A 115,343-nucleotide genomic window follows, 5' to 3' on the forward strand; every position below is an offset into this window, starting at 1 on the left:
CGCGCGGTCTGTTGCGTCTTACATTGCGTGCGTTCCCGCAGGAGTCTACGTGGATTTTTCCTTAGTAAGTCATAAAAATTGTTTGGGTGCCTGGCACTCAGCATAATATCGGCTCCTAAATCGGTAAAATCCACTTCGCTTTCCGCAGGCACCGTGTAAGCCGCAACCCTCGCTGTCGCGCGGTCTGTTGCGTCTTACATTGCGTGCGTTCCCGCAGGAGTCTACGTGGATTTTTCCTTAGTAAGTCATAAAAATTGTTTGGGTGCCTGGCACTACTTTATTTACCTCAAAAACAGTAGGCGTTACTTATTTGTTTGGAGTGGGCGATACGACACTCCTGCAGAAACAGCACGAGCACAAAGCGTTCGCACGTAGCGGAAATCAACTGCAGTAGTTTAATTCTATAACTTTGTCTACACACTAAAGCGAGGCAGCCAACGATTGAACTATTGGCTGCCTCGCAATAAAATATGAAATTATTGTGACCTCGTTTTAAGCTCTTTTTAAGCTTCAGGCCCGATAATTGAAATTGCCGGCTCTGCTTTTAATATTTTAGCAATGAGTCTATCAACTGATTCCATTGTTACAGCATCAATTGACGCTAATACTTCATCTACCGAACGATGTCTTCGATGAACTAATTCACTTGTACCATTACGATTCATACGTGCACCCGTACCTTCAAGACCTAGCACAAAGCTTCCTTTTAGCTGTTCCTTAGCATTATCTAGCTCTTCCTCAGTTACGCCTCCCGCTACAATATCAAGCAATGTAGCGTCAATCGTATGTTGCAATTGCGAAAGCTGCTGGCGACTAGCACTGCCGTAAATCGTAAATGCCCCAACATCTGCATAGCATGATTGATAGGAGAAAATTGAATACGCTAAGCCGCGCTCTTCTCGTACCTCTTGGAATAGACGAGAGCTCATGTTTCCACCAATAATATTATTTAACGCAATAAAGCTATACATATCTGGATCTTTGACACCGATTGCCGGATAAGAAAGTGCTAAATGCGCCTGTTCCGTATCACGCGTTTTTGTAATTTCTCCTGGATGGAACTGTGGGTTTGTCAGGACAGGTACAACAGCAAGCGGTGAAGCCTCATAATGTCCGAACAAGTTTTCAATCGTTGTTAATAGTGAGGAAGAAATATTTCCTGCCACAGAAATTACAATTGATTGTGGTCCATAATGTTTAGCCATATATTGTCGAATCACATCTGCAGTAAATGTTTTTAATGTAGCTGCAGTCCCTAAAATTGGACGTCCTAGTGCATCATTTGGATACATTACTTCCCAAAGCTTTTCATGAACATCGTCATCAGGAGCATCTTCACTCATTAGTATTTCCTCTAGTACTACTTGACGTTCCTTCTCTAATTCTTCTTCCGAAAATGTCGAATTAAAGAACATATCTGCAAGGATTGTTAGGGCAAGCTCCGCATGATGATCCAAAACTTTCGCATAATAGCATGTGTTTTCCTTTGAAGTAAAGGCATTTAGTTCTCCACCTATACGGTCGAACTCCTCTGCTATTTGGCGAGCAGTTCGCGTTTTTGTCCCTTTAAAAAGCATATGTTCGATAAAGTGCGTAATCCCATTCTCCTCTGGAAGTTCATAGCGAGAACCAGCATTGACAAATATGCCAAGAGCAACGGATCTTACATGATCAATTTGCTCAGACACAATACGCAAACCGTTTTGACATGTATGTACTTGTACCAAAATAATTTCCTCCTTTTACAACCGTTTTATTTAAAAAAGGCTGCGCATCATACGCAGCCTTTTTTTATAAAATTATTTACCTTGTTCTGCGCGTTCTTTTTCTTCTTGAATAACTACTTTACGAGATAAGTTTACACGACCTTGTTTGTCGATTTCAATAACTTTCACAAGTAATTGATCGCCTAGTTTTAACACATCTTCTACTTGCTTTGTACGCTCTTCTTGAATTTCAGAAATGTGTAATAAGCCATCTTTGCCTGGGAAAATCTCACAGAAAGCACCGAATTTCTCGATACGTTTTACTGTTGATAAGTAGTATTCACCAACTTTTGCTTCACGTACGATATCTTCAATAATTTGTTTTGCACGTGCGTTCATTTCTTCATCTGCTGAAGAGATGTAAATTGTACCATCTTGCTCTGTATCAATTTTTACGCCTGTTTCTTCAATAATTTTGTTAATTTGTTTACCACCTGGTCCAATTACATCGCGGATTTTATCTGGATTGATACGCACGATAACAATTTTCGGTGCATAAGTAGATAATTTCTCACGTGGCTGTGCAAGTGTTGCAAGCATTGATTCTAAAATATGCATACGACCAATTTTAGCTTGTGTTAATGCTTCTTCTAAAATATTGCGTGATAAACCATCAATTTTAATATCCATTTGAAGCGCTGTTACACCTTTAGCTGTACCAGCTACTTTAAAGTCCATATCACCAAGATGATCTTCCATACCTTGGATATCCGTTAAAATGGAGTAATGCTCACCTTTTTTAATAAGTCCCATCGCAATACCAGCAACAGGTGCTTTTAACGGAACACCAGCATCCATCATAGCTAAAGTAGAAGCACAGATTGAAGCTTGTGATGTTGAGCCGTTTGATTCAAGTACTTCTGATACACAACGGATTGTGTATGGGAATACAGATTCATCAGGAATTACTGCTTCGAGTGCACGCTCACCTAAAGCACCGTGACCGATTTCACGACGACCTGGACCACGAATTGGACCAGTTTCCCCTACAGAGAATTGAGGGAAATTGTAGTGATGCATAAAGCGTTTAGATTCTTCTACACCTAAGCCGTCGATAATTTGTACATCGCCAAGTGCACCTAAAGTACAAATTGAAAGTGCTTGAGTTTGTCCACGTGTAAATAATGCCGAACCGTGCGTACGTTGTAATAGCCCTGTTTCAGAAGAAAGTGCACGAATTTCGTCTAGTTTACGACCATCTGGACGGATTTTATCTTCTGTAATTTGGCGGCGCACTTCGTCTTTCACCATTTTATCTAAAATTGTAAATACTTGTTTCATTGTTGTTTCATCAGCTTCTTGCTCTTCATAAGAAGCAATAATACGATCTTTTACTGCTTTAATTGCTTCATCACGTGCATGCTTTTCAGCAGTTTGAATGGCATCATGCATTTCAGTCTCACAAGCTGTTTTAATATCTGCTTGAATAGCTTCATCAATTTCAAACAATGTGACAGGTATTTTTTCTTTCCCTACTTCAGCAATAATTTGCTCTTGGAAAGCAATAATTTTTTTAATTTCTTCATGACCGAACATAATAGCTTCTAACATTACTTCTTCTGGTACTTCTAAAGCACCTGCTTCAACCATGTTAATAGCATCTTTGTTACCAGCTACAGATAAATGAACTGTTGAAATTTTAGACTGCTCCACTGTTGGGTTCACGACGAATTTACCGTCAATATATCCAACTTGTACTCCAGCAATTGGGCCACCGAATGGAATATCAGAAATTGCTAATGCTAATGATGAACCTACCATTGCTGCCATTTCAGACGTGCAATCAGGATCATTAGACATAACCATTGAAATTACTTGTACTTCATTACGGAAACCATCTGGGAACATTGGACGAATTGGACGGTCAATTAAGCGGCTTGCTAAAATCGCTTTTTCAGATGGACGACCTTCACGTTTAATAAAGCCGCCAGGAATTTTACCCGCTGCATATAAACGTTCTTCGTAGTTTACTGTTAATGGGAAGAAATCTAGTGGTTTTGGTGATTTTGACATTGTTGCTGTTGCAAGTACAGAAGTATCACCATAGCGTACTAATGCTGCTCCATTTGCTTGTTTTGCTAACTGTCCTACTTCAATTACAAGTGGACGGCCAGCCCATTCGTAGGAATAGACTTTCTTTTCGTTCATTCAATGAACCCCTCTCTATTATAAAAACACTTACTCGTCTGTATGTACTAATAGTAAGTGTACCAAAAATGCTTGTTCTATGCTAAATATTTCATGAAATAATCATACATTTAAATTCAGTTATTGCCAATTTATTTAGGATTTATTTCTTAATTTGGTTTTAATGGCGTTTTTGCTTGCTTTTGTGCTTATATTTGGCTATTTTTTGCTATTCATGTTTATAGTAGCCTACGTATAAAGATTATTTCGTTTTATTGCACTTAGTTATTCGCTTTCCATTTGCAAGTATCCATCTTGGTAAATACTTAAGAATAGCTAGAAAGTTTTATAAACATAAAGAAAAAGCGGGAATAATCCCGCTTTTCGATTGTCAATTAGCGACGTAAGCCTAAACGATTGATTAGTTCACGGTAACGTTGAACGTCAGTTTCACGAAGATATTTAAGTAAGTGACGACGACGACCTACCATTTTTAGAAGACCACGCTCAGAGTGGAAATCTTTTTTGTGTGTACGTAAGTGAGTGTTTAAAGCGTTAATTTCAGCTGTTAAAACTGCAACTTGTACTTCTGGAGAACCAGTGTCACTTTCGTGAGTACGGTACTCAGCAATAATTTCGTTTTTACGTTCTTTTGTAATAGCCATTTGTATTGACCTCCTAAATAATTTTTAATCCCCATTAGCACAGTAAACGTTGGAGTCATCGGTATACCGAGCTAAGGTTAAGCACTTTATGCACTTATGAATGTTACCATAAAATAAAGGGTCAAGCAAGTAATAACGTTGTTCTGGCAAACGTCCAAGCGTTTCAGACCTTAAGCAAATAGTGATGAGTAAGCTAAACGGTACTGTAAGAGAGAGTGATTCTATCCTATTTAATACCATTTTACTCTGCATCCATTTTGTCTATTCGATTACGTTAAAAAAGTGAATAGCCTCTTGTTTATCTTTTTCTATTTGTGTTTTTAACGCTTCGATTCCGTCGAATTTACGCTCGCTTCGAATACGTTTATACCAAGCAACATGTACTTCCTCGCCATAGATGTTTTTCTCGAAGTTTAAAATATGAACCTCGATAGACAGTTGCTTGTCATTGGGATCTTTAAATGTTGGTTTATAGCCTACATTACATACACCATCATACCAATTATTTTGCACAAGTAGACGAACAGCATATACACCACTCGCTGGAATGTATGTGCCCTCTAATGCTTGCACATTAGCGGTAGGGAAGCCTATTGTACGTCCGCGCTTATCGCCATGTACAACAATCCCTTTTATGTCAAAAGGTCGACCTAGAAGCATTCTTGCTGCCTCCATATCCCCCTCCTGCAATAACTTACGAATACGCGTTGAGCTAATTTTCTCAGTCGCGTCGGTTTTCTTATCGACAACTGTTACACCATATTCTCCATTACTTAATGCATGCATATCTTCCATTGTGCCTTTACCAAATGCACCAAACGAAAAATCAAAGCCTGCTGTAACGTGTTGTATGTTTAATCCTCGAATAAATGTATCAATAAAAGCAGCAGGTGACAGCTTTGCAAAGTCAGATGTGAAATGTACAACAAATACAGTATCTACACCTTGTTCTTCAAACAGCTGCAATTTCTGCTGTAATAATGTAATATAGAATACTTTTTCATTTCGTCCGCCTAGCACTAAAGATGGGTGCGGATCAAATGTCATGACGGCAGTTGAAATTTGTCGCTTTTCCGCCTCTTGCTTGGCAGCATCAATAACCGCCTGATGTCCAATATGTACACCATCAAAAAAGCCAATTGCCAATGAGTAAGGCTGTATGCTTTCTCGTTGCTGTAATTGGTGTGGGTATTTTAAATGAATGACCTCCATACAAAAAATCCTCCTACTCTATCGTCGGAAACATTTTATGTGGTTTCATGTACCCTTCCTTAGTCGGATGGGCTTGATAAACCGCAAATGCTTTTCCTTTGATTCCAAACACAATTTTATCATGCACCTTTAATAATGCATCTGCTGGAAGCACTTGTCCATTGAAAATTTCTTTTTCATTAGCGGAAGTTATTTCAATATATGGATAGTCTGATAATGCATATTCTACAGGAAGTATACATGTATTGATTTGTTCATTTTCCATTAATTCTGCAACTTGTGCCAGTGTAAAGCAATTGTCTTGCGTAAATGTACCTGATGCTGTTCGCACAAGCTCATGCATATGTGCAGGATAGCCAAGTGCTTCGCCAATTTGTACAGCAAGTGTACGAATATACGTACCTTTGCTACATGAGATCCTTACAGGAAATGTAATTTCATGCCCTTCGTAAGTTTCCTTCTCATCAAGTAACTCTAATGCATAAATTGTAACCTGTCTTGTTGGTCTTTCAACAGTCTCACCTTTACGAGCATATTCATATAAACGTTTGCCATTTACTTTTACAGCTGAAAACATCGGTGGCGTTTGATTAATGATACCCGTTAAGGATGCTAATACATCGAGTAGCTCCGCACGTGTAAACGACTTATTTGTGTTATCTTCTGCAACTGTTTCTCCTTCGGCATCTTCAGTTGTCGTTGTTCGCCCAATTGAAATCACTGCCTCATAAGTCTTACCTGCATCTGTTAAATATTCTGCGATGCGGGTTGCCTGTCCGATACAAATTGGAAGAACACCTTCCACTCCTGGATCTAATGTGCCCGTATGACCTACTTTTTTTGTCCTCAAAATTTTTCGTAATTTAAAGACGCAATCATGACTTGTCATGCCACGTTCTTTCCACAGTGGTAAAATACCATTCATAAAAAATCCCCCTTAAACAAAATTGCAAAAAAAAGTCTGCCTGCATGAAGATGCATGTGGCAGACTTTTACTGTTGTGCTTATTCTTTGTGTAAACCACGTAGTAATGAATCAATTCGGTTCCCATATTCAATCGATGAATCGAATTCAAAGATTAACTCTGGAGTTCGACGTAAACGAATACGAGAACCGATTTCTGAACGGATAAAGCCAGCTGCTTTTACTAAAGCTTTTAGCGTTTCTTCACGTTCACGTTCATTGCCTAAAGATGTAATATAAATTGTTGCTTGTTGTAAATCACCTGTTACATCTACACCAGTAACAGTAACGAAGCCAACACGCGGATCTTTAATTTTACGGCCAATAATATCACCAAGCTCTTTTTTCATTTGCTCAGCAACACGGTTTGAGCGTAGAGACATAATTAGTCACCTCAATTTCGATGTTCAAACATTTGCGCTACAGGCGAATGATGATGGCGCATGTTCATACGCCACATCAGGCTTCCTGCAACTATCGCAAATATCCTTACTACTTATAAATAGTCTCGCCACACATTAAGCTGTTCCCACGACGGATTTGACTCTAAATAATGAAGTGCATGATCGATTTCACGCTCCGCTGCTTCTTTTGAGGAAGAGACAGCAACAAGCGCTAATTTCGTTCGTTGCCATACATTTTGATGGTCAATTTCTGCAATGGATACATTAAACTTCTGTTTTGTGCGAGTAATCATACGCTGTAAAACAGCGCGCTTTTCCTTTAACGAATGGGCAGTTTGAACGATAAATTCTACCTCAACGTATACAATCATTATGCACGTTTAATTTCTTCCATAATGTAAGCTTCAATGATGTCGCCTTCTTTAATGTCATTGAAGTTTGTGATCGTAATACCACATTCGTATCCTCTTGCAACTTCTTTTACTTCGTCTTTGAAACGTTTTAATGTATCTAATTCGCCTTCGAAAATCACGACGTTGTCACGGATGACACGTACGCCTGAGTCACGTGTTACTTTACCTTCTGTAACGTAAGAACCAGCAATCGTACCTACTTTTGATACTTTAATTGTTTGACGAACTTCCGCTTGACCAATAATTTTTTCTTCAAATTCTGGGTCTAGCATACCTTTCATCGCTTGCTCGATTTCTTCGATTACTTTATAAATAACACGGTGTAGACGAATATCTACGCCTTCTTCTTCTGCTGCACGTTTTGCATTAATATCAGGTCGTACGTTGAAACCGATAACGATTGCATTCGATGCTGCTGCAAGAGAAATATCTGATTCTGTAATTGCGCCAGCGCCTGTGTGGATAATTTTCACATTTACGCCTTCGACATCAATCTTCATTAGTGAAGCAGCCATAGCTTCTACTGTACCTTGAACGTCAGCTTTAACGATTAAGTTTAACTCTTTCATTTCGCCTTGGCTCATTTGTTCGAATAAGTTATCAAGCGTTACACGTTGTTTTTCAGAACGTTGTGCTTGAATAGCTGTCATTGCACGAGTTTCCCCCACTTGACGAGCTGTTTTTTCGTCTTCGAATACAACGAAGCGGTCACCAGCTTGTGGCACATCGTTTAAGCCTGTAATTTCTACTGGCGTTGATGGGCCAGCTTCTTTCACACGACGGCCTTTATCGTTGACCATAGCACGTACGCGGCCATAAGCATGACCAACTACGATAGGATCGCCGACTTTTAATGTACCGTCTTGTACTAATAGTGTTGCAACAGAACCACGACCTTTATCAAGTTGTGCTTCAATTACAGTACCAAGTGCTAAACGATCTGGATTTGCTTTTAACTCTCCAACTTCGGCAACAAGTAAGACCATTTCTAACAATGTGTCAATACCTTCACCTTTTAATGCTGAAATAGGGACGAAAATCGTTTCGCCACCCCAAGCTTCAGGTACAAGACCATGCTCAGTTAATTCTTGCATCACACGATCAGGGTTTGCTGATGGTTTATCCATTTTGTTAACAGCAACAATAATTGGCACTTCTGCAGCTTTGGCATGGTTAATCGCTTCAACTGTTTGAGGCATTACACCATCGTCTGCCGCTACTACTAAAATTGTTAAGTCTGTTACTTTCGCACCGCGCGCACGCATTGTTGTGAATGCCGCGTGTCCAGGTGTATCTAGGAACGTAATCTTTTTGTCGCCTTCAGTTACTTGGTATGCACCGATATGTTGTGTAATACCACCAGCTTCTCCAGCAGTTACTTTTGTATGACGGATTGAGTCTAGTAACGTTGTTTTACCATGGTCAACGTGACCCATAATTGTTACTACAGGAGGACGTTCTGATAATTCAGCTTCATTAACTTCCTCTGTTTGTTCGAAGTGCGTTTCTAAATCCGTAATATCAACACGGATTTCTTCTTCAACTTCTACACCGTAGTCTGCACAAATTAACTCGATTGCATCCTTATCTAATTCTTGGTTAATTGTAGCCATAACACCAAGCATAAATAATTTTTTAATGATTTCAGATGGCTCACGGTATAATTTTTTTGCTAATTCAGCTACAGAAAGTGATTCAACAAATGTAATTTTTTCTGGTAATTCTTTTTGTTTCATTGGTATTGATGGTTGATGCGTTTTTGGATGACGGCGTTTCCCACCGTGAATTCCTGGTTTTGGACGTTGGTTGTATCCACCGCCGCCTCTACGATTATTATTATTATTATTGTTATTATTATTATTTTGTGTCATATTTCTATTTTGATTACCTTTAGTATTCTTAGATTTTTCGTTAGACGAATTTGAGTTTTGTTGCGTTTGTTGATTGTAATTATTCGTTTTCGGCTTAGAAGTAGCAGACTGCTGCTTTTGTCCATCTTGCTTTTTCACCGATTGCTGTGGTTTTTGTTGTCCATTCGCTTGAGATCGTTGTGTTACATTTTGAGTAGGCTGTTTTGCGTCTCTTTTATCTGTTGGTGCTTTAAATGATTGGTTTAACTTTACCACTGTATCGTTCTCTAACATTGACATATGGTTTGTTACACTCACATTTAATTTACTTAGCGCTTCAATAACCTCTTTACTCGATTTATTCACTTGTTTGGCATATTCATGAACTCTGATTTTGGTCATCTGCTCACCCCCGATTATTTTTCGTTGAGTAGACTAGACAATTTACTTGCAAAACCTTTATCGGTAATAGCTAAAGCCACTCGGGCCACCTTACCTGTAGCATGTCCTAGATCATAACGATCGCCAATTACATGATACTCAACGTTGTAATAAGTGCACTTATCTTGAATTTTTTTATTAGAGTTTTTAGAAGCATCGTTTGCTAGTAATACAAGCTTAGCATTACCATTGCGGACTTCCTTTACTACTAACTCTTCACCTGAAATAACTTTTCGGGCTCTAGCCGCTATACCAAGCAAATTAAACACTGCTTGATTGGTCATAAAATAGCCTCCCGACGAATGAGCAATAGTAGCTCTTCATAAATCTCTTCAGGAATTTTCGCTTCAAGTTGGTGCCCTAATACATTTTTCTTACGCGCAATGTCAACCGCCTGTTCAGACTTTGAAACATAGGCGCCCCGTCCAGGTTTTTTCCCTGAAACATCAACGCTTACCTCGCCCTCTTTTGAGCGAACAACACGAATCATTGCTTTTTTTGGTAGCATTTCTCCAGTAGCTACACATTTTCGAAGTGGTACTTTTTTATTAATCGTCATAAGAATCACCTTTCCTCTCTGAAGCTTCGTAAGAGGTGGACTAGCCATAACCAATACGGCAAGTTGGAATTTTGTGATTTGAACATTGTGGAGTACAATCACGCCTCTCAAAATTCAAGACCTTTGCCACAGTTTCTGGCTTTATTCAGTCGGCCTGGGAACGCCCACTGAATAAAGCCAGGTGACCAGTCACACGGGCTTTCTTACTTATTCTTCGTCGTCTTGATATAAGTCAACTGCAGCTGCTTCGAATTCGCTATCTTCAGCAGGTACGAAAGTGCTTGTTGCAGATGGATAAATACCTAACTCACGTGCATCTGTTTCACTTTTAATATCAATTTTCCAGCCAGTTAATTTCGCAGCTAAACGAGCATTTTGACCACGTTTACCTATAGCTAAAGATAATTGGTAATCTGGAACTACAACTGTTGTTGATTTTTCTTCTTCATTTACTTGCACATCTAATACTTTTGATGGGCTTAGTGCATTTGCTACGAAAACAACAGGGTCTTCTGACCATTCAACGATATCAATTTTCTCACCGTTTAATTCATTAACAATTGTTTGTACACGAGCACCTTTAGCACCTACACATGAGCCAACAGGATCAACTTCTTCGTTATGTGCATGAACAGAAATTTTAGAACGGTCCCCTGCTTCACGAGCAATTGATTTGATTTCTACAATGCCCTCATAAATTTCAGGCACTTCCATTTCAAACAAACGACGTAATAAGCCTGGGTGTGTGCGTGATACGATTACTTGTGGACCACGTGTCGTACGTTCAACTTTTGTAATATAGACTTTAATACGATCATGTGGATTGTATGTTTCGCCTTGGATTTGTTCGTTTTGTGGTAATGCTGCTTCTACTTTCCCAAGACCTACGTAAATGTTACGTGCATCTAAACGCTCAACAACACCAGTTACAATATCATCTTCTCGATCTACGTATTGCTCATAAATTAAACCGCGTTCTGCTTCACGTACACGTTGTGTAACGACTTGCTTCGCTGTTTGTGCAGCAATACGTCCAAAATTACGAGGTGTGACTTCTTGCTCAACAATATCTTCTAGTTGATAAGCAGGATTGATAGCCTTTGCATCTTCTATTGCAATTTGTAAACGATCATCGTCAACTTCTTCAACAACATCTTTACGTGAAAACACACGAATTGAGCCTTTGTCTAAATTTAAGTCTACACGGACATTCTGAGCTTGGTTAAAGTTGCGCTTGTAAGCTGTTACTAATGCAGCCTCAATCGCTTCGATTAACACATCTCTTGAAATTCCTTTTTGTTCTTCCAGCGCCGTTAGCGCATCTAACAAATCACTACTCATTTTATTTTCACTCCTAAATATGCATTATGCTGAAAAATCGATGGCAAGACGTGCCAAGGCGATTTTTTCTTGTTCAATTGTTACTGTAATTTTTCGGGTTTTAACGGGTACTTCCATCACTAATGTATGTTCATCATAAGATGTTAAGTAGCCTTGGAATTCCTTCATGTCCTTGATAGGCTCATAAGTCTTCACATAGATAAACTTGCCAACGGCTTTTTTAAAATCAGTATCTTTTTTTAATGGACGTTCTGCACCTGGTGAAGATACCTCTAAATAATAATTTTGTGTAATAGGATCTTTTTCATCCAACAGTAAACATAGTCGTTCACTAACTTGAGCACATTGGCCAATGTCAATCCCACCCTCAGGTGTATCTACATAAACACGTAAAAACCAGTTACGTCCTTCTTTCACAAACTCAACATCCACCAACTCAAGATTTAACTCTTCGACAATTGGTGTAGCAAGTTCTTCAATTAAAGATGGTACTTTGCTCATTGTTTCCTCCTGCGTTTTTCAATTTCAGGCGTAATAAAACAGAAATTCCACCAGTAATGTTGGTGAAATTTGACGGTCTTACCTGCTGTTAGTCTAAAAAATTTGCTTTGCCTCGGTATAACAACAGAAAAGAGCGGGAATGCCCCACTCTTTTGCTGGAAAACTATCAACAAATTATTACCATAAGAATAGCACAATTTCCGCTACAATGCAAACGACCTTATTTTAGGTCTAGCGCTTACTAGAAAAGCGACAACTGATTCGCATCAGGCATGCCTTCCAAACAACCTAATTGATCCATGTACTCAATTAATGTTTTCGATACACGACCCCGTTGCTGTAAATCTTCTTTCGATAAAAATTCGCCATTCTCACGTGCCGCTACGATTGTTTTGGCAACGTTCGTTCCGAGTCCTGGAATCGCATCAAAAGGTGGGATTAAGGAATTGCCATCAATAATGAACTCACTAGCATGTGAACGATATAAATCAACCTTTTGGAAGTTCATACCACGCTCACACATTTCAAGTGCAAGTTCCATTACAGTCAGTAAGTTTTTCTCTTTTGTAGAAGCATCTAGTCCCTTGATATTGATTTCATCTATTTTTGCACGAATCATTTGAGAACCTTGCGTCATCGAAATTAAATCAAAATCATCTGCTCTTACTGTGAAGTAAGCAGCGTAATATAAAATTGGAAAATGCACTTTAAACCAAGCAATACGTACTGCCATTAAAACGTAGGCAGCAGCATGGGCTTTAGGGAACATATATTTTATCTTTTTACATGATTCGATATACCATCCAGGTACTTTATTTGCTAGCATTTCTGCTTCAAACTCTTCTGATAAGCCTTTCCCTTTACGAACAGACTCCATAATTTTAAAAGCTAAAGACGGTTCAAGTCCTTGGTATATTAAATACACCATAATGTCATCACGACAGCCAATTACTTCTTTTAATACGCATGTACCATTTTGAATAAGTTCCTGCGCATTCCCTAGCCATACATCCGTTCCATGTGAAAGTCCTGAAATTTGGACAAGCTCTGAGAATGTAGATGGTTTTGTATCTTCTAGCATTTGACGGACAAATCGTGTACCAAATTCCGGAATACCTAATGTTCCCGTCTTACAACCAATTTGCTTTTCGGTCACTCCTAGAGATTCAGGAGAACTAAAAATTTTCATGACGAACGGATCATCTGTTGGAATTGTTTTCGGATCGATTCCAGATAAATCCTGTAACATCCGAATTACGGTCGGATCATCGTGCCCAAGAATATCAAGCTTCAAAATATTGTCATGAATAGAGTGGAAATCAAAGTGTGTTGTTTTCCATTCTGAATCCTGTGCATCCGCTGGGAACTGCACTGGTGAGAAATCATATATATCCATATAATCAGGTACAACAATAATCCCACCTGGATGTTGACCCGTTGTCCGTTTAACGCCTGTACAGCCCTGTACTAGACGGTCTACTTCAGCACCTCGAAAATGAAGATTGTTGTCGCTCGCATAACCTTTAACGTAGCCATATGCTGTTTTTTCCGCAACAGTACCTATTGTTCCAGCTCGGAATACATAATCTTCACCAAATAGTACTTTAGTATAGTTGTGGGCCTGCGGTTGATATTCACCTGAAAAGTTCAAATCGATATCAGGTACTTTATCCCCTTTAAAGCCAAGGAACGTTTCAAACGGAATATCTTGCCCATCTTTTTTATATGGTGTGCCACACTCAGCACAATCTTTGTTTGGCAAGTCGTAGCCTGAGCTAACTGAACCGTCATTGAAAAACTCGGAATGCTTACAATTTGGACAAATATAATGAGGCGGTAATGGGTTAACCTCCGTAATCTCCATAAAGGTTGCAACTAATGAAGAACCTACCGAACCACGAGAACCTACTAAGTAACCGTCAGCAAGTGATTTTTTTACGAGCTTCGCGGAAATTAAGTAAATAACACCAAATCCATGGCCTAAAATCGACTTTAATTCTTTTTCAATACGTGCTTTTACGATTTCAGGTAATTCTTCACCATATATACGATGTGCCATTTCATACGTTAAATTTGTTACTTCATCATCGGAGCCTTCAATTTTTGGCGTATATAAATCATCCTTAATTGGCTTCACATCGCCAATCATATCAGCGATTTTTTGCGTATTTGTGACAACTATTTCTTTCGCAAGATCAGGACCTAAAAAGTCAAAGTCCTTAAGCATCTCATCAGTCGTTCTAAAATGTACTTCTGGAAGCTTGGATTTATTTAAAATATTGGCGCCTCCTTGGGAACCAACCAATATTTGTCTAAACATTCCATCATTTGGATCTAAATAATGAACATTGCCAGTAGCGACTACAGGCTTATTCATCTTTTTCCCCAATTTTACAAGCTTGCGTATAATATCTTCAATTGTCCATTCATCACGAACGACATTACGTTCAATTAAAGGTGCATAAACAGCCTTTGGTTGCACTTCGATATAATCGTAAAATCTCGCAACCTTTTCCGCTTCTTCTGGGGATTTATTCATCATTGTCTCAAACACTTCACCGTTACTACAGCCTGAACCAATTAATAGCCCCTCTCTATACTGTTCCAGTGTAGAGCGTGTTACCCGAGGCACACGGTAGAACGTTTTTGTGTGAGAATGGGATACGATTTTAAATAAATTTTTCAAACCATCATTATTGACTGCTAAAATCGTACAATGCATCGGTCGCGCTTTTTTATATGCATCTCCACCACCAACATGCTTATTGAAATCATCGTGATTTTTAATGCCTAGTTCATCAGCTTCTTTTAACAGATGCAACAATAAATAGCCTGTTGCTTCTGTATCATAAATCGCACGGTGATGCTGCGTTAATTCAATACCGAATTTTTTACAAAGTGTATTTAAACGATGATTTTTCATTGTTGGATGGAGCAAACGGGCAAGTTCTAGTGTATCGATAACTGGATGAATCGTTTCTTCAAGTCCGTATTTTTTATAGCCAGTATATAAGAAGCCCATATCGAAAGATGCATTGTGTGCCACTACGATAGCGTCCCCTATAAAGGCATGGAACTCATGGATAACTTGTTCCACTTCAGGCGCATTGCGTACCATATCATCTGTAATGCCAGTCAGTTCGATAGTCGTTGCTGACAGTGCATGATGTGGATTTGCAAAACTTTCGTATTTATCGATGACATGTCCACCTTTAATTTTTACTGCTGCGAGCTCAATAATTGTATCGTAGGCAGTAGAAAGACCTGTTGTTTCAACGTCAAAGACAACATATGTTGCTTCGTCTAATGCACGATGCTCAGAAGCATAAGCGATAGGTACACCGTCATCCACTAAATTTGCTTCCAAACCGTAAATAATTTTAATGCCATGTTTTTTTCCTGCTCCGTATGCATCAGGGAAAGATTGCACAACAGCATGGTCTGTAATCGCAATGGCTGGATGGCCCCATTTAGCAGCCTGTGCCACTAATCTATCTACTGGCGTAACCGCATCCATTTGACTCATCGGTGTATGCAAATGCAACTCTACTCGTTTTTCACCCTCTGGTGCCTTGTCCTGACGTGTTTCTTTTTTAATTTCATTGATATCATTTGCCATCACAATTAAATCACGAATAAAGGTATCGGTTTGAACTGAGCCACGTACTTTTACCCACATACCCTTTTTCAAATGTTGCATCAATTCTGCATCGTCATTATCACGCGAGAACATTTTAACAACGATTGAATCTGTATAGTCGGTAATTTTAATTTGTAGAAGTGAGCGTCCACTTTTTAACTCTCTAATTTCTGTATCAAAAACAAAGCCTTCAATAATGACGCGTCGTTCTTCTTCCACTATGCGTTTAATTTCCATAATTTCATCGTCTTTAATTTGCATGCCAAGCTGGAATGGGCGATCGCCAAGCGCTGCCAATGCTGGATTGTCCTTTTTATCCTGCTCACGTTTTTGGAAGTCTTGCATCGCTTGCTGTGCCATCGCTGCTTCCTCTAAACGTCTTTGCTCGATAAAGGCTTGTTGCGCCTCACGCATCTCATCTGTTTCCTCTTGGAGCATAAAATCAAACGCTATTTGCGGAAAACCAAATTGACTGTAACTCATTGCAAGCTTTTCTGCATATTTTGTTTTCAGCATCATTAGTTCCATGTCTTGCATGCAGGACACCGTAATTTTTTGCCCATTCCACATCGGGATTTGCGATACAAGGCAGTTTTTTAACGGTGGCGCCATATCGTCGATTTGCTCAATAATCGTTAACCAATACGTTTGTATCAGTTCTTCCGTCACATCTTTTTCAACTGTTTCAAAGGTTGTTTCAATTTGCGCAATAGCAGCGAATTTTTCAGCTAGATGTGTACGAAATAGTTGATATAACGGAAATGGAAGTATGCCACGTAATTTAATATTAAAATGCCAGAGTCTATTCTTTTTATGCACCGTTAAACGTGATAACTCGCCTTCTTCAAAAAAAGACATGTATACATCATCTGTTAACTCTAGTTGTTGCAAGAGCATTCGAAATCTCTGTCTTGCTTCTTGTTGCTGTTCCAATCGGTCGACACCTACTTTCATTTAAAGAGAAAGAGGCAGTCTTAATAGCCTCTTGTTCTATTTTTATCTAGCGAATACTATTCAAATTTGAAGCAAAAAAATTCGCTCCCTTTCCACGGGCAAATCCGCAAACCTCACATTGTTTTGTACTGTGAGATTTGCTTGGCTTCCCGTAGGAGTGTCGCGAATTCGTTTGCTTAATCCTCATTCTTCATTAAAAGATGCTTATAGTAGTAGCATCTAACTCTATTGAGCTTAATCTTCCCAAAGGATATTAATTTTTACGGAAAAATTCATTTAAGCGATCAATGACCTCTTCTTTTTTCCACTCAAAAGTTTCGCCAGTTTGACGGAATTTCACTTCGACAACGCCTTCAGTTGCCTTTTTACCAACTGTTACACGAACAGGTAAGCCAATTAAATCTGCATCTGCAAACTTCACGCCTGCACGTTCAGCACGATCATCTAAAAGTACATCATAGCGATATGATTTTAATAAGCCATATAACTCATTTGCTAACGAAACTTGTGTTTCATCTTTCGTATTAACAGGCACTACATGAATATCATAAGGAGCTAGTTGTGTAGGCCAAGTGAAACCATTTTCATCTTGGAAATGTTCAGCTACAGCAGCTAAAATACGTGATACACCAATACCATAGCAACCCATAATAAATGGCTGAGCCTTGCCTTGCTCATCTAAAAATGTACCATTCATTTTTTCAGAATACGTTGTACCTAATTTGAAAATATGGCCAACCTCGATACCTTCTGCAAATTTAATGATACCTTGTCCATCAGGAGATGGATCTCCTTCTTGGATGAAGCGAATATCTAAGTATTCATTAATTGCGAAATCTCGCTCTGGGTTCACATTAACTAGATGGAAGCCGTCCTCATTTGCACCAGCTACACCGTTACGAATTGATTTAATGGCATGATCAGCAACAACTTTTACGTCTACTGGTAATTTTACAGGTCCGATTGAACCAACGCCACAGCCTAATAACTGACGAATCGCCGCTTCATCAGCAAGTTCTACAGAACCAGCATTTAGCGCATTTTTTAATTTAATATCATTGATTTCGTGATCACCACGAGCAAGTACAACAACTAATTCATCATCTATATTAAATACTAATGACTTGATGACATTAGACGGCGCTACTTGTAAAAATGCAGATACTTCTTCAATTGTTTTTTGATCTGGCGTTGCTACTTTTTCAAGATCTTTTAATTCGACGTTGGCTGGTTGATACTCTACAGTCACTTCTGCCATTTCAATATTTGCAGCATAATCTGAAGTATCAGAGTATGCGATTGTATCTTCCCCAATTTCAGAAAGCACCATAAATTCATGCGTCCCTTTACCACCGATTGAGCCCGCATCTGCAATAACTGCACGATAGTTTAAGCCTAAACGAGAAAAAATATTAGAGTAAGCACGATACATATCTTCATATGTTTCATCTAAGCTTTCACGTGAAGCGTGGAAAGAATAAGCATCCTTCATAATAAACTCTCTTCCTCGTAATAAGCCGAAACGAGGACGTTTTTCATCACGGAATTTTGTTTGAATTTGATAGAGTGTTAATGGCAACTTTTTATATGATTTAATTTCATCGCGTACTAAAGTAGTAATCACTTCTTCATGTGTTGGTCCTAAGGCAAAGTCACGATCATGACGATCTTTCAATCGCATAAGTTCTGGACCGTATTTTTCCCAACGGCCTGATTCTTGCCACAGCTCAGCAGATTGCAATGCAGGCATTAATAATTCGATTGAGTTGATAGCTTCCATCTCTTCACGAATAATATTTTCAATTTTCGTTAACACACGTTTTGCAAGCGGTAAATACGAATATACCCCACTTGTATTTTGACGAATAAACCCTGCACGTAATAATTGCTTATGTGATTTTACATCTGCATCAGCAGGTACTTCACGTAGCGTTGGGATAAATGTTTTACTTTGCTTCATTCAGTGTTCCACCTTTTTAATAAATAAATTTATACTCTAATTAGCATAAACAAATTTAGCTTTGAACGCAATGTTTCAAAATAATTGCGCTCAAAGCTATTTTACAATTTAATTTTACTTTGGCATAACCTTATCTAAAGTTTACTTTGGTATAAGCTTCAGACATTGGAAATACGAAAGCATATTGTCGTTAAACTTGCTAGAAGAAGAATCGTTGTATATCGTTCCATGTAACAACGACCATTAATATCATAAGCAACACGATGCCTACGAAGTGAACCATACCTTCTTTTTGACGATCAATCGGTTTACCTCTTACAGCTTCAAAGCCAAAGAACAATAATCGTCCGCCATCTAAAGCTGGAAGTGGCAATAGGTTCATAATACCAAGGTTAATACTTAGCATAGCCGCAAAATTCATTAATGCGAAAATTCCCCATGCTGCAACTTGCTCAGTTGTTTTATAAATACCTACAGGTCCTGATAAGGCATCAATTGTAAACTTCCCTGTAATAAGCATTCCTAATAATTCAAAGATACGAACCGTCATATTATATGTTTCCTGTGCTCCGTAAACTACAGCCTTTATAGGATTAAAAACACGAGGACTTTCATACTTAACACCTATTTGCCCTAAGGTTTCGCCATTACTTTCAACGGCCTTTACTGTCATGTTAAGGTTTTCTATTTGTCCACCACGCTCAACAGTTACATTAATATTTTGATCAGGGCGATTTTGTACGATGGCAGCTAAATCTTGCCACTTTTCAACAGCTTGTCCGTCGATAGATGTAACCTTATCCCCTGCAAGCATACCTGCCTGTGCTGCAGGATCGTTTGCCACCACATCTGTAATAATCGGCTCATATGTTGGTACACCATTTAATAAACCAATTACCATATAGATGAAGAAGGCTAAAATAAAGTTAAATAATGGTCCGGCAAAAATTGTCATTGCACGTTGACCAACCGTTTTTGCGTTAAATTGACGATCGTATGGTGCAATAACTGTTTCTTTGCCATTTTCTACAACAACACAATCTCTTGCAACACTATAACGAACTAATTTTTCTTCTTCATCATAGCCTTCAATAAATAACTCTCGTTCTAAGTCAGCACGTTCCACTTCTAAAAATAATAAATCTGGTAATTGCTTATTATTTTGATTAAAAATGATTTTTTTTACGATATTATCTTCATTGACAATTATCCCTACACGGTAACCTGGCTGTAATTCAACACCATCCATGTCCTCTCCTGCCATGCGGACATACCCACCGATTGGCAATAAACGGACTGTATAAATTGTTTCACCATGCATCTTACCATAGATTTTCGGGCCCATACCGATTGCGAATTCACGAACCATAATTCCTGCACGTTTCGCAAAAAGGAAGTGACCAAGTTCATGGAAGAACACGAGCAAGCCAAATATTAAAATAAATGCAACGGCTGTTTGCATAATACCCCACCTCTTTAAAAGCGAATAGTTAACGATAGCTTCCTGTCGTTATTTTACCATGTCTAACACTATTTTTCTTGTTTCGCTGTCCACATGTAAAATTGTTTGTAAATCTGGTACTAAAATATTATTGTGTCCCTGCATTACACGTTCAATTGTTTCATCAATTTCAAGGAAAGTTATTTTCTCTTGTAAAAATGCTGCGACTGCTGCTTCATTTGCCGCATTCATTGCAGTTAAAATTGTACCGCCTGTACGCCCTGCCTCAAATGCTAATCGCAATGCTGGATAGCGATCAAAATCCATTGCTTTAAAATGCAGCTGACCTATTTGCGCTAAATTAAGTCGTTGACCGTTATGAAGCGGTATACGGTCTGGATAGCTTAAAGCGTACTGGATAGGGACACGCATATCCGGAGTACCAAGCTGAGCAATAACACTAGTATCATGATACTCAACTAGAGAGTGAATAATACTTTCTCTGTGTAAAAGAACATCAATTTTATCATAAGGCATATCAAATAAGACATGTGCTTCTATGACTTCAAGCCCTTTATTCATCATCGTAGCAGAATCTATCGTAATTTTTGCGCCCATCGACCAGTTTGGATGATTGAGTGCATCTGCAACCGTAACATGTTTTAACTCTTCACGTGTTTTGTCGCGGAAACTACCACCAGAAGCTGTAATAATTAAACGCTCAATATTTTTTGGATTTTCACCATTCATTGATTGGAAGATAGCAGAATGTTCACTATCAACCGGTAATATTGGAGCATTGTATTTTTTCGCTTCCGCCATCACTAAGTGCCCAGCTGTTACAAGCGTTTCCTTATTGGCAATGGCAATTGTTTTGCCCATGCGAATTGCAGCTAGTGTGGATTCAAGACCAACGCTACCGAGCACTGCATTTACAAGTACCGTCGAATCAGGATGTGTAGCAACCTCTACAAGCCCCTTTGCACCAAATGTAAAGTGTACTTGTGGGTAGTCTTTTGCAAGCATACGTGCATCTTCCTCAAGCTGAACAGATACAAGTTCAGGCTGTAAGGTTTCAATCATTTCACGTGTTTTTTCTATGTTTTTTCCTGAAGAAAACGCTACAAGATGAAATGCATCACGTTGTTCTTTTAAAATATCATAGGTTTGCCAACCGATAGAACCAGTTGCACCTAATAAACTAATTTTTTTCACGACAAAACGTCCCCTTTTTCTATCTAAGCGAATCAATGGCATCATTCGCATATTCATCAATCACATTGACATTTTCATGAAATTAACTCAACCAAATAAACATTTCATATTCAACTACTTAAGTTAATTTTTTGCTTATTTAGCTACCGAAGAGATGTAAAAAATGGAGTAAAGGCACTACGAATAATAAACTATCAAAGCGGTCTAAAATCCCGCCATGACCTGGTAATATATTGCCCGAATCTTTCACGTCAAAATGTCGCTTTATCGCTGACTCCACTAAATCACCCATCTGTCCAATGATGGAAGCAAAAATCGTAATAAATATTAGTGAAACATAACCATTCGCAAATGGATAAATTGCTTGCATAGCGATAGCAAAAATAACTGCAATTACAATCCCACCAATAAAGCCTTCAATCGTTTTCTTTGGTGAAATTTCTGGCCATAGCTTATTTTTACCTAATTTTCTACCTACAAAATATGCACCAGAATCTGTTGTCCACACAACAAGTAAACAATATACAACAAACTCAAGACCGTAGCTTCTAGTTTCAATTAAATAATGGAAGCCTAATCCTACATAAAACGCACCAAGCAAAATAAAGCCGACTTCGTCAAATGTGATTTTATTTTTCACTAGGACAACATATATAAGCAAGAGCATTACGAGTCCATAAATAACCATTAATACAGATGAGTAGCCAATTGCATGTACTACCTCATTTGCCCAGTTTTTTGGTATTACGAGCATAATAAGCGTTAATGAACCAACCAACCCTGGTACTGAAAAAATTGAAATACTTTTCATCTTTAGTATTTCATAAAAACCTACAACAGCCATCGCAAGCACAAGTAGTGTAAATGGCACTTTTCCGTAAATGACAAACGGAATAAACAGAGCCGCTGCAATGATTGCTGTAATAATTCGCTGTTTCAAGATGTTTCTTCTCCCTTCAACCCACCGTAACGGCGATTACGTTTTTGATAGTTTTCCACCGCTTCCAGAAAGTTTTCCTCGTTAAAATCTGGCCACAATGTATCTGTAAACCAAAATTCCGTATAGGCGAGTTGCCATAACATAAAGTTACTTAATCGTACTTCACCACTTGTACGAATGAGTAAGTCAGGCTCTGGTAGATGAGCTGTCATTAAATGAGATGTCATACATTCCTCATTTAAGTCTTGTATTGTTAATTGACCGTCCTGAACTTTTTGAAGCATCGCTTTCATGGCACTAACCATTTCTGAACGACTGCCATAATTCAAAGCAAAATTTAAAATTAACCCTGTATTATGCTTCGTCTCCTCCATTGCATCATACAATGCTTTTTGTGTATGAGCTGGCAAGAGCGTTGGATCCCCAATCATTTCAACACGTACATTACGCTCCATCATTTCCGGTAAAAAAGAACCCAAAAATTCAACAGGTAAACGCATAAGAAAATCGACTTCTGGTTTTGGTCGTTTCCAATTTTCAGTAGAGAACGCATACACTGTTAATACTTTTATTCCAAGATCAGATGCAAATCTAGTTACCTTCCGTACCGTCTTCATACCTTCATGGTGCCCAGCAACACGTGGCATGGCACGTTTTTTAGCCCAACGTCCATTTCCGTCCATAATAATCGCTACATGGGCAGGAATCGGCTCGCTTTTCGAAAGGGCAACACGTTCCTCCAATGATAGTATATCCATATTTACTTGTTTACCTAATAGCTTCTTAAACATGCTAACTCCCCCACTACAACTAATCGGACGTATACTAACCTATCATAACAAAAAAAAGTGCCTTTTGTCTTTTTTTTCCCTCTAATTGACTATGTATGAACTACCTTATTTTAGAACAACATATATCTCAAAGAAATCCTGTCTTTCTACATTCAGCAGCTGCTAGTAAGTCTAAACAAAACCGTAACTAGTTTACTAGTATTACTTCAGTAAACATTACTGCTCATACATTACATGTGAGAATTGTAGCATCGATAAGAATGAATACTTTTCAATAAAAGAGAAAAGACGTCCTGTTATATATAGGACGCCTTCATCTCATCAAAAAGTTCCATCTTAGAAATGTAAAGCGCCTGCTTACACTTCTAGAATTTCTTTTTCTTTGTCTTTCGCTACTTGATCTACTTTCACGATGAACTCATCTGTTAATTTTTGGATATCATCACCATATCCACGTAAATCGTCTTCTGTGATTTCGCCAGCTTTTTCAAGTTTTTTAAGATCATCATTAGCATCGCGACGAACGTTACGTACTGCAATTTTTGCATCTTCAGCTTCTTTTTTCACTTGTTTTACAAGATCTTTACGACGTTCTTCAGTTAATGCAGGAATCATTAAACGAATAACAGAACCATCATTAGTTGGTGTAATACCAATATCTGATTTCATAATTGCTTTTTCGATTTCACCTAAAATTGTTTTATCGTAAGGTGTAATAACTAGCAAACGAGCTTCAGGTACAGCAACACCCGCAAGTTGGTTAATCGGTGTTGGTGCTCCGTAATACTCTACAGAAATACGATCTAGTAGAGATGCGTTTGCACGACCTGCTCGAATTGATGCTAATTCACGTGAAAAAGCAGCAATTGATTTATTCATTTTATCTTTAGCTTGTTCTAAGACTTGTTTAGTCATTATGCATTCCTCCTAACAACTGTTCCAATTTTCTCGCCTAGTACGGCACGTTTAATATTACCCTGCTCCGTAATTGAGAAGACAATTAACGGAATATCGTTATCCATACATAGTGTCGAAGCTGTTGAATCCATTACTTGTAACCCTTGCTGAATAACGTCTAAGTATGTGAGTGTATCATATTTGATGGCAGTAGTATCGACTTTAGGATCTGCAGAATAGACACCATCTACATTATTTTTCGCCATTAAAATAGCATCTGCGTCAATTTCAGCTGCTCTTAATGCAGCTGTTGTATCTGTAGAGAAGAACGGGTTACCTGTACCTGCAGCAAAAATAACTACACGTTTTTTCTCTAAATGACGAACTGCTTTACGACGAATATATGGCTCTGCTACTTGTGTCATCACAATAGAAGATTGCACGCGTGTTTCGATACCTAATTTTTCAAGAGCATCTTGTAATGCTAATGAGTTCATAACCGTTGCTAGCATTCCCATATAGTCAGCTGCCGCACGATCCATACCCATTTCACTACCAATTTTCCCACGCCATATATTACCGCCACCTACAACAACAGCAACTTCTACATCAAGATCTACTACTTCTTTCACTTGTTCTGCAACAGACTTGATAATTTTTGGTGATAATCCGAAGCCAGCCTCTCCTGCTAACGCTTCACCGCTTAGTTTAATAACTACTCGTTTATATTGTGGCACACTCATTGTAAACCTCCGTCAGACATTTATTTAAAACATTTCTATTCCTTTTCCATTATAGTATATCTAACAATAATTGCTAGTTGTGAAAAATGGTAATAGAAAATTCTATCGTTTTTTTCGCTCTTTTCGGAAAAATAGGGAACACGTTATGTTGTGTTCCCCATTTTTGTCTAGAAAATCTAGTTATTATTTGATTAGGATCAAATGTAAGCCAATCCATCAAGTGAACTAGTCTACGAATTAGTTACCTTTAACTTGGTTCATTACTTCTTCTGCGAAGTTATCTTCACGTTTCTCAATACCTTCACCAACAGCATAACGTACGAAGCCAGTTACAGTACCACCAGTTGTAGCAACGAAGTCACGAACTTTTTGGTCTGAGTTTTTAACGAATGATTGGTCAAGTAAGCAAACGTCTTCGAAGTATTTACCAAGACGACCTTCAACCATTTTTGCAACGATGTTTTCTGGTTTACCTTCGTTAAGCGCTTGTTCTGTTAACACTTTACGCTCGCGTTCAACTTCTTCTGCCGAAACTTCTTCACGAGAAACATAAGTTGGGTTAATAGCTGCGATATGCATAGCAATATCTTTTGCAGCTGAAGCATCTGTAGAACCTTCTAAAGATACTAATACACCAATACGTCCACCCATGTGTAGGTAAGAACCAAATGAATCTGCATCTGTTTTAGTTTTGATTTCATAACGACGAAGTGTAATTTTTTCACCGATAGTTGCAACAGCTGTTGAAATTTGGTCAGCGATTTTTACGCCTTCTGCATTTTCAAGCTCTAATGCTGCTTCTACTGATGCTGGTTTAGCAGCAAGTAATTGCTCAGCTAAAGAAGAAACTAACACTTGGAATTTATCGTTTTTCGCAACGAAGTCAGTTTCAGCGTTTACTTCAAGGATAATTGCTTCGTTACCATTTTCTAGAATATAAGTAGTACCTTCTGCAGCGATACGGTCAGCTTTTTTAGCAGCTGAAGAAAGACCTTTTTCACGTAGGAAATCGATTGCAGCTTCTAGGTCACCGTCAGTTTGTACTAACGCTTTTTTACAGTCCATCATACCAGCGCCAGTTTTTTCGCGTAATTCTTTTACTAATTGTGCAGTAATGTTTGCCATTTAGTGTTGCCTCCTCAAATTGGTTAAACTATTTTAGTGATAGGTTCTAAAAAAGGTGATAAGGGTTCTGAGCCACTTATCACCTTTTTGTAAACGTGAATTACTCAGCAGCAGCTTCTGTAGCTGGAGCTTCTTCTTCACCTTGTTTTGACTCGATTAAAGCGTCAGCCATTTTAGCAGTTAAAAGTTTAACAGCGCGAATAGCATCGTCATTAGCAGGGATAACATAGTCGATTTCATCTGGATCACAGTTTGTATCAACAATACCTACTAGAGGGATGTTTAATTTACGAGCTTCTGCAACAGCGATACGTTCTTTGCGTGGGTCAACCACGAACATAACGTCTGGAAGATCGTGCATATCACGGATACCGCCTAAGAATTTAACTAGACGTTCGTGTTCTTTTTTAAGTTGGATTACTTCTTTTTTAGGAAGAACTTCAAAAGTTCCTTCTTCTTCCATTTTTTCGATAGCTTTCATACGTGCAACACGTTTTTGGATTGTACCGAAGTTAGTAAGAGTACCACCTAACCAACGTTGGTTGATATAGTAGTTGCCTGAACGTTCAGCTTCGTCTTTGATCGCTTCTTGTGCTTGTTTTTTCGTACCAACGAAAAGAACTTTACCACCGTCTTGACCAACTTGACGCATGAAGTCATAAGCTTCCTCTAATTTTTTAACAGTTTTTTGTAAGTCGATGATGTAGATCCCGTTACGCTCAACGAAGATAAATTTCTTCATTTTTGGGTTCCAACGACGAGTTTGGTGACCGAAATGTACACCAGCTTCAAGTAATTGTTTCATAGAAATTACTGACATGTGAATTTCCTCCTAGAATGTTTGGTTTTTTTCCTCCGCATTTATCGTTTGCAACAAGCTACCCTAATCTTAGAGCACCACTTACTGCATCAAAATGCGTGTGTAATAATAACACCATTTGCTACTATATCACAGCTTCATAGTATTCGCAACTGTTTTAACTATGAAATTTCAATAGAAGCTCGATTTCTGTCTTCCCTTTTTGAAGTTGTTTCGCAATTTCTTCCGCTGTTTTCCCTTGCTTTGCCATTTGAACAATTTGTTGTTCCAATGTTATCGGTTTTTGTTCTTCCTTTTGTACCGCAACTGGCTTCGAAGTAGTAGCTTGCACTGGCGTCACTGCTACTTGTTGTTGACGTGAGTACGCGTTTGCTACAATATTTTTCGGCATTAAAATACGTGGCTCGCTATCTCGGCTCGCATCCTTTTGTTCACTGTCAGCCTGTGACAAAGGCTTTCCTTGATCTTTTTGCACGTTAAGTTGCTTTGATTGTTGTCCTATACCTGTTGTCTTTTCAGGCTTTGGTACGACTTGTAATGCTTGAATGAGACGATTATTTTCATCCTTCATTTCAGCTAAATACAGACTGATAGAGTCATCCATTTCCCGCATTAAACGTTCCTGTTTTTTTTCTAAATCTTTGAATTTCGCTAATTTCGTATTCAATATAATAATGAAATAAAATGATAGTAGCTGTAATACAAAGAGAACGGCTATTAGTATGGTTGTCATAGTAAACTCCTATCCACTAAAATCTACGAAATTACCTTTGAAAGGATGCTGAGCCTGTTTTTCTGGTTTTTCGTTATGCTGTTTTTTCTTTTTAAGCGTGCCTTTTATATATTCGCCACCCGCTTCTTCCTCTTCGCTAATCTCAGCCATACCTTCTGAAGTATTCACAGCTTTTTGCTTGCGCTCTATTTCCTTTTTTAGCGCTTCATTTGCGTGTGCTTGTTGAGCTAAAGTTTGTTGTTGTGCCTGATCTGCCATTTTACCTGCTTCAAACGTTTTTGGAAGAGCTATTTGTAATTCGACACCTTTTAAACTCATAATATTTCCTCCCTCAACAATACTTTCTAGAATACTTACGCATTAATAATTTCACTAGATAATAGCTTGCGTAACTTAAATAATGCCTTTGAGTGAATTTGTGAAATACGCGATGTTGACAATTCGAGCATTTCTCCAATTTCTGTTAAGGTCAATTCCTCTGTATAAAATAAACTCAGTACGAGCTGCTCTTTTTCGTTTAGCTTTTGTATATTTACTGCTAAATCATCAAGTAATTCTGATTTTATTACGACCTGCTCAGGGGTCTTTGTCGTATCGTCACGGATTACAAACGACTTTCCCTCAGCCTCCTCTTGATCTTGTTGCTCATTTATGGATAGTACATTAGAGAAGAAGTGCTCCTGTACAGTTTGGTAAATATCCTCTACAGGTAACTCCATCTGTTCTGCAAGCTCCTCAGGTGTCACATGACGCATAAACTGTTGTTCTAATTGTTCAATTTTGGCATCCAACTTTTTTGCCTTTTCTCGTGCAGAGCGTGGTAACCAATCTTCTTTACGTAAGCCATCAATTATTGCGCCTCTCACTCTAAAAGAAGCATATGTATCAAATTTTAAGTCTCGATTTATATCAAATTTATTTAACGCATCAAATAGACCTAGCATGCCTAAGCTTGTTAAATCGTCCCGAGATACACTCTTAGGTACACCAGCACCGATTCGCTGTACATGGTAAGTCACAAGAGATGTATATTTTTTTATTAGTAAATCACCCGCATCTGGATCACGTTCATTAACCCATCGATTCCACAGCTTTTGTTCATCGTTTAGAATTGGTTGTGTCATAAAATCCACCTCTCTTTTAAAAACTCTTTTGCACCTGTTAGCCCGGACTATTGTTGCCTCTTGAATGCTCCAAGGCGTATTTGTACCAGTCGCTGTAATTAACGCTTTTAAAAAAACTCCATGTATATAAAAGAATCATACTTATCACATTTTGAGTATCCTGCTTACAATGACTGACAAACTTAGATACAAACCTATACCATTCTTTCCTTTTATTATAACAAGATTCGACTATAATTTCATATGATTCTCTAACACTATTCTATTACTAACAGCTTTTACATTTTGGGCATAAGAAAACTGCCTCCCAATCATTAGTCGATAGCTAACATTAGAGGCAGTTTAAAGTGTTGTGGCTTTATGCATTTACTTGTTGCTCATCTTCACGATTCATCATCGTTCGGACTACTTGTGCAATATCTTCCGTGCTCTCATCTTGAAACTCAACCGTCGAGCTTGTAGAAGACGTTTCTTCACTTTCCTCGCCAATGTGAGTAGAACTGTTGTCTTCAAGACCGCTATCAGTAAGTGATTGATCAGCATTTGGCGTAAATAGCACATATGCAATTATAAACCTAACAATGTACATAACAAAAAATACGATAATTGCTACTACAAATGAACCAATGATGATACGTAATGGCGTTAATGGCTGTTGCAGCGTCATAAAGAAATAAATCGAAAAGGCAATTAACGCCCCCCACAGGTTATAAAAAATAGAACCAAACATTATATTTCACTCACTCCTTGGTTTACCGTTCGAATATGTAATATCGACGTAGCAGGATTAAATTCAATAGTTCGACCGCTATTACCGCCTGTATTTTCGGCAATTAAAGGAATTCCATGACGCTTTAATTCAAACTTTACAGCCTCTACATTCCGAGGGCCGATGCGCATTGAATCTTTATCTGATGTAAATTGAAACATCTGCGCACCCCCAGCAATTTTAGCCTTAAGTTTAAATTTTTGAACACCCTCTAGTTTTAATAAATCTATCATAGCTGAAATGCCTGTATCCGCAAATTTCGCTACATTTATTGACTCTGATCTACCAAGACTAGAGTCAGGTAGCATCACATGAATTAAACCAGCTATTTTCTTTGACTCATCGTATAAAATAACGCCGACACAAGAACCAAGCCCTGAGGTTCTAATCGTGTTTGGCAATTTCGCTACATCCATTTGAGCAATTCCAACTTTTATAACTTGACCATTCGTGTTAGTGTTTAGCATAGGCTACGAAACTCCTAATGCTTTAAAAATAGCATCAAAAGAATCAGGATCAGGTAGTAAGAAGAAATGTCCCCTTACTGTTTCATGATCCTCCACACCGTCTTCAAAAATGGATGTATTTATTACGATAACATTATCACTAACATGTGATAATTCAATTAAGCCAATACTGATAATAGCCCCAAACATATCTACACTTAGACCCGGTACAGTGGGATAAATTTTTAAATTTGTAAAGTCTGATAACGCTGATAAATAAGAACCAGATAAAATATTCCCCATTTCCTGCATAGCTGATAAACCTAATTCAGAAACAGGTGGTTTTTTAAAGTCGAATGATTCATCCTGTATTAGACGACGGATAAAGCGATTAGCTTGTTCGATAGGAAGAATGAAGAACATGCTCCCTTCAGCATCACCTTCGATGCGTAAAAAAATCCCAACAACGACGTTTTCAGAGCCACCAGCCAGTTCCATCATGTCATTAAATGACACCATTTCAACTTTCGGTACACGCATATCGATTTTTTTACCAAGCAAATTGGAAAGTGCTGTCGCAGCATGTGCGGCACCAATATTTCCAATTTCCTTTAATACGTCTAAATGTAGTGATGTAATCTTTTGATTAAATGTCATAATCGTATCCCTACTTTAGTGGATTTAATACTTTCTCTAAATGCAATAAAATTAATAATCGTTTATCGATTTTCGCGACGCCAGAAATAAACTCTTCTTCAAGAGACCCTACTACTTCTGGTTGTGGTTCAATTGCGCTCGCTGGAATATCCAACACATCATTAGCTGAATCTACAACAAAGCCCACTTCCATGTCTTCTAATGAAATAATAATAATACGAGTAGTTTCTTCATGTTCAGAAATTGGTAACTCAAAACGTTCCCGTAAATCAATAATTGGTGTTACGACTCCTCGTAAATTAATAACGCCTTTTACATATTTCTCTGTTTTAGGTACCCGTGTAATATGCATGAGTTTCTCGATACCTTGAACATGTGATACAGGAATGGCATATTCCTTATCTGCTAATTGGAAAACAATCACTTTTATATTTTCTTGTTCAACTGCATTTGTCATGGTTAACACCTCTCTTATTCATTCACCTTATTTAATAAGTGCATTGCAATCGATAATTAAGGCTACTTTACCGTTACCTAAAATTGTTGCACCTGAAATTGCAAAGATATTCGTTAAGTAGTTTCCTAATGATTTCAGTACAATTTCTTGTTGGCCAATGAATGAATCTACAACTAAACCAGCAAGTTTCTCGCCTTTACGAACAATTACTACTGAATGGAATTCATCATCTTGTAGCTCTTTACGAGGAACCTCAAAAATTTCCTCTAAGAATACAAGTGGTACCACTTTGCCACGGAAGTCGATTACCTTCTGGTTATGAGCATTCATAATATCTGATGAACGGATAATCGAAGTTTCAATAATTGATGAAAGTGGTATTGCATAAATTTCTTTTTCTATTTCCACAAGCATTACTGAAATAATCGATAATGTTAGTGGCAATTGAATAGAGAAAATAGAGCCTACATCTTGTGTCGATTCAATCGAAATGTTTCCACCTAAAGATTCAATCGTTGTTTTTACAACGTCCAATCCTACCCCACGACCAGATACATCAGAAATAACATCTGCTGTTGAGAAACCAGAGGCTAAAATTAGCTCATTGATTTGATTATCTGTCATGGCAAGTGATTGTTCATGCGTAACGATTCCTTTTGAAATCGCTTTTGACAGCACTTTATCACGATTAATGCCCGCACCGTCATCCTCAATTTCGATAAAGACATAGTTACCGCTATGATAAGCACGTAATACTACAGTGCCTTCTTCTGGTTTCCCTTTCGCACGGCGTGCAGTAGGGTTTTCAATACCGTGATCAACAGAGTTACGGATTAAGTGAACAAGTGGATCTCCGATTTCATCGATTACTGTGCGATCAAGCTCAGTTTCCGCACCAATAATTTCAAGGTTAATTTTCTTATTAAGGTCACGAGATAGCTGACGAATCATTTTAGGGAAGCGATTGAATACCGTTTCAACAGGTACCATGCGCATAGTTAAAATGATTGTTTGTAAGTCACCCATTACTCGACTCATTCGTTCTACTGTTTCGTTTAGCTCACCGTGATTTACTTCTGTCGAAATTGATTGTAGGCGTCCACGATCAATTACAAGCTCTTCAAATAAATTCATTAAAATATCCAGACGTTCGATATTTACACGGATTGTTTTGTTTCCTACAGGCGCATGACTTTTATCAGCTTTTGCAGGCGCTGTAGATTTTGCTGCTGCAGGTTTAGCCGTTGTTGTTTCTACTGCTTCAACTGTCGCAATTGCAGTAGCTGCAGCTTCCTGACTTGCCTCGTATTGTTGTTTTTCGCTGAATTTTTTTTGATTAATTGAAGCAACTTGTACTTCCTCAACCTCAGAAACCTTCATTAACTTCTTCTGCATATCTTCCGCTGATTCTTTCGTTACGAATGCTACATAAAATTGCTGATCGAATTGTTCATCTTCAAGCTTCTCAACAGATGGAGTTGATTTAATAACATCTCCATCTTTTTCAAGAATCTCAAACACCATGAATACACGAGCTGCTTTTAATAGACAATCTTCACGAAGACTTACTGAAATTTCAAATGCATTAAAGCCTTGTTCAGCAGATTGTGTAATTACCGTTTGCTCAAAGCTATCGTATTCTAACACACTAGATACTTGTGGTTTTTCTTCAGTTGCTACAGTTGCTACAACTTCGCGAGCTGCTTCCTCACCAGATTCAATACGTTTTAATTGCGCTACTGTGGAGGACACATCGCGTTTACCATCTCCACCATTCGCAATATCCATTACCATTTCTTCTAAATGGTCAACAGATTCAAATACGATATCTAAAATTTCTGGTGAAACATGAATTTTTTCATTTCGAATTGCATCTAGCACATTTTCCATCTTATGTGTTAAATCCGCTAAGTCTTCGAAGCCCATAGTCGCTGACATACCTTTTAATGTATGTGCTGAACGGAAAATTTCTCCAACGATTGCCAAATCATCAGGGTTTTTTTCTAGTTCTAATAAATGCTCACTACATGCTTGTAAATGCTCTTTACTTTCTTCGATAAACATCTCTAAATATTGATTGACTTCCATTAAGAGGACACCCCTTTTAAGGCAAATATTTCATTATTGTTTGTGCAATATCATCTACATCAGCGACTTCATCGACAAGCTGCGTTTCCACCGCAGCCTTCGGCATACCATACACTATGCAAGTTTCAGCTGACTCTGCAATAGCAATCACATTGCCGGTATTTTTTAAAGCTTTTAGCCCGTTTGAACCATCATAGCCCATACCCGTCATAATGACTGCTACCTTATCAAAATCTTTAAATTGACTTACATCTTCAAACATCACATCTACAGATGGGCGATGGCCAGAACGTGGTGGTTCTTGGTTATCTAGAACGATGCCATATGAGATTCCTACTTTTCTTAACCTTAAATGGTATCCTCCAGGTGCAATATATGCCACGCCATTTTGTAAAATATCGCCTTGCTCTGCTTCTTTCACTGTTATCTCGCTCAATTGATCGAGGCGAGAAGCTAATGATTTTGTAAACCCAGCCGGCATATGTTGGACAATTAGAATCGGCGCTTGAATTGATTTTGGAATTTTTGTAATAACTTCTTGTAGCGCACGTGGTCCACCCGTAGATGTACCAATTAACACTATTTTTTTGCTTACTTTACTCCATTCACTATGTGGCTTCGCAACATTGGCTACTGTCGAAGTCACATTGAATGATGGTGATACTTTTCGTTCATTCGTTAATTCTTTTCTTATAGTAGACGGTGATACATTTGGTTCTTGTTGTCTTTTGCTACTCGAATGTTTTTTTAGTTTTGAAATAGGTACCAACGAGGCTTGTTCCACTTTATGGACAAGTTCAGATTGGATTTTATGTAAATCAAGTGAAATTGTTCCGCTAGGTTTCGCAACAAAATCAACTGCTCCATACTCGATTGCAGTTAGTGCATTTTCAGCACCTCTTTGGGTTGTACTTGAAAGCATGACGACAGGCACGGGACAAATTGTCATAATTTCATTTAATGCATCTAGTCCATTCATTTCAGGCATTTCAATATCCATTGTCACGACTGTTGGTTTTAATGTTTGGATTTTCTTTATCGCATCTTTTCCGTTTCGTGCTGTTCCAACTACTTCAACCTTCGAGCTACCAACAAAAAAGTCACTAATTAGCTTTCTCATAAAAGCAGAATCATCGACAACTAAAAGCTTGCTTTTATGTAAAAAGTCCAATTAATCACGCCCTTTCGAAAAAATATTTCTAAGTTTAGATAAGAATTTACTTGCTGACTGTTCATGTGCATGCACTTCCTCCATACGTTGTTCCATAAACCGAGCCACTATCAGTTGAAGTGTCTTAGAAATAAGTGCTTCTGGATATGCGATTGAAAAAGGCACTTGCTCGCGCACAGCTTTACGCACAACCGGATCCTCAGGTAATGAACCCAATACTGTAACCTCTTTGTCTAGAAAACGTTTCATCGTAAGCCTTAAACGTTCAATCGTCTCGACCCCTTCTTCTTTAGAAAAAGCACGATTACAAAGTATATAGAATTGCTTATCCATATCTCGTACGTGAATATATTTCATCATCGAATAAGCGTCTGTAATAGAGGTTGGCTCCGCTGTGGTAATTACAATAATTTCATCGATGGATGTTAGTAATTCTAATGACCAATTAGTCGCACCCGCACCCATATCAAATAAAATATAGTCGAAGTTTTTTTGGAGTTGTTCAAAAGCATGAATTAATCTTTCAAACATCGCCTCCGACCACTCCAGCACGCTCGACATACCAGAGCCTCCTGAAATACATTGTAAACCATATGGACCTTCAAAAATTACCTCATCTAGTAATTTTTTTCCTTCTAAGTAATCTTTCAAACTATAAGAAACATTTTTTCCAATTAAAATATTAATATTTCCCATACCAATATCCATATCTACAATTGCTACTTTTTTGTCCTTACTCGCTAAATTAATTGCAAAGTTCATTGAAAAGTTACTTTTACCAACTCCACCCTTACCGCTCACTACAGCAATGGTTTTGCCTAATTCACCTTGCCGCTTAAGCATTTTCAAGCGTAATGTTTCTGCTTGATCCCTCATTTTTCGTCACCTTGGAAAAACAAATTAAGCACTGCTTCTAAATCAGCTTCTTCAATATCTTCTGGTACTTCTTGACCATTCGTATAGTAAGCAAGTCCTTTATTATATTTAATCATTAAATTAATCATTGTGCCAATAGAATTTGTTTCATCGATCTTCGTAAAAATGATTTTTTCAATTGGTACGCCTTTAAATTGGTCAATAATATTGGTCATATCCTTTTCTTTTGCCGTCATAGCAAGCACTAGGAAGGATTCAGCCTGATCATCAAACTTAATAAGACGCTGTAAATCATCTACATATTTTACTTCTTTATAATTTCGTCCAGCTGTATCAATAAAGACTAAATCTAAATGGGACAATCGTTGCACTGCTTGTTCAAAATCTGTCGAGTTATAGGCAATTTCGACAGGTGCTTGCAATAGTCCAGCATACGTTTTTAACTGCTCAATGGCAGCTATTCTGTAAGTATCTGTTGTAATAAAGCCTATTTTTTTCTTTTTCTCTAAAACCGCTCTTGCTGCCATTTTAGCAATTGTCGTTGTCTTGCCGACACCAGTTGGACCAAGAACATTAATAAATTTATGTTCATACGATAAGCCACCCATCGGCAATCCCTCTAGTTGTTTCCGCAACAAGTTTTTTGTAATTAACTTGCATTGTGAAAAATTAATATCTGAAGCTTCTTTAAAATGCGTAAAAAGCTCATCACCAATCGTTGTGATGAGCTCCTCATTTAGCTCTTGCTGTCTTAAGTATTCAATGAAGGGTAAGAGTTCATCCGGATATTGAGCTTGGCTAGCCTTCTTGTGCATAGATTGCATTATCGATTTTAAATCTGCAATTTCCTTTCGCAGTTCTTCAGACATACCTGTCCCATCTTGTGAAGATGGTTCATACTTAGGCTGAGCATGCTGAATTTTAGCTTGCACAGCATTTGTAATCTCTTGTAAACTAGCATTTTCTTTTATAGCGGGGATTGAAGGCACATTAACAGGTGCGGGAGCCGTATAATTCGGCTCCATTGAGTCAATCCCTGCAACAACCTCAAAATTTTTCTTTTTTACAAGCCCAAAAAGTTTCTTTGTTACTACTACTTTTGAATTCAAAATGACAGCGTCCTCGCCTAAATCAGCACGTACTAGCTTCATTGCCTCTGGTATGGAAGATGCATAATATTTTTTCATTTTCACTCAACATTCACCACCCCAACACTTTGAATTTCAATAGAAGCATCTAGTTCATTATAAGATAGTACCGGAATCTGCGGGAAATAACGTTCTGTCAGCTGACGTAAATACATACGAACTGCTGGCGAACATAGAATAATAGCAGATTGTTCCATAAAGGACACGCGCTCTACCTCAGATGCAATGGTCTCTAAAACCGTTTGAGAATCTTGTGGATCCATCGCTAAATAATTACCGTGATCCGTTTGCTGAATGCTATCAGCAATCATTTTCTCTACTTTACCCGATACAGTAATGACTTTCAATGACGAGCTGCCACCTACATATTGTGATGTAATTTGACGAGCTAATGATTGACGAACATACTCTGTTAATATATCGGTATCACTTGTTAATTTTGCATAGTCAGCCAATGTTTCAAAAATAATTGGTAAATTACGTACTGAAACATTTTCTCGAAGAAGCTTGCCCAATACTTTTTGGATTTCGCCTGTAGACAATGGAGCAGGAGTCAACTCTTCGACTAATATTGGATGTGTTTCTCGTAAATGATCGATTAATTGTTTCGTTTCTTGACGTCCTAAAAGCTCATGCGCATTCGCTCGAATCATTTCGGTTAAATGCGTTGATACAACACTCGGTGGATCAACAACCGTATAGCCAGACATTTCAGCGTCCTCTTTTACTTGCTCAGTAATCCATTTTGCAGGTAGACCGAATGATGGTTCAACGGTATCAATACCCTCTATTGAATCATCATCTCCAGGGCTCATTGCTAAATAATGATCGAGTAAAAGCTCTCCCCGAGCCATTTCATTACCTTTAATTTTAATTCGGTATTCATTTGGCTGTAATTGAATATTATCGCGAATACGAACAACCGGAATGACAATCCCTAGTTCCAATGCTAGCTGACGACGGATCATGATGACACGATCCAATAAGTCTCCACCTTGAGCAGCATCCACTAAAGGAATTAAGCCGTAGCCAAATTCAAATTCAATTGGGTCCACATTTAATAAATTCACAACATTTTCAGGGCTCTTCATGCCGTCTGTTGCCACTTCTTCCTCAATTTCAAGTAACTCTTCCTCATCCTCTGGCTTTTTACGATCCATCATGTATGCACCGACAATTAGTGAAACACCGATCGGTAACGTTACCCAGTTAGGAATTGGCGTGAATAAACCTAGTAAAACAATAGTACCCCCAGCAACATATAGAAGCTTTGCTTGCGCGAATAATTGTCCTGTAATATCTTCTCCTAGACTTCCTTTAGAAGATGCGCGCGTTACAACAATCCCTGTTGCTGTTGAAATAAGAAGTGCAGGGATTTGCGATACAATACCATCACCAACTGTTAGCTTTGAGAAATGGGTTGCTGCTTCGGCAAACGGTAAGCCCATTTGTACAACACCAATGATAATACCAAATAATAAGTTGATGATAACCATCACCATTGAGGCGATTGCATCCCCTTTTACGAATTTCGTAGCACCATCCATCGCTCCATAGAAATCCGCTTCACCCGCAACTTTATCACGTCGTTCACGTGCTTCTCGTTCAGAAATAACACCTGCATTTAAATCCGCATCAATACTCATTTGTTTACCCGGCATCGCATCCAGAGTGAATCGAGCAGCTACCTCTGCAACACGTTCCGCCCCTTTTGTAATAACGATAAACTGAATTAATACAAGAATTAAAAACACTACTAAACCTACGAGAATATTCCCGCCAACTACGAAATCCCCGAAAGTTTCAACAACTGAACCAGCGTCTCCATTTGCTAATATTGCACGCGTTGTGGAAACACTCAATCCAAGTCGAAACAGGGTCAACAGTAAAATAACGGAAGGGAATATAGAGAAATCTAATGCTTCCTTCATACTCATTGCTGTTAAAAGTACTATTAATCCTAACGTAATATTAATGACGATTAAGAAACTTAGCATCCACGGAGGAAGAGGGATGATGAGCATCGCAACGATTAAAATAACCGCACCTAAAACCCCTATATCGCGAACCTTCATTTGTGTCCCTCCTACAAAAAAGCTTTAAATTTTCCGCTTAATACGATATACATAAGCGAGTACTTCTGCTATTGCTTTGAAAAACTCTTCTGGTACTTGATCGCCTATTTCTACCTGATCATACATGGCGCGTGCTAATGGTCTATTTTCTACCATTATGACATCATGTTCTTTAGCGATCAGTTTAATTTTTTGAGCCACAAAGTCTGTTCCCTTTGCCACTATACGGGGGGCATCCATACTATCCTCATCATACTTCAAAGCGATCGCATAGTGAGTTGGGTTGGTAATAACCACATCTGCGTTCGGAACCTCTGACATCATTCGACGCATCGCCATTTCACGTTGACGTTGTTTGATTTTTGATTTAATGAGCGGATCACCCTCACTATTTTTATATTCATCTTTTATGTCTTGCTTAGACATTTTAAGATTTTTTTCATACTCATGTTTTTGATACATCCAGTCCAATAAGGATACACATAGTAACACAAGAGAAGCCGCGATACCCATAATGCCAACTAATTTGCCAACAGTAATAAGGGTCACCCACGGACTTTTAAACGATAGAGCTAATACTTCATGTAAATTTGACCATACGATAATTGTTGTTACCCCACCGATAAAGGTGATTTTTAATACTGATTTTAAAAGCTCTACAATGGCTTTAACTGAAAAAATTTTCTTTAATCCTTTAATAGGATCCATCTTTTTCAAATCGAATTTCATCGGCTCTAATGTGAATAAAAAGCCAAATTGTAGAAAATTGCCCGCTAACGCTCCTACTAAAGCAATCGCCATTATCGGTACGATAACATAAGCCATTTCTACTAATGTTTCGATAAATAGGTGCATTACACTATCTATCGTAAGTGTTTCTACACGTATGTTATGGATAAATGTTTGCCTAAAAAAAGATAAAAGCTCGTCTCGCAATGATCCTGCGAAGAAAAAAAGAAAGATAAACACCATGAGCATAACAATCGCACTAGATATGTCCTGACTCTTTACGACCTGCCCTTTTTTCCTAGCATCTTGTCGTTTTTTAGGTGTCGCCTTTTCCGTTTTTTCACCTGCAAAAAATTGTAAATCTAAGTCCAGTAGTAGCAACATGTTATCCACCACCTAAAATTGCCATTAAATCGCGCATACCGTAAATCATAATTGTAATCAACTTTTGTATGACTTGTACCATAACCGCCATCATTGTGAATAGCACTAAAAAACTGACACCAATTTTAATGGGAAAACCGACAACAAAGATATTTAATTGTGGGACAGTTTTTGCCGTGATTCCTAGCGCTAAATCCACTAAAAACAACGTTGCTACAACAGGTGCTGCCATTTGAAAAGCTATGGCGAAGACTGCAGTAAATGTTGTCATAACAAACTGAATATAGTCATCTTTCGCGAAATCTGGAAATCCCTGATCTATAGGTAAAAACTGATAACTATAGTAAATTCCATCTAGAATCATATGATGGCCATCTATTGCTAATAGAAATAGTAACGCCAATGTATTAAAAAATTGACCAATTAGTGGGCTTTGTGCACCAGTTTGTGGATCAATAATATTGGCGATGGCAAATCCCATTTGGAAATCTATAAAGCTTCCGGCAATTTGAATCGCCGACATGATGATATAGCCTACTAGACCTAGTAACAATCCAATAAGGGCTTCTTTCATCACTAAAAGTATGTAATCACCATTAAAAAGAAATGGCTCTACGTCAATTGTATAATACATCATCCAAGCTAAAACGAAGGCGAGGGCAATACGTACTTGCTGCGGAATCGTTTTATATGAAAAGAAAGGTACTGTAACAAAAAAAGCCGTTACACGCACAAGCACTAATAAGAATACGGTTATTTGGGGGACTAGTTCATTCATGCACTCACCCTATATAACGCGTTAAATTCTCAAAAATATCTCTTGCATAGCTTGTTACTTGAGATAACATCCATGGACCAAAAAAAACGATGCCCACTAATACTGCGACGATTTTTGGAACGAATGCTAATGTTTGCTCTTGAATTGATGTTGTTGCTTGAAATATACTTACCGCTAAACCTGAGATTAAAGCAATTAATAATAGCGGTCCGCTTGTTAGAAGGATAATCATAATGGCACGCTCTGCAATTGAAATAACCATTTCACCTGTCATACTGTATCATCCCCTAAAAACTTTGTAGTAATGATTTCATTACGAGGTACCAGCCATCGACGAGTACAAATAATAAAATCTTAAACGGTAATGAGATCATAACCGGTGGTAACATCATCATCCCCATCGACATTAATGTACTTGCTACAATCATATCGATTACTAGGAATGGGATAAAAATCATAAAACCAATTTGGAATGCTGTTTTAATTTCGCTTAATGCGAAGGCAGGTACAAGCATAGTTAGAGGTATTTCCTCCACTGATGCTGGTTTTTCTGCTTGATTGTATTGTAAAAACAAATCTAAATCTTTTTGCCTCGTTTGTTTACTCATAAATTCTTTAAAAGGCACACTAGCTTTCTCGTATGCTTCTTCTAGCCCTATTTCTTCAGCAAATAATGGCTGTAATGCCTCTTTATTGACCTCTTGAAAAGTAGGAGCCATGATAAAAAACGTTAAAAACAAAGCAAGACCAACAATAACCTGATTTGGTGGCATTTGTTGTGTCGCTAAAGCTGTACGTACAAACGAGAGCACAATGACAATTCGCGCAAAGGACGTCATCAAAATTAAAATACTCGGTGCAAGTGACAGTACCGTTAATAATAATAGGAGCTTAACAGAGGTTGAGACATTTGTCGGATCGCTGTTGGAAAAATAATTGACTATATCATTCATTTATCATCATTCTCCTTTTGCTTCCATCTCTCTAGTTCTTCACTACGCTCCTGTTTAATTTCGGAAATCTTCTTATCAAAAAGTTCACCAAACGAATCTTGATTTTGACGTGTTGATGAATTTTGGTTATTTTTTCTCTTAAACTTTGAAAATAGTTCTGCTATATAAGGTGATGTTGCCGCATATTCCTGTTTTTCGTTATATAGTGACAGCAGTGCTTCAACTTCTTGCGGATCGGTAATCTCACGTAAAAGTTGGACATCATCACCGACACCAACTAAATAAATTGATTTTCCTATTTGCAAAAGTTGAACAGACTTTTGTGAACCTAACGATAAACCGCCTAAATTTTGTACCATTTGATTTCGTTGAAAAGTTAAATTTCTTTTATTTAGAAACTTCATCAACGCATAAAATAAAGCTACAACAAAAATAAGCGCCAAAACCATTTTTATGTATTCCCATGCAGAAACATCCCCAGCTGCAGAAACAACCGTATCTTCCTTCGCAGCTGGATCTGTATTATTCTTACATTCCTCTGGTTTTTTCATACAATACTCAATACTATTTGTATCAGAGTCAGCATAAACAGAAACTGTTGGTGGGTACACAAATAGGAAGGTTAATAGAAATGCGAAAATCATCGTTACACGAAATGATTTTAACATTTGCATGAAATCATCCTAATGCTTTTTGAATCGCTTCAATTACACGATCGGCTTGGAAAGGCTTAACAATGAAGTCTTTCGCACCAGCTTGAATTGCATCGATTACCATCGCTTGTTGTCCCATTGCTGAACACATGATTACAGTTGCACTTGGATCAGTACCTTTAATAGCTTTAAGAGCTGCAATACCATCCATTTCAGGCATTGTAATATCCATTGTTACTAAATCTGGCTTTAACTCGTTGTATTTTTCAACAGCCTGTAGACCATCGGCAGCTTCCCCTACAACTTCAAATCCGTTTTTCGACAAAATATCCTTGATCATCATGCGCATAAATGCAGCATCGTCTACAATCAAAATTCTTTTAGACATGGTTAACTCCTCCAATTGAAACTATCTTAAATTATTTAAACGCTCTGCTTGACTTAAAACATCTGTAATGCGTACGCCGAAGTTTTCATCAATAACAACAACTTCGCCCTTTGCAATTAAACGACTATTTACTAGAATATCAACCGGTTCCCCTGCTAATTTATCTAATTCAATAATCGATCCACTAGCTAGTTCTAAAATCTCTTTAACAGAACGTTTCGTACGTCCTAACTCTACAGTAACTTGCAATGGAATATCAAGTAGCATATTTAAATTTCTAGCCTCAGATTGAGAGATTACATTTGGATCAAAGCTAGCAAACTGTGCCTGTTGAACATTTACAGGTTGTACTGGTCTTTGTTGTGTATGAATTTGTTGCTGCTCTTGATACATTGGTTGTTGCTCTTGATACATCGGCTGTTGCACTGGCGCAGCTGGTTGTTGATATACAGGTTGCTGTGCTGGTGGCGCTGTATGTTGAACAGGCGGTGGTGCTATAGGCGCTTCCGGTGCCATTGTTGCTGCAACTGGCTCTTCCATCGCCTCTGTTTCTCCTAATAATGACTTTACAATGTTTTGACTAAACTTAAGCGGTAATAATTGCATTAAGTTTGAATCGATTAAATTACCAATTCGGAGTCTGAATGAAACTTTAACAAGTAAATCATCTTCTGGAATATTATCTCGTCCTTCATTTTGAGAAATATTCATTAAGTCGATTGTTGGTGGTGAAATATCCACTTTTTTGTTGAATACCGTCGACATCGATGTAGCAGCAGAACCCATCATTTGATTCATTGCTTCTTGCACTGCGCTTAGCTGAATTTCACCTAAGTCAGGTTTAGGATTTAAGCCGTCCCCACCTAACATTAAATCTGCAATAATAGCAGCATCTGATTGTTTAATAACAAGTAAATTCATACCTGTTAAACCGATTGTATATTCAACTTGTACCGCTACATACGGATGAGGAAATTCCTCTTCTAATTTATTGCGGTTAATCATTGATATACTAGGTGTAGTAATATCTACTTTTTGACCTAATAACGCTGAAAGAGCAGTAGCTGAACTACCAAAAGATATATTTCCTACTTCACCTAGTGCATCTTGAGCAAACGAATCAAGGTAATCCTCTACTCGTATTTCATTTGTTTCTTCTTTTGTAGAAGCTTCGCTGTCGTTTATTCTATCCTCCAACGTTTCGCCCCTTAATAACGCTTCAATTTCTTCTTGGGAGAGCATTTCATCACTCATCTTCGTCTCCTCCTTTCAAAGGGTCGATAATCTGGATTGCTAATTTTTTACCTTGTTTTCCGGGTTGTACTGTGAATTTAGGCAATGTACCTACTTTCAGCAGTAATGGATCATCAATCTTTTGTTCTAATTGAATAACATCACCGATTTGCATCATCAGGAAGTCTTCAATGGTGATATCCGTAACACCTAACTCTACAGAAAGAGGTAATCTAGCTTGTTTAACACGTGTTTCAAGCATTTTTGTTTGCTCAGGTGACATCTCTTTTGTATTTGTTTGCATCCAATAACGTACAGAAAGATTCGGTACGATTGGCTCCAATACAACATGCGGGATACAAATATTAATCATACCGCTTGTCTCACCAATAATTGTATTCAATGAAATGACGACTACCGTTTCATTTGGTGAAATCATTTGTAAAAATTGAGGATTTACTTCAAGTTCTACTAGAATCGGGTCGATTTCAGCAACATTTTCCCATGCTTCGCGTAAATTGTCGAATGAACGTTCGAAGAGATTTGTCATAATCTTTGTTTCAATTTCTGTTAAGTTATCAACATTACTATGACTCGCTCCACTACCACCCATTAAACGATCTAACATCGAATAGGCAATGTTTGGGTTTATTTCCATCAATATATTACCATCAAGTGGTGGCACTTCAAACACATTAATGAGCGTCATATTCGGAATTGATCGAACAAACTCTTCAAAGGGTATTTGGTCTACTGATGCTACTGTAATTTGCACGTAGCTTCTTAACTGTGCAGAAAAGAAGGTAGTTAGTAATCGTGCAAAATTCTCATGTATTCGGGTCAAACTTCGGATTTGATCTTTAGAGAAGCGCAACGCTCGCTTAAAGTCATAAACTTTAACTTTTCGTCCCTCGTCCTCTTTTTTCATGTCATCCGCTGACATTTCTCCGGTCGAGATTGCGGAAAGTAGCGCATCTATCTCCGATTGGGATAACACATCTCCTGCCATTTGCCCACCTCCATTTCAAGCAGTTTCTAATTTTTATTGAAAGATGTAGGAGGTAATGTAAACTTGTTGAATTTCTCCCTCTTGCATCAATTCATTTAACTGTGTTTTTAATGCCTTTTCAAACATTATTTTTCCTGCCTTGCCATCCAAATCTTTTTGCTCCATTTCTGAAAGCTCTTGAATAATTAAATTATTCGTTTGGAAATCACGCTTCTTTAACTCTTCAGCAGCGTCCTTGCTAGAAGTTTGGATTTTTAGCGTCATGCGCACTACCCTTTTATCAGCAAGATTAGTCATAATTTCAGGAACATCAACAGATGCTTCTACAATATCGTCTATTGATGGTTCAAGAGATGCTGCAGGCTTATTGAATTGAGTAAATAATACAAACGCAATAACTCCAATAAGTATAATCGCCACTAGTACGATGATAATCATCGTTAATACTTTATTATTCTTCATCTTCTTCACCTCGTAGATGCGGGTTTGATAGTACTTGTATATTGTTATAAAAGGCTGTTACCTTTTGTCGCACCTCATGTTCACTCTGTAACACAATAATTTTTGTTCCAGTTGTTAAAGTAATAGTCGTATCCGGAAAAGATTCGACAGTTTCTATGTATAAAGCATTCAGTGTAAATGCTTTGCCATTTAGTCGTGTTAGTTCAATCATTGAAATAGGGCCGGTCTAGCTTGAGAGCCGGCCCGACCCTCCCTCATATTGAAAATTATGTTTTAGAGCTCAAGCGCATCTACAAATAACCATTTACGGATTCGCTAAAATTACACTAGCATACATTTAGTAGTTTAATATCTTAACGCGTAAACTCATAGATTCCTGCGTTCAAGACTAGAAATAACTAATTACTATCGTTTTAAGTTTACTAATTCTTGTAGAACTTCATCTGATGTAGTGATAATACGCGTATTTGCTTGGAATCCACGCTGTGCTACAATCATCTCTGTAAATTCTTCTGAAAGATCGACATTAGACATTTCAAGCGCCCCTGCCGTAATTGAACCCATACCCGCAACTGTTGCTACTTGGCCATAAGGTTGACCTGAGTTGGCTGTTGCTTGGAAATAGTTACTTCCTACTTTTTCAAGACCACCAGCATTTGGGAATTTAACCATAACAATTTGACCCGCATATTGTCTATATCCATTTGCATCCACATATTCAACCGTTCCATCTTGACCGATGCTTATAGATTTAGCTGTTGTCGGGATTTTAATTGGGTTATTATCTTCAAAAGTAAATGTATCATTTTCCCCTAATAAATCCTCAGTTTCACCGTTCAGTGGACTTGCTTCTTTATCCGTCTCCGCATTACTTTCAGTAGAGTCTGTTTCATACAATGTATCATTTGCATGACCAACTAAATATTTCCCTTCAGCATTGACTAAATAACCTTCGCTGTCCATGTAGAAGTTACCTGCACGTGTATAAACAACATTTGTATAGCCTTCTGCAACGCCATCAGTATTTGATACGGAGTCAGCTACCATAAAGAAGCCTTCACCTTGAACAGCTAAATCCAATGGGCGATCTGTCGTTTGACGTGAGCCAGAACCGTGAACTGTATCAATTGCCGCAAGTGTTGAACCAAGACCTACTTGTAAAGGGTTTGTACCACCACGAGTAGTAGTTGCAGCTGAAGCACCTGCGCTTGTTTGAGATAGGATGTCTTTGAAAATAACGCGTCCTTTTTTAAATCCATACGTGTTAACATTGGCAATATTATTCCCGATAACATCTAGCTTTGTTTGGAAGTTTTTAAGACCTGAAATACCTGAATACATAGAACGTAACATAAGTTGTCGTTCTCCCTTCATTTTTTGAATTGTGTGCCTCTATCAGTCAGCAACACATAGGCTTCCTTACATTAAGAAGGTCCAGCCTTAAAGCACGATTGTGCCATCAATATTAGTAAACAGTTGTTGCTTTGCTTCCGTGCGATCCATTGCTGTAATGACAGTAGCATTTTTAGCACTGACAATTAGAGCCGCTTGATCCATCAAGACTAATGGTTGTTTGACACCTTTTGAATGTGCCTCAAATACCTTGTCAGATACAACCCGCCATTCCTGTTCAGTAATCGCAATATTACGCTCTTTGATGCGTTCATTTGCATGCTTACTTACTTTTAGCTCCTGTTGATTCGTTGCCTCATGTAAATGAGCACTAAACGATTGCTGTGTATTGATAGGTGTAGTTTGCGTTTGACGAATAGTTGGATACAATGGGACACGATGAATTGAAAATTTATCCATCTTTCTCCACCACCTTTATTCGCTTATTACTGTAAATTCTTTCCCTGCTAGTTTTTTACCATTATCTAATTCGTAATAAATAATGCCATCTTTGTTTGATACAGAGACGATTCGCCCTTGCACATCTTGCTCTCCGTCATTGTAAGTAACATTTTTGCCAATTAGCTTACTCGCTTGTACAAGTGGTGATTCAGTTGATGAATTGCTTTCACCTGTACTTGTTTCTTTATTACCTAAAATCGCTGAAATGTTTCCAGGATAGATTTCCTTGCCATCAGCTAAAATGAATACTGCTTCTCCATCAACAAATTTTAATGATTGGATTACACCCGTACCTTCATTTATAACCGGCTTATTATCTTTATCTACTTCTTCTGTAAGTTCATGCCATTTTACTTCTTTTCCAACAAATGATGTATAGTTCATAAGCTGTGTTTGCTGTTGCGACATCAGTAATGACTCCATTGTCTTTGTCATATTTTGCATTTGCTCTAAAGATGAGAACTGCGCCATTTGTGCAATGAAATCACGGTCATCCATAGGGTTTGTTGGATCCTGATGTTGTAATTGTGTAATCAATAGTTTTAAAAATGCATCTTTACCAAGTTCACTATTACCAGTTTGTTTTGTTGGTGCAGTATAGTTGGAATAGTAAAGGTCATTTGTAATTTTATCTGCCACGTTTACACCTCCTCGTTTTCTAAATAATCATTAAAGGACATACCATCTTCGCTGTCCTCTTTTTGCTGCTCTTGTTCTTCTTGCTGCTGTTGCCTAAAGAAGTTACTAAAGAAGTTTTGATCACGTTGTTGTCTATCAGCATCCTGCAACGATTGCGCAATATCGAGTCGATCAACTTGTATGTTTTGCTGGACAAAGGCTTGCTTTAATTGATGCACTTGACTGTCAAGAAGCTCACGCCCATGTGCAGTTGAAGCAAGTAATCGAGCTGTTAAAACACCGTCATTTTGTACAAGTTCGATTCGAATGGTACCTAGATTTTCAGGATACAACTTTAACGTTAAACGCGTAATCCCTTGTGCATTCGAAATTTGAGCCTTATTGATAATTGCCTGCATTTCTTTCAGTAAAGCTTCCGACTGCGCTGGTTTAGCTGCCGGTAAAGTAACTTGGAATGTATCTGCTTTTGTTTGTACTGTATTAGCCGTCACCATTTCATTAGCGCTTGTATCGGTTTGTTTTGTCACTTGCACCTGCTGAATAACTTGCTGGAAGCCTTGTAACGGTAATGTAACGGTTGTTTTTGTTGTAACTTGTTGCGCTGTTTGAATAGTTTCAACTTGCGTTTGTAACGCTGTTAAAAAATTATTAACATTTGACAGTACATTTTCTTGAGACATCGTCAAATCTGATTTTTGGCCAACTAACTGTGCTAGTTTTAATACTTGAAGTAGCTTCGTAGCATCTTCTGAAGGTACTTGCCCTTCACCTTGCAACGCCGATACTAACTGCGTTTGCAACAATGGTGCTTGAACGTCAACTAAAGCTAAAAGCTCCCATACATCGCTCGCTTGCTGATCTTCACCTAGTAATTGTTGAACCAATTTTTGTATTTGCTCCTCATCAACATTCAATGCAGCCATTAAATTATCTAAATTTAACATTTCATCCATAGCTACTGCCTTGCCATCTTCTCCAACTTGAAGCATTAACAAGCCTTCATCATGTGGAATTTCTAGTAAATCTAGTAATTCTTCGATAGATTGACTATTTAATACCTTATCTAGCTCCGCTAGCTTATTGTCACCTTGAGTATTATTAGTTTGAGATGTTTTATTTTGTTGATTTGTTGAAGCAACAGCTTGTCCAAATACAGAACCAAATTTAGATATTTTATCTTTTGCTGCTCCAGCATTTGTTTTCATCTCAGAACTGTTAGTTGACACAGCTTTCGAAGTAGCAGCACTTGGCTTCGTAGTATTTGGAGCACTCATGTTCATCATTGCAATATTCATGTTTTCACCTCCTTTACAAAAATGTTTTTTATTGTTTAGCCATCATTTCTGTATACTTTGCAGCATCTTGCGGATCCATTTTTTCTAGAATCGCTGCTAACTTATCCGGTTTCAAGCTAGATAAAATACGAAGTGCCTGTGCATCACTCATTTTTATAAGAACAGGTGCTGCCGCTTTAGGAGACATCTTATCAAAAGTAGACAAAATATCATTAAAGTCACGTTTCACATCATCTTGCTCTCTTTTTAATTTTTCAATTTCAAAGAGTAATCGCTCTTGCTCCGTCAGTAACTTTTCTTTTTCATTTGTAGTTGTATCTAATTTACTTTGCAATTGTGCAATTTCTGCTTCTTTTTCTTGTATTTCTGCCTGTAAGCCTACTACCTTGGAGTCATCAATAACAAGGGCATCTTTTGCTTGTTGTTCTTCCGATTCAACAAAAGGTAAGTTACTTACCGCCTTTTTTCCTAAATCAAAGACGTTCGTATCCATTAACGTTGCCACAACAAGTAACACCGCTACCACAAACATAACAGGTATTAATATCCATATGAAAAACTTTTGGAAACCTCCTGATTTACGTGTTGGCTGTTGTACTTCTAATTCAGTTTTAATACGGCTATCTCTTTTCGTCGCCATGAAATCACCTGATTTCTTTCTTGAAATACGTAAGTGAAGATATTTCATCTAAAAATATGCTCTCAATGCGATCTTGCTCTTGTTGAAAAGACTTAAAATCTTTTTCGCGCATTTTTTCAAATTTACGTACTTCCAAGTTTTTTTCTAATAGTTTTTCTTCGTGCCAATTCATTTTTGAACGTGCCTGTACAACTTTTTGTTGCACGTCCGCAATTGTCTTTTCAAGGCTATCAATAAAACGAGCATAGTGATGAATCTCCTCTATTGATGATCCTACAACTAAACGCTTCTGCTGAAATTCTATTAAATCCTCTTTCTTTTTCAGCAAGTCATAGAGCTTTGTTGCAACTTCTTCAAAAGAGCGAACAGATTCCTTGTAGGCAATTTCAGTCTCGTTTTTTTCTTGCTCTCGAATGGTTAATACTTTTTCAAAACGATACATATAACTGACCATTCTACCTGCCTCCACCGTTCGATAATGTAATTAACTCATTCTTGCTTTCCTCAAGTGTCACCTTATCTAAATACCCTTGCTTTAAATAAGCTGTAATGAGTGGTTCATAATAAATTGCTTCATCAATTTCTTTAGAAGTCCCACGTTTATATGCACCGATATTTATTAAATCCTCTGATTTGTCATATGTATAATAGAGTTCCCGTAAACGCTCTGCTGCCTTTTTATGCTCGGGCTCTGCCACATGATTCATCAAACGACTGACGCTTTTTAGCACATTAATAGCTGGATATTGACCTTTATTTGCAAGGTTTCGATCAAGTACAATATGACCATCTAAAATACCACGAACAGTATCAGCAATTGGCTCGTTCATATCGTCGCCATCTACTAATACCGTATAAAAGGCTGTAATAGAGCCTTTTTCATTTGTTCCAGTCCGTTCTAATAACTTTGGTAAAATCGCAAATACAGAAGGTGTATAACCCTTCTGAGCAGGTGGTTCACCGGTCGCAAGTCCAATCTCACGTTGAGCCATTGCAACCCGCGTTACGGAGTCCATCATTAACATCACATTTAAGCCACGATTTCTAAAGTATTCTGCAATCGCTGTTGCTGTAAATGCTCCTTTAATACGCATAAGTGCGGGTTGATCTGAGGTAGCTGCGACCACAATGGAACGGCTTAAACCTTCAGGTCCTAAATCTCGTTCAATAAATTCACGTACTTCACGACCACGTTCACCAACCAATGCAATAACATTTAAGTCAGCTTGCGTATTACGCGCAATCATGCCTAGTAGTGTACTTTTACCGACACCAGAGCCTGCGAAAATCCCTACACGTTGTCCATTACCGACAGTTAGCATACCATCAATCGCTTTTACACCAACCTCAAGTCTTTCATTTATCGGTGGACGGGTAAGTGGATTAGGCGGATCTTGCTCAGTAGGTACTGACATTAAACCCCTCGGTAACAATGTACCATCTATCGGATTTCCCATTGAATCTAGTACTTTACCAATTAACTCTGGTCCAACTTTGATTTCAAGAGGTGCTCCTGTTCCTTCTACTAAGCAACCAATTGATATTTCACGGAGCGAGGTGAAGGGCATTAAGACTACTATTTCATCTTTAAAGCCAACGACCTCTGCTAAAATGATTTGATGTCCGTTTTTCGACGTTTCAACATGAATTTTACATACATCACCGATGGAACTATCAGGACCTTGCGACTCAATCATTAAGCCGACAACTCTCGTTACTCTACCAAACTTTTTAAAAGTCGGTATATTAGGAATTTGTTCGATTAATTGAGCCGTTTTCATCTAGATCATTCCTTACTTTCTAATATTTCATGTAGCTTTAATCTTAATTCATTTAATTGCTCGTCAATACTAACAACAATTCGACCGTGATTTGTTTCTATATAACAATCTGTTTCTTTTTCGAAATCTTCATCTACAAAAATCATAAATGGTACATCTGTTGGGAACATTTCTGCCAATTCATCGCGATTCGATGTAATTAAACCATAGTATGTAGGAGAAACGTAGATTTTTATTTCCTTCATCTCTCTCGCTTCTTTAAGCCCTCTTTGAACTATTGATAGAAACAGTTCATCGTTTTGCTCTAATGAAGTCCCAATAATACGTTGCGCAGCAGTTAAGCCTAGTTCCAAAATAATCGCTTCTTGGTCATCGATATATTTTTTTGCATTTTCCCCTGCTTGAGCGATGATTTCATTTGCTGTTTGAAGGGATTGTGCCATTGCTTCAGTGGCTCTATTTGTACCATCCTCATAACCTTGACCATACCCTTCATCATACGCTTCTTGTACGCGATTAGGGCGTTCTTCTTCCCAGCTTTGTTTCATCTGCTCAATTTCTTGGAAGTGCATTTGCTTCTCTTGTTCAAAGGCTTCTCGTTCTACTTGAATTTTAGCTCTAGCCTCTTCAAGTAATCGATCGCGTTCTGCAAATACATCTTCCATTGTCATATGATTATGGGATGTTTCATCTGTATCCATTTCGGGTAATTCAAACATATCACGAATTTGTATCTTCTTTACATTATCGCCATTGGACTGTGTATATACAGAACGGATGATTCTAGACAATGACGTCATCTCCTCCACCACGTGCAATAATAATCTCACCAGCATCCTCTAAGCGGCGAATAACAGCGACAATTCGTGATTGAGCTTCTTCTACGTCACGCAAGCGAACAGGTCCCATAATTTCCATTTCTTCTTTGAAAGTATCGGCCATACGTTGTGACATATTTCGGAAGATAATATCTTTTACTTCTTCGCTTGAAACTTTCATTGAAAGAAGTAAATCTTCGTTTTCACAATCACGAATAACACGCTGAATTGAACGATTGTCGAGCGTCACGATATCTTCGAATACAAACATGCGTTTTTTGATTTCTTCTGCAAGCTCTGGATCTTGAATTTCGAGTGCATCGAGAATCGTCTTCTCTGTTTGTCTATCAACACCATTTAATACTTCAACGACTGCATCAATACCACCAGTTTCTGTGTAATCTTGCGTAACAGTTGATGATAGTTTTCGTTCCAATACAGATTCAATTTCACTAATTACTTCTGGTGAAGTTGATTCCATCATTGCAATACGTTTAGCAATATCTGCTTGTACTTCTTGCGGTAATGAAGATAAAATAACACCCGCTTGCCCTGCTTCTAAATAAGATAGAATAAGGGCAATTGTTTGTGGATGTTCATTTTGAATAAAGTTAAATATTTGAGCAGGATCTGCTCTACGTGCAAAGTCGAACGGTCGCACTTGTAAAGAGGAAGTCAAACGATTAATAATCGTTTGTGCTTGCTCCATACCTAATGCTTTTTCTAATACCGTCTTCGCGTAACCAATACCACCTTGTGTAATATAATCTTGCGCAAGGGCTATATTGTGAAATTCTTCAATAATTTCTTCTTTGACATTTGCTTCTACTTTTTTAACACTTGATATTTCTAACGTTAAACGTTCGATTTCTTCCTCAGTTAAATGTTTATAGACAGAAGCTGAAACCTCAGGCCCTAGTGAAATTAACAAGAGTGCGGCCTTTTGTTTTCCGGTTAATTCCTTATCTTTCTTGGACACAGCAGAACCTCCTAGTTAGTCTTCCGCAATCCAACTACGCAGTAACTTTGCAAAATCATCAGGCTTATCTTTCGCCATTTTTTCAAGTTGCTTACGACGCATTGTAGCTTCCGTTTCAATTTCTTCATTAATATCATCAATTATCAATTCTTCTTGTTCTTCTAGGATACTAAGCTCTTCTTCTTCTTTCGCACGTTTACGTGAACGGATGATGAAGAATGCAAGTAATAGAATAACAGCCAGTAAAATGCCTCCAACTACCCAAACCCACCATGGAATAACAGGTGTCTCAGGAGCAGTATCTGCCACTTTACCATTTAAAGGTTGGACTGAAACAGCCACTTTTTCATCAATTTGATCTTGTGTGAGCTCCGAAGCTACATCTTTTGAGATGGTTGTACGCACAATAGTACTTAAAATTTTCTCAATGTCTTGTCGAACGCCATCTGGTAGAGATGCTACATCGGTAGCTGTTGGTGGCTCAACAATTACTTGGATACCGATATCTTGAATTTTATAAGGTGCCTCTTGAATATCTTTACGAATACGGTTGACGTCATTATTGATTGTTTCTTCCGTTCGTTCGTAATCTCCATCTCCCGATGTACCTTCATTGTAAGTAGTAAAATTATCTGTTGTTGTTTCAGCTTCAGGTGTACCTGTTGCTGGGTTACCAGTACCAGAATACTGCTCTGTAATACGTTGGGCGCTAATCGCAATCCCTTCCATATTCTCTTCATCAACTGGTGTCACTAAATTTTCTTCACGATTTTCCTTTTTAAAGTCAATATCGGTCGTAACAGAAACGATGACTTTATCTTGCCCCATCAAAGTACCTAGCATATTTTGCACTTGACGTTGCAAGTCGCGTTCTACCAATTTCTTCATCTGTAATTGGCCTTCAGCTGTTGTTGTAGAAGTACCATCTGTTGTTGCAGCATTCAAATCAAAGTACTCTGAGTATTGGTTAGAGATAACAATGTTATCTGTATTTAAGTTTGGAATACTTTTTGCTACTAAGTTGTACATAGTGGCAATTTGTTGCTCTGTAAATTTATAGCCAGGATCTGTGTTCAATACAATGGATGCAGTTGCATCTTCTTTTACATCTTTTATGAAGACTCCTTCTTCAGGAAGAGTAATCATCACTTTTGCATCTTTAACGCCTTCTAGATTTTTTATTAGCTTAGCAATTTCTGTTTCAGTCGCAGCTTTTTTCAATAAATTAAATTCATTGTCTGTCATACCGAAACCAGAGCTATTTGCAAATGAGTAATCGATCGTTCCAGTTTGAGGATAACCATCGGATGCTAGTTGCACCAATAATGAATCGACTTGTTCTTCGGGTACTAATATGGACGTTCCTCCTGGAGCAATCTCATATTTTACACCTTGTGAATCCAAAGCTTCTTTTACTTGGCCGATTTCTCTTGTCGATAAATCTTTATAAAGCGGAACATATGTAGTTTTTGTTGCAAAAAATGTAATGATAGCTGCAAGTAATATTGCACCTACTACAGAACCAATCATTACGATTTTTTGTGTTTTACTCCGACTTGTCCAAAATTGGCTGGTGTCGTTTTTTATTTTCGTCAATCGTTCATTCATTATGAATCCTCCGGTTATAGTGAATAACCTAGCAATCAATAATTCGCGATAATAGTGGAATCCCATGAAAACTAATACTCTAAAAATTTTGTTTCCACAGGAAGCCTAACGAAATGAATTGGTGTCTTACTTCACCAATTCATTCTAATTAGACACTCATTCGCATTATTTCTTGGTAAGCTTCAATCACCTTATTGCGAACTTCAATTGTTGCGTTTAATGTAATGCTCGCCTTTTGAGATGCAATCATTACTTCGTGCAACTCCACATCTCCACCAGTAATTAGCTTTTGTGTAAGATTATCAGAAGTAATTTGCTGATCATTCACTTTCGCTATTGCCTCTTTTAACGAATTCGCAAAGCTTTGCTGGGCTTCGTAAGGTGTTGTATTTAATTTGTTTGTTTGATTTACAACCTGGGTAGGTGTCATTAGTGAAACGGACGAAATTGCCATTATGTATCCATCCTTTCTTTTTTATTATTTACCGATTTCTAACGCTTTTGTTAGCATAGACTTATTTGCATTTAAAACTGTTATGTTCGCCTCATATGAACGAGTAGCAGACATTAAATCTACCATTTCTTTTAATGGGTCAACATTCGGCATGCTGACATAGCCATCTGCATCTGCATCTGGATGTGTCGGATCATACACCAATTTGAACGGTGTTTCAGTATCTTCTTTAATTTGCGTAACTTTCACACCATTGCCAACACCGCTTTTTGCATTTTTACCAATTGCCACATTTAAAAAATTCGAAAATCGCCCTTCTTGCGCAGAAAAAGTAACGGACTTCCGTCGGTATGGCTCCCACTCTCCGTTTACTTGTTTAGCACGGGTAGTGTCTACGTTTGCCATATTCGAAGAAATAACATCCATTCGTAAACGCTGTGCCGTTAAGGCAGAGGCAGTAGTATTCATTCCATGAAAAATAGACATTTATTACTTACCTCCTTTAATAACAGTATTTAGCGTATTTAACTTTCCATTTACACGGTCAATCAAAGCATTGTAGTAGATTTGATTTTCAGCCAACTTCGTTTGTTCTGCATCCATATCTACAGCATTACCGTTATTTCGATATCGTAAGTTAGTAACATTATTGACACCTGGTGTCGATTGTTTAATTTCGAAATCATAATGTCTACTATCTGTTCGATATGCCGATATAGAAATTTGCTTCTCATTCTCCAACATATCTTTAAAACTTACATTTTTCGCCTTATAATTTGGTGTATCGACATTCGCAATATTATTTGCGATTGTTTTATGATTCAAAGTCGCATAGGAAAGTCCGTTTTCCAGGCTACTAATAGTTCCTCCAAATAAGTTCAAAACCATTCACCTCATTTAATTTCAATCTATGTACTTCTTAATTTATCCAATAATACAATTGTAATTAAGATGATACGTAGTGTCTATTGTCTTTTGTCATTTTTTAATAGTATATCCGCCCTATTTTTTAAGTTTGTTAACCAGGACAAATATGCCCCATCCCTACTGGCACTAAGCCTCAAAGCGTGTCGACTTTTTTCTAGTTATTTTACACTATTTCGACAGTGTTTACTGTATTAGTATCAAATATATCCCTTTTTATTACTACAGAGGGTTGGATTTAAATGACAAAAAGGGATTTTTCGGTAAAAAAAAGTTCCTTTTTACTATTTTAGACGTGACAATATAAAATACTCCTTCTATTTCCGTTGAGAACGTCAATACTTTCCGACAATAATGGCTAAAGGTCAGGATATGTCCATATATGGCAGTAATTTTCACTCCAAGTGGACGCTTTTAGGCAGTTTTAGTTTTATTCTGCTCACAAAAAATTGCCTTTTACCGTTAGCGCTTGCTCATCATGTTAGAGTAATGCGTTTTAATCGAATCTAATTAATGCTTGTCTCGCATCGTTAGCCGCCCTTTTTTAAAGTTAAAAGACTACAAGAAATAGGAAGTACTTTTTAAAGATTAATTATGTATCATTTTTGTTACAAAGCAAGCCCTACTACCTAGTATTTTGCAGAAACAACACATCGGATATTCACAAATATGACACATGTGCCAGTTATGAACAACCGACGCTCGCTCCCACAAAGCAGAGTGGTAGGGCTTGCTATATTAACTATTTGTATAGCTTACGCAAACAGAAAAAGCTCCCTCAACTGGAGAGCTTTCAGCTTATCGACAAAAGGGATTAAGAATAGAAATCTTAATCTCTTTTGTTGTTTTTATTGTAAAAAATGGGTTCTTACTTTCGTTTTGCCATACACTTCGAGCATCCCCTCTCTATGAAGCTGTTTGAAGTTGATTGGAGCGGAGGGCGGGCGACTCCTGCGGGAACAGCGCAAAACGTAAGACGCAACAAACCGCGCGTTAGCGAGGGTTGCGGCTTACGATGTGCCCGCGGAAAGCGCCAGCTCGTAGCGGAAATCAACGGCAGTTGTCACACCCTATATTAGTTTTAAATAAAAAAAGACTATAGACAAATTCGAAAAACTTCGAGTTTGTCTACAGTCTGAAAACTCCTCAACTAGGGAGCTTTTATTCATTATTTCATTTTAATTTCAGCTAATGCGTTTAAGAATTTATCGTTTAATACTTTAATGTAAGTTCCCTTCATACCTAGAGAACGTGATTCAATTACACCTGCAGATTCAAGTTTACGTAATGCATTTACAATCACTGAACGTGTAATTCCTACGCGGTCTGCAATTTTCGAAGCAACTAATAAACCTTCGTTACCATCTAGTTCTTCAAAGATATGTTCAATCGCTTCTAATTCACTATATGAAAGTGAGTTAATTGCCATTTGTACAACAGCTTTGCTACGTGCTTCTTCTTCAATTTCTTCAGATTTCTCACGTAAAATTTCCATACCAACTACTGTAGCACCATACTCGGCTAAAATTAAATCATCATCTTCAAATTGAGCTGATAAACGAGCTAAAATTAATGTGCCTAAACGTTCACCACCACCAACGATTGGTACGATAGTTGTTAAAGCGCTTTGGAATAAATCTTTATTTTCAACTGGGAACGCAGTATGTTCATTGTTAATATCTAAATTTGAAGACGTTTCAGAAATTGTAAACAAGCTATGTGTATATTCTTCTGGGAATTGACGCTCTTCGAACATTTTTTTCATACGCTCATTTTCAATTTGTTGGTGAATTGAAATACCTAAAAGCTTCCCTTTACGGCTTACAATATATACGTTGCTATCAATAATGTCCCCTAAAGTGTCAGCCATCTCTTTAAAGTTTACTGGTTTACCCGCAGATGCCTGAAGCATTGAGTTAATTTTTCTTGTTTTTTCTAATAAATTCATTATATGTTCCTCCTATAAATTATCCATACCGTATTTAGTTAATATTCTAAAGTTTTTCGCAATTGAATGGTACTAACAAGCCTCGCCTATAATATAAACTGTGACAAATCTTTGTTTTTTACAATACCAGCCAACTTTTGGTCAACATAAGCAGCTGTAATTTCAATTTGAGCTGGAGCAATTTCTGACGCTTCAAACGATAATTCTTCTAGCAAGCGCTCTAAAATTGTGTGTAATCGACGTGCCCCGATATTATCTGTTTCTTGGTTGACCTCTGTTGCGATTTCTGCAATTCGTTCAATTGCATCTTCTGCAAAATTGATTGCTACACCTTCTGTTTCTAATAACGCTTTATATTGCAAAATAAGCGACTGATCTGGTTCTTTTAAAATACGAACAAAATCTTGCTTCGTTAATTTTTCAAGTTCTACACGAATTGGGAATCGTCCTTGTAATTCTGGAATCAAATCTGACGGTTTAGACATGTGGAAAGCTCCTGCAGCAACAAAAAGCATATAGTCTGTTTTAACCGCACCATATTTCGTAGTGACAGTTGAACCTTCAACAATTGGTAAAATATCACGCTGGACACCCTCACGTGAAACGCTAGCAGAAGAGTTCGTATCTTTGCTTGCGATTTTATCAATTTCATCAATGAAAATGATCCCAGATTGTTCTGCTCTAGTAATAGCCTCTTGTGACACCTCATCTGCGTCAATAAGCTTATTTGCTTCCTCAATTATTAAAATACGACGTGCATCTTTTACTTGCACACGGCGCTTTTTTTGTTTTTTAGGCATTAAGCTCGATAACATATCTTGCATACCACTATTGCCAGACATATCCATCCCTGTACCTTGTAATGCATCAAAAATCGAAGGATTTTGTTCAGTTACTTCAACAGTAACCCATTCATTTTCTAATTTTCCATTGCGTAAATCAATAGCGATTTGCGCACGTTTTGAGCGTACTTCCGTTTCCTCAGAAGATGTATCATCATGCGTTTGTTGTTCTTTGCCACCAAATAACATTTCAAACGGATTTTGCATAGCTTGTTTTTTACGTAAAGAAGGGACAAGTAATTTTACAATGGCTTCATTTGCCAACTCTTCCGCTTGTTCCTTGACAGACTCCATCATTTCTTCCTTCACGAGACGATGAGAAGCCTCCACAACATCGCGGACCATTGACTCAACATCACGTCCAACATAGCCCACTTCTGTAAATTTCGTTGCTTCAACCTTTACGAACGGCGCATTCGTTAGTTTTGCAATTCTCCTTGCAATTTCAGTTTTCCCAACTCCCGTTGGTCCAATCATTAAAATATTTTTAGGAATAACTTCCGCCTTCATATCATCCGCTAGTAGAGAACGACGATAGCGATTTCGTAGTGCAATAGCTACCGCTCTTTTCGCCTCATTTTGCCCTACGATAAAACGATCCAAATGCTCAGTAATTTGTTTTGGGGTTAAGTTTTGTGGTGTCATTAGTTAAGTGCCTCCACGATAATATTATGGTTTGTAAATACACAAATTTCAGCGGCAGTTTCTAATGCTGCCTCAGCAATCTCACGGGCAGTCATTGTCTCACCTGCATATTTTTTTAGAGCACGACCTGCTGATAATGCATAATTCCCACCAGAACCAATCGCTAATATACCGTCATCAGGTTCTATAACTTCTCCCGTACCAGACACAAGGAGTAGTGTACTTTTATCCATCACAAGTAACATCGCCTCTAATTGACGTAGCATTTTATCACCACGCCATTGTTTTGCTACTTCTACAGCAGCTCGCTGCAAATTCCCATTATATTCGTTTAATTTCGCTTCGAACATTTCAAAAAGTGTAAAAGCATCGGCTACAGAGCCTGCAAAGCCAGCTAGCACCTGCCCATTAAACAGACGTCTGACCTTCTTTGCAGTGCCTTTCATGACAACCGCATTCCCAAGTGTCACTTGGCCATCGCCAGCCATAGCGCACCCGCCATTATGATGTACCGCAAATATCGTAGTCGCATGGATTTGTCCCATTTGCCTTCCTCCTTAGCCTCTATTATGCCCTTGGATGGGCATTCATATATGTTTGACGAAGATGCTCATTTGTTACATGCGTATAAACCTGTGTTGAAGTTAAATGCGCGTGGCCCAGTAACTCCTGTACAGTCCGTAAATCTGCGCCATGATTCAGTAAGTGTGTAGCAAAAGTATGGCGAAGCATATGTGGGTATATTTTCGTATGGAGTGAGGTGTTATCAATCATTTCATTTAAAATATGACGTACCCCACGTGGCGTAAGTTCCCCTCCGCGCATATTGACAAATAGTTGCTGATGATTTGTTTGTTTCATCAAACGTGGACGAGCCTGCTCTATGTAGTGCTGTATAGCCACACTCGCAAATTGACCAAATGGTATAATGCGTTCTTTTCTTCCTTTACCCATTACTCGAACAATAGAATAACGGAAATCGATATCCGCTACCATAATGGATGTAAGCTCACTCACCCGAATGCCCGTTGCATATAATAACTCTAAAATAGCCATATTACGCAACGATTTCAAATCATCTCCTACATTCGCATCAAAAAGCTTCATCAATTCTTCTTCATAGAAAAAACTTGGTAAACGTGATTCTTTTTTCGGATGATATAGAGATCGAAAAGCACCATCATCCATGCCGTGCTGTTTATTTAGAAAGCGAAAAAAGGAGCGGATTGATGAAATTTTTCTTGATACAGAAGTTCTTGCTTTTTTTTCATCATACAACTTCGTTACATATAGTCGTGCATGTATATACTCAACACTGGCTAAATCATTAACGCCTTCTGCCTGTAAAAACGCTAAAAAATCTAGTAGGTCTGATTCATATTCTCGCACAGTATGAACAGAGAAGTTTTTTTCTACCTGGATGTAAAGCATAAACTGTTCAAGTGCTTCTTGGGACGAAACTAACATGAAAGATTCACCACCAATGAATTATTCGTAACCTTCTCTCATTACTATTACCAACAAATTCAAATGGTAAAACAAACGTTGCCATTTAAATAAATTTGTCGTTAAAGTAATCCTTAAAAAACATACATATTGACACTATACCTATCTTCGTAATATAGCAAGTGAAAATGGTTATATTATGAGAAAATCATTATACAAAATAATAAAATACGTGTAATTAAGCATTTTGTCTACACAAAAGAAAAAGCCTCTAAGAGTATATCAACTTTTAGAGGCTTTTGGCAATTAAATTGTTTGTGAATTCACAAAATTTCGAATTGTGCTCATTGCGCGATTTGCATGCATTTCCGCACGCTCCGGTTTTGAACGACGTCCAGGTGGTAATTCAGGGAATATACCAAAGTTAACGTTCATCGGTTGGAAATTTTTTGATTGTGCTTCTGTTATATAACGCGCCATACTACCTAATGCAGTTTCGAATGGGAAAATAATTGGCTCTTGTCCTAAGGCCAAACGTGCCGCATTAATTCCAGCAATTAACCCACTACCTGCGGATTCAACATAACCTTCTACACCTGTCATTTGACCAGCAAAGAAAACATTTTTTTGTTCACGTAACTGATATGTTTTCTCTAGCACTTTCGGTGAATTAATGAAAGTATTTCGATGCATTACGCCATATCGTACGATTTCAACATTTTCTAGGCCCGGTATTAGTTGCAGCACTTCTTTTTGTGGACCCCACTTTAAATGTGTTTGGAAGCCCACAATATTATAAAGTGTACCTGCAGCGTCATCTTGGCGCAGTTGTACAACAGCATAAGGTCGTTTACCAGTTTTCGGATCTTCAAGTCCTACTGGCTTCATCGGTCCAAACAACATCGTTTTTTCACCGCGTGCTGCCATTACTTCAATCGGCATGCAGCCTTCGAAATAAATTTCTTTTTCGAATTCTTTTAACGGGACAACTTCTGCCTCGATTAACGCTTGGCGGAAACGATCAAATTCTTCCTTTGTCATAGGACAGTTTAGATATGCCGCTTCACCTTTGTCATAACGAGATTTTAAATAAACTTTATCCATATTGATGCTATCTTTTTCAATAATTGGTGCTGCTGCATCATAGAAATACAAATAGTCTAGACCCGTTAAACCTTGAATTTTTTCAGCTAATGCTTTTGAAGTTAGTGGACCAGTTGCAATAACCGTAATACCTTCTGGAATTTCAGTTACTTCTTCATGAATTACTTCCACTAACGGATGATTTTTCACCGCTTCTGTTACATAGCCTGCAAACTCATGGCGATCTACTGCAAGTGCACCACCTGCTGGTACTGAGCATGCATCGGCCGCTTTTAGAATAACAGAATCTAATAAACGCATTTCTTCTTTAATAACACCAACAGCATTTGTTAGCGTATTTGCACGTAGCGAGTTTGAGCAAACAAGCTCTGCAAATTTATCAGTATGGTGGGCAGGTGTTTGCTTTACTGGACGCATTTCATAAAGTTTAACTTTTACACCACGCTTAGCAATTTGCCAAGCCGCCTCACTACCTGCAAGGCCTGCTCCAATTACATTTACAACTTGTTCAGTCATTTTCTTACCATCTTCCTATCATTGAGTTGGTGTCTCTTCATAGTCACATTTCGTACACTGAATTTGCACACCTTTTTTTAATTTTTTCTCTACTAATAATGCACTACATTTCGGACACGGTCTACTAATTGGCTTGTCCCATGAAACAAATTCGCACTCTGGATATTGATTACATCCATAAAATAAGCGCTTTGTTTTACTTTTGCGTTCCACAATTTCGCCAGTTTCGCAAGAAGGACATTTAACCCCAATTGGCTTCATAATGGCTTTTGTGTTACGGCAATCTGGGAAGTTCGAGCAAGCCATAAATTTCCCATAACGACCAAGCTTGAATACCATTGGTGAACCACACTTCTCGCAATCCTCACCAGCTGGTTCATCTTTAATGATTACTTTCTCCATTTCAGCATCCGCATGCTTTACATGAACCTCGAAGTCTTTATAAAAATCATCGATCACTTCAACCCACTTACGAATACCTTCTTCAACTTCATCGAGATCTTGTTCCATTTTTGCTGTAAATTCGATATTTATTATATCAGGGAAAAATTCCATCATTTGTTGGTGGACGATTTCACCAAGCTCTGTCGGCATAAATCTCTTTGTATCTAGCACAACATAGCCACGGCGTTGAATTGTATCAAGGGTCGGTGCATATGTCGATGGTCGCCCTATTCCTAGCTCTTCCATTGTTTTCACAAGACGAGCCTCTGAATAACGTGGTGGTGGTTGCGTAAAATGTTGCTTCGGCTCGATTTCAAGTGATTTCACCTGATCGCCAATTTCCATTTCAGGTAGAAGTTTCGTCGTTTCTTCTGTTTGATCATCTGTACCTTCTATATATAGTTTCATAAATCCAGCAAATTTGACTTGTGAGCCATTTGCTCGGAATAAAACATCACCATGTTGAAGGTCTACAGCAACTGTATCTAATACAGCAGGCGCCATTTGGCTTGCAATAAAGCGCTCCCAAATTAAACGGTATAAGCGTAGTTGATCGCGACTAAGTACTGTTTTTAACTCATCGGGTGTTCTCATCGTACTTGTCGGACGAATTGCTTCATGGGCATCTTGTGCATTCGACGCCTTTTTAACCTGCTTCGTTTCTGTCGAGATATATTCTTTTCCGTACTTTGTTTCAATATAAGAAAATGCTTCAGTCTTTGCAGTTTCAGATATACGTGTTGAATCTGTACGCATATACGTGATTAAACCGACTGTACCTTCTTTTTTACCAATATCAATACCTTCATACAATTGCTGTGCAAGCATCATCGTTTTCTTCGCACGGTAATTTAGCTTCCGTGCTGCTTCTTGTTGTAAAGAAGATGTAGTAAAAGCAGGTGCGGCATTTCGTTTACGTTCTTTTTTCGTCACATTTACAACTTCAAATGCTGTACCTTTTACATTTTTTAAAATGGACTTTACTTGCTCTTCATTCGATAATTTTATTTTATCTTTGCCGTTACCATAGTACAGTGCATCAAATGTCTTTTTACCTTTTTCAAAGGAGCCTTCAATCGTCCAATACTCTTCCGGCTGGAAGTTTTTAATTTCGTTTTCACGATCAATGATCATACGTAGTGCTACGGATTGCACACGTCCTGCAGATAAACCCTTTTTAACCTTCTTCCAAAGAATTGGGCTTATATTATAGCCTACAAGTCGATCTAGCATACGACGTGTTTGCTGTGCATCCACTAGGTCCATATTTATGGCACGAGGATTTTTAAAGGAATCTAAAATTGCATCCTTTGTAATTTCATTGAAAACAACTCGACAGTCTGAGTTAATATCAATATTTAATGCAGTCGCAAGGTGCCAAGCAATCGCTTCTCCCTCGCGGTCTGGATCGGCCGCTAGATAGACTTTCTTCACTTTTTTAGCCGCAGACTTAAGTTCCTGTAAAACAGGTCCTTTACCGCGAATTGTAATATATTTAGGTTCGTAATTATTTTCAGTGTCAACGCCCATTTGGCTACGTGGTAAGTCACGCACATGCCCGACCGATGCTTTTACTTTGTATTTTTTTCCTAAATAACGTTCAATTGTTTTTGCTTTTGCTGGTGATTCTACAATCACTAAATAATCCGCCATCTATGTCTCCCCCTTAGCGAGGTCTATTGCTAATTTTTTAAGTTACCTGTTGCAAAATGTATAACAGATTTTAAGATAATGCAACTTTTTTTCAATTTTTGCTAGAAAAGAGCGAAAGTGTTTCAACGATTTGGTGACCATCGCATACGGGAATAGCTCCTTCTAATAGTAATTTATTCGTCCCTTTTGACTGCTCTACATTAATCGGCCCAGGTACAACAAATACATCTTTTCCTTGCTCTAATGCACATTCTGTAGTAATTAACGTCCCGCTTTTTAGTGCCGCTTCCGTTACAACTAAAGCTTGGGACAAACCACTTATTAATCGGTTACGCATAGGAAATTGCCATTTTGCCGGTTTAATATAAGGTGGGTACTCTGTAATAAGTAAATGGCTCTCAGCCATTTTACAAGCGAGCGCTCGGTTTTCTTTTGGATATAGAAAATTAAAGCCATGTCCAAGCACTGCGATTGTGTGGCCCCCAAACTTAATAGTTGCCTCATGAGCCATTGTATCTGCACCTCGCGCAAGCCCACTCACGACCGTGTATTCGTGTTCAATAAGCGGTGGGACGATTAAGTCTATTGCAACTCTAGTATATGCTGTAGCCTTTCTAGAGCCTATTATAGCTATCCGTTTATCTCTTTCCAGCAGGTCGCGCTGACCTTTCACATACAATACAGTAGGTGGACTAGGTATTTCAAATAATTGCGCCGGGAAATATGGGTGATTAAAAGGTATGGGGAAAATATTTGCTTGTGCGTAAACCTCTTGAATTGGCAAGTTCATAACGCGCTGAAAATTTTGAGAAATTTGCATAGCTTTTTGCCTCGTTATTTGCAATGTGCTTGCAATCTCATTAGGGTGCGCTTCTTCAAAACAACTTAATACATCCACCGGGGACAATAACTGTTGAAGTTTTTGGAGTGGTAATGGATATACATAATGCATAGCTAGTAGTCTCTGAGTATCTACTGAGAAAATCATTTAAAAACCTCCTTTATAATAGAAGAAATTAAATGACCGCAATTTTCATTTCATCACAAAAAAGTAGAAAACTATGTGTGATACACTCATATGCACACTAGAGAGTATGCCCTGTCTTGCCGCTTCACCTACTCGACTTTTTGCACCCGAGTTTCTAGTGTTGAACATTCCAAAAGGGAAGGAATAGACAAACACTATCATTTAGACAGAGAAAAAGAGAAAAGATGTAGCCACAATGTGCTACATCTTCCATTTTAATGGGTTTTACATTTTTCGTATAGCCCTTTTTCTTTAATTACTTTAATTAGTGTTTCACCGATAACAGATGGTGTTTCAGCTACTTCAATACCCGCTTCGTTCATAGCCTTAATTTTTTCAGCAGCTGTTCCTTTACCACCAGAAATAATGGCACCTGCGTGTCCCATACGTTTTCCTGGAGGTGCAGTTTGTCCACCGATAAAGCCAACGACTGGTTTTGTCATATTTGCTTTAATCCATTCTGCTGCTTCTTCTTCAGCAGTACCGCCAATTTCCCCTATCATTACAACTGCATATGTGTCAGGGTCATTGTTGAATGCTTCAAGTGCGTCGATAAAGTTAGTCCCATTTACAGGGTCTCCTCCGATACCAACAGCCGTTGTTTGACCGATACCAGCTTGTGTCAATTGGTGAACTGCTTCATACGTTAATGTTCCAGAACGAGAAACAACTCCAACGTGACCTTTCGTATGAATATAACCAGGCATAATACCAATCTTACATTCATCTGCTGTAATAACGCCTGGACAGTTTGGTCCAACTAGGCGTGTTTTTTTGCCTTCCATAAAGCGTTTAACCTTTACCATATCAAGGACAGGAATATGCTCTGTAATACAAATTGTTAATTCTAGTTCAGCATCTACAGCTTCTAATATTGCATCTGCTGCAAAAGGTGCAGGTACATAAATAACTGATGTCGTCGCACCTGTTGCTGCTACTGCTTCAGCTACAGTATTGAATACAGGTACGCCTTCAATTTCAAGACCTCCCTTTCCAGGTGTTACGCCCGCTACGATTTTTGTACCATAATCAAGCATTTGCTTTGTATGAAATAGCGCTGTTTCGCCTGTAATCCCTTGTACAATTACCTTTGTATCTTTATTAATAAATACAGCCATTGTTCTCCCTGCCTTCCTTAGCCTACTAGTTCCACAATTTTTTGTGCACCGTCAGCCATTGAATCTGCTGCTACGATGTTTAAACCAGATGCATTTAAAATTTCTTTACCAAGCTCTACATTCGTACCTTCTAAGCGTACTACTAACGGTACAGATAAACCGATTTCTTTGGCTGCAGTTACTACACCATCAGCGATAATGTTACATTTCATAATTCCACCAAAAATATTAACAAAAATACCTTTTACATGTGAATCTGAAAGAATAATTTTGAATGCTTCTGTTACTTTTTCAGCTGTTGCGCCGCCCCCAACATCAAGGAAGTTAGCGGGACTGCCGCCGTAGTAACTAATTGTATCCATCGTTGCCATCGCTAGACCTGCACCATTTACCATACAGCCAATGTTGCCATCTAGAGAAATATAGCTAAGGTCATATTTTGACGCTTCGATTTCTTTTGGATCTTCTTCATCGAAATCGCGTAATTCGACAATATCTTTATGACGATATAATGCATTTGCGTCAAAATTGAATTTAGCATCTAGTGCTACAACGTCCCCTTGTCCAGTCACAACAAGTGGATTTATTTCTACGATAGAAGCATCTTTGTCGATAAATGCTTGATATAAACCTAACATTAATTTAACAGCTTTCCCTACTAGGTTTGCTGGAATATTCATATTAAACGCCATGCGACGTGCTTGGAAGCTTGTAAGTCCGATTACTGGATCAACAACTTCTTTGAAGATTTTTTCAGGATTTGTTTCTGCAACTTCCTCAATATCCATGCCGCCCTCTTCTGATCCCATTACAGTTACACGAGATGTAGCGCGGTCTAATACTAAACTTAAATAATATTCTTTTTGAATATCGGAGCCCTCTTCAATATACAAGCGCTTTACTTCTTTTCCTTCTGGACCTGTTTGATGAGTTACTAAAATTTTACCTAATAACTCTTTTGCGTACGTACGCACCTCATCAAGGTTTTTTGCGATTTTGACACCACCAGCTTTACCGCGTCCACCTGCATGAATTTGCGCCTTGACTACAGTAACATTTGAGCCAAGTTCCTTCGCTACCTTCACTGCTTCATCAGGGGAAAAAGCAACTTTTCCGTTAGGTACTGCAACACCATATTTTCTCAGAATTTCTTTCCCTTGATATTCATGGATATTCATAATACATCCTCCCATCAAACATTTGCATAAAATTGTTTTACTAACATAATCTATTCTAGCGAAAGATTCTGATAAAGTCTACACTTTGTCTTTCAATCAAAAATTCTCTAAAATTATGACGTTTTCTTCTATTTCGTGTACTAAAACAGATAATTCTAAAAATCAGAATACTTTATTTTTTCTATATTTTTGCTATGTTCTTGGTCTAAATGATAAATAAATGCAAATACTTCTGCCACAGCTTGATATAATTCTTCAGGTATTGACTCATTTAAATCTAATTGTCCAAGTAATTGGACAAGGTTCGGATCCTCATAAATAGGCACATTATGCTCATTTGCCCGTGCCAATATGTTTTCTGCCACCTTCCCTTTACCTTTTGCGACGACAGAGGGGCTATCAAATTGTCCTAGCTTATAAGTAAGGGCAATTGCTTCTTTACGAGTCTTTTTTTCTTCACTCATATACGGAAATCCACCCCACTATTTTCCTCCTGCTGTTGTACTACAGGGGGTGTTTTTTCTAGTTGGGCTTTTTCAAATTGTTTAAAAAAGACTCCCGAAAGCTGATAATTTTTTTTTGCTAAACCTATTTTTAATGCTTCCTTTAGTGAATCTGCAAGCGGAATAATATTGGATTGCTCATTAAATACAGTTACTGTTACGACACGATTTTGAACTTGCATATCAATAACGGTTTCCTTCATTGATTCCATCTGTAAATAAAATAATATCCGCGCATAGTTAGCGTCAATTTTTCCATCATCCTTCATACGCCCATTCCACTGTAGTGTCGCGTCCATTTTCTTACCGAAAAATTCGAGTGGTACTTGCATCACAAGTTGGTGTTGATGACCATTTTCTCCTGACACGAGTTGCATGCCATTCATACGTGTCATTAACATTTCTGCCGCTTCCTTTAACTGCGGTGTAATCTGCGCTTCTTGAAGCAACGTATGGAGCTGGGGCTTTAATTGATGGGCAATCGTTTGTAAATCGGCTGATTTACTACTAAGGGCTGCCTCATAGCTAATACCTAGACTTTTTAATACCGTTTTAAGCGCATGTTCCATTGCCTTACTATCCATTGAATTTCTTACATGTGCATCAGCTTCTGTCAGCATTTGATGAATCCCTGGCTGTGGTGCTTCAATACTAGTCTTCACAAGATTTCGCATTAACGTTTCATTTTGTGCTGGCAAAGTTGTTTGTTGCTTTACCAACGATAATAAATGTTCCTTTACAGAAAGACCATTCGCATCTTGTGTAAATAATCGCTCAGGTGTATTTTGAGTAAAAGCCTTGATTAGTTGCTCCTGCATTTGCTTTGCAAAAATCTCGAATGTTTGTTTAGTAGTTGGTAATTGGTTAAATCTATCAATCATTTGGTTAAGTTGTAACTTTTGCTCATTCGTCAATAAACCTTGACTCGCTGTCCAAGATTTTAGCTGGTCAATAAGCTGGGCTTTATTTTCTGGATTTGTCGCTAAAATCGTTTGAATTACTTGGCCAGCCTGCTGAAGTTGGCCTTGTTGAACAGATTTTGCATCACTTAATGACGCCCAATTTTGTAAAGTTGCCTGTTGCGGTAAAATGCCTGCTTCCTTTAATAAATTTAAAGCTTGTAATCGCTCGCTTACAGAGGCAGCATTATTCGTTAAAAGTTGTATTGACTTTGCTAACACTAACGCTCCCGTTTCTGCTTCAAACGGCTTTGCAATCGCTGTCACTTGTTGCATCAAATTTTGCTTCATATTTTCTTGCAATATAGTATCCTTCACTAATAACTGTGTAAAGGTATCCATAATAGCCGTCATGCCTGATGTTTTTTGCCCACTCACAAGCGCTTGGAACACATCTTGAAGCATCGGCATTTTCAGTTCGACCATTTTTTGTAGGGCTTGCAAGGCATCCATCTTTGTCACACCTTCGGGTAATGCCTTCATCCACATCTCCGCCTGAAGAAGCTGCTCCTTAGAAATCGGTATTTGTGCCTTTATAAAATGCGCTAACACCTGCTGCATTTCCGTCGATTTTGGCAAGTTCATCGAATCTAGTAGCTGATTTATTTGCTGGCTCGAGGAAACCCCTTGTCCCATTGGCCCTGTAACTACCTTTAACTCTGTTTGTGGACTTGTACCTGTTACTTGAAAGAAATGTGCATCCCCTGCTTTAAGCGGCACTTCAAGCTTAGCAATGAGTTTTTGATTACCAACCTGAATTTCTGCCGTTTGATCTGGATAAAGTTGTTTAATCGTGCCATGAAATACTTGTCCTTGCTTTAACGCAAGTGGTTGATTAGCTTGCATTAGCGCAGTTGGTTGTGTTTGTATCGGATTAAACGATGTAGCTGTCATCTAAATACTCCTTTCTTACATAGATTTTATAGGTTCAAATGACTTTCGATGATGTATTGTTGGGCCAAATGTTTCAAGTGCCTCTAAATGTTGTTTCGTACCGTAGCCAGCATGCTGTGCAAAGCCATACATAGGGAAATCTTTATCCAATTGTTCCATATAATCATCCCTAGCAGTTTTCGCTAAAATAGAAGCCGCTGCAATCGCTAAGCTTTTAGCATCTCCTTTAATAATAGATTCCTGAGGAATAGCTATTGGTAGTGTCATTGCATCAACTAATACGAAATCAGGCTTAATAGACAATGATTCCACACTTGTTTTCATCGATTGTTTTGTCGCTTCGTAGATGTTCAATTCATCAATATTTTTTGCTGATTGAAAATGAATAAAATAACTAATAGCACGCTCTTTTACCAATGATGCAAAAGCGTTACGTTTTTCCTTTGTTAATTGCTTCGAATCATTTAATCCAACAAGAGCTTCACAGTTTTTTGGCAAAATAACAGCCGCCGTTACAACGGGTCCAGCTAATGGCCCACGTCCAGCTTCATCCACCCCTGCAATCAATGTGTCTTTCCCACCATAGAGATGATCGAAGTCAATTTTTGCTTGATGTTCATCAATTAGTTGTTGTTTTCTATCCTGGCGTTTATTCCAACTAAGCCACGCTTTCTGCACACCTGCACGTTCATCGACTGCAACTGCTGTCATCCATTCTTGCCAATCTTCAGCCATTTTTAATGCTGCTGTAATTTCTTTAATCGTTTTCATCATTTTACTCCCTTTTTCTCACTCTATATCCTTTATCGGCAACAACTACTATTCCTAAAAGAAAAACTGCCATGCTCACGTTTTATTGCGTGAGCATGGCAGTTTTTTTGCACATTATTGCTGTGTAGCTTCTTTTTCAAGCTGTTCATCAACAAAGTCAAATGTTAGCTTTCCTAAAAGTAATCCACGAATATCTCGAACGATAAGCTGTGCTACTTGATCATAATCGATTTCTCCACCTGCGCCAAAAACACGACGAAGCTTGCCAATATGGTCAAATGTTTCTACTAAATCCTCATGCATAAGTTGGAAACCATATCGTTCATCCATGCGTGTTGGATAATGCGTCGATAAAAATCGCAACCCGTAAACAGCTAAATCTTCCATATTTGTAATGGTGTCTTTAATAGCGCCTGTTAATGCCAGCTTATAGCCGACTTCTTGATCTTCAAACTTTGGCCATAAAATTCCTGGTGTATCAAGCAATTCAAGTTCCTTGCCGACCTTGATCCACTGTTGAGCCTTTGTCACACCTGGCATATTGCCTGTTTTCGCAATATTTTTCTTTGCTAATCGATTAATAAGTGTTGATTTCCCAACGTTTGGAATACCAACTATCATTGCACGGATTGCTCTTGGCTTCATTCCACGAGACTTCATTCGATCAAATTTTTCCTTTAAAATTTCCTGAGCTGCTTTCGTAACGAGTTGCAACCCTTTTCCTTCAAGAGAATTGATCGCCACCGCTTTATGACCATGCTGCGCAAAGTACTCTACCCATTTGCGTGTTTCATGTTCATCTGCCATATCCGATTTATTTAAAATGAGAAGACGCGGCTTTTGATTAATAACCTCATCGATCATTGGATTTCTAGAAGATAGCGGCAATCGTGCATCAATTAATTCAAAAATAATATCTACTAGCTTTAATTTTTCCGTTACTTCACGGCGGGCCTTCGCCATATGCCCTGGAAACCATTGTATAGTCATTTCTATACCTCCTAAATAAGAAAAGCGCATTCGCCTAATTTACACGTACTAAACGTGCAGTGCAAATGCTTTAAAATCGAATAAGAAAACTTATGCTCTTAGACGTTAAGAAAGGGAGGGTTCGCCTCCCTTTCAAACATTACTTCACAATTTTAATATCGCTATACGGCCAGAAAATAAGCCTCGTATTACCTATGATTTCTTTTTGATCAACGATTCCGATATGACGGCTATCCTTACTATAACGACGATTATCCCCCATAACAAAAACATAGCCCTCTGGAATTACATCATTAAGTGATACATCAATGTCATTTAACGTAAAATCTTCCGTTAATGTACCCTCTGTAATTTTAGCTTTGTAGGCATCTAAATAAGGCTCGTCTATCGGCTCACCGTTAATGTATAGCTGATCATCTTTATATTCTAACGTTTCACCTGGTAACCCAATTACACGTTTAATGTAGTTTTTTTGTTCTGGTGCATGGAACACAACAATATCAAAGCGCTTTGGTTCGCCAATTTTATAACCGATTTTATTAACAATCATTCGGTCGCCATCTTCAAGGGTTGGCATCATGGACTCACCATCAACTGCAATTGGTGTAAATAAAAAATAACGAATAACTGCTGCAATCGCAAATGCAATTAAAAGCGCCTTTGTCCATTCCCATAATTCATTCTTTTCTTTCACTTGTTTTTCCATTATGAATTGCCCCCTTGTCTATCCTCATCCTCATTTTAGATGATTATTATTTAAGATGACAAGCAAAAAGAAAAGGAGCTTGCAATACAAGCCCCTCACTTTTAAGTCATAATTATCGAATTTCTTTAATACGAGCAGCTTTACCACGTAGGTTACGTAGGTAGTAAAGTTTAGCACGACGTACTTTACCACGACGTACAACTTCTAAGTTAGCGATTTTTGGTGTGTGTACAGGGAATGTACGCTCAACACCTACACCGTAAGAAATTTTACGAACTGTGAAAGTTTCGCTAATCCCGCCACCACGACGTTTGATAACTACACCTTCGTATACTTGGACACGTTCACGTGTACCCTCTACTACTTTCACGTGTACCTTAACAGTATCACCAGGACGGAAAGCAGGTAGATCAGTACGAAGCTGAGCTTTAGTAATTTCTGTAATAATGTTTGACATTGTTTTCTCTCCTTAGACAGATGCTCTTGCACGCAATCTATGCCACAGCGGAACACCGTAATTCAGCACTTCACATAGAAGCACAGAATAGATGTTATCACATATACTGCATGCAAGCAAGTATCTTTATAGTTCTTTTTTAAGTTTTTCTAAATACAATTTTTGCTTGTCTGTTAATGGATAATGCTCGAGTAGATCTGGGCGACGCTCGAATGTTCTTTTTAACGATTGTTCTTCGCGCCATTGGTCGATTTTCGCATGATTGCCCGATAATAATACTTCAGGTACTTGCATGCCTCGAAATTCAGCAGGTCGCGTATAATGTGGGTGTTCTAGCAGACCCGTTGAAAAGGAATCTTGAATGTGGGAATCCTCTTGTCCTAAAACACCAGGTAAAAGCCGTACTACACTATCAATAACCGTCATTGCGCCTAACTCTCCACCTGTTAACACAAAATCTCCAATTGAAATTTCGTCGGTTACTAGGTGTTGACGAATGCGTTCATCATAGCCTTCATAGTGACCACATAAAAACACTAATTCGCTTTCTTGCGCTAGCTCCTCAGCTTTTTTTTGGGTGAATCGTTCACCTTGCGGACACATTAAAATGATGCGTGGCTTTCTACCTGCTGTAATTGCCTCTACAGCGCTAAACATCGGTTCTGGCTTCAATACCATCCCTGCACCGCCACCATAAGGATAATCATCTACTTGATTATGCTTGTTGCCTGAAAATGCACGAATATCGGAAACTTCTAGCTTTACAGCACCTTTTTCCTGCGCTTTTTTTAGTATCGATGCTCCAAACACGCCAGAGAACATATCAGGAAACAGGCTTAACACATGAATATTCATCATAGCAAGCCTTCCATCACATGAATGACGATTTTCTTTTCTACCACATCAATATTTTTTACGATGTCTTCAATATATGGAATGTAGTGTTCTTTTTTTGCACCTTTCACTACCCATACATCATTGGCACCTGTTTGCAGAATATCTTTCACTTCACCAATTGTTTCGCCTTCTTCAGATACAACTGTACAGCCAATAATTTCATGGAAGAAAAATTCATTTTCTTGTAATAAATCATCGGTCATTTGATCTTTCGTGATTTTCAGCATTCCTTCTTTGAACGGTTCGACAAAGTTGATATTATCCATGCCTTCAAATGTTAATAAAATAAAGTTTTTATGGCGGCGTACCGATTGAATTGTTACCCACGTTGGCTTTTTATCGTCTTTTTTAAACGCTGCAATCTTTTTTCCCACCGCAAAGCGCTCTTCTTCAAAATCTGTAGTCGATAATATACGTACTTCACCACGGATACCGTGCGTGTTGACAATACGACCTACATTAAACCATTCCATCCATTTCACCTCTATAACGTTATATATCCGTACTATATAAAAAAAGGAAGGAACCAGCAAGCTCCCCCCTCTTCTATCCAGATTTTACGCTACACATTTACTGTCCCGTCGAATTCTAGTTGTTAGAATTCTTCAGTGCAAAATGGCGACAGGTTGCATAGTTGCTACATTGTTACCTTCTCGCGTGTAAACGAGCGTGAAAATCTTTTTATTAATCCAATATATCGACGTAAGTCTTTTTTTGATGGTGACTACCTGCCGCTGAATAAACAATTGTACGAATCGCTTTCGCCACTCGCCCTTGTTTGCCTATGACTTTCCCTCGATCCTCTGGATGAACAAAAAGTTTATAAACAATTCGATTTGCATTTTCGTCCGTCTCAATACGAACTTCTTCTGGATAATCGACTAACGGTAAAACGATTGCTTCAATCAGCTGCTTCAAAGACGTCTCCCCCGATTATTTACTGAATTTTTGGTTATGGAATTTTTCCATGATACCTTGTTCTGAGAACAAGTTACGTACTGTATCTGATGGTTTTGCACCGTCAGCTAACCATTTAAGAGCTTTCTCTTCATCAATGTTTACAGTAGCTGGTTGAGTTAGTGGGTTGTAAGTACCAACTGTTTCGATTGAACGACCGTCACGTGGTGAACGAGCGTCTGCAACTACGATACGATAGAAAGGAGATTTTTTAGCTCCCATACGTTTTAAGCGAATTTTAACTGCCATTTTAATAGCACCTCCGAATAAGTTTCACACAAGATAGTATATTATCAATGTTTATGTTGTTTGTAAAGTGTTTTTTCTTAACACCTATAAAATATTATTTAAACAATGAATCAAAGCCAGGTAATTTCATCTTTTTCTTGCCTTTACCAGTAGCCATACCTGTCATTTGTTTCATCATTTTTTTCATTTCGTCAAATTGTTTTAACAAACGATTTACCTCTTGAATTGACGTACCTGAACCTTTTGCAATACGTTTTTTACGGTTGCCGTTAATAATTTCAGGATTTGTCTTTTCAGCCTTTGTCATAGAGTAAATAATGGCTTCTACGCGGCCCATTTGCTTATCGTCTACTTTGACATTATCTAACCCTTTAATTTTGCCTGCGCCTGGTAGCATTTTTAATATTTCATCGAGCGGGCCCATTTTCTTCACTTGTTGTAATTGCTCAACAAAATCATCGAGTGTAAAGCTTTGCGTTTTGAACTTTTCTTCTAGTTCTTTCGCTTTTGCTTCATCGACGTTTGCCTGCGCCTTCTCAATTAGTGATAAAACGTCACCCATACCTAAAATACGAGATGCCATACGCTCTGGATGGAACGGTTCAAGAGCGTCCATTTTTTCACCCATACCGACAAATTTAATCGGCTTCTGTGTTACAGAACGGATCGATAATGCCGCACCACCACGTGTATCCCCATCGAGCTTAGTTAATACAACACCTGTAATGCCGACAGCCTCATTAAAGCTGTCCGCAACGTTTACAGCGTCCTGACCTGTCATAGCATCTACTACTAGGAATACTTCATCCGGCTCTTTAAGCGCACGAATATCCTTTAATTCTTGCATTAAATCCTCATCGATATGCAAGCGACCCGCAGTATCAATAATTACGACATCATGATGCTCTTCTTTTGCTAGTTCAATTGCCTGGCGTGCGATTTCAACTGGTGATACGTCTGTGCCTAAAGCAAAAACAGGTAAAGATAATTGCTTTCCTAATGTTTGTAATTGCTGAACCGCAGCAGGTCGATAAACGTCAGCAGCAACTAATAATGGTTTACGATTATATTTTTTTCGTAAAACATTGGCTAATTTCCCAGTAGTTGTTGTTTTACCCGCACCTTGCAAACCGACCATCATAATGACAGTTGGTGGCTTCGTATTAAATTTAATCGGGCTTTGTTCACCGCCCATCAGCTGTGTTAATTCGTCTTGAACGATTTTAATTACTTGTTGACCTGGTGTTAAGCTTTGCATAACATCTACGCCAACAGCACGTTCACTTACCTTTTTAACGAATTCTTTGACTACTTTTAAGTTAACATCCGCCTCGATTAAAGCAAATCGGACTTCACGCATCATTTCTTTTACGTCTTGTTCCGATACTTTTCCTTTACCTTTAATCTTTTGGATCGTTCCTTGGAGTCGTTCCGCTAATCCTTCAAAAGCCACTGCTTTCGCCTCCTAATCCCATTCTTTTAACTGCTCAATAAGCGCCAACTGCTCCTCAACCGTCATACTTTTTTCCTTAATCCCAGCTGTAAGTCGAGCAAGCATTTGCGTACGTTGTTGAAATTTTTCCAGTAAACATAGTTTTTCTTCATATTCTTCAAGCATCGCTTCAGTTCGACGAATATTATCATAAACAGCTTGACGTGAAATCCCGTATGATTCAGCGATTTCTCCAAGTGAGTGATCATCTAAATAATACAGTTCCATATAACTTCTTTGCTTATCTGTTAATAGTGCTTGATAAAAGTCGAAGAGAAAGTTCATGCGTGTTGTTTTTTCAAGTAGCATCGAGTTTCTCCCCCCGTTGTTTGTCATTTGTATCATAACGAAAAGCGCCCGTCTGTGTCAAGGTAATCTCCTTGTCTAAAAGCCTTCTATTAGCTGATTTAAGTAATCTTCCATCATTAGCTAGTATTTCTCTTTTAAACAACACATTTCACCTTTTTACAGTCGAGCGCTCATTCTATCCACTATAAATAGCTATCGTTAATCTTCGCTATTTTGTAGCTCTTTATCTAAACCTTCTGCAAACAAGCCATATACATAACGTTCTGCATCAAATGGCTGTAAATCGTCCATCTTTTCACCAAGACCTACGAATTTCACAGGGATGTGCAATTTATTTCGAATGGCTAGCACAATACCACCCTTTGCAGTACCATCAAGTTTCGTCAAGACAATACCTGTTACGTTTGTTACTTCTTTAAACGTTTGAGCCTGCACAAGCGCATTTTGACCAGTAGTCGCATCTAGTGCTAACAATACCTCATGAGGTGCATTTGGTATTTCCCGCGAAATAACACGATGTACTTTTTCAAGCTCATTCATTAAGTTCACTTTGTTTTGTAGGCGACCCGCAGTATCACAAATTAATACGTCCGCTTTACGGTTTTTGGCAGCACGTATCGCATCATACATGACCGCTGCTGGATCAGAACCCTCAGACTGCTTAATAACTTCACAGCCAACACGGTCTCCCCAAACTTGTAATTGATCAATCGCACCTGCACGGAACGTATCACCAGCTGCTAATACAACCGTTTTACCTTCTAAATTTAGACGATGTGCTAATTTACCAATTGTTGTTGTTTTCCCAACACCGTTTACGCCAACAAATAAAATAACAGTTAGCTCACCATTAGGTTGCATATTTAGGTCAATTAAAGCTTCTTCACCTTGCTCATAAATTTCTACAAGCTTTTCAGAAATAATCGCTTGAATACCGTTTGTATCTTTAATATTTTTACGCTGAACCTCGTAGCGTAATTTATCCATAAGCTCCATCACTGTTTCAAAGCCAACGTCTGCTTGTAATAATAAATCTTCTAGTTCTTCAAAGAAATCTTCGTCTACTTTGCGGTAACGTGCAACTAAATCATTGACCTTTGAAGTAAATGAATTTCGTGTTTTTTCAAGACCAGCTTTAAACTTTTGTGTAATGGACCAAGCAGAAGGTTTTTTTTCTGGTACCTCTTGCTCTACAACGGCGATTTCCAGTACTTCTTCCTGTTTTTCTTCCTCCGCTATATCGGTAGCCTCTAAAACAGGAATGTCCTCACTTGGTGATTCATCTAGCTTTTCTTCTACTTCTACATCTACTTCTACGTTAGTTGTTTCAAGCAGGGCAGGCTCCGCTGTGTCTTCGAGCTGTAAATCGGCTGACTGCTCTTCACCTGTAGCTTCTACTTTTTCTTCTTCTGTTGGATTTCCAATCAACTTATCTTTTAAACGTTTAAAAAAACTCATGCTTGTTCGCTCCTTTGCTCCGCAAGTACGGGTTCATCTTCTAATTTTACTGATACAAGTTTTGATACACCTGATTCCTGCATCGTAATACCATACAGTACGTCAGCTCCCTCCATTGTACCTTTACGATGTGTAATGACAATAAATTGGGTATTGCGACTAAACTTCTTCAAATATTCGCTGTATCGAACAACATTTGCTTCATCTAATGCCGCTTCTACTTCATCGAGAATACAGAAAGGCACAGGTCTAATATTTAAAATGGAGAATAGTAAAGCAATCGCAGTAAGTGCACGTTCACCACCAGAAAGCAAACTTAAATTTTGCAGCTTTTTACCAGGTGGTTGTGCAACAATTTCAATGCCTGTATCAAGCATATTGTCTGGATCTAGTAATACTAAATCCGCTTGACCACCACCAAATAATTCGCGGAATACATGTTTGAATTGCTCACGAATGGCAAAAAACGTCTCACTAAAACGCAATGTCATTTCTTCATCCATTTCTTTAATTGCTTCGTGTAAAGTATCTTGTGCTGCAAGTAAATCCTCACGCTGCTCTGTTAAAAAAGAATGACGCTCTTGAACACGCTCAAATTCATCAATTGCACTTAAATTCACAGGACCTAATTCTTCAATGGACTTTTTCAATAGCTTGACACGACGTCGCATGTGCTCTTCATCTTCAATTGATAAGGCTACTTCCATTGCTTCTTCAAACGTTAGTTGATAGTTTTCTTCGAGCTGATTATTATAATTATTCATCTCAAATTCTACGCGGCTTCGCTTTAATTCATTCGCACGTATTGCTTCAATGAAGCCTTTATGTATACGTTGCAATTCCTTTAGCTGCTCTTCTAACGTTGTTAGCTCTAGTTGTTGGGCTGCTTTTTTATCTTTTTTCTGTGAAATTGTAACTTGTAACGTTTCTCTTCTTGCTTTCCAAGTTGTGACTTGCTCCTCTACTTCTTCATCACTCAACAGTTTTGTCGATTCATCGGATTGAAGCCATATTATTTCCTGAGAAATATTGTCGACTTTTTGTCGAGCTTTGTTTAATTGTAGAGCAAGTTCTGCCGTTACAATTTGTACTTGGGACATTTGCTCCTGCATAACCGCTAATTGTGAACGTTTTTCTGCAGTCTGCTCACGAAGAACATCCTTTTCCGTTTCACTTTGTAATTTAACTTTACCTAGCTGCTCTACAGTTTCATTAATCGCTGTTAATTCTATTGCAAGAGCTGCTAAACGCGTCGTTGCTGCTTCCTTTTGAGCAAGCAGTGCTTCTTCACGTGTCTTCACATCCTGCGTTTCATTGGAAGCATAGGACACTCGGGCTGACAAGCTTTTTTCAACAACTTCTAATTCCCGAATACGACTTGCTTGTTGCATCTCTTCTTTACGTAGCTGATCGCCTTCTAGTTTTAATTGTTCCACTGCGTCACGCAATGATGACAATGTTTCCTTTTCTGTTGCTACAGACTGTTCTGCACTATAAATGGTTGTTTTTAACGCTTCTAGTTTAGCAATTAGACCATCTAGCTCCGCTTTTCTCGTAAATAGTGAAGATTGTTGTTTGGCAGCACCACCCGTTAAAGAACCCCCAGCATTGACAATATCTCCTTCGAGCGTTACTACACGATAGCGGAAACCACATAAGCGTGCAATTTGGCTAGCACCTTCTAAATTTGCTGCCACGATCACATTACCAAGTAAATTTTCTACAATGGAGCGATTATTTTCATCGAACGTCACCAGTGCATCTGCCATTTGCACGAATGCTGGATGCTCAGTGACAAGCTGTATCGATGATAAATTAATTTTGCGCGATTTCATGACCGTTTTCGGTAAAAATGTCGCTCGACCTGCTCTTTTTTGTTTTAACCATTTGATTGCCTGTTGAGCATTCTGTTCATTCGACGTCACAATATGTTGTGATGCAGCACCTAAAGCTGTTTCAATCGCTTGTGAATATTTACCATTAACCTGAATTAATTCTGCAACTGCTCCTTCAATGCCAAATAATTCACCTTTGTCACGGGCCAATAATACTTCCTTAACTCCGTGGAAGAAGCCTGAGAAGTCTGCTTCTAATTCTGCTAACGTGTCTTTTCTAGCTTTTAATTGTTGCTGATGCTGATAAGCCTTGTAAAGCATTTCCTGCTTCTCGTTAAAGGAACTATTCACTTTTTTAAACTGAATTTGCAATGCTTCATATTGCTCTAGCTTTTGTTGCAGTTCAGTCGTAGTTGCAGTATATGTGCCAACAAGCGATTCTTTCTCAGTTACAACTTCAATAAGCTCTTGCCCAATTTCATCCGTTTGGTCGGTCATTCGCGCAGCCATCGCTTTTTGTTGCGATAGTTGTTGATCGATATTTTTCAATTCATTTTTTACTGTTGCTTCTTCATTTAACGAATCGATATAACGGTTTTTATGCTCTTCAATTTCTTGTTCTATCTCTGTAACAGAACGATTTAATGATTGCTCTAATTGCTTAATAATTTGCTTTAAAGTTAAAACTTCTTGTTGCTTTTCAGTAAACAACTGTTTTTTCTCAAGCTCTTGTGCAGTTAGGTCCTCTACTTCATTTTTCGCTTCTTGTAATGATGCATTTAACTGCTGTAATTGGTTCGTTGCATTTTGACGCTTTTCAGCCATTAAAGCTTTACGACCATCCCAACGCTCCATTTCCATTGTTGCATCAACAAGGTCCGATTGAGCAGCATCCAGCTCCACATCAAGCTCTTTTAAATGTTTACGAATTACTGTAGATTGTGTTTCGAAAGCTTGAATATTACTAGCATGTTTTTGCTCTGTTTCAGATAGTTGCGTATGCTCTTCTTTCAATGCATGCAAAGATTGTGCACAATTTTTTAAATCGTGCACAAGAATCGCAATATCAAAATCCTTAAGCTCCGTGGACATTTGCACATAATCTCTTGCGCTAGAAGCTTGGATTTGCAAAGGCTCCAAACGGCTATCTAACTCATGCAAAATATCTAAAACACGGTATAAGTTTTCATCTGTTTCTACTAATTTATGCTCAGCTTTTTTCTTTCGAAGCTTGTATTTTAATACACCAGCCGCCTCTTCAAATATTGAGCGGCGGTCGTCAGGGCGGCTATTTAAAATTTCATCGACACGGCCTTGCGAAATAATCGAAAAAGCCTCTTTCCCAAGTCCTGAGTCCATAAACAAGTCCGTAATATCCTTCAGGCGACACTGCTGGTTATTTAATAAATATTCACTATCACCTGAACGGTATACGCGTCTTGTTACGCTTACCTCTGTATACGAAAAAGCAAGCTGCTCATCAGTATTATCTAAAATTAATGTTACCTCTGCAAAGTTTAGTGGCTTTCGAGAGTCACTCCCAGCAAAAATAACATCTTCCATTTTTGCCCCACGCAACGACTTTGCCGATTGCTCCCCGAGTACCCAACGAATAGCATCAGTTACATTACTTTTTCCACTGCCATTAGGTCCAACAACAGCTGTAACTCCTGGTACAAAATCAATACCAATGCGCTCCGCAAAAGATTTAAAGCCAATCACTTCGAGTCGTTTTAGGAACATCTATTAAGCCTCCTCTTTAGCAGAATGCTCACGCATCATACGCATAGCGCATTGTGCTGCTTGTTGTTCAGCTTCTTTTTTCGATTTTCCTCTACCGATTCCAAGCTCTTGTCCATTTAATAGCACGCTCGATACAAAGGTACGGTTATGCGCTGGGCCCTTTTCATCGATAATCTCATAATGAAGAAGACCGTTGTTTGTTTGCTGTACCATTTCTTGTAACTGGCTTTTAAAATCCATCACATGCGAAAAAGCACCGACTTCTACTTTTGGGAACACGATTCGTTCTAAAAACGTCACGACCGTTTGCAAATCCTGATCTAAATAAAGAGCACCCACAAATGATTCAAAAACATCTGCAAGTAGCGCTGGGCGTTCCCGTCCTCCTGTTAATTCTTCACCTTTTCCAAGCAATACAAAGCGACCAAAGCCTAATTCATTTGCAAAAATAACAAGTGATGGCTCACAAACAATCGATGCGCGTAGTTTTGTTAATTCGCCCTCGCTCATATGCGGGTATTTCTCAAAAAGGTATTTAGAAACAGATAGTTCAAGTACTGCGTCGCCTAAAAATTCGAGACGCTCATTATCCGTAAACAATTTACGGCGATGCTCATTCACATAAGATGAATGCGTGAATGCTTGATACAATAAATTTTTATTAATAAATGTGATATTTAATTCATGCTGTAACAGCTCGAATTGATTGCGTACCTTTTCAGGAAGTACGCCTGATTTCTGCATAGTTCCTTTTCTTCTCATAGCCATTGAACAATCTGCCTTCCTAATAGTTTCTACCGTCTTAGTGTACCTTTTTCAAGGCATTTATGCAAAAGTATTTCGGCTGAAATACAATGTTTTGGAAGTTTTAACGTAATTTTTTAACAAAAATAAAAAAAGGCACGCAAATCGTTCGAAAAACGAACCATTTCGTACCTTTAAAATACATCAAAGCATAAAATGCTTTTGCGATTATGCTTTGATGTAAGTATTACAATGTAATCAGATTTTTAATATGCAACCTCAAAAGGCTGCGTTCGAAATCTATAACATCTGCCAAGAGGCGATTAGTTAATTTTACCTTCGATGTATGAAATAGCAGAACCTACTGTTGTGATTTTTTCAGCATCTTCATCAGAAATTTCCATATCGAATTCGTCTTCAAGCTCCATAACAAGCTCAACAACGTCTAATGAGTCAGCACCTAAATCATCACGGAAAGAAGCTTCTAATGTTACTTCACTTTCTTCAACACCTAAACGGTCCACGATTACTTTTGTTACGCGTTCTAATACTGTAGTCAAAACTTTCACCTCCCCTCAAATGATTATACAAAAAATTTATATTTATGCTATAGCATAATATTACATTACCATGCCACCGTCAATATGTAGCGTTTGGCCTGTCATATAGTTTGCATCATCAGAAGCTAAAAACACAACAGCTTTCGCAATATCCTCTGGTTGCCCTAGTTTAGCAAGTGGAATTTGCGTAAGCATACCTTGTTTTAAATCTTCTGGAAGCTGTTCAGTCATTTCTGTTTCAATAAAGCCTGGTGCAATCGCATTAACTAAAATATTACGTGATGCAAGTTCCTTAGCAGTTGTTTTTGTTAAGCCAATTACGCCCGCTTTTGCCGCTACATAGTTAGCTTGCCCAGCATTGCCTGCTACTCCAACGATAGAAGAAATATTGATAATACGGCCTGCACGTTGCTTCATCATTTGACGAGTTACAGCTTTTGTACAAAGGAATACACCTTTTAAGTTTGTATTAAGAACATCGTCCCATTCGTCTTCCTTCATTCGCATTAATAAATTATCGCGTGTAATACCTGCATTATTAACTAAAATATCAAGTGAACCAAATGTTTTGACTGCTGCATCCATTAAAGCAGTTACTTCTTCTGTTTTTGAAACACTTGCCTGGACAGCAAGCGCTTCGCCACCATTTGCTTGAATTGCCGCAACAACTTCTTCTGCTTTTGCTTGTGAGCCACTATAGTTTACGATAACCTTTGCACCTTCATCAGCAAGCTTTAACGCAATCGCACGTCCGATTCCTCGTGAAGCACCTGTTACAACTGCAACTTTACCTTCTAATTTACGCATTGATTGACCACTCCTTCGACGCTTCTAATACTGCTTCTAATGAAGCTTCATCATATACACAATACGTTGCCAATGAACGATCTATTTTCTTTACTAAGCCACTTAAAACTTTACCAGGTCCACACTCGATGAAAACATCGACGCCTTGAGCAATCATTTCACGAACGGACGCTTCCCATTGTACAGCGCTATAAACCTGTTCCACTAATTCCTGTTGAATAGCTGGCACATCTAGCAATTCTTTTGCTTTAACGTTGCCAATTACAGGGATTTGTGGTGCTGATAACGTAATATCTGCTAATGTTGCTTGTAATTGACTAGACGATGGTCGCATTAATTCTGAATGGAAAGGTCCACTTACTACTAATGGAATCGCGCGTTTAGCACCCGCTTCTTTAGCAACGACTGAAGCCTTGTCAACGCCTTCTTTTGTTCCAGAAATAACGATTTGTCCTGGACAGTTAACGTTTGCAACTTGTACTACATCGCCATCAGCAGTTACTTTTGCAGTCACTTCATGCAATACATCAAGCTCCATCCCAAGAATAGCAGCCATTGCACCTTGCCCTGCTGGCACCGCTTCGTTCATAAATAAACCACGTTTATGAACAATAGTAACAGCATCTTCAAACGATAATACGCCTGCGATAACTAATGCACCATATTCTCCAAGTGAGTGACCAGCAGCATAATTTGGTGTAATGCCTGCAGCACGTAATTTCTCAGCGACCATAACGCCTGTCGTTAATAACGCTGGCTGTGCATGATATGTTAGCGTTAACTCTTCAGCAGGTCCCTCTAACATTAATTTAGACAAGTCAAACCCAAGTGTCTTGTCAGCATTTTCGTAAAAGGCTTTACTTTCTTGCGAGTTGCTTACAAATTCTTGGCCCATACCAACCGCTTGAGAGCCTTGGCCTGGAAATATAAATGCGATTTTCGTCATTTCTTATTAATCCCCTTTGTTAGTCAATTTCTAAGTGACGTACTGTATCTGTTATCGTTGAAATAACTGTATGCTCTACCATCGTATTTGCCTGACGTATTGCACTGAAGATTGCTTTTGCATTCGATGATCCATGTGCTTTAATAACAGGCGCTTGTAAACCAAACAAACCTGCACCGCCATACTCTGTGTAGTCCATTTTATTTTTTAAGTCACGTAAATTACTTTTCATAAGTACTGCTGAAATCTTTGTTTTTGTAGAAGACATAAAGGCCTCTTTTAACATCGTAAACAATGCCCCCGCTGTTCCCTCTATCGACTTCAGCACCATATTGCCTGTAAATCCATCTGTTACAACAACATCAGCAACGCCATCGAGTAAATCACGCGCCTCGACATTACCGACAAAATTCAAATCCGCTTCTTTTAGTAAATCAAAAGCTGCCTTTGTTAAGTCATTTCCTTTTTTATCTTCTGTACCGATATTTAACAGTCCAATACGTGGCTTTTGTAGACCGCCTACTTTTTTAGCGTAAATATCACCCATAATCGCATATTGCAGTAAATGCTCTGGTCGTGCATCAGCATTTGCCCCTAGGTCTAGCATTAAAAAGCCTTTACCATCAAGCGTCGGCAATGTCGTTGCTAAAGCTGGTCGTGCAATTCCTTCTATACGGCCTACCTTAAACAAACCACCTGCCATAAGTGCGCCTGTATTGCCAGCTGAAAGACATGCATCAGCTGTTCCTTTTTCAACCGCATCCATCATTTTTGCCATTGATGAATCCTTTTTACGTCGTACAGCACGAGCAGGATCATCCGTCCCTGCAACCACTTCTTCACAGTGGATAACTGTTAAGCGATCGTGCATTTTTAAAAATGGGTCGAGCTTTTCTTGCTGTCCATATAATTGAATTTCCAAATTTGGAATTTGTTCTAATGCTAATAATGCACCTTCCACTACTGATTTCGGTGCATTGTCGCCACCCATTCCATCAAGTGCTAATTTCATTATTATTCACCTTTACCTTTCGTGCGGTACATATCAAATTCACCAACAAAAACAGTTTCACCATTCACAGTAGATATAATCTCTACTTTCGTACGATGGCGTTCATCATCTCTTCCGACAACGACCGCCTTAGTTATAACACGATTTCCGGCTCTTACAGGTTTCACAAAAGTAATATTGGAGTGCACTGTTAAAGCCAGCTCATCATCAATAACCGCTACAGCTAATGAGTTTGCCTGTGCAAATAAATGATGTCCACGCGCAATGCCATTGCGCTGGAAAACATGCTCTTCTTTTACATCAAATATAGATAATGCACGATTATCTAGTTCTATATCAATAATTTCACCGATTACTTCATCAATCGGTAATGATTTCACTTCATTTTCATAGGTTTTCGAAGCCACATCTTTAATTCGTTCACGCAATTCTGGAATTGCTAATTCCATACGATCTAAACGAATTGTTTGAACACTTACCTGAAATTCCGACGCGAGTTGTTCATCTGTGACGAATGGATTTTCCGCAATCGTTTCAGATAATAATCGCTGTCGCTCTTTTTTCGTTCGTCTCAACGTCATTCGCCACCTTTTGAGTTGTTATTAGCACTTGGTACTAATATCAGTATATAGAGTATAAAAAAAGAATGCAAGACTTGTTTTCAAAAACAAGCACTCGCATTCCTTGTAGTACAACATTAAATACCACTAATCAAATCGATCACCTTGAAGCACACCAGACTTTTCAAGCATCTCACGTAAATATTGATACGTTTCATCATGCCAAAATGCCTCTGTTTCAATCATTTCAGTAGCATCTTTTCGCGCTGTCTCAAGCGTCCTATAGTCATGTACTAAATCGGCAACTTTAAAGTCAGGCAAGCCACTTTGCTTACGTCCAAAGAAATCACCTGGTCCCCGTAGCTCCAAATCTTTTTCTGCAAGTCGGAAACCGTCATTTGTTTCAGTCATAGACTGCATTCGCTCTTTTCCTTCATCAGATTTTGGATCAGCGATTAATACACAGTAGGATTGATGCTCACCACGCCCTACACGACCGCGAAGCTGATGTAGCTGCGCTAAACCAAAACGTTCTGCATCGTATACAACCATAAACGTTGCATTCGGCACATTTACCCCGACTTCAACAACTGTCGTAGATACCAATACTTGTATGTCCCCTTCACTAAAATCACGCATCACAGCATCTTTTTCATCCGCTGGTAGGCGGCCATGCATTAAGCCAACTTTGTAGCGACCATTAAAATACGAGGCGAGCTGCTCATAAATTTCCACTGCATTTTGGACATCCAATTTATCCGATTCTTCAATTAGCGGACAAATAGCATATGCCTGTCTACCTGCTTGAAGCTCTAGCTCTAGTTTGGACAGTACAGAACCAAGCTGTTCTTTTTTCATCCAATGCGTTTCAATTTCTTTACGCCCCGCTGGCATTTCATCAATCAACGAAACGTCCATTTCACCAAAGGCTGTAATCGAAAGTGTTCGTGGAATAGGTGTTGCGGTCATAAAGAGCACATCAGGGTTTTCACCTTTATCACGTAAAATCCTTCGTTGTTCTACGCCAAAGCGATGCTGTTCATCCGTTATTACAAAGCCAAGTCTATTAAATATTACATCTGGCTGTATGAGTGCATGCGTTCCTATCACAATATCTATTTCACCATCCGCAAGTGCAGCTAATAATAGACGTCGCTCTTTTGTTTTCGTTGAGCCCGACAATAACGCTACACGTACACCAAATGGCTCAAACCATTCTAATAAGTTTTCAGCATGTTGCTCAGCTAAAATTTCCGTTGGTGCCATTAGCGCTCCTTGAAATCCAGCCGTCACAGCGGCATATAAACAAATCGCGGCAACTACCGTTTTTCCCGAACCAACATCCCCTTGTAGTAAACGATTCATACGATGTGGTTCTTTTAAATCCTTGCAAATTTCATTAACAACTCGCTTTTGTGCTCCAGTTAATTCATATGGTAATGAAGCGATAAATGCACGTACCTTTTGCAAGTCAAATTGTATTATCGTACCACGTTCATTATCCTTACGAATTTTTCGTAACGCTTGAATACGAAGCTGAAAGTTTAATAATTCCTCATAAGCAAATCGCCTTCTTGCCTGTTTGGCGTGTTCAGCATCTAGTGGAAAATGAATACCTTCAAGACCATCACGAATTGAGACAAGCTTGTAGGCCTCCAGCAAATGTTGTGGAATCGCATCTGGAAGCTCTCCACCAAAATCATCTAACACTTGCCGCATATATTTGCGAAAACGTTTTTGCGGTATTAAACCTTTGAGGCTATAAACAGGTTCAAAGTCTACTTGGTCTATTTTCGGGCCAAATGTGACTGTTGTACCGTTAATCACTTGTCTGCCTCTATCCCATTTCCCCGTTACAGTCACAATAGTACCTGGTACAAGCTTTTGCTTTAAATAGTTTTGATTAAAAAATACTACCTTTACTAAATGTCGACCAGCGAGCACTGTCACCTGCAAGCGAGATTTATTGCGCCCTAAAAACAATACAGTCGGCTCACGCTCTACTTTACATTCAACAGTCACACGTTCATTATGAGGTGTTTGTGCTAAATCCTTTAAGCGAAAATCCTCATGTCGATGTGGGAATGTCCACAAAAAATCATTTATCGTTTCAATACCTAATGTTTCTAAGTGTGCTGCGGTTTCTTTCCCAACTCCTTTTAATTCGGAGACAGGACTGGTTAATTCAGTCACCTTTCACTTCAGCCCCTTTGAGTAGTCCCAATACGAGTACCATACCTGTTAGCGTACACGTATTTAAACTGTCGTTAATCAAAAGAGCCTACCTCCCTTCTGTTCAAATCATCGTTAGCTCCCATAGATCGTAAGCATTTTATATTCTATATACAGCACTTTTCTTCTTAACTGTATCATAAAATTTTTCATTCGTGTCGTCACAGTAACTACGAAATGCATATGTACACTTGCTACGGCTAGGCTTCTATCGGCGATTTCTTCGAATTTACCAGCGATTCATGGACTTCTACCGGCGATTTCTTCGGGTTTACCGGCGATTCATGGACTTCTATCGGCGATTTCTTCGAATTTACCAGCGATTCATGGACTTCTACCGGCGATTTCTTCGGGTTTACCAGCGATTCATGGACTTCTATCGGCGATTTCTTCGGGTTTACCGGCGATTCATGGACTTCTACCGGCGATTTCTTAGGGTTTACCAGCGATTCATGGACCCTCAGTAAGTGCCCTTTGCTAAATTTTATCTATAGCAAAAAAGCGTTAAATTGATTGTAGTCAATTTAACACTTTCTCTTTTTTAGGCCAGCAACTTTTTCATAGTTTACTCTACTGCTAAACCTGCTTTTAGTATGCTTTGTAAATCACCATTATTAAGAATAGCATTGCTGATAGCTTTTCCTGTTGGCGTTGCAGCTAAGCCACCACGTGCTGTTTCTTTCAAGTTCGGGCTCATCGACTGACCAATGCGATACATCGCACCAATGACTTCATCGCACGGAATACGACTTGTGACACCTGCTAACGCCATATCTGCGGCAACAAGAGAATTCGCTGCACCCATTGCATTACGTTTAACACAAGGCACCTCAACTAATCCAGCTACTGGATCACAAACAAGTCCGAGCATATTTTTTAATGTAATTGCAAATGCTTCTGAACATTGCTGTGGCGTTCCACCTGCCATCTCCACGATAGCCGCCGCAGCCATACCAGCAGCTGAACCAACTTCAGCCTGACAACCACCTTCTGCACCTGAAATTGAAGCATTATTTGCTACAACAAAGCCAAATGCACCCGAAGTAAATAAATAGCGAATCATTTGTTCACGCGTTGGATTTAGTTTATTTTTCACCGCAAATAAAGTACCTGGCACAACTCCCGCTGAACCCGCTGTAGGTGTTGCACAAATGGTACCCATTGCAGCGTTCACTTCATTTGTCGCAACCGCTTTACTAACAGCGTCTAATAATAAATCCCCTGATAGCGATTTTCCTTGTGTAATATAATTTTGAAGTAGTACGGCGTCTCCACCCGTTAAGCCTGTTACAGACTGTACTCCTTGCAAGCCTCGTTCTACCGCTTCTTCCATCACTGTTAAGTTCTGGTCCATCTGTTGCATAATTTCTTCTCGCGTGCGTCCGCTAATTAACATTTCCTGCTCAATCATTAGCTCAGAAATTAGCTTTTCTTCCTGTTCTGCTCGTTCTACAAGCTCACGTACATTATGAAATAACACTTCCATAGAGACACCCCCTAGTTATTAATTCTCGACACTTTCGTAATATGTGGTATTAATGAAATTTGTTGAAGTACTTTTTCCTCAATATTTTGATCAATCTCAATGACCATTAGTGCCGTTAAACCACGTTCAATACGTGAAACTTCCATATGCCCAATATTGACATTGTGCATCGCTAAGCAATTCGCAACATTGGCAATACAGCCAGCACGATCATCGTGAACAACAAGGATGGCTGGCATTCCACCTGTTAAACGAAGTTTGAAGCCATTGACCTCACTTACTTCAATTTTTCCGCCACCGATTGAAATGCCGACAATAGACATTTCTCCTTCATCATCACCGAACACTAGTCTAGCTGTGTTCGGATGCTCTGTATTCGCAGTTTCCGGAATAAACTCGTATTCCAATCCGGCCTTTTCCGCATGTTCAAAAGCCGTTTTAATGCGTTCATCAAATGTATCAAAATCTAATAAACCACCAATTATTGCTACATCTGTCCCATGCCCTCTATACGTTTCAGCAAATGATCCATAGAGATGGATTTTCACCCATTTCGGTTGTCTGCCAAATAAATCTCTTGCTACCCGTCCAATACGCGCTGCACCTGCTGTATGAGAAGATGATGGACCAATCATAACGGGTCCAATAATATCAAAAACTGATGTAAACTTCATACAAGCACCCCTCTATTCTATTCGTATAATAATTTTACATTTAGTTATATCATGCTTGATAGTTACTATAAAAGTAAAGCACTACATTTATCAACTTTCAGAAAATTAACACGACTATAATTTATAACGTATTTATATTATCCTTTTTTTGTCCACTCTATAAATACACACTTTCCAACAAGTTGATATCCCAGTATTTTCAAAATAAATGTCCTCTGTAGAAATACATAAAACTATCTATTTTGTTCATTTCGTGTTATTCCCTACATGTTGTATTCCTTTTACCATAAACAAAAGCAGTACACAACTTGTGCACTGCTTCGCCTACTCGTTTACTCAGTAACCATAGATTATTCTACCGAAATAATATATGGATATAATCCTTGTTTACCGTTAAATAACTCCACTTCTACATCTGGATAGTTATCTTCGATAAATTGGATTAATTCAGAGGCATTTTCTTCAGAAGTATCTTCTCCGTAAATAACCGTAACGATTTCAGTATTCGCATCTACTAAATCTGTAATTACTTTCTCAGCAGCATCTTTTAATGCTGGTGTAGATAGCACAATTTTCCCTTCAGCAAGTGCCATAAAATCGTCTTTATGAATTTCTACGCCATCAATAGACGTATCACGCACTGCATAAGTTACTTGACCTGTTTTTACATGAGCAAATGCTTCTGTCATCGTTGATTGGTTTGTTTTAACCGTTGCTTCTGGATTGAATGAAAGAATAGCAGCCATCCCTTGAGGAATAGTTTTTGTCGCTACAACTGCCGCTTCAATATCCAATAGCTCTACAGCTTGTTCAGCTGCCATTACGATATTTTTGTTGTTTGGTAAAATGAGTACTTTTTCTGCGCCAATTTCCTGAACAGCCTTAACAATGTCTTCTGTTGAAGGATTCATCGTTTGTCCGCCTTCAATAACATAAGAAGCACCGATTGAGCGTAATAAGCCAGCTACACCTTCTCCCATCGCAATCGTTACAATGGCATATGGGTGCTTTTCAGCTTTTTTTGCTGGAGCTGATGCTTTGTAGTCTTCACCAACAATAGCCGAATGCTGCTCACGCATATTATCAACTTTTATTTTAATAAGGCTACCGTATTTTTGACCCATCGCTAAAACTGCGCCCGGTTGCTCTGAATGAATATGCACTTTAGCAATTTCTTCATCTGAAATAACAAGTAAAGAATCACCTAATGGATTTAATTCATTGCGGAATTGCTCCTCGCTAAATGGCTCTTTTCCTTCTTCCAAACGAACCATAATTTCCGTACAATAACCAAATTCAATATCCGCGGTATTCATAAAATCTTGTGCTCTATGATGTTCTGCATTAATTAAATCGTCTAATGTTGCATCATTTTTTTCCGGTAAAGGCTCACCCTTTAAAGAAGCTAAAAAGCCTTCATAGACAAATAGCAATCCTTGACCGCCACTATCCACAACACCTACTTCTTTTAATACAGGTAAAAGGTCAGGTGTACGCTGTAGCGAAGCCTTTGCTTCTTCAGTAAATGCTTCCATCACAGCGATGATATCGTTTTCACTTTCAGCAACTTCAACACCTTTTTTTGCCGCTTCACGCGCAACAGTTAAGATTGTTCCTTCAACTGGCTTCATCACCGCTTTATAAGCAGTATCTACACCAGCTTGGAATGCACCAGCAAAAGCTTTTGCATCAATCGCTGCATCTTTTTCTACAAATTTTCCAAATCCACGGAAAAGTTGTGATAAGATAACACCCGAATTCCCACGAGCGCCCATTAGTAATCCTTTTGATAAAGCTTGCGCCGTTTTCCCAATATGTTCTGATGCTTGTAATTCTGTTTCTTTGGCACCAGATGTCATCGATAAGTTCATGTTTGTCCCTGTATCCCCATCTGGTACTGGAAATACATTTAAAGAATCTACATAATTTGCATTTTGATATAGGTGATGTGCACCCATTTGTACCATTTCAGCAAATTTTAATCCGTCTATAGACCGCATTCGATTTTGTTCCTCCTCTTACTCATTCGCTACACGAACGCCCTGCACAAAGATATTGACAGATTTTACGCTCATACCTAATGTTTTATCTACTGTATATTTCACTTTCGATTGTACTTGATAAGCAACTTCCGAAATTTTAGTCCCGTAACTAACAATAATGTACATATCAATATGTAAATCTTCTTCTTGTTGTCGAATTACAACACCTTTTGCAAAGTTCTCTTTACGTAAAATATCAGTTAGACCATCACGAATCTGATGTTTTGATGCCATGCCAACAATACCGTAGCATTCTATAGCAGCGCCACCAGCAATCTGTGCAAGTACATCAGTTGAAATATCAATTTGGCCGAATTCGTTATTTAATTCAATTGACATAGAAATGCCCCCTTGGCTCTTTTTGACTAAATTATATTGTACCACTTTGGGTATACATTAAGCAACCTAAGCTCCCTTGAAAGCGCCTTGTGTCAACGTTTTTAGCGTTTCATCCCACTCTTCATAGTCTACGCTATTTATTGCGAACTAGTCTTTATCGAACTAGTACTAGCTTTGCCCGAAGTTATACTAACAAAACCTATTTTCATTTTTATAAATCAAACTTCCTTTCCACGCATAAAAAAGCTGATGTATTTAAACATCAGCTTCAGGCATTAATTGTTTAAGTGCCTGGTACTTCGAAAGGTACCTAGCATATTTTCGGCTCCTAAATCGTAAAAATCCACTTCGCTTTCCACGGGCACGACGTAAACCGCAACTTGCTTGCGCGAGGAATGCCCGCGTCTTACATTGCTTGCGTTCCTACAGGAATTTACGTGGATTTTTACTTGTTCAGTCATAAATATATGATTAGCATGAAAATTGTTTGAGTGCCTGGCACCTTCTATATGGCACCTTCTATAAAATTATCAATATAAGCTTTTAATAAGTGTTTCAATCATAACAGGCATTTCTTTAAATGCGCTATCAACATGTAACCTTTCTGTCTTTTGATGTGCGTCTTTGCCGAAAGGTCCAACATTTAGCACCGGGCCTTTCAAATCAGCCATCGCTTCAAATGGAACACTATACGTATCACCATAAACAGGCGTGTTTCGCTCAAATGCAGTCCAGCCATTTGAGTCATCTGTATAATTGACATAACTTAAATCACAAATGCCATTGAAATAGTGAATTTGCTCAATTTCAATATCAAATGTTTTAGCTGTTTTCTTCATTAATTCAATTGATTGCTTCACTAACGGATGCTCTGATGAATTGATTGCAGGATAATATGGTGGTGCATACAACAGCACAGTTGCTGGTGTTAGCTCCTGACAACGAATCATTAATTGATCTACAATACGAATCGATTTCTCACGGTCATCCCACAATGTATTTTCTAGAACCTGCTTTTTAATATGCTTCACTTCTTCAGCGCCAAGTTTATTAATAGCATGCTCTAAAACTGTTTCGTAACGAAGTACTCTTACTTCCCCAACACCTTGTACTTTTTCACGCTCACAAATTTTATTGTATTGCATGTTACAAGCAGTCATTGCCTCCAATGCGACTTGTTCAAAAATTTCCATTACCTCAGTTGCTGTTCGCTTCAACAAAAATACATTGTAGAGCGCAGCTGCACGATATGGCGTTTGTGTCGAATACTCCATTTTTAAATCTTTCAATTGTAATGATACAGGCAATGGAGTACTTTCGCCTAAATCCGTTTCACTGAACACCGGATTCCACTCCATATGCTGCGTCATATATGAGGCAATATAGTTTGCTGTCATGCCTTTTAACGGTTCACCTACATGTGTCTCTTTCCCATAAAATAAAGCAGCAGGCATAATTTTTCCTATCGTGCCCGAATAAATATATTCATTAATATCAGAAGGTCCTTGCGAGAACGATGGCTCACTATTTAAAAATAACTTATATGTTAAACCATATTGTTCACGTAGTCTTACTAGCTCGACTACTGCTGCACGCATACCAGCCGAGTTCACTTCTTCATCTGGTACCGCTGTTAAAATAAGATTGATTGGCCATTGTTCAATACTAGCTTTCTCAATCAATTGCATATGCAAAGCAAGCCCCATTTTCATATCCATTGTTCCACGACCAAACAAATAATTGCCTGATTCTAAATCAATTCTTGCCGCTTCTGGTAAATCTTTTTTATATTTTGGCTCCATCAGCTTGCTCGTTAATTCTTCTGGGCGACAGGAAAAAGGTTCAAGCTCTCCATATTCCTCAGTATGAACGGTATCAAAGTGACTAATCAGCACTACTGTTTCCGTTGCCGTTGGATGCTTGTACAACGCTGTTACCGCATGGCGACCTAGTCCTGCGTCATGTAATTCGATATAGTTAGGGTTGTCTTGAAAATAAGTAAGCGTTTGCAGTGTATCTCTTAATTTATAGGCAAATTCATTTTCACCTGGTGTTAATGTTCTGCTTTCCCAACTTACAATTTCACATAATAATGCCCGAAGGTCTTCCGATGTATTCCATAAATATTTGCTCATATTTAAAATCTCCTTTATTCGATAAATGCTTTTCCTATATCAGGAGCATTCCATTATGAATTTATTTTCGCTGTCTCATCAGTATCTGAAGAAACTGTACTTACTTTACTCAATTTCAGCTTATAAAATAGCATACAAGCAACAAAGAACCCTATACCGTATAATAAGCCGATTCGTTGTGTTGGATCGAATGCTAAAAATACGAGAATGACTATACAAAAAACAATACAAAATAGTGGAATTAAAGGATATAGTGGCGTTTTAAATTTCAAATCTGCCACATTACCTCCCCCTTTAACATAACGGTAACGGAACATTAATTGGGACATTGCAATACCCATCCAAGAAATTGTCACCGCAATTCCCGCAATGGACATAAGCAATACAAATACAGCGTCTGCTTCCATCACACTCGTTAGCAAAGATAAAAGCGAAAATAGCATTGTGAAAATAAGCGCATTCAATGGCACTTTATTTTTTGTTAAACGTCCAAAGTACTTTGGAGCCATTCCCTCTTTTGACATCGACCATAGTAATCGTGTTGAAGCATAAAGACATGAGTTACCTACAGATAATATCGCTGTCAAAATAACGAAATTCATAATGCCAGCTGCATAAGGTACACCAGCAATTTTCATCAATGTTACGAAAGGACTTTCAAGAAGCCCAAGTTCTGATGACGGGAAAATCGCAGACAATACAATAATCGAAGCAATATAAAATACAATAATTCTAAAAAGGATTGTACGTATTGCCCTTGGAATGTTCTTTTCTGGATTTTCTGTTTCACCAGCAGCAATACCTACTAGCTCGGAGCCTTGATAAGAGAATATAACATTCATCATTGTTACAAAAATAATTGTAATACCCGCAGGGAATAATCCTGTCGGTGCTAAATTTGTTAAATGCGGTGCTGGACGATCTGCCAGCGGAATCCAGCCAAATATCGCAGCCGCACCAATAATAATAAAGGCAATAACGGCAACTACTTTAATGCTCGCAAACCAGAACTCTGCCTCTGCAAAACCTTTCGTTGTTAAGGCATTTAATGTAAACAAAAGCACCATGAAGACCGCACACCAAATCCAAATAGGTACACTTGGGAACCAATGTTGCATTAATATCCCTGCTGCGGTAAACTCCACCCCTGCGGTGGCGGCAGATCCGACAAAGTACATCCACCCTAAAGAAAAACCTGCTGATGGGCTTATAAAACGTGTTGCATATGTTTGGAAAGAGCCTGTTACGGGCATGTACACTGCCAATTCTCCAAGACAGATCATGACCATATATAAAATAAAGCCTCCAAACAAATAGCCAATTAATGCTCCACCAGGGCCTGCTTGATTGATTGTATAACCTACATTTAAAAATAACCCTGTCCCAATCACTCCACCAAGTGATAGCATCAATAAATGTCGACTCTTCATAGAGCGTTTCAATACATTATTATGCTGTTGTTCCCCTTTGCTCAAAGTGTTTCCCCATTTCCATATGTTGTCAAATTATTAAATATTCAGTTATTTAGAGGATTAAAACACCCAATCAATTTTTCCCCTACAAATTGATTGGGCATATATACATTTAATTAAAAACGAAGGGATAAGCAGCTTAAGCCGCCGTCATGTTTTCTAAACTCAGACATTTCAAGTTCAATTGTTTTATAGCCTAAGTCATTTAATTTACCATTTGTGTCAGGGTAGCCAGCTGGAATAATGACATAGTCATTTACTTGAATGCAGTTCGCTGAATACTCATCTTCTTGTGGAATAACAATTTTTTCATATGATGCAAAAGCAGGGTGATCGATAAACTCTCCAGCAACAACCATACGATTTTGTCCAACGTAAGCAATTCCCGTTTTTAAATGGAAGAATTCTTTCAATGGAATAATCGTAGCTTCATAGCCTTCTTTTTCAACAATCTCTTTAAATTGTCTTGCACCTTCTTCGTTTGTACGATCAGAAATACCTACATAAAATTTCTTTTCTGCTTGTAAAACATCACCACCATCAAGTGTACCTGGCGCTTCGATGTAATATAGTTTGTCATAGAATTTTTTAACTGCTGGTTCGATATCTTCAATTTCACGATTACGCGCTTCCGCTCCTGGATTTGTAATAATAGCAAACTCAGAAGTTAGTACTGCTGTATCTTCTACAAAAGTAGCATCAGGGAAAGCTTCATCTGCCGCTAGTTGTGTAACCTCTACACCACATTTTTTTAAAGCTTCTACATATTGTACGTGCTGCTCAAATAACTTTTCTAAAATAGGTTTTCCTAGATCACTCGTTGTTAAACCGTCTACAAAGCTATTACCTGGATTTTTTACAATGACATTTTTAAACATTTTTATTCGTCTCCTTTTTTATCCTCTGATTACTGGACAAGTTAGACATGTTGGTCCACCTGTTCCTTTTACTGTGATTTCTTCACCTTTATATTCATAAACTGTAGCGCCTGCATCCAATAACCGCTGTTTGGTAGTTGGGTTACCTTCAGGTATAACACATACTCTTGGTGCAAGTGCCAAGACATTACAGCCGAGCGTGTCATATTCATCTTTAGGTACTTCAACTAAGTGAATCCCTCGTTCAATAAGAAGTTGACGGAAAAATACTGGCATTAAACGAGAATGTACTACTGCCAAATCCTTGTCCACCATACTAATAAAGGACATTAGATGTAAGCATTCCGCTTCACCTAAATCATGAGGAAGCTGGACAACGATAAATTCATCAACAACATCCGCCGTCATTTCCTTAATTTGACGAATGGCTTCATCATTTGTGCGATATCCTCGGCCAACAACAAGTGTGCGGTCATCCAGCCAAACAATATCCCCACCATCTGAAACAGCATCGCCAGACAGTTCCCCTATGATTGAAATGCCTTTGCTTTGTAAAAATTCCTTGTATACAGTTGCTTCAGGTTGTCTCAATTTCTTTCCAGATTTCAAAATAATCGCACCATGTGGCGTGAATTTAACAGGATCATGCGCATAAAGCGAATCTAACCCTACATCATCTGAAGCTGGTAAATAATCAATTTGTTCAACATATTTCTCTAGAATTGCTATAAATTCAGCATATTCTGTAAGGGCCTCATTATAGTTAGGTTCTGATAAATAGTTGAAAGTTTTCCATTCATCCGTTAGATGCTCTTGGCTTTTAAAAGCTTCTTTTGGATGTTTGACAATTACGTGTTTTAAAGGTGCATACATGGATGAACAATAATGCATACCTTTCACCCCTTTTCCGTGTAGTGGAAAACGTTTCCGTTAAGAGGAAAGTTTATATAAAAAATATATGCGTTTTATGTTATACTGTCAATATATTTAGAAAAATTTTAATATTAAACAATTTAAAAAGTGCTTACTCATTCGGATTGAACTAGACGTAAACAGAGAATAAAAATACAATATGATATGAGGAGGTGGGACAAAATGCAGTTATTAGAACGTGCAATGACAATTGCTAAAGTGTTAGCTTCAGAAGCAACAGAAGGCAGTTTGTCTATTTCAGAGCTATCCACCAAATGCGATTTACCACTAAGTACATTACATAGAATTTTAAAAGCGATGATTGCACAAGGAATGATTGAACAAGACGAGCAAACGAAACACTACCGCCTTGGAACGATATGGATGGAATTAGGCTTACAAGTGTATGATACGATGGACTATATTAGCAAAATTAGACCCGAATTAGAGCGCCTAGCGAGAGAAGTTGAGGAAAGTGTTTATTTAAGCAAGCCTGCGGGGTTAGATACTATTATTATCGAAAGAATTGATAGTGCAGCAAATCCAATTCGAATTTATGATCAACTCGGTATTCGCATTCCAATGCATATAGGAGCAGCCAATAAAGCATTGTTAGCCTCTATACCTACTGTACAAGCTAAGGAGATTATGAATCAACTAGTCCCTATCGAAGAAATGGCTGATTTGGAAGAACAATTAGAACTAATACGGGAACAAGGCTATGCTATAAGCCACGGTGAACGAACGGCTGGTACTTCTTCAGTCGCTGTAGCTGTTTTTAATGGGTTCGGAGAAATTATAGGTGCTGTTAGTATAGGCTTTGTTAGCTTTAACGTTAGCGACGAACATATCAACTTCCTTATAAAAAGCCTAAAAGAAACAGGAAAACGTGTTTCAACGAAGCTTGGTTACCGCGGGAAGTAATTTATTAGATATACACTGTACAATGAATCTAGTGACCATTGTACAGTGTTTTTTTCATAGCAGATTTTTGTCTGTAAAGGTTTTTTTCTTGAAAGGTTATGTGAAAACTGTTGCACTGAATGACTTCGTATGTTAAATTATTATGGTATGTGAAATACCGAACTGAAATAATAATCTTTCAGCATCAACTGTAAGGAGGGAATACAACATGCCAAAACAATGTGTAATCACTGGACGTAAAGCTCGTACTGGTAACAACCGTTCCCACGCTATGAACGCTAGTAAACGTACTTGGGGCGCTAACCTTCAAAAAGTTCGTATCCTAGTTAACGGTACACCAAAACGTGTATGGGTTTCTACTCGTGCTTTAAAATCAGGTAAAATCGAGCGCGTTTAATAACCGCTTCTAAAAAATCGATTTCGCATATAGCGTAAATCGATTTTTTTCTTTCATTATTTAAGGCAGACTACCAACCGCCTTTATATAGCTATGAAAAAAAATCCGACTGGCATCAGTCGGATTTTTTAGCTTCTTTCTTATCTTTTTTAAATAGGTTAATACACGTACGCGTAATGCTACTAACAACTTTCGGCAATTGGAACGTATATACTTTCAGGACTCTCTCCCCCTTACGCTAATCTATGCTTCTTATCATTAAACATATGCCCTGCGTAAAGGATATAGACCCTAAAGTGCCTATTATTTCATTACTTGTAAATCGACTTGAACCTAATGAAATTTCTTCATTCGTCGTTTCATATTTAACATGTCTTAATGTAACCCCTAGAATAGGTTGCTCATGCGCAAAAAAAGACAAATAGCGATAGCGATCATCCGCTTGAATTGTGTGAGTGCCTGGCACCAAAAACTGCAACATATTAGCATGATTAATAATTTTCAACACAAGTAGGGGATGTTCTATCTGTAAACGATAGATCGAACGAACAGCTGCCTCATAGTGATCTAAACGACCACCTGTAACACCTGTCAACACAATATCGCTAGGGGCATAGGTTAATGCCTTTAAAAGCGCTAAATCCGTATCCGTTTCATTCTTTTCTTCTCGGAAACGCTGAGCATCATTTGCATGCTCCATAACATATTGATATTCCTCTTGTGATAATGAGTCAAAATCGCCAACAATGGCATGTGGTGTAATTCCTTGCTCAATTAAATACAGCGATCCCCGGTCCGCACCGATAAATATGACATCATTTCGCTTATTATACGGCTCAAAGGAACAAAGCTCCTCTCTCGGACCGCCCGCACAAACGACAACAGTGGTCATCCTTTAATCGCAGCCTCACCAGCAGCTAAAATCTCTTGCAGTGCCGCTGTGCGGTCTTCTTTGCTGTATATCGCTGAGCCTGCTACAAAAATTGTTGCCCCTGCTTTTGCACAAGGAACAATTGTTTCTGCATTAATACCACCATCGATTTCAATCGCAACGTCTAAGTTACGCTCTTTAATAATTGTTGATAACGCTTCAATTTTTGGCACAACAGAATGAATGAACTTTTGACCACCAAATCCAGGATTCACTGTCATAAATAACACCATATCAATATCCTCTAAAATGTGTTGAATAGATTCAATTGGTGTATGTGGATTTAAAACCACACCTGGTTTTACTCCATAAGAACGAATCAATTGAATTGTACGATGTAAATGGCGACAAGCTTCTACATGTACTGTAATATAGTCTGCTCCGGCTTTAGCAAATTGTTCAATATATTGATCTGGGTTTTCAATCATTAGATGAACATCTAACGGTAAATCAGTTAAAGGACGAATGGCATCCAACACAATTGAGCCAAATGAAATATTCGGTACAAAATGACCGTCCATCACGTCGATATGAATAAGCTTTGCACCTGCTCGTTCTACGTCTTTAACTTCTTCTCCTAGTTTTGCAAAGTTTGCTGCTAAAATTGATGGTGCTATTTGTATCATGATTAATACCTCGGCTTTCGATCCATAATTTCTTGCATAAATTGTTCGTAATGCTTGTAGCGGTACTCACGAATTTCTCCAGTTTCGACTGCTGCCTTAACCGCGCATTTAGGTTCCTTCAAATGCAAGCAGGCTCTGAATTTACAATCCTCAGCAATGCGTGTTATCTCTGGAAAACATGCACCTAACTCCTCTTTTTCAATTTCATCAAAATCAAATGAGCTAAATCCTGGTGTATCCGCCAATAAACCGTCACAAACTTCTATTAACTCAACATGACGAGTCGTATGTTTGCCTCGTCCTAAGCTTTGCGAAATAATGCCTGTTTTTAAATTTAAATCAGGAATTAACGTGTTAAGTAATGTCGATTTCCCAACACCAGATTGTCCAGCAAGCACCGAAGTTTTTCCCTTTAAAATTGGCTGAAGACGATCTACTAATTCTTCCTCATCCTTATAGGTTTGAAGCACTGTATATCCCATGTTTTCATAATCTTCTATATAGCTCTGTAATTCCACACGCTCATCGTCTTCTATTAAATCCATTTTTGTAAGGCAGATGATTGGATGTACATGAAATGACTCTAAAACGACTAGGAAACGATCGAGTAAAATTGTATTGAAGTTTGGCTCTTTTACAGAAAACACTAAAATGCCCTGATCGATATTGGCAATTGGCGGACGTACAAGTTCATTTTGACGATCAAGTATTTTTTGAATTGTACCATCTGAGCCTTCTAATTCAAGTGTATACTCAACAAAGTCACCGACTAGCGGGGATTCTCCGCGATTGCGAAATACCCCACGTCCTCGACATTGTATGAGCTCTTCACCATTATAAACATAATAATAGCCACTTAATGCTTTACGAATTTGGCCTTGCGCCATCCAATTCCCCCTCATTTAACGTCATCATAATTAAAGCTTTCTGACTCGATAATTTCCGAGTCACGGATTATTTTATAAGCCGCTTCTTCACCTTCTACGATGACAAGTTGTATTTTGTATTGTCGGTCACTCGTAATAGTAAATTCATCAAAGGTTTTCACCATTGTATGGGTTTTATCTTGAATTTCAATGCGTATAACTTGTTCAGCGCCTTCTTCAGACGGCTCATATGGAATTAAAACATTTTTAATAAATGTCTTCACAGGTTTCTCAGCCGGTCCTTTACTTAAAACAACTGCAATTGTATCGCCTTCCATTAAGCTAGTACCCGGTTTCGGCGTTTGTGAAATGACACTGCCCGCTGCGACGGTATCATTGTAATCCTCTCGAACAGTACGCCATTTCAACCCTACTCGATTTACGTAATCATCCATTTGAGCTTTCGTGTAATTTGCAACACTATCTACTGTAATCATTTTTACGCCTTGGCTTATCGTAAATGTAATCGTTGCATCTTTAGCGATTATCTCAGCACCTTCTGCCGGATCTTGTTCAATAATTTGTCCTTCAGGCTGTTTAGAATGCACATAATTTTTTTGGATTGAAAGTTTATCTTTTAACAATGACTCAACTTGACTAATTTGTTGCCCCGTGTAGTCATCGATTTTAATCATTTCTACACCTAAACTGACAATTAACCCTACTTCAGTTCCCTTTACTCGCTTTGCACCTTCTGCAGGGTCTGTTTCAATGACTTTGTCTTTTTCAACTTCCTCAGAATTACGCTCTTGTTTTTGTTCTGCTACAACAAAGCCTTCATCTTGTAATTTTTTTGTAGCTTCTTCCACCGTTAAATTAGCAACACTAGGCACCTCAATCTTTTTCGGGCTAAATAAATCTGTTGCAAATAAAAAGAATAGGAACATAGCTATAACGACTACTAATAGCCCCGTCACATATATTGGCCATTTTTTCTTTTGTTTAACAGACGCCACTTTTTCTACAGGTTTCTTAGTCTTTGCTTCAGCTTTCGATTGTGTGATAGGTTCCATTGCTCTTGTTTGCGTTAAATCCTCATCTTTGCGTATTGGCTCTTCCTTTATAATTGGAATAGCTCTTGTAGCGTCATTATCGATAGGAATCGTAAACTTTGGTTCATTAATACGTGTTGATGATAATACCGTATCCAAGTCCTCTTGCATTTCTTCTACGGTTGCATAACGGTGGGAGGCATCTTTGGCAGTAGCCTTTAATACCACATTTTCTAGACTTTGCGGAATTGTACCATCAAATGCTCGAACCGATGGTGTCTCTGATTGCAAATGCTTAAGTGCAATGGAAACAGCAGATTCACCCGAAAACGGCAATTCCCCTGTTAGTAATTCATACAACACAATGCCAAGCGCATAAATATCTGATTTATTTGTTGCTGTTCCACCACGAGCCTGTTCAGGTGATAAATAATGCACAGTTCCTAGCACAGAATTTGTTTGGGTAAATGATGTCGCACTCAGCGTCATAGCTATTCCAAAATCTGTAATTTTCACATTACCATCCGCATCCATTAAAATATTTTGCGGCTTAATGTCACGGTGGATAATATGATTTTCATGAGCATTGGCAATCGCTGACGTTAATTGCTTCATAATATGCACACTTCTGGCAGGAGAAATTGGTGCAAATTCCTGTATGTACTGCTTTAACGTCTTTCCTTGAACATATTCCATCACTATATAATGCAGATCTCCATCATCACCTACATCATAAATACTTACAATATTCGGATGTGTAAGGCTTGTAACTGAAAGTGCCTCACGTTGAAAACGTCGATGTAATTCATCCTCATTGGTAAAATCATAGCGTAATATTTTTATCGCTACATCCCTATTTAATATCATATCATGCGCCAAGTATACATTGGACATGCCTCCGCCACCAATGAGATCTAAAATTTTATAGCGGTCACTAATTCGTTTTCCTACAAGCATACTTACACCTCCTCATCTTGCCTTGTGAGTAACACGAGAGAGATGTTATCTTCTCCCCCGCTTGCATTGGCTAATTCCACAAGTTTTCGTCCTTTTTCTTCAATTAAATCTGGATAGGTAATGATAGATGCCATTTCATACACTGTCAGTTTATTGCTTAAACCGTCAGAGCAAATTAGTAAATACGATTCGGGCGCTAGCTCTACTTCATAAAAGTCTGGCTCAATAGTTTCCTCTGTTCCAACAGCTTTTAAAATGAAATTTTTCTTCGGATGCGTCAACGCTTCCTCTTCGCTAATTTCACCATTTTCAAGTAGAACATTAACGTAAGAATGATCTTTTGTTATTTGTTGTGCGCCATCATCAAAGAAATAATACACGCGACTATCGCCAACATGCGCAATGAAGCAATAATGTCCTTCAATTAACACGGCAATAAACGTTGTACCCATTCCTTTACAGTCTTCGTGTGATAAAGAATAGTCGAATATATTTTTATTCAATTGCTTAACTGATTGTCGTAACCATTCTTTTTTGGATGTCATAGTTGCAAAATGATGTGTCTCTGCTTGTAAAAAAACGGTCTCCATTTGTTTCATTGCCATATCACTCGCCACATCGCCAGCATTATGTCCACCCATGCCATCCGCTACAAGTGCTAGTGCAAGTCCATCTGGTCGTTTAAAAAATGCAGCTCGATCTTCATTAATTGCTCGTTTTAAACCAATATCACTTTCGACTGTGTATTCCATCACTGGTCACCTCGTTTCTTCAGATCTCTCTTTCGCACGTAATTGTCCGCATGCCGCATCGATATCAGACCCTTGCTCTCTACGGATTGTTACGTTAATACCATTTTTCTTTAATGTTTTTTCAAAAGCAAAAATTTTACTGCGAGATGTACGGATATAATCACGTTCTGGTACGTAGTTTACAGGAATTAAGTTCACGTGGCATTTAATTCCTTTTATTAATGCAGAAAGTTCTTCTGCAACTTCAACTGAATCATTTTCACCTGACATTAAACCATACTCAAAACTTACACGTCGGCCAGTTTTTTTCGTATAGTAACGAACAGCTTCCATTAATTCATCCAATTTGTATGCACGTGCAATAGGCATAAGTTTTTGACGTGCCTCCTGGTTTGGTGCGTGCAATGATACAGCAAAGTTAATTTGAAGCTGTTCATCAGCGAATTGATAAATTTTAGGTACAATACCAGATGTTGACACAGTAATGTGACGTGCCCCAATATTTAAACCTTTTTCATGATTAATGACTTTTAAGAAGCTCATCATGGCATCATAGTTATCGAAAGGCTCACCAATGCCCATAATAACGATATGTGACACACGTTCATTTACCTCATCTAAAGCTTGCTGTACTTTTACAACTTGCTCTACAATTTCACCTGCTAATAAATGGCGCTTCAAGCCACCTAAAGTTGATGCACAAAACGTACAACCAATTCGACAGCCTACCTGCGTAGTTACACATACTGAGTTGCCGTATTCATGACGCATTAAAACTGTTTCAATAGAATATCCATCTTGTAGCTGAAATAAAAATTTAATCGTACCATCTTTAGATTCTTGTTTAATGATCGTTGACAATGTTGTTAACGCAAAGCTTGCCTCTAACTTGTCACGTAATGTTTTTGATAGGTTAGACATTTCTTCAAATGTTTTAACACGTTTATTGTATAACCAGTCAAAAATTTGTGCAGCTCGGAATGGTTTTTCCCCATTTTCTTTTAGCCATTCTTCTAATTGATGTGGTTGTAATGAATAAATTGATTCTTTTAAATTAGGCTTTTCTTTTTTCGCTCGTCGAACTGGCTTTTCTTCAGCTGCCTCGACTAAGTCGTTAATACGGTCATTAAATTGCTCTTGATCCACCATTAGTTGGATTCTCCTTTTTTACGAAAGGCTGCGACGAAGAAACCATCACTGCCGAAGTCTTGTGGGAAGACTTGAAGCATGCCATTTGCTTGCTTTTCCGCTAATTTTGTTGGTAAAGATTCTAGTTGTATAGCTTCCATTTCTGGATGCTCTCTTAAAAAGGCATCGACAGTGCCTTCGTTTTCTTGTTTATCGACTGTACATGTACTGTACACAAGCTTGCCTTCATTTTTTAGTACTTTAGTTGCTGCATCGAGTAGTGCCAACTGGATTTTTTGAAGGTTTTCTAAATCTTCTTCACGCTTCGTATATTTAATATCCGGCTTACGACGCATAACACCTAAACCACTACACGGAGCATCGACTAACACCGCGTCGAACGATTCTGGTTGTAAAAACTCTGGAGCCTTACGTCCATCAATCGGAGCTGTTTCTACAATTTCAAGTCCTAGACGTTCTGTATTATGGTCGATTAAATCTAATTTATGTGGGTGCAAATCCGTTGCCAAAATGGAACCTTTATTGTCCATTTTTTCTGCCAAATGTGTCGTTTTACCACCTGGTGCTGCACACATATCTAAGACGCGCATTCCTGGAGAAGGATTCAAAACATTTGCAGGAATCATTGAGCTTTCATCCTGAATAGTGATAAGTCCATCCTGAAATGCCTTTGTACGAGCAGGTTGGCCATTTGTCACATGTAGACATTCTGGCATTAAATCACTTAGCTGTGCAGTTAAGCCTTCAGCTTGTAAGCTTTCAATCGCTTGTTCTGCAGTCGCCACCGTCGTATTGACACGAACCGTTTGCACAGGCGGTACGTTATTTTCATGAAGCATTGCTGTAGCTACCTCTACGCCATAATTGTTTACAAAGCGTTCTACCAACCATTGTGGATGACTTGTTTCAATAGCAAGACGTTCTATAGGATTTTTTATATCCTCTATAGATCGTACACCTTGACGCAATATAGAACGTAAAATACCATTGACCGTAGATGCAATTCCTTGGTGTCCACGGCGTTTTGCAATTTCTACCGCTTCGTTCACTGCTGCGTGAGGCGGAATACGCGTTAAATAATGCATTTGATATAGCGACAAACGCAATAGCCAGCGCACCCAATGATCTAGTTTACCACGAACAAATGGCTCTAAATAATAGTCGAGGGTCATTTTATATTGAAGCGTACCATACGTAATTTCTGTTAAAAGTGCACGATCCTTTGATTCAATTTTATGGCGTTTAATCGTTTCGTGTAAAAGTAAATTACTATACGCTTGGTTTTTATCTACTGCTAATAGGATAGAAAGTGCGGCATCCCGTACATTGCCATCCCAAATTACTACGCTTTTTTTACTCATTTAAACTGATCCCCGATCTGTAATTTCGAACCTGTACCTCGCAAATAATCCTCTGCCGTCATACGCTTTTTACCAGCTGGCTGAATGTCATATAATGCAAGTGCTGTTCCATTTCCAGCCGCAACCTCAAAGTGGTCCTTTGCAATTGCTACGACTGTACCAGGTGTACTGTTATGTTTTGCTTGTCCTACCTGCGCCCACCAAATTTTAAAGTTTCCTTCTTCAAAAGTTGTATAAGCTACTGGCCAAGGATGAAGTCCTCGCACTTGATTGTATAAAGTCGTTGCATCCTTTGTCCAATCAATTCGTTCTTGTTCACGAGATATATTGCTCGCAAATGTCACTTGTGTTTCATCTTGTACTGTACGGCTATTAGTTCTATCTATAATAGAAGGAAGTGTTTCTTTTAATAGGTCACAGCCTACAACACTTAGTTTATCAAATAGGCCACCTGTATGGTCATCTTCTTCGATAACTATTGCCTTTTGAGATATAATATCGCCTGCATCTAACTTTTCCGCCATATACATAATTGTTACACCCGTCTCTTTTTCACCATCAATAATTGCTTGATGAATAGGAGCTCCTCCGCGGTATTTTGGTAAAAGTGATGCATGCACATTAATACAACCAAGTGGTGGGGCATCGAGCAATTCTTTCGGTAAAATTTGTCCAAATGCAGCTGTAATGACGATATCTGGCTGTAATTCAAGTATTTGCTGTAATTCTTCAGAGCCACGTAGCTTTTCAGGTTGAATAACAGGCAAGCCTAATTCCAATGCCGCTGCCTTTACAGGTGGCGGTGTTAGCACTCGCTTACGTCCTACTGGTCGATCTGGTTGTGTAACAACTGCTTTAATAGCATAGCCCTCTTTGTGTAGCATACGCAAAATTGGCGCTGAGAAATCAGGTGTTCCCATAAAAATAATCGACGTCATGTTATTCCTCCTCTTCTGCGTACATTTCTTCTAGCTCTTCTTCTGTAAGAATACGTTTAATTTTAGAATCAAACAATATACCATCTAAATGATCAATTTCATGTAAAATTGCTCGCGCTTCAAAGCCACCTGCCTCAAGCTCATACACACGCCCTTCACGGTCACATGCTTCAATTTTTACATAGTCAGGACGTTCAACTTCTCCATAAAGACCAGGAAAACTTAAGCAACCTTCAATATCAACTTCTGCACCGTCTGTTTTAATTACAGTAGGATTAATCATTTCTAAAATATCTCTTTCCTCGCCAAGCTCGACAATTGCCACACGTAAACCTACATCTATTTGTGGTGCTGCAATGCCCACACCATCATATTCCACCATCGTGTCATATAAATCATCTAGTAATGCTATAATATCTTCATTAATTTCTGTTACTTCAGCACATGGTGTTGATAAAATTTTTGCTGGATGTTCGATCACTTTTTTAATCGCCATTTTTCGTTCCTCATTTCTAATATTTAAGACTTCTCCGCCTTTATTTTTATATCAGGCTAATAGCTAATAAACTGAATTTGTATCTTATAGCATTCTATATAGTAGACGGGTCTAAATCTACCGTCATTAATATGCCCTGTTTTATCCATTCTGCTCGATACATTGCAAGCAATCGTTGCAATACAGGTATCAGATTTGGTTCAATTTTATATTTTATCAAACATTGATAGCGATATCTATTTTGGAGACGGCTAATACTTGCAACTGTTGGGCCTATAATAGACACTTGATTTGATAAATTTCCCCGAAGCCAATCCGCAGCTCGCCCGGCATACTCCGCTGCCATCATCACATCTTCATGAGATACTTGTATAAGCGCAACGAAATAGTAAGGTGGATAGCCTGAACGACGGCGTAAAAACATTTCCCGTTCATAAAATGGCTCGTAATCTTGTACTTTAGCTAATTCAATTGCATAATGCTCAGGAGTATAAGTTTGAATGACGACCTCACCTGGTTTATCATGTCGTCCTGCCCTACCACTTACCTGTGTAAGTAACTGGAAAGTCCGTTCCGCTGCACGGTAATCTGGTAGATGCAATGATGTATCGGCACTAAGCACACCAACAAGTGTAATATTAGGAAAATCAAGTCCCTTTGCAATCATTTGCGTACCGAGTAAAATATCGGCTTGCCCCTCACCAAATGCTTGCAAAATCTCTTCATGCGCCCCCTTGTGCTTTGTTGTGTCAACATCCATTCTTAGTACCCTAGCCTCTGGGAATAGCTTATAAATTTCTTCTTCCACTTTTTGCGTTCCTGTCCCAAAATACCGTATGTGCTCACTTTGACATTGCGGACAAATTTGCGGCACATGTTCTTCATAACCACAGTAATGACACTTAAGTTTTTCAGTTGTGCGGTGATAGGTTAGCGAAATATCACAGTTCGGACATTGTACGACAGTACCACAATCACGACATAGCACAAATGACGAATACCCTCTTCGATTTAAAAATAGCACCATCTGTTCTTGTCGTTCGAGTCGAGTCCGTATCCCTTCAATAAGCAGTTCAGAAAACATAGAGCGGTTTCCTTTTTGCAGTTCCTCGCGCATATCTGCAACAAATACAGTTGGCATCGCCTGATGCAGAGCACGTTGTTTTAAAGTAAGTAGTGTATAGACACCTTTTTTTGCACGAGCAAACGACTCGAGGGCAGGTGTCGCACTACCTAAAATGACAGGACATTGGTAATATTGGCTACGCCAAATTGCCACATCTCTCGCATGATAGCGTGGGGAATCCTCCTGCTTGTAAGTAGATTCATGCTCCTCATCTAAAATAATGAGCCCTAAATTTGTAAAAGGTGCGAAAATTGCTGAACGAGCGCCAACTACTACCCTTACTTTACCTTGTTGAATTTTCCGCCATTCATCATACTTCTCACCTACAGATAACCCACTATGCATGACCGCAACCATTTCACCAAAGCGACTACGGAAACGCTCTGTCATTTGCGGTGTTAAAGAAATTTCAGGCACTAGCATAATCGCTTCCTTGCCCTCATTTAAAACCTTTTGAATCGCCTGTAAGTAGACTTCTGTTTTACCACTACCTGTTACACCTTGCAATAAAAAGGTTGAAGCGGAATGTGTATCAAGTGAGTGTGCAATGGCGTTTAATGCAACAGCCTGCTCGTCCGTTAATTGTAAAGATTGGGTACGCGCAACTTCATTTGTAAAAGGATCTCGATACACTTCTTCCTGTATAAAACGCGCAGCTCCTTTGTCAATGACCGCTTGTAATACTGCAGCAGATACATCTGTTTCATCATAAATTTGCTGAGGCGTAAAAATTTCTCCAAGATGCATAGACATCCATTCAATTAAAGATCGTTGCTTCGCAGCTCTCGATGCCTCTAACATTGCATTTCTTAGCGCTTGTTCGTCCTCTGCTATTTTGACCATACGTACTTCTTTAACATTACCTTGTTGCTTCACAACATTTTCTATCTTTACAATTTTATCTGCAATCAGTTGTTTTAATAACGGCAATAAACCTACTCGTTCAAATTCCTTAAAGTTTGCCTTTAGACGTTTTCCAAAAATTTGCTGAACTTCTATTGGCAATGTATCTTGCTCTACTTGTAACTTAACAATTTTTTCATACTTTGCCCGAAGTGCAGAAGGTAGCATTACTTGCAAAGCATCAATTTCATAACAAATCGTTTCGTTTTTTAACCACTTTGCCATCAACAGCATTTCTTCTGTGAAAACGGGCTCTATATCTAAAATTTGTGCAATTGGCTTTATTTTGTTTTCAGGGACATCTGTGTCACTTTTTAAACCTACAACAAACCCTAGTACATTTCTTGGTCCAAAAGGTACTTTCACACGACAACCTTTTTCTATAACAGCTACCCATTCTGTAGGAACAGCATAGTCAAATGTGCGATCTACGTGGTATGTCGAAACATCCACTATAATCTCAGCATATAAACTCATTGCGCCTCACCTTGTAATACATGCTGCCATAAAACTTTCGCAAACTGTGTCGCGTCCGAGACATCCAATACTTCACCATTTACTTTCGCAGTATGACTAAAATCAATCCATTCGTCAGATAAAACTTGTAACATCGGTTCACCATAAACTTTTTGTCCAAATGTCACTGCAGCCGTACCTTCGACAGACAGAATAGGAGCTCTTTCAATAGTTGGTATATGTGCCGCGTGAAGTAAAAATGCCTGTGGATATTGTTTTTTTAAGCGCTCAACTTCCGCAATCAGTTCATTGGCATTTGAAGCTTCTCCACCAATTAAAATCGCATGTGCTCCCAGTGTTTGTGCTTCGTTCACTAACGCCTGTCCAATCCGACCATTCGCCTTTGTACTAATTACATGTTGATCATCCAAAGGGACATACCATGCACCCGCCGTCACAAGCACCTTTTTACCTGCTAATAATTTGACCTTTGATGAAAAATACTCTTGCACAAGAGCTGTAATATTTTCTGGTTCCTCTAAACGACCTTTGCCAACATAGCCACACGCTAAAAAGCCTTCTGACGGTTCAATAAATTGATAGCCATCTGCCGCTAGCTGTGCCAAGTTACGTTTGACTGCTGGATGATCATACATATGAACATTCATTGCTGGTGCAAGCCAGACGGGAGCAGTTGTGGCAAGTAAAGTCGTCGTGACCATATCATCAGCAATACCGTTTGCGAGTTTACCAATGACATTTGCAGTTGCAGGTGCAACTAATATTAAATCCGCCCAATCTGCTAAATCTATATGGGCAATGACATTTGAATCCTTTTCATCAAATGTATCGAAATAGACATCATTTTTTGACATGACTTGAAAGCTTAACGGATTGACAAACTGTCGCGCCGATGCTGTCATAATGACCTTTACGTTGGCACCTGCCTGAGAAAGCTTACTCACTAGTGCTACAGCTTTATATACAGCAATACCACCTGATACACAAAGTAAAATATTTTTGTTCATCTACAATGTCGTCCTTTCAAACGATAAGCTCCCAAAGGACAATTCCTCGGGAGCTCTCGGCATTTTTGTATAATCAAAAAATCACTGCAGATTTTAACATTAACTTGGCAAAAGCTTTGTTACATCAATGTTAGATTTCGTCTTCGTACACAGCTGACTCATCTTGAGATACTTTCGTAAGTACACCTGCTGCTACCTCTTCAAGTGCTTTCCCTACATATTTATAGGAAACGTATTTGTGCAAGCGCTCAGTACCTTCAATTTCTTGCATTTGGCGAGCACGTTTTGACGCTAAGCTTACTAAAGAATATTTTGAATCGATCTCTTTTTTTAAGGCATCTACTGATGGGTATAACATTGGTTTATTCTCCTCTCAACATTGACAAATATCTTTTTTCAACACGTTCTCTTCGACAATGCTCGGCTTTAATAATCGCATTTATACGATCACAGGCATTTGTCACTTCATCATTTTCAACTACATAATCATATAAGCTCATCATTTCAAGCTCTTCACTTGCAGTTGCGATGCGCTTCGCAATAACATCCGCTGTCTCTGTCCCACGCCCAACTAAACGATCTTTTAATTCCGTTAAACTTGGAGGGGCTAAGAAAATAAATAAGGCATCCGGTGCTTTTTTACGAATTTGCGCTGCTCCTTGTACTTCAATCTCCAAAAATACATCCCGACCAGCATCAAGTGTTTCATTTACATACGTTATCGGAGTGCCGTAGTAATTTCCTACAAATTCAGCGTGTTCTAATAAGCCACCTTGTTCAATTAACGTTTCAAACTCTTCACGCGACTTAAAAAAATAGTCTACACCATCTACTTCACCTTCGCGAGGATTTCGTGTTGTCATTGAGATGGAATACTCATAATTCGTATTCGGTTGAGAAAATAATTCTTTTCGCACTGTCCCTTTTCCTACACCAGACGGGCCAGACAGAACAATTAATAATCCGCGTTCTTTTATCATTTATTCTCTATATCTCCCTTAATTTATAACAGATGCAAGCATTTTATTCGATATTTTGAACTTGCTCTCGCATCTTTTCTAAAATTGTTTTTGCCTGAACTACTGCAACGGCTGCTTCTGTCGATTGATTTTTTGAACCTATTGTATTAATTTCGCGATGAATCTCCTGCATTAAAAAGTCTAATTTACGTCCGATTGAAACTGTTTCTAGTAACGTTTCTTCCAGTTGGTTAAAATGACTATCTAAACGATCTAACTCTTCTGTTATGTCCACTCGTTCAGCAAATATCGCTACTTCTGCGAGCAAACGATCTTCTAAGAGCGCTCCATCTGCTATTTCAGCAATTCGATCTAATAATCGTGTACGATATTTTTCAACAGCAAGTGATGAATACGAGCGAATTTGATTCACTTGTTCCATTAACTGTTCCTTATATTGTACAACAACATCTTGCAATTCTTGCCCTTCACGCTCACGCATTTGGATCAACTGTCCAGTAGCTTCTGTCACCGCATTCTCAACTGCCCCCAATAAATCCTCTGGCGTTAGTTGCGGTTTTTTTTGTACTAACGCTTGCTCTAGCGCTAATAGCTCCTGCATTGTCCATTTTTCTTCTAGTAGTACTTTACTTGCTAATTGCTCTTTTGCCTTACGATACGCTTCAATTAATGACCAATTAATTTCAATAGATTGCTCGACGTTTTCTAAATCCTTCACATCTACCATCACATCAATTTTTCCACGTGATAAAGATTGTGAAATCAATTTCTTAGCAAATATTTCTGCCTCAAGCCATTCTTTCGGGAACTTTGCATGAATTTCTAAAAAACGATGGTTGACCGAGCGTATTTCTACGGTTAACTGAAAGTCTCTTGTTGTTGTGACACCTCTGCCAAAACCAGTCATACTACGCACCAAGGTTCGTCACACCTTTCTTTGCATACTGGGATTATTATAACATAAGCTCTGTCATTTATGACGGCTCTCCACAAAAAATTCGCTAGTGCAAAAATTAATTCTACCACATCTGAAGCTATATTTTAATATTCACCTAAAAAATGCTATGATAAACATACAAAAAATGCATTCATGCGTAAGGTGGCTGTTTGAACACAATTTATAATAGGAAGAATCCCTTCCTATATGTTCATCTACACAGACAAATATGGCGCAAAAATTACTATTATATACGAATACACAATGATGCAATATATCGTTGGAAAGAGGAAAATTAAAATGGCATTCGATGGCTTATTTACTTATTCAATGACAACAGACCTGCAACAATTAGTAACAGGTCGCATTACTAAAATACATCAACCTAATGCTCAAGAAGTTGTTTTACAAGTTCGTGCAAATGGTGGCAACCACAAATTATTGTTTTCTATCCACCCTTCCTATGCACGTGTACATCTTACTGAGCAAACAATAGAAAATCCCGCGGAACCTCCTATGTTTTGTATGTTATTACGTAAACATTTAGAAGGTGGTTTTATTTCTTCTATTAAACAGCACGACCTAGATCGCATTATTATAGTAGAAATCCATAGTAAAAATGAAATTGGCG

Annotated in this window: 113 protein-coding genes (1 of these 113 only partly in view); 3 read left to right on the top strand and 110 right to left on the bottom strand. The window is 38.4% G+C overall.

Features of this window, described 5'->3' with window-relative positions; all coding sequences use genetic code 11:
- Positions 1-503: 503 nt before the first annotated feature.
- From ACQKNX_RS13465 to ACQKNX_RS13935, 95 genes are all read right to left on the bottom strand, one after another.
- On the bottom strand, positions 504-1,727 hold the full coding sequence (locus ACQKNX_RS13465; RefSeq protein ID WP_427429322.1) for a M16 family metallopeptidase: 1,224 nt from the start codon (positions 1,725-1,727) through the stop codon (positions 504-506).
- Between the two features lie 72 nt (positions 1,728-1,799).
- Entirely contained in the window at positions 1,800-3,914 is a 2,115-nt protein-coding gene (pnp, locus tag ACQKNX_RS13470) for a polyribonucleotide nucleotidyltransferase (protein ID WP_427429323.1), read from the bottom strand.
- A gap of 374 nt (positions 3,915-4,288) precedes the next feature.
- On the bottom strand, positions 4,289-4,558 hold the full coding sequence (rpsO, locus tag ACQKNX_RS13475) for a 30S ribosomal protein S15 (protein WP_008178982.1): 270 nt from the start codon (positions 4,556-4,558) through the stop codon (positions 4,289-4,291).
- Between the two features lie 261 nt (positions 4,559-4,819).
- The gene (gene ribF / locus ACQKNX_RS13480) at positions 4,820-5,770 is read right to left on the bottom strand and encodes a riboflavin biosynthesis protein RibF (RefSeq protein WP_427429324.1); all 951 of its coding nucleotides are present in this window, start codon (positions 5,768-5,770) and stop codon (positions 4,820-4,822) included.
- A 13-nt stretch (positions 5,771-5,783) separates the two neighbouring features.
- A complete protein-coding gene (gene truB / locus ACQKNX_RS13485) occupies positions 5,784-6,695 on the bottom strand; it encodes a tRNA pseudouridine(55) synthase TruB (RefSeq protein ID WP_427429325.1) in 912 nt (303 codons plus the stop codon).
- A 79-nt stretch (positions 6,696-6,774) separates the two neighbouring features.
- On the bottom strand, positions 6,775-7,116 hold the full coding sequence (gene rbfA, locus ACQKNX_RS13490) for a 30S ribosome-binding factor RbfA (RefSeq protein ID WP_024361990.1): 342 nt from the start codon (positions 7,114-7,116) through the stop codon (positions 6,775-6,777).
- A 113-nt stretch (positions 7,117-7,229) separates the two neighbouring features.
- A complete protein-coding gene (locus ACQKNX_RS13495; protein ID WP_427429326.1) occupies positions 7,230-7,508 on the bottom strand; it encodes a DUF503 domain-containing protein in 279 nt (92 codons plus the stop codon).
- Entirely contained in the window at positions 7,508-9,802 is a 2,295-nt protein-coding gene (infB, locus tag ACQKNX_RS13500) for a translation initiation factor IF-2 (RefSeq protein ID WP_427429327.1), read from the bottom strand. The genes ACQKNX_RS13495 and infB overlap by 1 nt, the downstream gene beginning before the upstream one ends.
- Before the next feature lie 14 nt (positions 9,803-9,816).
- A complete protein-coding gene (locus ACQKNX_RS13505; protein ID WP_427429328.1) occupies positions 9,817-10,125 on the bottom strand; it encodes a YlxQ family RNA-binding protein in 309 nt (102 codons plus the stop codon).
- On the bottom strand, positions 10,122-10,400 hold the full coding sequence (gene rnpM, locus ACQKNX_RS13510) for an RNase P modulator RnpM (protein ID WP_427429329.1): 279 nt from the start codon (positions 10,398-10,400) through the stop codon (positions 10,122-10,124). The genes ACQKNX_RS13505 and rnpM overlap by 4 nt, the downstream gene beginning before the upstream one ends.
- A gap of 207 nt (positions 10,401-10,607) precedes the next feature.
- Positions 10,608-11,741, bottom strand: a complete 1,134-nt coding sequence (gene nusA / locus ACQKNX_RS13515; RefSeq protein ID WP_427429330.1) for a transcription termination factor NusA — start codon at positions 11,739-11,741, stop codon at positions 10,608-10,610.
- Positions 11,742-11,765: 24 nt separating this feature from the next.
- The gene (rimP, locus tag ACQKNX_RS13520) at positions 11,766-12,242 is read right to left on the bottom strand and encodes a ribosome maturation factor RimP (protein ID WP_340825805.1); all 477 of its coding nucleotides are present in this window, start codon (positions 12,240-12,242) and stop codon (positions 11,766-11,768) included.
- Between the two features lie 241 nt (positions 12,243-12,483).
- Complete coding sequence (locus ACQKNX_RS13525) at positions 12,484-16,815, bottom strand: PolC-type DNA polymerase III (RefSeq protein ID WP_427429331.1); 4,332 nt, start codon at positions 16,813-16,815, stop codon at positions 12,484-12,486.
- Between the two features lie 274 nt (positions 16,816-17,089).
- Positions 17,090-18,796, bottom strand: a complete 1,707-nt coding sequence (locus ACQKNX_RS13530) for a proline--tRNA ligase (RefSeq protein ID WP_427429332.1) — start codon at positions 18,794-18,796, stop codon at positions 17,090-17,092.
- 199 nt (positions 18,797-18,995) lie between these two features.
- The gene (gene rseP / locus ACQKNX_RS13535) at positions 18,996-20,258 is read right to left on the bottom strand and encodes an RIP metalloprotease RseP (protein WP_427429333.1); all 1,263 of its coding nucleotides are present in this window, start codon (positions 20,256-20,258) and stop codon (positions 18,996-18,998) included.
- 48 nt (positions 20,259-20,306) lie between these two features.
- Positions 20,307-21,452 (bottom strand): 1-deoxy-D-xylulose-5-phosphate reductoisomerase, encoded by a 1,146-nt coding sequence (dxr, locus tag ACQKNX_RS13540; protein ID WP_427429334.1) that lies wholly within the window; start codon positions 21,450-21,452, stop codon positions 20,307-20,309.
- Between the two features lie 139 nt (positions 21,453-21,591).
- The gene (locus tag ACQKNX_RS13545) at positions 21,592-22,392 is read right to left on the bottom strand and encodes a phosphatidate cytidylyltransferase (RefSeq protein ID WP_427429335.1); all 801 of its coding nucleotides are present in this window, start codon (positions 22,390-22,392) and stop codon (positions 21,592-21,594) included.
- Complete coding sequence (locus tag ACQKNX_RS13550; protein WP_340825816.1) at positions 22,389-23,183, bottom strand: isoprenyl transferase; 795 nt, start codon at positions 23,181-23,183, stop codon at positions 22,389-22,391. The genes ACQKNX_RS13545 and ACQKNX_RS13550 overlap by 4 nt, the downstream gene beginning before the upstream one ends.
- A 357-nt stretch (positions 23,184-23,540) precedes the next feature.
- Entirely contained in the window at positions 23,541-24,098 is a 558-nt protein-coding gene (gene frr / locus ACQKNX_RS13555; RefSeq protein ID WP_427429336.1) for a ribosome recycling factor, read from the bottom strand.
- Entirely contained in the window at positions 24,098-24,823 is a 726-nt protein-coding gene (gene pyrH / locus ACQKNX_RS13560; protein ID WP_427429337.1) for a UMP kinase, read from the bottom strand. Before pyrH ends, frr begins: the two co-directional genes overlap by 1 nt.
- A gap of 237 nt (positions 24,824-25,060) precedes the next feature.
- Entirely contained in the window at positions 25,061-25,948 is an 888-nt protein-coding gene (gene tsf / locus ACQKNX_RS13565) for a translation elongation factor Ts (RefSeq protein ID WP_427429338.1), read from the bottom strand.
- A 100-nt stretch (positions 25,949-26,048) separates the two neighbouring features.
- Positions 26,049-26,768: a 30S ribosomal protein S2 gene (rpsB, locus tag ACQKNX_RS13570; protein ID WP_024362006.1), complete on the bottom strand. Its 720-nt coding sequence runs from the start codon at positions 26,766-26,768 to the stop codon at positions 26,049-26,051.
- Positions 26,769-26,925: 157 nt separating this feature from the next.
- The gene (locus ACQKNX_RS13575; protein WP_427429339.1) at positions 26,926-27,501 is read right to left on the bottom strand and encodes a hypothetical protein; all 576 of its coding nucleotides are present in this window, start codon (positions 27,499-27,501) and stop codon (positions 26,926-26,928) included.
- Between the two features lie 9 nt (positions 27,502-27,510).
- Entirely contained in the window at positions 27,511-27,819 is a 309-nt protein-coding gene (locus ACQKNX_RS13580; protein ID WP_401009457.1) for an RNA polymerase subunit sigma, read from the bottom strand.
- Between the two features lie 35 nt (positions 27,820-27,854).
- Positions 27,855-28,625, bottom strand: coding sequence for a FliA/WhiG family RNA polymerase sigma factor (locus ACQKNX_RS13585; RefSeq protein WP_427429340.1), 771 nt, complete (start codon positions 28,623-28,625; stop codon positions 27,855-27,857).
- Between the two features lie 358 nt (positions 28,626-28,983).
- A complete protein-coding gene (locus ACQKNX_RS13590; protein ID WP_427429341.1) occupies positions 28,984-29,355 on the bottom strand; it encodes a hypothetical protein in 372 nt (123 codons plus the stop codon).
- The gene (locus tag ACQKNX_RS13595; protein WP_340825826.1) at positions 29,355-29,861 is read right to left on the bottom strand and encodes a chemotaxis protein CheD; all 507 of its coding nucleotides are present in this window, start codon (positions 29,859-29,861) and stop codon (positions 29,355-29,357) included. The genes ACQKNX_RS13590 and ACQKNX_RS13595 overlap by 1 nt, the downstream gene beginning before the upstream one ends.
- A 3-nt stretch (positions 29,862-29,864) precedes the next feature.
- Positions 29,865-30,497 carry a chemotaxis protein CheC gene (locus tag ACQKNX_RS13600; protein WP_340825827.1) on the bottom strand — a complete coding sequence of 211 codons (633 nt, stop codon included), beginning with the start codon at positions 30,495-30,497 and terminating at the stop codon, positions 29,865-29,867.
- 10 nt (positions 30,498-30,507) lie between these two features.
- The gene (locus ACQKNX_RS13605) at positions 30,508-30,954 is read right to left on the bottom strand and encodes a chemotaxis protein CheW (RefSeq protein WP_427429342.1); all 447 of its coding nucleotides are present in this window, start codon (positions 30,952-30,954) and stop codon (positions 30,508-30,510) included.
- A gap of 27 nt (positions 30,955-30,981) precedes the next feature.
- A complete protein-coding gene (locus ACQKNX_RS13610; protein ID WP_427429343.1) occupies positions 30,982-33,042 on the bottom strand; it encodes a chemotaxis protein CheW in 2,061 nt (686 codons plus the stop codon).
- 16 nt (positions 33,043-33,058) lie between these two features.
- Positions 33,059-34,213: a protein-glutamate methylesterase/protein-glutamine glutaminase gene (locus tag ACQKNX_RS13615; RefSeq protein ID WP_427429344.1), complete on the bottom strand. Its 1,155-nt coding sequence runs from the start codon at positions 34,211-34,213 to the stop codon at positions 33,059-33,061.
- Complete coding sequence (locus ACQKNX_RS13620; protein ID WP_427429345.1) at positions 34,214-35,089, bottom strand: MinD/ParA family protein; 876 nt, start codon at positions 35,087-35,089, stop codon at positions 34,214-34,216.
- Complete coding sequence (gene flhF / locus ACQKNX_RS13625; protein ID WP_427429346.1) at positions 35,086-36,282, bottom strand: flagellar biosynthesis protein FlhF; 1,197 nt, start codon at positions 36,280-36,282, stop codon at positions 35,086-35,088. Before flhF ends, ACQKNX_RS13620 begins: the two co-directional genes overlap by 4 nt.
- Positions 36,279-38,312, bottom strand: a complete 2,034-nt coding sequence (flhA, locus tag ACQKNX_RS13630; protein WP_427429347.1) for a flagellar biosynthesis protein FlhA — start codon at positions 38,310-38,312, stop codon at positions 36,279-36,281. The genes flhF and flhA overlap by 4 nt, the downstream gene beginning before the upstream one ends.
- A 24-nt stretch (positions 38,313-38,336) precedes the next feature.
- On the bottom strand, positions 38,337-39,425 hold the full coding sequence (gene flhB / locus ACQKNX_RS13635) for a flagellar biosynthesis protein FlhB (protein WP_427429348.1): 1,089 nt from the start codon (positions 39,423-39,425) through the stop codon (positions 38,337-38,339).
- Position 39,426: 1 nt separating this feature from the next.
- The gene (fliR, locus tag ACQKNX_RS13640; RefSeq protein WP_401009467.1) at positions 39,427-40,203 is read right to left on the bottom strand and encodes a flagellar biosynthetic protein FliR; all 777 of its coding nucleotides are present in this window, start codon (positions 40,201-40,203) and stop codon (positions 39,427-39,429) included.
- A 4-nt stretch (positions 40,204-40,207) separates the two neighbouring features.
- Positions 40,208-40,477, bottom strand: coding sequence for a flagellar biosynthesis protein FliQ (gene fliQ / locus ACQKNX_RS13645; RefSeq protein ID WP_173477750.1), 270 nt, complete (start codon positions 40,475-40,477; stop codon positions 40,208-40,210).
- Positions 40,478-40,490: 13 nt separating this feature from the next.
- Positions 40,491-41,156 carry a flagellar type III secretion system pore protein FliP gene (fliP, locus tag ACQKNX_RS13650; protein ID WP_173477751.1) on the bottom strand — a complete coding sequence of 222 codons (666 nt, stop codon included), beginning with the start codon at positions 41,154-41,156 and terminating at the stop codon, positions 40,491-40,493.
- Positions 41,153-41,824 (bottom strand): flagellar biosynthetic protein FliO, encoded by a 672-nt coding sequence (locus ACQKNX_RS13655; RefSeq protein ID WP_427429349.1) that lies wholly within the window; start codon positions 41,822-41,824, stop codon positions 41,153-41,155. Before ACQKNX_RS13655 ends, fliP begins: the two co-directional genes overlap by 4 nt.
- A gap of 10 nt (positions 41,825-41,834) precedes the next feature.
- Positions 41,835-42,197 (bottom strand): response regulator, encoded by a 363-nt coding sequence (locus ACQKNX_RS13660; RefSeq protein WP_004269288.1) that lies wholly within the window; start codon positions 42,195-42,197, stop codon positions 41,835-41,837.
- Between the two features lie 21 nt (positions 42,198-42,218).
- A complete protein-coding gene (fliY, locus tag ACQKNX_RS13665; RefSeq protein ID WP_427429350.1) occupies positions 42,219-43,451 on the bottom strand; it encodes a flagellar motor switch phosphatase FliY in 1,233 nt (410 codons plus the stop codon).
- The gene (gene fliM / locus ACQKNX_RS13670) at positions 43,444-44,439 is read right to left on the bottom strand and encodes a flagellar motor switch protein FliM (RefSeq protein WP_427429351.1); all 996 of its coding nucleotides are present in this window, start codon (positions 44,437-44,439) and stop codon (positions 43,444-43,446) included. The genes fliY and fliM overlap by 8 nt, the downstream gene beginning before the upstream one ends.
- Before the next feature lie 33 nt (positions 44,440-44,472).
- A complete protein-coding gene (fliL, locus tag ACQKNX_RS13675; RefSeq protein WP_340825845.1) occupies positions 44,473-44,901 on the bottom strand; it encodes a flagellar basal body-associated protein FliL in 429 nt (142 codons plus the stop codon).
- Entirely contained in the window at positions 44,891-45,112 is a 222-nt protein-coding gene (locus ACQKNX_RS13680; RefSeq protein WP_409368364.1) for a flagellar FlbD family protein, read from the bottom strand. Before ACQKNX_RS13680 ends, fliL begins: the two co-directional genes overlap by 11 nt.
- Before the next feature lie 194 nt (positions 45,113-45,306).
- Positions 45,307-46,254 (bottom strand): flagellar basal body rod protein FlgG, encoded by a 948-nt coding sequence (flgG, locus tag ACQKNX_RS13685; RefSeq protein WP_427429352.1) that lies wholly within the window; start codon positions 46,252-46,254, stop codon positions 45,307-45,309.
- A gap of 87 nt (positions 46,255-46,341) precedes the next feature.
- Complete coding sequence (locus ACQKNX_RS13690; protein ID WP_427429353.1) at positions 46,342-46,713, bottom strand: TIGR02530 family flagellar biosynthesis protein; 372 nt, start codon at positions 46,711-46,713, stop codon at positions 46,342-46,344.
- A 15-nt stretch (positions 46,714-46,728) separates the two neighbouring features.
- Positions 46,729-47,394 (bottom strand): flagellar hook assembly protein FlgD, encoded by a 666-nt coding sequence (gene flgD / locus ACQKNX_RS13695; RefSeq protein ID WP_427429354.1) that lies wholly within the window; start codon positions 47,392-47,394, stop codon positions 46,729-46,731.
- Positions 47,395-47,396: 2 nt separating this feature from the next.
- Positions 47,397-48,689, bottom strand: coding sequence for a flagellar hook-length control protein FliK (locus tag ACQKNX_RS13700; RefSeq protein WP_427429355.1), 1,293 nt, complete (start codon positions 48,687-48,689; stop codon positions 47,397-47,399).
- A gap of 28 nt (positions 48,690-48,717) precedes the next feature.
- Positions 48,718-49,377 (bottom strand): MotE family protein, encoded by a 660-nt coding sequence (locus ACQKNX_RS13705; RefSeq protein WP_427429356.1) that lies wholly within the window; start codon positions 49,375-49,377, stop codon positions 48,718-48,720.
- A complete protein-coding gene (fliJ, locus tag ACQKNX_RS13710) occupies positions 49,334-49,783 on the bottom strand; it encodes a flagellar export protein FliJ (protein WP_340825852.1) in 450 nt (149 codons plus the stop codon). The genes ACQKNX_RS13705 and fliJ overlap by 44 nt, the downstream gene beginning before the upstream one ends.
- 1 nt (position 49,784) lies before the next feature.
- On the bottom strand, positions 49,785-51,110 hold the full coding sequence (fliI, locus tag ACQKNX_RS13715; protein ID WP_427429357.1) for a flagellar protein export ATPase FliI: 1,326 nt from the start codon (positions 51,108-51,110) through the stop codon (positions 49,785-49,787).
- Between the two features lie 5 nt (positions 51,111-51,115).
- The gene (gene fliH, locus ACQKNX_RS13720; RefSeq protein ID WP_427429358.1) at positions 51,116-51,901 is read right to left on the bottom strand and encodes a flagellar assembly protein FliH; all 786 of its coding nucleotides are present in this window, start codon (positions 51,899-51,901) and stop codon (positions 51,116-51,118) included.
- A complete protein-coding gene (gene fliG / locus ACQKNX_RS13725; protein ID WP_173477764.1) occupies positions 51,894-52,907 on the bottom strand; it encodes a flagellar motor switch protein FliG in 1,014 nt (337 codons plus the stop codon). The genes fliH and fliG overlap by 8 nt, the downstream gene beginning before the upstream one ends.
- Before the next feature lie 15 nt (positions 52,908-52,922).
- The gene (gene fliF, locus ACQKNX_RS13730) at positions 52,923-54,515 is read right to left on the bottom strand and encodes a flagellar basal-body MS-ring/collar protein FliF (protein ID WP_427429359.1); all 1,593 of its coding nucleotides are present in this window, start codon (positions 54,513-54,515) and stop codon (positions 52,923-52,925) included.
- A gap of 148 nt (positions 54,516-54,663) precedes the next feature.
- Positions 54,664-54,969: a flagellar hook-basal body complex protein FliE gene (gene fliE / locus ACQKNX_RS13735; protein ID WP_340825856.1), complete on the bottom strand. Its 306-nt coding sequence runs from the start codon at positions 54,967-54,969 to the stop codon at positions 54,664-54,666.
- Between the two features lie 24 nt (positions 54,970-54,993).
- Entirely contained in the window at positions 54,994-55,455 is a 462-nt protein-coding gene (flgC, locus tag ACQKNX_RS13740) for a flagellar basal body rod protein FlgC (protein ID WP_403048961.1), read from the bottom strand.
- A 3-nt stretch (positions 55,456-55,458) separates the two neighbouring features.
- Positions 55,459-55,851, bottom strand: a complete 393-nt coding sequence (gene flgB, locus ACQKNX_RS13745) for a flagellar basal body rod protein FlgB (RefSeq protein ID WP_401020385.1) — start codon at positions 55,849-55,851, stop codon at positions 55,459-55,461.
- A gap of 1,210 nt (positions 55,852-57,061) precedes the next feature.
- On the bottom strand, positions 57,062-57,841 hold the full coding sequence (gene codY, locus ACQKNX_RS13750) for a GTP-sensing pleiotropic transcriptional regulator CodY (protein WP_024362040.1): 780 nt from the start codon (positions 57,839-57,841) through the stop codon (positions 57,062-57,064).
- A gap of 86 nt (positions 57,842-57,927) precedes the next feature.
- A complete protein-coding gene (hslU, locus tag ACQKNX_RS13755; protein WP_427429360.1) occupies positions 57,928-59,328 on the bottom strand; it encodes an ATP-dependent protease ATPase subunit HslU in 1,401 nt (466 codons plus the stop codon).
- A complete protein-coding gene (gene hslV / locus ACQKNX_RS13760) occupies positions 59,328-59,873 on the bottom strand; it encodes an ATP-dependent protease subunit HslV (protein WP_069510144.1) in 546 nt (181 codons plus the stop codon). The genes hslU and hslV overlap by 1 nt, the downstream gene beginning before the upstream one ends.
- A gap of 22 nt (positions 59,874-59,895) precedes the next feature.
- The gene (gene xerC / locus ACQKNX_RS13765) at positions 59,896-60,795 is read right to left on the bottom strand and encodes a tyrosine recombinase XerC (protein ID WP_427429361.1); all 900 of its coding nucleotides are present in this window, start codon (positions 60,793-60,795) and stop codon (positions 59,896-59,898) included.
- Between the two features lie 285 nt (positions 60,796-61,080).
- The gene (gene trmFO, locus ACQKNX_RS13770) at positions 61,081-62,394 is read right to left on the bottom strand and encodes an FADH(2)-oxidizing methylenetetrahydrofolate--tRNA-(uracil(54)-C(5))-methyltransferase TrmFO (RefSeq protein WP_427429362.1); all 1,314 of its coding nucleotides are present in this window, start codon (positions 62,392-62,394) and stop codon (positions 61,081-61,083) included.
- A gap of 18 nt (positions 62,395-62,412) precedes the next feature.
- Entirely contained in the window at positions 62,413-64,491 is a 2,079-nt protein-coding gene (gene topA / locus ACQKNX_RS13775) for a type I DNA topoisomerase (protein WP_427429363.1), read from the bottom strand.
- Between the two features lie 91 nt (positions 64,492-64,582).
- A complete protein-coding gene (dprA, locus tag ACQKNX_RS13780; protein ID WP_427429364.1) occupies positions 64,583-65,479 on the bottom strand; it encodes a DNA-processing protein DprA in 897 nt (298 codons plus the stop codon).
- A gap of 254 nt (positions 65,480-65,733) precedes the next feature.
- Entirely contained in the window at positions 65,734-66,636 is a 903-nt protein-coding gene (sucD, locus tag ACQKNX_RS13785; RefSeq protein ID WP_173477774.1) for a succinate--CoA ligase subunit alpha, read from the bottom strand.
- 17 nt (positions 66,637-66,653) lie between these two features.
- The gene (sucC, locus tag ACQKNX_RS13790; RefSeq protein ID WP_427429365.1) at positions 66,654-67,814 is read right to left on the bottom strand and encodes an ADP-forming succinate--CoA ligase subunit beta; all 1,161 of its coding nucleotides are present in this window, start codon (positions 67,812-67,814) and stop codon (positions 66,654-66,656) included.
- Between the two features lie 155 nt (positions 67,815-67,969).
- Complete coding sequence (locus ACQKNX_RS13795) at positions 67,970-68,278, bottom strand: EscU/YscU/HrcU family type III secretion system export apparatus switch protein (protein WP_340825865.1); 309 nt, start codon at positions 68,276-68,278, stop codon at positions 67,970-67,972.
- Positions 68,275-70,170, bottom strand: coding sequence for a hypothetical protein (locus ACQKNX_RS13800; RefSeq protein ID WP_427429366.1), 1,896 nt, complete (start codon positions 70,168-70,170; stop codon positions 68,275-68,277). The genes ACQKNX_RS13795 and ACQKNX_RS13800 overlap by 4 nt, the downstream gene beginning before the upstream one ends.
- A 15-nt stretch (positions 70,171-70,185) precedes the next feature.
- Positions 70,186-70,941 carry a ribonuclease HII gene (locus ACQKNX_RS13805; protein WP_427429668.1) on the bottom strand — a complete coding sequence of 252 codons (756 nt, stop codon included), beginning with the start codon at positions 70,939-70,941 and terminating at the stop codon, positions 70,186-70,188.
- Positions 70,942-71,055: 114 nt separating this feature from the next.
- The gene (ylqF, locus tag ACQKNX_RS13810; RefSeq protein WP_427429367.1) at positions 71,056-71,931 is read right to left on the bottom strand and encodes a ribosome biogenesis GTPase YlqF; all 876 of its coding nucleotides are present in this window, start codon (positions 71,929-71,931) and stop codon (positions 71,056-71,058) included.
- A gap of 139 nt (positions 71,932-72,070) precedes the next feature.
- Positions 72,071-72,637, bottom strand: a complete 567-nt coding sequence (lepB, locus tag ACQKNX_RS13815) for a signal peptidase I (protein ID WP_427429368.1) — start codon at positions 72,635-72,637, stop codon at positions 72,071-72,073.
- A gap of 112 nt (positions 72,638-72,749) precedes the next feature.
- Positions 72,750-73,094 (bottom strand): 50S ribosomal protein L19, encoded by a 345-nt coding sequence (gene rplS / locus ACQKNX_RS13820; protein ID WP_139860434.1) that lies wholly within the window; start codon positions 73,092-73,094, stop codon positions 72,750-72,752.
- A 126-nt stretch (positions 73,095-73,220) separates the two neighbouring features.
- A complete protein-coding gene (gene trmD, locus ACQKNX_RS13825; protein ID WP_427429669.1) occupies positions 73,221-73,949 on the bottom strand; it encodes a tRNA (guanosine(37)-N1)-methyltransferase TrmD in 729 nt (242 codons plus the stop codon).
- On the bottom strand, positions 73,949-74,464 hold the full coding sequence (gene rimM, locus ACQKNX_RS13830; protein WP_427429369.1) for a ribosome maturation factor RimM: 516 nt from the start codon (positions 74,462-74,464) through the stop codon (positions 73,949-73,951). The genes trmD and rimM overlap by 1 nt, the downstream gene beginning before the upstream one ends.
- Before the next feature lie 211 nt (positions 74,465-74,675).
- Complete coding sequence (locus ACQKNX_RS13835; protein WP_004269410.1) at positions 74,676-74,909, bottom strand: KH domain-containing protein; 234 nt, start codon at positions 74,907-74,909, stop codon at positions 74,676-74,678.
- Positions 74,910-74,924: 15 nt separating this feature from the next.
- The gene (rpsP, locus tag ACQKNX_RS13840; RefSeq protein WP_024362057.1) at positions 74,925-75,197 is read right to left on the bottom strand and encodes a 30S ribosomal protein S16; all 273 of its coding nucleotides are present in this window, start codon (positions 75,195-75,197) and stop codon (positions 74,925-74,927) included.
- 94 nt (positions 75,198-75,291) lie between these two features.
- Positions 75,292-76,650 carry a signal recognition particle protein gene (ffh, locus tag ACQKNX_RS13845; RefSeq protein ID WP_427429370.1) on the bottom strand — a complete coding sequence of 453 codons (1,359 nt, stop codon included), beginning with the start codon at positions 76,648-76,650 and terminating at the stop codon, positions 75,292-75,294.
- Positions 76,651-76,662: 12 nt separating this feature from the next.
- Positions 76,663-76,998, bottom strand: a complete 336-nt coding sequence (locus tag ACQKNX_RS13850; RefSeq protein ID WP_427429371.1) for a putative DNA-binding protein — start codon at positions 76,996-76,998, stop codon at positions 76,663-76,665.
- A gap of 198 nt (positions 76,999-77,196) precedes the next feature.
- Positions 77,197-78,456 carry a signal recognition particle-docking protein FtsY gene (ftsY, locus tag ACQKNX_RS13855; protein WP_427429372.1) on the bottom strand — a complete coding sequence of 420 codons (1,260 nt, stop codon included), beginning with the start codon at positions 78,454-78,456 and terminating at the stop codon, positions 77,197-77,199.
- Positions 78,453-82,034 carry a chromosome segregation protein SMC gene (smc, locus tag ACQKNX_RS13860; protein ID WP_427429373.1) on the bottom strand — a complete coding sequence of 1,194 codons (3,582 nt, stop codon included), beginning with the start codon at positions 82,032-82,034 and terminating at the stop codon, positions 78,453-78,455. Before smc ends, ftsY begins: the two co-directional genes overlap by 4 nt.
- 3 nt (positions 82,035-82,037) lie before the next feature.
- Positions 82,038-82,802 carry a ribonuclease III gene (gene rnc / locus ACQKNX_RS13865; RefSeq protein WP_401009494.1) on the bottom strand — a complete coding sequence of 255 codons (765 nt, stop codon included), beginning with the start codon at positions 82,800-82,802 and terminating at the stop codon, positions 82,038-82,040.
- A 299-nt stretch (positions 82,803-83,101) separates the two neighbouring features.
- Positions 83,102-83,338, bottom strand: coding sequence for an acyl carrier protein (gene acpP / locus ACQKNX_RS13870; protein ID WP_340825875.1), 237 nt, complete (start codon positions 83,336-83,338; stop codon positions 83,102-83,104).
- Positions 83,339-83,398: 60 nt separating this feature from the next.
- Positions 83,399-84,145, bottom strand: a complete 747-nt coding sequence (gene fabG, locus ACQKNX_RS13875) for a 3-oxoacyl-[acyl-carrier-protein] reductase (protein WP_401020407.1) — start codon at positions 84,143-84,145, stop codon at positions 83,399-83,401.
- Positions 84,138-85,091 (bottom strand): ACP S-malonyltransferase, encoded by a 954-nt coding sequence (fabD, locus tag ACQKNX_RS13880; RefSeq protein ID WP_427429374.1) that lies wholly within the window; start codon positions 85,089-85,091, stop codon positions 84,138-84,140. Before fabD ends, fabG begins: the two co-directional genes overlap by 8 nt.
- 19 nt (positions 85,092-85,110) lie before the next feature.
- Complete coding sequence (gene plsX / locus ACQKNX_RS13885) at positions 85,111-86,103, bottom strand: phosphate acyltransferase PlsX (RefSeq protein ID WP_427429375.1); 993 nt, start codon at positions 86,101-86,103, stop codon at positions 85,111-85,113.
- 2 nt (positions 86,104-86,105) lie between these two features.
- A complete protein-coding gene (gene fapR / locus ACQKNX_RS13890; protein ID WP_340825879.1) occupies positions 86,106-86,678 on the bottom strand; it encodes a transcription factor FapR in 573 nt (190 codons plus the stop codon).
- Between the two features lie 132 nt (positions 86,679-86,810).
- On the bottom strand, positions 86,811-88,856 hold the full coding sequence (recG, locus tag ACQKNX_RS13895) for an ATP-dependent DNA helicase RecG (protein WP_427429376.1): 2,046 nt from the start codon (positions 88,854-88,856) through the stop codon (positions 86,811-86,813).
- Positions 88,857-89,460: 604 nt separating this feature from the next.
- The gene (sdaAA, locus tag ACQKNX_RS13900) at positions 89,461-90,381 is read right to left on the bottom strand and encodes an L-serine ammonia-lyase, iron-sulfur-dependent, subunit alpha (protein ID WP_427429377.1); all 921 of its coding nucleotides are present in this window, start codon (positions 90,379-90,381) and stop codon (positions 89,461-89,463) included.
- Between the two features lie 11 nt (positions 90,382-90,392).
- Entirely contained in the window at positions 90,393-91,055 is a 663-nt protein-coding gene (gene sdaAB / locus ACQKNX_RS13905) for an L-serine ammonia-lyase, iron-sulfur-dependent subunit beta (protein ID WP_173477792.1), read from the bottom strand.
- Positions 91,056-91,405: 350 nt separating this feature from the next.
- On the bottom strand, positions 91,406-93,055 hold the full coding sequence (locus tag ACQKNX_RS13910) for a DAK2 domain-containing protein (RefSeq protein ID WP_427429378.1): 1,650 nt from the start codon (positions 93,053-93,055) through the stop codon (positions 91,406-91,408).
- A gap of 18 nt (positions 93,056-93,073) precedes the next feature.
- Entirely contained in the window at positions 93,074-93,436 is a 363-nt protein-coding gene (locus ACQKNX_RS13915) for an Asp23/Gls24 family envelope stress response protein (RefSeq protein WP_024362072.1), read from the bottom strand.
- Positions 93,437-93,966: 530 nt separating this feature from the next.
- Positions 93,967-95,571 carry a M20/M25/M40 family metallo-hydrolase gene (locus tag ACQKNX_RS13920; RefSeq protein WP_427429379.1) on the bottom strand — a complete coding sequence of 535 codons (1,605 nt, stop codon included), beginning with the start codon at positions 95,569-95,571 and terminating at the stop codon, positions 93,967-93,969.
- A 53-nt stretch (positions 95,572-95,624) separates the two neighbouring features.
- Entirely contained in the window at positions 95,625-97,001 is a 1,377-nt protein-coding gene (locus ACQKNX_RS13925) for an amino acid permease (protein WP_427429670.1), read from the bottom strand.
- A gap of 158 nt (positions 97,002-97,159) precedes the next feature.
- The gene (locus ACQKNX_RS13930; RefSeq protein WP_427429380.1) at positions 97,160-97,921 is read right to left on the bottom strand and encodes a dimethylarginine dimethylaminohydrolase family protein; all 762 of its coding nucleotides are present in this window, start codon (positions 97,919-97,921) and stop codon (positions 97,160-97,162) included.
- A gap of 18 nt (positions 97,922-97,939) precedes the next feature.
- A complete protein-coding gene (locus ACQKNX_RS13935; RefSeq protein WP_427429381.1) occupies positions 97,940-98,812 on the bottom strand; it encodes a dimethylarginine dimethylaminohydrolase family protein in 873 nt (290 codons plus the stop codon).
- Positions 98,813-99,016: 204 nt separating this feature from the next.
- Between ACQKNX_RS13935 and ACQKNX_RS13940 the strand changes: the two genes are divergently transcribed.
- Together ACQKNX_RS13940 and rpmB are read left to right on the top strand one after the other, a co-directional pair.
- Positions 99,017-99,757, top strand: a complete 741-nt coding sequence (locus ACQKNX_RS13940) for an IclR family transcriptional regulator (protein ID WP_427429382.1) — start codon at positions 99,017-99,019, stop codon at positions 99,755-99,757.
- A 208-nt stretch (positions 99,758-99,965) separates the two neighbouring features.
- Positions 99,966-100,154 carry a 50S ribosomal protein L28 gene (gene rpmB, locus ACQKNX_RS13945; RefSeq protein ID WP_340825892.1) on the top strand — a complete coding sequence of 63 codons (189 nt, stop codon included), beginning with the start codon at positions 99,966-99,968 and terminating at the stop codon, positions 100,152-100,154.
- Between the two features lie 115 nt (positions 100,155-100,269).
- Here the strand turns inward: rpmB and spoVM are convergent, their stop codons facing one another.
- The 15 genes from spoVM to ACQKNX_RS14020 all read right to left on the bottom strand — a co-directional run bounded on the left by spoVM (position 100,270) and on the right by ACQKNX_RS14020 (position 114,694).
- Entirely contained in the window at positions 100,270-100,374 is a 105-nt protein-coding gene (spoVM, locus tag ACQKNX_RS13950) for a stage V sporulation protein SpoVM (protein WP_401020558.1), read from the bottom strand.
- 18 nt (positions 100,375-100,392) lie between these two features.
- The gene (locus ACQKNX_RS13955) at positions 100,393-101,046 is read right to left on the bottom strand and encodes a thiamine diphosphokinase (protein ID WP_427429383.1); all 654 of its coding nucleotides are present in this window, start codon (positions 101,044-101,046) and stop codon (positions 100,393-100,395) included.
- On the bottom strand, positions 101,043-101,711 hold the full coding sequence (rpe, locus tag ACQKNX_RS13960; RefSeq protein WP_401009506.1) for a ribulose-phosphate 3-epimerase: 669 nt from the start codon (positions 101,709-101,711) through the stop codon (positions 101,043-101,045). The genes ACQKNX_RS13955 and rpe overlap by 4 nt, the downstream gene beginning before the upstream one ends.
- A gap of 2 nt (positions 101,712-101,713) precedes the next feature.
- On the bottom strand, positions 101,714-102,598 hold the full coding sequence (rsgA, locus tag ACQKNX_RS13965) for a ribosome small subunit-dependent GTPase A (RefSeq protein ID WP_427429384.1): 885 nt from the start codon (positions 102,596-102,598) through the stop codon (positions 101,714-101,716).
- 11 nt (positions 102,599-102,609) lie between these two features.
- Entirely contained in the window at positions 102,610-104,586 is a 1,977-nt protein-coding gene (pknB, locus tag ACQKNX_RS13970; protein ID WP_427429385.1) for a Stk1 family PASTA domain-containing Ser/Thr kinase, read from the bottom strand.
- 2 nt (positions 104,587-104,588) lie between these two features.
- Positions 104,589-105,338, bottom strand: coding sequence for a Stp1/IreP family PP2C-type Ser/Thr phosphatase (locus ACQKNX_RS13975; RefSeq protein WP_427429386.1), 750 nt, complete (start codon positions 105,336-105,338; stop codon positions 104,589-104,591).
- Positions 105,339-105,344: 6 nt separating this feature from the next.
- Positions 105,345-106,487, bottom strand: a complete 1,143-nt coding sequence (rlmN, locus tag ACQKNX_RS13980; RefSeq protein ID WP_427429387.1) for a 23S rRNA (adenine(2503)-C(2))-methyltransferase RlmN — start codon at positions 106,485-106,487, stop codon at positions 105,345-105,347.
- Complete coding sequence (gene rsmB, locus ACQKNX_RS13985) at positions 106,487-107,848, bottom strand: 16S rRNA (cytosine(967)-C(5))-methyltransferase RsmB (protein WP_427429388.1); 1,362 nt, start codon at positions 107,846-107,848, stop codon at positions 106,487-106,489. The genes rlmN and rsmB overlap by 1 nt, the downstream gene beginning before the upstream one ends.
- Positions 107,845-108,786: a methionyl-tRNA formyltransferase gene (fmt, locus tag ACQKNX_RS13990; protein ID WP_427429389.1), complete on the bottom strand. Its 942-nt coding sequence runs from the start codon at positions 108,784-108,786 to the stop codon at positions 107,845-107,847. Before fmt ends, rsmB begins: the two co-directional genes overlap by 4 nt.
- Position 108,787: 1 nt before the next feature.
- A complete protein-coding gene (gene def / locus ACQKNX_RS13995) occupies positions 108,788-109,282 on the bottom strand; it encodes a peptide deformylase (protein WP_340825905.1) in 495 nt (164 codons plus the stop codon).
- Between the two features lie 94 nt (positions 109,283-109,376).
- Positions 109,377-111,788, bottom strand: a complete 2,412-nt coding sequence (gene priA, locus ACQKNX_RS14000) for a primosomal protein N' (protein WP_427429390.1) — start codon at positions 111,786-111,788, stop codon at positions 109,377-109,379.
- On the bottom strand, positions 111,785-112,795 hold the full coding sequence (gene coaBC, locus ACQKNX_RS14005) for a bifunctional phosphopantothenoylcysteine decarboxylase/phosphopantothenate--cysteine ligase CoaBC (protein ID WP_427429391.1): 1,011 nt from the start codon (positions 112,793-112,795) through the stop codon (positions 111,785-111,787). Before coaBC ends, priA begins: the two co-directional genes overlap by 4 nt.
- Before the next feature lie 130 nt (positions 112,796-112,925).
- Positions 112,926-113,153 carry a DNA-directed RNA polymerase subunit omega gene (gene rpoZ / locus ACQKNX_RS14010; RefSeq protein ID WP_173477811.1) on the bottom strand — a complete coding sequence of 76 codons (228 nt, stop codon included), beginning with the start codon at positions 113,151-113,153 and terminating at the stop codon, positions 112,926-112,928.
- 4 nt (positions 113,154-113,157) lie between these two features.
- The gene (gene gmk, locus ACQKNX_RS14015; RefSeq protein ID WP_173477812.1) at positions 113,158-113,775 is read right to left on the bottom strand and encodes a guanylate kinase; all 618 of its coding nucleotides are present in this window, start codon (positions 113,773-113,775) and stop codon (positions 113,158-113,160) included.
- Positions 113,776-113,818: 43 nt separating this feature from the next.
- The gene (locus ACQKNX_RS14020) at positions 113,819-114,694 is read right to left on the bottom strand and encodes a YicC/YloC family endoribonuclease (RefSeq protein WP_427429392.1); all 876 of its coding nucleotides are present in this window, start codon (positions 114,692-114,694) and stop codon (positions 113,819-113,821) included.
- 318 nt (positions 114,695-115,012) lie between these two features.
- Between ACQKNX_RS14020 and ACQKNX_RS14025 the strand changes: the two genes are divergently transcribed.
- Positions 115,013-115,343 carry the start of an Rqc2 family fibronectin-binding protein gene (locus tag ACQKNX_RS14025; protein WP_427429393.1) on the top strand. 1,364 nt of this gene lie beyond the right edge of the window, so the window shows 331 of its 1,695 coding nt (coding positions 1-331); the start codon lies at positions 115,013-115,015; the stop codon falls past the right edge of the window.

Source organism: Lysinibacillus sp. NPDC093712 (assembly GCF_050280025.1).
GTDB lineage: Bacteria > Bacillota > Bacilli > Bacillales_A > Planococcaceae > Lysinibacillus.

Bases quoted from the DNA above. Each gene is read 5' to 3' on its own strand.
- pnp (WP_427429323.1), bottom strand. From the start codon at position 3,914: ATGAACGAAAAGAAAGTCTATTCCTACGAATGGGCTGGCCGTCCACTT.
- rpsO (WP_008178982.1), bottom strand. From the start codon at position 4,558: ATGGCTATTACAAAAGAACGTAAAAACGAAATTATTGCTGAGTACCGT.
- ribF (WP_427429324.1), bottom strand. From the start codon at position 5,770: ATGGAGGTCATTCATTTAAAATACCCACACCAATTACAGCAACGAGAA.
- truB (WP_427429325.1), bottom strand. From the start codon at position 6,695: ATGAATGGTATTTTACCACTGTGGAAAGAACGTGGCATGACAAGTCAT.
- rbfA (WP_024361990.1), bottom strand. From the start codon at position 7,116: ATGTCTCTACGCTCAAACCGTGTTGCTGAGCAAATGAAAAAAGAGCTT.
- ACQKNX_RS13495 (WP_427429326.1), bottom strand. From the start codon at position 7,508: ATGATTGTATACGTTGAGGTAGAATTTATCGTTCAAACTGCCCATTCG.
- infB (WP_427429327.1), bottom strand. From the start codon at position 9,802: ATGACCAAAATCAGAGTTCATGAATATGCCAAACAAGTGAATAAATCG.
- ACQKNX_RS13505 (WP_427429328.1), bottom strand. From the start codon at position 10,125: ATGACCAATCAAGCAGTGTTTAATTTGCTTGGTATAGCGGCTAGAGCC.
- rnpM (WP_427429329.1), bottom strand. From the start codon at position 10,400: ATGACGATTAATAAAAAAGTACCACTTCGAAAATGTGTAGCTACTGGA.
- nusA (WP_427429330.1), bottom strand. From the start codon at position 11,741: ATGAGTAGTGATTTGTTAGATGCGCTAACGGCGCTGGAAGAACAAAAA.
- rimP (WP_340825805.1), bottom strand. From the start codon at position 12,242: ATGAGCAAAGTACCATCTTTAATTGAAGAACTTGCTACACCAATTGTC.
- ACQKNX_RS13530 (WP_427429332.1), bottom strand. From the start codon at position 18,796: ATGAAGCAAAGTAAAACATTTATCCCAACGCTACGTGAAGTACCTGCT.
- rseP (WP_427429333.1), bottom strand. From the start codon at position 20,258: ATGCAAACAGCCGTTGCATTTATTTTAATATTTGGCTTGCTCGTGTTC.
- ACQKNX_RS13550 (WP_340825816.1), bottom strand. From the start codon at position 23,183: ATGTTTAAGAAGCTATTAGGTAAACAAGTAAATATGGATATACTATCA.
- frr (WP_427429336.1), bottom strand. From the start codon at position 24,098: ATGACTAAACAAGTCTTAGAACAAGCTAAAGATAAAATGAATAAATCA.
- pyrH (WP_427429337.1), bottom strand. From the start codon at position 24,823: ATGAGTGTGCCACAATATAAACGAGTAGTTATTAAACTAAGCGGTGAA.
- tsf (WP_427429338.1), bottom strand. From the start codon at position 25,948: ATGGCAAACATTACTGCACAATTAGTAAAAGAATTACGCGAAAAAACT.
- rpsB (WP_024362006.1), bottom strand. From the start codon at position 26,768: ATGTCAGTAATTTCTATGAAACAATTACTTGAAGCTGGTGTACATTTC.
- ACQKNX_RS13575 (WP_427429339.1), bottom strand. From the start codon at position 27,501: ATGACAACCATACTAATAGCCGTTCTCTTTGTATTACAGCTACTATCA.
- ACQKNX_RS13580 (WP_401009457.1), bottom strand. From the start codon at position 27,819: ATGAGTTTAAAAGGTGTCGAATTACAAATAGCTCTTCCAAAAACGTTT.
- ACQKNX_RS13585 (WP_427429340.1), bottom strand. From the start codon at position 28,625: ATGACACAACCAATTCTAAACGATGAACAAAAGCTGTGGAATCGATGG.
- ACQKNX_RS13590 (WP_427429341.1), bottom strand. From the start codon at position 29,355: ATGTTTGGTTCTATTTTTTATAACCTGTGGGGGGCGTTAATTGCCTTT.
- ACQKNX_RS13595 (WP_340825826.1), bottom strand. From the start codon at position 29,861: ATGCTAAACACTAACACGAATGGTCAAGTTATAAAAGTTGGAATTGCT.
- ACQKNX_RS13600 (WP_340825827.1), bottom strand. From the start codon at position 30,497: ATGACATTTAATCAAAAGATTACATCACTACATTTAGACGTATTAAAG.
- ACQKNX_RS13605 (WP_427429342.1), bottom strand. From the start codon at position 30,954: ATGACAAATGCAGTTGAACAAGAAAATATAAAAGTGATTGTTTTCCAA.
- ACQKNX_RS13610 (WP_427429343.1), bottom strand. From the start codon at position 33,042: ATGGAAGTCAATCAATATTTAGAGATGTTTATCGAAGAAAGTAAAGAG.
- ACQKNX_RS13620 (WP_427429345.1), bottom strand. From the start codon at position 35,089: ATGAGGGATCAAGCAGAAACATTACGCTTGAAAATGCTTAAGCGGCAA.
- flhA (WP_427429347.1), bottom strand. From the start codon at position 38,312: ATGAAGGTTCGCGATATAGGGGTTTTAGGTGCGGTTATTTTAATCGTT.
- flhB (WP_427429348.1), bottom strand. From the start codon at position 39,425: ATGTTGCTACTACTGGACTTAGATTTACAATTTTTTGCAGGTGAAAAA.
- fliR (WP_401009467.1), bottom strand. From the start codon at position 40,203: ATGAATGAACTAGTCCCCCAAATAACCGTATTCTTATTAGTGCTTGTG.
- fliQ (WP_173477750.1), bottom strand. From the start codon at position 40,477: ATGACAGGTGAAATGGTTATTTCAATTGCAGAGCGTGCCATTATGATT.
- fliP (WP_173477751.1), bottom strand. From the start codon at position 41,156: ATGAATGATATAGTCAATTATTTTTCCAACAGCGATCCGACAAATGTC.
- ACQKNX_RS13655 (WP_427429349.1), bottom strand. From the start codon at position 41,824: ATGTTAAAATCATTTCGTGTAACGATGATTTTCGCATTTCTATTAACC.
- ACQKNX_RS13660 (WP_004269288.1), bottom strand. From the start codon at position 42,197: ATGTCTAAAAGAATTTTGATTGTAGACGATGCTGCATTTATGCGCATG.
- fliY (WP_427429350.1), bottom strand. From the start codon at position 43,451: ATGAGTGATGAAATGCTCTCCCAAGAAGAAATTGAAGCGTTATTAAGG.
- fliM (WP_427429351.1), bottom strand. From the start codon at position 44,439: ATGGCAGGAGATGTGTTATCCCAATCGGAGATAGATGCGCTACTTTCC.
- fliL (WP_340825845.1), bottom strand. From the start codon at position 44,901: ATGAAGAATAATAAAGTATTAACGATGATTATCATCGTACTAGTGGCG.
- ACQKNX_RS13680 (WP_409368364.1), bottom strand. From the start codon at position 45,112: ATGATTGAACTAACACGACTAAATGGCAAAGCATTTACACTGAATGCT.
- flgG (WP_427429352.1), bottom strand. From the start codon at position 46,254: ATGTTACGTTCTATGTATTCAGGTATTTCAGGTCTTAAAAACTTCCAA.
- ACQKNX_RS13690 (WP_427429353.1), bottom strand. From the start codon at position 46,713: ATGGATAAATTTTCAATTCATCGTGTCCCATTGTATCCAACTATTCGT.
- ACQKNX_RS13700 (WP_427429355.1), bottom strand. From the start codon at position 48,689: ATGAATATTGCAATGATGAACATGAGTGCTCCAAATACTACGAAGCCA.
- ACQKNX_RS13705 (WP_427429356.1), bottom strand. From the start codon at position 49,377: ATGAAATATCTTCACTTACGTATTTCAAGAAAGAAATCAGGTGATTTC.
- fliJ (WP_340825852.1), bottom strand. From the start codon at position 49,783: ATGGTCAGTTATATGTATCGTTTTGAAAAAGTATTAACCATTCGAGAG.
- fliI (WP_427429357.1), bottom strand. From the start codon at position 51,110: ATGAAAACGGCTCAATTAATCGAACAAATTCCTAATATACCGACTTTT.
- fliF (WP_427429359.1), bottom strand. From the start codon at position 54,515: ATGAATGAACGATTGACGAAAATAAAAAACGACACCAGCCAATTTTGG.
- fliE (WP_340825856.1), bottom strand. From the start codon at position 54,969: ATGGCAATTTCGTCCGTTTCACTAATGACACCTACCCAGGTTGTAAAT.
- flgC (WP_403048961.1), bottom strand. From the start codon at position 55,455: ATGTCTATTTTTCATGGAATGAATACTACTGCCTCTGCCTTAACGGCA.
- codY (WP_024362040.1), bottom strand. From the start codon at position 57,841: ATGAATTTATTAGAAAAAACAAGAAAAATTAACTCAATGCTTCAGGCA.
- hslU (WP_427429360.1), bottom strand. From the start codon at position 59,328: ATGACACCACAAAACTTAACCCCAAAACAAATTACTGAGCATTTGGAT.
- hslV (WP_069510144.1), bottom strand. From the start codon at position 59,873: ATGGGACAAATCCATGCGACTACGATATTTGCGGTACATCATAATGGC.
- xerC (WP_427429361.1), bottom strand. From the start codon at position 60,795: ATGTTAGTTTCGTCCCAAGAAGCACTTGAACAGTTTATGCTTTACATC.
- trmFO (WP_427429362.1), bottom strand. From the start codon at position 62,394: ATGACTGAACAAGTTGTAAATGTAATTGGAGCAGGCCTTGCAGGTAGT.
- topA (WP_427429363.1), bottom strand. From the start codon at position 64,491: ATGGCGGATTATTTAGTGATTGTAGAATCACCAGCAAAAGCAAAAACA.
- dprA (WP_427429364.1), bottom strand. From the start codon at position 65,479: ATGATTTTCTCAGTAGATACTCAGAGACTACTAGCTATGCATTATGTA.
- sucD (WP_173477774.1), bottom strand. From the start codon at position 66,636: ATGGCTGTATTTATTAATAAAGATACAAAGGTAATTGTACAAGGGATT.
- sucC (WP_427429365.1), bottom strand. From the start codon at position 67,814: ATGAATATCCATGAATATCAAGGGAAAGAAATTCTGAGAAAATATGGT.
- ACQKNX_RS13795 (WP_340825865.1), bottom strand. From the start codon at position 68,278: ATGAGTGAAGAAAAAAAGACTCGTAAAGAAGCAATTGCCCTTACTTAT.
- ACQKNX_RS13800 (WP_427429366.1), bottom strand. From the start codon at position 70,170: ATGACAGCTACATCGTTTAATCCGATACAAACACAACCAACTGCGCTA.
- ACQKNX_RS13805 (WP_427429668.1), bottom strand. From the start codon at position 70,941: ATGAAAACGATTAAAGAAATTACAGCAGCATTAAAAATGGCTGAAGAT.
- ylqF (WP_427429367.1), bottom strand. From the start codon at position 71,931: ATGACTATACAATGGTTTCCAGGGCATATGGCGAAGGCCCGCCGTGAA.
- lepB (WP_427429368.1), bottom strand. From the start codon at position 72,637: ATGGAAAAACAAGTGAAAGAAAAGAATGAATTATGGGAATGGACAAAG.
- rplS (WP_139860434.1), bottom strand. From the start codon at position 73,094: ATGTCAAACATTATTACAGAAATTACTAAAGCTCAGCTTCGTACTGAT.
- trmD (WP_427429669.1), bottom strand. From the start codon at position 73,949: ATGAATATTCATGTGTTAAGCCTGTTTCCTGATATGTTCTCTGGCGTG.
- rimM (WP_427429369.1), bottom strand. From the start codon at position 74,464: ATGGAATGGTTTAATGTAGGTCGTATTGTCAACACGCACGGTATCCGT.
- rpsP (WP_024362057.1), bottom strand. From the start codon at position 75,197: ATGGCAGTTAAAATTCGCTTAAAACGTATGGGAGCTAAAAAATCTCCT.
- ACQKNX_RS13850 (WP_427429371.1), bottom strand. From the start codon at position 76,998: ATGCTACTTGAAAAAACAACACGCATGAACTTTCTCTTCGACTTTTAT.
- ftsY (WP_427429372.1), bottom strand. From the start codon at position 78,456: ATGAGTTTTTTTAAACGTTTAAAAGATAAGTTGATTGGAAATCCAACA.
- smc (WP_427429373.1), bottom strand. From the start codon at position 82,034: ATGTTCCTAAAACGACTCGAAGTGATTGGCTTTAAATCTTTTGCGGAG.
- rnc (WP_401009494.1), bottom strand. From the start codon at position 82,802: ATGGCTATGAGAAGAAAAGGAACTATGCAGAAATCAGGCGTACTTCCT.
- fabG (WP_401020407.1), bottom strand. From the start codon at position 84,145: ATGCGTAAATTAGAAGGTAAAGTTGCAGTTGTAACAGGTGCTTCACGA.
- fabD (WP_427429374.1), bottom strand. From the start codon at position 85,091: ATGACGAAAATCGCATTTATATTTCCAGGCCAAGGCTCTCAAGCGGTT.
- plsX (WP_427429375.1), bottom strand. From the start codon at position 86,103: ATGAAATTAGCACTTGATGGAATGGGTGGCGACAATGCACCGAAATCA.
- sdaAA (WP_427429377.1), bottom strand. From the start codon at position 90,381: ATGGAAGTGTTATTTCATAATGTACGTGAGCTTGTAGAACGAGCAGAA.
- sdaAB (WP_173477792.1), bottom strand. From the start codon at position 91,055: ATGAAGTTTACATCAGTTTTTGATATTATTGGACCCGTTATGATTGGT.
- ACQKNX_RS13910 (WP_427429378.1), bottom strand. From the start codon at position 93,055: ATGCGGTCTATAGACGGATTAAAATTTGCTGAAATGGTACAAATGGGT.
- ACQKNX_RS13915 (WP_024362072.1), bottom strand. From the start codon at position 93,436: ATGTCAATTGAATTAAATAACGAATTCGGCCAAATTGATATTTCAACT.
- ACQKNX_RS13920 (WP_427429379.1), bottom strand. From the start codon at position 95,571: ATGAGCAAATATTTATGGAATACATCGGAAGACCTTCGGGCATTATTA.
- ACQKNX_RS13925 (WP_427429670.1), bottom strand. From the start codon at position 97,001: ATGAAGAGTCGACATTTATTGATGCTATCACTTGGTGGAGTGATTGGG.
- ACQKNX_RS13930 (WP_427429380.1), bottom strand. From the start codon at position 97,921: ATGTTTAAAAATGTCATTGTAAAAAATCCAGGTAATAGCTTTGTAGAC.
- ACQKNX_RS13935 (WP_427429381.1), bottom strand. From the start codon at position 98,812: ATGCATTATTGTTCATCCATGTATGCACCTTTAAAACACGTAATTGTC.
- ACQKNX_RS13940 (WP_427429382.1), top strand. From the start codon at position 99,017: ATGCAGTTATTAGAACGTGCAATGACAATTGCTAAAGTGTTAGCTTCA.
- rpmB (WP_340825892.1), top strand. From the start codon at position 99,966: ATGCCAAAACAATGTGTAATCACTGGACGTAAAGCTCGTACTGGTAAC.
- ACQKNX_RS13955 (WP_427429383.1), bottom strand. From the start codon at position 101,046: ATGACCACTGTTGTCGTTTGTGCGGGCGGTCCGAGAGAGGAGCTTTGT.
- rpe (WP_401009506.1), bottom strand. From the start codon at position 101,711: ATGATACAAATAGCACCATCAATTTTAGCAGCAAACTTTGCAAAACTA.
- rsgA (WP_427429384.1), bottom strand. From the start codon at position 102,598: ATGGCGCAAGGCCAAATTCGTAAAGCATTAAGTGGCTATTATTATGTT.
- pknB (WP_427429385.1), bottom strand. From the start codon at position 104,586: ATGCTTGTAGGAAAACGAATTAGTGACCGCTATAAAATTTTAGATCTC.
- ACQKNX_RS13975 (WP_427429386.1), bottom strand. From the start codon at position 105,338: ATGGAATACACAGTCGAAAGTGATATTGGTTTAAAACGAGCAATTAAT.
- rlmN (WP_427429387.1), bottom strand. From the start codon at position 106,487: ATGGTGGATCAAGAGCAATTTAATGACCGTATTAACGACTTAGTCGAG.
- rsmB (WP_427429388.1), bottom strand. From the start codon at position 107,848: ATGAGTAAAAAAAGCGTAGTAATTTGGGATGGCAATGTACGGGATGCC.
- fmt (WP_427429389.1), bottom strand. From the start codon at position 108,786: ATGACGTCGATTATTTTTATGGGAACACCTGATTTCTCAGCGCCAATT.
- def (WP_340825905.1), bottom strand. From the start codon at position 109,282: ATGGCGATTAAAAAAGTGATCGAACATCCAGCAAAAATTTTATCAACA.
- priA (WP_427429390.1), bottom strand. From the start codon at position 111,788: ATGAGTTTATATGCTGAGATTATAGTGGATGTTTCGACATACCACGTA.
- coaBC (WP_427429391.1), bottom strand. From the start codon at position 112,795: ATGAACAAAAATATTTTACTTTGTGTATCAGGTGGTATTGCTGTATAT.
- rpoZ (WP_173477811.1), bottom strand. From the start codon at position 113,153: ATGTTATACCCATCAGTAGATGCCTTAAAAAAAGAGATCGATTCAAAA.
- gmk (WP_173477812.1), bottom strand. From the start codon at position 113,775: ATGATAAAAGAACGCGGATTATTAATTGTTCTGTCTGGCCCGTCTGGT.